The organism is Asanoa sp. NPDC049475 (genome assembly GCF_040676915.1).
Taxonomy (GTDB): domain Bacteria; phylum Actinomycetota; class Actinomycetes; order Mycobacteriales; family Micromonosporaceae; genus Asanoa.
On sequence record NZ_JBFAPY010000012.1, the window covers coordinates 1 to 112157 of the forward strand.

Annotated in this window: 105 protein-coding genes, 1 tRNA gene and 1 pseudogene (1 of these 107 running past the window's edge); 54 read left to right on the forward strand and 53 right to left on the reverse strand. The window is 71.8% G+C overall.

The genetic code is table 11. The features are described 5' to 3' along the window. The first annotated feature begins 212 nt into the window (after positions 1-212). The gene (locus tag AB0J88_RS36490; protein ID WP_364359375.1) at positions 213-1376 is read left to right on the forward strand and encodes a S8 family serine peptidase; all 1164 of its coding nucleotides are present in this window, start codon (positions 213-215) and stop codon (positions 1374-1376) included. Positions 1377-1379: 3 nt separating this feature from the next. On the opposite strand, the gene AB0J88_RS36495 is transcribed toward AB0J88_RS36490, so the two are convergent. From AB0J88_RS36495 to AB0J88_RS36520, 6 genes are all read right to left on the reverse strand, one after another. Continuing rightward, positions 1380-2903, reverse strand: coding sequence for a hypothetical protein (locus AB0J88_RS36495; protein ID WP_364359378.1), 1524 nt, complete (start codon positions 2901-2903; stop codon positions 1380-1382). Positions 2904-2953: 50 nt separating this feature from the next. Further along, entirely contained in the window at positions 2954-4153 is a 1200-nt protein-coding gene (locus AB0J88_RS36500; RefSeq protein ID WP_364359381.1) for an RtcB family protein, read from the reverse strand. A gap of 28 nt (positions 4154-4181) precedes the next feature. Continuing rightward, positions 4182-4266 (reverse strand) — tRNA-Cys (locus AB0J88_RS36505). A 308-nt stretch (positions 4267-4574) separates the two neighbouring features. After that, positions 4575-10697 carry a type I polyketide synthase gene (locus AB0J88_RS36510; RefSeq protein WP_364359384.1) on the reverse strand — a complete coding sequence of 2041 codons (6123 nt, stop codon included), beginning with the start codon at positions 10695-10697 and terminating at the stop codon, positions 4575-4577. A 21-nt stretch (positions 10698-10718) separates the two neighbouring features. Next, a complete protein-coding gene (locus AB0J88_RS36515) occupies positions 10719-12041 on the reverse strand; it encodes a beta-ketoacyl synthase N-terminal-like domain-containing protein (RefSeq protein ID WP_364359387.1) in 1323 nt (440 codons plus the stop codon). 114 nt (positions 12042-12155) lie between these two features. Beyond that, on the reverse strand, positions 12156-12887 hold the full coding sequence (locus AB0J88_RS36520) for an OBAP family protein (protein ID WP_364359390.1): 732 nt from the start codon (positions 12885-12887) through the stop codon (positions 12156-12158). 238 nt (positions 12888-13125) lie between these two features. Here AB0J88_RS36520 and AB0J88_RS36525 point away from each other — a divergent pair, with 238 nt between their 5' ends. Both AB0J88_RS36525 and AB0J88_RS36530 read left to right on the forward strand, forming a co-directional pair. Next, entirely contained in the window at positions 13126-14184 is a 1059-nt protein-coding gene (locus AB0J88_RS36525; protein WP_364359393.1) for a 3-deoxy-7-phosphoheptulonate synthase, read from the forward strand. A 35-nt stretch (positions 14185-14219) separates the two neighbouring features. After that, on the forward strand, positions 14220-16133 hold the full coding sequence (locus AB0J88_RS36530; protein ID WP_364359396.1) for an acyltransferase family protein: 1914 nt from the start codon (positions 14220-14222) through the stop codon (positions 16131-16133). Here AB0J88_RS36530 and AB0J88_RS36535 read toward each other — a convergent pair. After that, positions 16130-16843 carry a methyltransferase domain-containing protein gene (locus AB0J88_RS36535; protein WP_364359399.1) on the reverse strand — a complete coding sequence of 238 codons (714 nt, stop codon included), beginning with the start codon at positions 16841-16843 and terminating at the stop codon, positions 16130-16132. The two genes, AB0J88_RS36530 and AB0J88_RS36535, sit on opposite strands and share 4 nt — an antisense overlap. Positions 16844-16853: 10 nt before the next feature. Here AB0J88_RS36535 and AB0J88_RS36540 point away from each other — a divergent pair, with 10 nt between their 5' ends. After that, the gene (locus AB0J88_RS36540) at positions 16854-17273 is read left to right on the forward strand and encodes a MerR family transcriptional regulator (protein ID WP_364359402.1); all 420 of its coding nucleotides are present in this window, start codon (positions 16854-16856) and stop codon (positions 17271-17273) included. Here the strand turns inward: AB0J88_RS36540 and AB0J88_RS36545 are convergent. Beyond that, a complete protein-coding gene (locus AB0J88_RS36545) occupies positions 17239-18081 on the reverse strand; it encodes an alpha/beta fold hydrolase (RefSeq protein WP_364359405.1) in 843 nt (280 codons plus the stop codon). The two genes, AB0J88_RS36540 and AB0J88_RS36545, sit on opposite strands and share 35 nt — an antisense overlap. Positions 18082-18106: 25 nt before the next feature. Between AB0J88_RS36545 and AB0J88_RS36550 the strand changes: the two genes are divergently transcribed. After that, the gene (locus AB0J88_RS36550) at positions 18107-18820 is read left to right on the forward strand and encodes a hypothetical protein (protein WP_364359408.1); all 714 of its coding nucleotides are present in this window, start codon (positions 18107-18109) and stop codon (positions 18818-18820) included. Positions 18821-18878: 58 nt separating this feature from the next. Here the strand turns inward: AB0J88_RS36550 and AB0J88_RS36555 are convergent, their stop codons facing one another. The 4 genes from AB0J88_RS36555 to AB0J88_RS36570 are packed head-to-tail and all read right to left on the reverse strand — an operon-like array spanning position 18879 to position 22564. Further along, positions 18879-19592 (reverse strand): VOC family protein, encoded by a 714-nt coding sequence (locus tag AB0J88_RS36555; RefSeq protein WP_364359411.1) that lies wholly within the window; start codon positions 19590-19592, stop codon positions 18879-18881. Between the two features lie 48 nt (positions 19593-19640). Next, positions 19641-20780 carry an FAD-dependent monooxygenase gene (locus tag AB0J88_RS36560; RefSeq protein WP_364359414.1) on the reverse strand — a complete coding sequence of 380 codons (1140 nt, stop codon included), beginning with the start codon at positions 20778-20780 and terminating at the stop codon, positions 19641-19643. A 54-nt stretch (positions 20781-20834) separates the two neighbouring features. Continuing rightward, positions 20835-21794 (reverse strand): anti-sigma factor RsbA family regulatory protein, encoded by a 960-nt coding sequence (locus AB0J88_RS36565; protein ID WP_364359417.1) that lies wholly within the window; start codon positions 21792-21794, stop codon positions 20835-20837. Continuing rightward, positions 21791-22564, reverse strand: a complete 774-nt coding sequence (locus tag AB0J88_RS36570) for an MEDS domain-containing protein (RefSeq protein ID WP_364359419.1) — start codon at positions 22562-22564, stop codon at positions 21791-21793. The genes AB0J88_RS36565 and AB0J88_RS36570 overlap by 4 nt, the downstream gene beginning before the upstream one ends. Before the next feature lie 121 nt (positions 22565-22685). Between AB0J88_RS36570 and AB0J88_RS36575 the strand changes: the two genes are divergently transcribed. Continuing rightward, on the forward strand, positions 22686-24206 hold the full coding sequence (locus AB0J88_RS36575; RefSeq protein WP_364359421.1) for an alkaline phosphatase D family protein: 1521 nt from the start codon (positions 22686-22688) through the stop codon (positions 24204-24206). A gap of 9 nt (positions 24207-24215) precedes the next feature. Beyond that, the gene (locus AB0J88_RS36580) at positions 24216-25433 is read left to right on the forward strand and encodes a hypothetical protein (protein ID WP_364359424.1); all 1218 of its coding nucleotides are present in this window, start codon (positions 24216-24218) and stop codon (positions 25431-25433) included. A gap of 274 nt (positions 25434-25707) precedes the next feature. Here the strand turns inward: AB0J88_RS36580 and AB0J88_RS36585 are convergent, their stop codons facing one another. Further along, positions 25708-26541, reverse strand: coding sequence for an alpha/beta hydrolase (locus AB0J88_RS36585; protein WP_364359427.1), 834 nt, complete (start codon positions 26539-26541; stop codon positions 25708-25710). Between the two features lie 100 nt (positions 26542-26641). After that, on the reverse strand, positions 26642-27064 hold the full coding sequence (locus AB0J88_RS36590; protein ID WP_364359430.1) for a MarR family transcriptional regulator: 423 nt from the start codon (positions 27062-27064) through the stop codon (positions 26642-26644). 84 nt (positions 27065-27148) lie between these two features. Between AB0J88_RS36590 and AB0J88_RS36595 the strand changes: the two genes are divergently transcribed. Beyond that, on the forward strand, positions 27149-28129 hold the full coding sequence (locus AB0J88_RS36595; RefSeq protein WP_364359433.1) for an NADP-dependent oxidoreductase: 981 nt from the start codon (positions 27149-27151) through the stop codon (positions 28127-28129). Here the strand turns inward: AB0J88_RS36595 and AB0J88_RS36600 are convergent. Genes AB0J88_RS36600 through AB0J88_RS36615 form a run of 4 tightly spaced genes read right to left on the reverse strand, consistent with a single transcriptional unit; the run spans position 28126 to position 33964 of the window. Continuing rightward, positions 28126-29055 (reverse strand): Dyp-type peroxidase, encoded by a 930-nt coding sequence (locus AB0J88_RS36600; RefSeq protein WP_364359436.1) that lies wholly within the window; start codon positions 29053-29055, stop codon positions 28126-28128. The genes AB0J88_RS36595 and AB0J88_RS36600 overlap by 4 nt on opposite strands. A gap of 19 nt (positions 29056-29074) precedes the next feature. Further along, positions 29075-29395, reverse strand: coding sequence for a hypothetical protein (locus AB0J88_RS36605; protein WP_364359439.1), 321 nt, complete (start codon positions 29393-29395; stop codon positions 29075-29077). A gap of 46 nt (positions 29396-29441) precedes the next feature. After that, positions 29442-32192 (reverse strand): hypothetical protein, encoded by a 2751-nt coding sequence (locus tag AB0J88_RS36610; protein WP_364359442.1) that lies wholly within the window; start codon positions 32190-32192, stop codon positions 29442-29444. Further along, positions 32189-33964, reverse strand: coding sequence for an HSP90 family protein (locus AB0J88_RS36615; protein WP_364359445.1), 1776 nt, complete (start codon positions 33962-33964; stop codon positions 32189-32191). The genes AB0J88_RS36610 and AB0J88_RS36615 overlap by 4 nt, the downstream gene beginning before the upstream one ends. Before the next feature lie 332 nt (positions 33965-34296). Between AB0J88_RS36615 and AB0J88_RS36620 the strand changes: the two genes are divergently transcribed. Then, positions 34297-35025, forward strand: a complete 729-nt coding sequence (locus tag AB0J88_RS36620; RefSeq protein WP_364359448.1) for a Crp/Fnr family transcriptional regulator — start codon at positions 34297-34299, stop codon at positions 35023-35025. Here AB0J88_RS36620 and AB0J88_RS36625 read toward each other — a convergent pair. From AB0J88_RS36625 to AB0J88_RS36635, 3 genes are all read right to left on the reverse strand, one after another. Next, entirely contained in the window at positions 34977-35108 is a 132-nt protein-coding gene (locus AB0J88_RS36625) for a hypothetical protein (protein ID WP_364359451.1), read from the reverse strand. The genes AB0J88_RS36620 and AB0J88_RS36625 overlap by 49 nt on opposite strands. Before the next feature lie 82 nt (positions 35109-35190). Continuing rightward, the gene (locus AB0J88_RS36630) at positions 35191-35472 is read right to left on the reverse strand and encodes a low temperature requirement protein A (protein ID WP_364359772.1); all 282 of its coding nucleotides are present in this window, start codon (positions 35470-35472) and stop codon (positions 35191-35193) included. Between the two features lie 48 nt (positions 35473-35520). After that, a complete protein-coding gene (locus AB0J88_RS36635) occupies positions 35521-36303 on the reverse strand; it encodes an SDR family oxidoreductase (RefSeq protein WP_364359454.1) in 783 nt (260 codons plus the stop codon). A gap of 68 nt (positions 36304-36371) precedes the next feature. Here AB0J88_RS36635 and ppk2 point away from each other — a divergent pair, with 68 nt between their 5' ends. Beyond that, complete coding sequence (gene ppk2, locus AB0J88_RS36640) at positions 36372-37304, forward strand: polyphosphate kinase 2 (protein ID WP_364359457.1); 933 nt, start codon at positions 36372-36374, stop codon at positions 37302-37304. On the opposite strand, the gene AB0J88_RS36645 is transcribed toward ppk2, so the two are convergent. Then, positions 37291-38250 carry a YihY/virulence factor BrkB family protein gene (locus AB0J88_RS36645; protein ID WP_364359460.1) on the reverse strand — a complete coding sequence of 320 codons (960 nt, stop codon included), beginning with the start codon at positions 38248-38250 and terminating at the stop codon, positions 37291-37293. The genes ppk2 and AB0J88_RS36645 overlap by 14 nt on opposite strands. A 122-nt stretch (positions 38251-38372) precedes the next feature. On the opposite strand from AB0J88_RS36645, the gene AB0J88_RS36650 reads away from it, so the two are divergent. Further along, positions 38373-38966 carry a hypothetical protein gene (locus AB0J88_RS36650; protein ID WP_364359463.1) on the forward strand — a complete coding sequence of 198 codons (594 nt, stop codon included), beginning with the start codon at positions 38373-38375 and terminating at the stop codon, positions 38964-38966. Here AB0J88_RS36650 and AB0J88_RS36655 read toward each other — a convergent pair. Both AB0J88_RS36655 and AB0J88_RS36660 read right to left on the reverse strand, forming a co-directional pair. Further along, positions 38963-40696 carry an ABC transporter ATP-binding protein gene (locus tag AB0J88_RS36655; protein ID WP_364359466.1) on the reverse strand — a complete coding sequence of 578 codons (1734 nt, stop codon included), beginning with the start codon at positions 40694-40696 and terminating at the stop codon, positions 38963-38965. The two genes, AB0J88_RS36650 and AB0J88_RS36655, sit on opposite strands and share 4 nt — an antisense overlap. Continuing rightward, positions 40693-42405 carry an ABC transporter ATP-binding protein gene (locus AB0J88_RS36660; protein ID WP_364359469.1) on the reverse strand — a complete coding sequence of 571 codons (1713 nt, stop codon included), beginning with the start codon at positions 42403-42405 and terminating at the stop codon, positions 40693-40695. Before AB0J88_RS36660 ends, AB0J88_RS36655 begins: the two co-directional genes overlap by 4 nt. 101 nt (positions 42406-42506) lie before the next feature. On the opposite strand from AB0J88_RS36660, the gene AB0J88_RS36665 reads away from it, so the two are divergent. From AB0J88_RS36665 to AB0J88_RS36675, 3 genes and pseudogenes are all read left to right on the forward strand, one after another. After that, a complete protein-coding gene (locus tag AB0J88_RS36665; RefSeq protein ID WP_364359472.1) occupies positions 42507-43277 on the forward strand; it encodes a peptidoglycan DD-metalloendopeptidase family protein in 771 nt (256 codons plus the stop codon). Between the two features lie 141 nt (positions 43278-43418). Continuing rightward, positions 43419-43547, forward strand: a pseudogene (locus AB0J88_RS36670) (amidohydrolase); the annotation flags it as partial. A 225-nt stretch (positions 43548-43772) separates the two neighbouring features. Continuing rightward, positions 43773-44519 (forward strand): alpha/beta hydrolase, encoded by a 747-nt coding sequence (locus AB0J88_RS36675; RefSeq protein WP_364359475.1) that lies wholly within the window; start codon positions 43773-43775, stop codon positions 44517-44519. Here AB0J88_RS36675 and AB0J88_RS36680 read toward each other — a convergent pair. From AB0J88_RS36680 to AB0J88_RS36690, 3 genes are all read right to left on the reverse strand, one after another. Next, the gene (locus AB0J88_RS36680; protein ID WP_364359478.1) at positions 44516-45481 is read right to left on the reverse strand and encodes an acetylxylan esterase; all 966 of its coding nucleotides are present in this window, start codon (positions 45479-45481) and stop codon (positions 44516-44518) included. The genes AB0J88_RS36675 and AB0J88_RS36680 overlap by 4 nt on opposite strands. Positions 45482-45610: 129 nt before the next feature. Then, positions 45611-47251 carry a lectin gene (locus AB0J88_RS36685; protein ID WP_364359481.1) on the reverse strand — a complete coding sequence of 547 codons (1641 nt, stop codon included), beginning with the start codon at positions 47249-47251 and terminating at the stop codon, positions 45611-45613. A gap of 111 nt (positions 47252-47362) precedes the next feature. Next, a complete protein-coding gene (locus AB0J88_RS36690; protein ID WP_364359484.1) occupies positions 47363-49240 on the reverse strand; it encodes a lectin in 1878 nt (625 codons plus the stop codon). A gap of 117 nt (positions 49241-49357) precedes the next feature. On the opposite strand from AB0J88_RS36690, the gene AB0J88_RS36695 reads away from it, so the two are divergent. Then, the gene (locus AB0J88_RS36695; protein WP_364359486.1) at positions 49358-50458 is read left to right on the forward strand and encodes a sulfite oxidase; all 1101 of its coding nucleotides are present in this window, start codon (positions 49358-49360) and stop codon (positions 50456-50458) included. Positions 50459-50519: 61 nt separating this feature from the next. Continuing rightward, on the forward strand, positions 50520-51053 hold the full coding sequence (locus AB0J88_RS36700; RefSeq protein ID WP_364359489.1) for a hypothetical protein: 534 nt from the start codon (positions 50520-50522) through the stop codon (positions 51051-51053). Between the two features lie 41 nt (positions 51054-51094). Here AB0J88_RS36700 and AB0J88_RS36705 read toward each other — a convergent pair whose 3' ends face one another. Genes AB0J88_RS36705 through AB0J88_RS36715 form a run of 3 tightly spaced genes read right to left on the reverse strand, consistent with a single transcriptional unit; the run spans position 51095 to position 52306 of the window. Then, on the reverse strand, positions 51095-51538 hold the full coding sequence (locus tag AB0J88_RS36705) for an SRPBCC domain-containing protein (protein ID WP_364359492.1): 444 nt from the start codon (positions 51536-51538) through the stop codon (positions 51095-51097). Further along, positions 51531-51863: a metalloregulator ArsR/SmtB family transcription factor gene (locus tag AB0J88_RS36710; protein ID WP_364359495.1), complete on the reverse strand. Its 333-nt coding sequence runs from the start codon at positions 51861-51863 to the stop codon at positions 51531-51533. Before AB0J88_RS36710 ends, AB0J88_RS36705 begins: the two co-directional genes overlap by 8 nt. Next, positions 51860-52306, reverse strand: coding sequence for an SRPBCC domain-containing protein (locus AB0J88_RS36715; RefSeq protein WP_364359498.1), 447 nt, complete (start codon positions 52304-52306; stop codon positions 51860-51862). Before AB0J88_RS36715 ends, AB0J88_RS36710 begins: the two co-directional genes overlap by 4 nt. Before the next feature lie 140 nt (positions 52307-52446). Here AB0J88_RS36715 and AB0J88_RS36720 point away from each other — a divergent pair, with 140 nt between their 5' ends. After that, positions 52447-53682 carry an aspartate aminotransferase family protein gene (locus AB0J88_RS36720; RefSeq protein ID WP_364359501.1) on the forward strand — a complete coding sequence of 412 codons (1236 nt, stop codon included), beginning with the start codon at positions 52447-52449 and terminating at the stop codon, positions 53680-53682. Here AB0J88_RS36720 and AB0J88_RS36725 read toward each other — a convergent pair. From AB0J88_RS36725 to AB0J88_RS36735, 3 genes are all read right to left on the reverse strand, one after another. After that, complete coding sequence (locus tag AB0J88_RS36725; protein ID WP_364359504.1) at positions 53679-54080, reverse strand: Lsr2 family protein; 402 nt, start codon at positions 54078-54080, stop codon at positions 53679-53681. The genes AB0J88_RS36720 and AB0J88_RS36725 overlap by 4 nt on opposite strands. A 150-nt stretch (positions 54081-54230) precedes the next feature. Then, the gene (locus AB0J88_RS36730; protein ID WP_364359507.1) at positions 54231-55406 is read right to left on the reverse strand and encodes an MFS transporter; all 1176 of its coding nucleotides are present in this window, start codon (positions 55404-55406) and stop codon (positions 54231-54233) included. A 156-nt stretch (positions 55407-55562) separates the two neighbouring features. Beyond that, a complete protein-coding gene (locus AB0J88_RS36735; protein WP_364359510.1) occupies positions 55563-56921 on the reverse strand; it encodes an MFS transporter in 1359 nt (452 codons plus the stop codon). A gap of 86 nt (positions 56922-57007) precedes the next feature. Between AB0J88_RS36735 and AB0J88_RS36740 the strand changes: the two genes are divergently transcribed. Together AB0J88_RS36740 and AB0J88_RS36745 are read left to right on the forward strand one after the other, a co-directional pair. Further along, positions 57008-58288 (forward strand): NAD(P)-binding domain-containing protein, encoded by a 1281-nt coding sequence (locus AB0J88_RS36740; protein WP_364359513.1) that lies wholly within the window; start codon positions 57008-57010, stop codon positions 58286-58288. Next, on the forward strand, positions 58285-59106 hold the full coding sequence (locus AB0J88_RS36745) for an SDR family NAD(P)-dependent oxidoreductase (protein WP_364359516.1): 822 nt from the start codon (positions 58285-58287) through the stop codon (positions 59104-59106). The genes AB0J88_RS36740 and AB0J88_RS36745 overlap by 4 nt, the downstream gene beginning before the upstream one ends. 7 nt (positions 59107-59113) lie before the next feature. Here AB0J88_RS36745 and AB0J88_RS36750 read toward each other — a convergent pair whose 3' ends face one another. After that, positions 59114-60286 (reverse strand): acyl-CoA dehydrogenase family protein, encoded by a 1173-nt coding sequence (locus AB0J88_RS36750; RefSeq protein WP_364359519.1) that lies wholly within the window; start codon positions 60284-60286, stop codon positions 59114-59116. 139 nt (positions 60287-60425) lie between these two features. Here AB0J88_RS36750 and AB0J88_RS36755 point away from each other — a divergent pair, with 139 nt between their 5' ends. The 8 genes from AB0J88_RS36755 to AB0J88_RS36790 all read left to right on the forward strand — a co-directional run bounded on the left by AB0J88_RS36755 (position 60426) and on the right by AB0J88_RS36790 (position 69714). Further along, on the forward strand, positions 60426-62162 hold the full coding sequence (locus AB0J88_RS36755; protein ID WP_364359522.1) for an NAD(P)/FAD-dependent oxidoreductase: 1737 nt from the start codon (positions 60426-60428) through the stop codon (positions 62160-62162). Between the two features lie 108 nt (positions 62163-62270). Further along, positions 62271-63413: a substrate-binding domain-containing protein gene (locus AB0J88_RS36760; RefSeq protein WP_364359525.1), complete on the forward strand. Its 1143-nt coding sequence runs from the start codon at positions 62271-62273 to the stop codon at positions 63411-63413. 54 nt (positions 63414-63467) lie between these two features. After that, entirely contained in the window at positions 63468-64223 is a 756-nt protein-coding gene (locus AB0J88_RS36765; RefSeq protein ID WP_364359528.1) for an ATP-binding cassette domain-containing protein, read from the forward strand. Then, positions 64220-65401: a hypothetical protein gene (locus tag AB0J88_RS36770; protein WP_364359531.1), complete on the forward strand. Its 1182-nt coding sequence runs from the start codon at positions 64220-64222 to the stop codon at positions 65399-65401. The genes AB0J88_RS36765 and AB0J88_RS36770 overlap by 4 nt, the downstream gene beginning before the upstream one ends. Next, a complete protein-coding gene (locus AB0J88_RS36775) occupies positions 65398-67365 on the forward strand; it encodes an acetoacetate--CoA ligase (RefSeq protein WP_364359534.1) in 1968 nt (655 codons plus the stop codon). Before AB0J88_RS36770 ends, AB0J88_RS36775 begins: the two co-directional genes overlap by 4 nt. After that, on the forward strand, positions 67362-67973 hold the full coding sequence (locus tag AB0J88_RS36780; RefSeq protein ID WP_364359537.1) for a TetR/AcrR family transcriptional regulator: 612 nt from the start codon (positions 67362-67364) through the stop codon (positions 67971-67973). The genes AB0J88_RS36775 and AB0J88_RS36780 overlap by 4 nt, the downstream gene beginning before the upstream one ends. Further along, a complete protein-coding gene (locus AB0J88_RS36785; protein ID WP_364359539.1) occupies positions 67970-68716 on the forward strand; it encodes an SDR family NAD(P)-dependent oxidoreductase in 747 nt (248 codons plus the stop codon). Before AB0J88_RS36780 ends, AB0J88_RS36785 begins: the two co-directional genes overlap by 4 nt. Then, positions 68713-69714 (forward strand): phosphotransferase family protein, encoded by a 1002-nt coding sequence (locus AB0J88_RS36790; RefSeq protein WP_364359542.1) that lies wholly within the window; start codon positions 68713-68715, stop codon positions 69712-69714. The genes AB0J88_RS36785 and AB0J88_RS36790 overlap by 4 nt, the downstream gene beginning before the upstream one ends. On the opposite strand, the gene AB0J88_RS36795 is transcribed toward AB0J88_RS36790, so the two are convergent. After that, positions 69709-70587, reverse strand: coding sequence for a LysR family transcriptional regulator (locus tag AB0J88_RS36795; RefSeq protein ID WP_364359545.1), 879 nt, complete (start codon positions 70585-70587; stop codon positions 69709-69711). The genes AB0J88_RS36790 and AB0J88_RS36795 overlap by 6 nt on opposite strands. Positions 70588-70660: 73 nt before the next feature. Here AB0J88_RS36795 and dapA point away from each other — a divergent pair, with 73 nt between their 5' ends. The 3 genes from dapA to AB0J88_RS36810 all read left to right on the forward strand — a co-directional run bounded on the left by dapA (position 70661) and on the right by AB0J88_RS36810 (position 72282). After that, entirely contained in the window at positions 70661-71551 is an 891-nt protein-coding gene (dapA, locus tag AB0J88_RS36800) for a 4-hydroxy-tetrahydrodipicolinate synthase (RefSeq protein WP_364359548.1), read from the forward strand. Positions 71552-71637: 86 nt separating this feature from the next. Then, positions 71638-72129: a hypothetical protein gene (locus AB0J88_RS36805; protein ID WP_364359551.1), complete on the forward strand. Its 492-nt coding sequence runs from the start codon at positions 71638-71640 to the stop codon at positions 72127-72129. An 18-nt stretch (positions 72130-72147) separates the two neighbouring features. Next, positions 72148-72282 (forward strand): hypothetical protein, encoded by a 135-nt coding sequence (locus tag AB0J88_RS36810; RefSeq protein WP_364359554.1) that lies wholly within the window; start codon positions 72148-72150, stop codon positions 72280-72282. Here the strand turns inward: AB0J88_RS36810 and AB0J88_RS36815 are convergent. Beyond that, positions 72260-72829 (reverse strand): aldo/keto reductase, encoded by a 570-nt coding sequence (locus tag AB0J88_RS36815; RefSeq protein ID WP_364359557.1) that lies wholly within the window; start codon positions 72827-72829, stop codon positions 72260-72262. The genes AB0J88_RS36810 and AB0J88_RS36815 overlap by 23 nt on opposite strands. Positions 72830-73073: 244 nt before the next feature. On the opposite strand from AB0J88_RS36815, the gene AB0J88_RS36820 reads away from it, so the two are divergent. From AB0J88_RS36820 to AB0J88_RS36830, 3 genes are read left to right on the forward strand one after another with little or no spacing between them, the layout of a single operon-like run. After that, on the forward strand, positions 73074-73811 hold the full coding sequence (locus AB0J88_RS36820) for a hypothetical protein (protein WP_364359560.1): 738 nt from the start codon (positions 73074-73076) through the stop codon (positions 73809-73811). Between the two features lie 52 nt (positions 73812-73863). Further along, positions 73864-74394, forward strand: coding sequence for a papain-like cysteine protease family protein (locus AB0J88_RS36825; protein ID WP_364359563.1), 531 nt, complete (start codon positions 73864-73866; stop codon positions 74392-74394). Between the two features lie 17 nt (positions 74395-74411). Continuing rightward, positions 74412-75161 (forward strand): hypothetical protein, encoded by a 750-nt coding sequence (locus AB0J88_RS36830; protein ID WP_364359566.1) that lies wholly within the window; start codon positions 74412-74414, stop codon positions 75159-75161. A gap of 39 nt (positions 75162-75200) precedes the next feature. Here the strand turns inward: AB0J88_RS36830 and AB0J88_RS36835 are convergent, their stop codons facing one another. Both AB0J88_RS36835 and AB0J88_RS36840 read right to left on the reverse strand, forming a co-directional pair. Then, on the reverse strand, positions 75201-75647 hold the full coding sequence (locus AB0J88_RS36835) for a PH domain-containing protein (protein WP_364359569.1): 447 nt from the start codon (positions 75645-75647) through the stop codon (positions 75201-75203). A gap of 73 nt (positions 75648-75720) precedes the next feature. Continuing rightward, positions 75721-76176, reverse strand: a complete 456-nt coding sequence (locus AB0J88_RS36840; RefSeq protein ID WP_364359572.1) for a helix-turn-helix domain-containing protein — start codon at positions 76174-76176, stop codon at positions 75721-75723. A gap of 85 nt (positions 76177-76261) precedes the next feature. On the opposite strand from AB0J88_RS36840, the gene AB0J88_RS36845 reads away from it, so the two are divergent. The 4 genes from AB0J88_RS36845 (at position 76262) to AB0J88_RS36860 (ending at position 79138) form a co-directional block, all read left to right on the forward strand. Beyond that, positions 76262-76852: a dihydrofolate reductase family protein gene (locus AB0J88_RS36845; protein ID WP_364359574.1), complete on the forward strand. Its 591-nt coding sequence runs from the start codon at positions 76262-76264 to the stop codon at positions 76850-76852. Positions 76853-76861: 9 nt separating this feature from the next. Then, positions 76862-77245, forward strand: a complete 384-nt coding sequence (locus AB0J88_RS36850) for a PPOX class F420-dependent oxidoreductase (protein ID WP_364359577.1) — start codon at positions 76862-76864, stop codon at positions 77243-77245. Between the two features lie 106 nt (positions 77246-77351). Beyond that, positions 77352-77594, forward strand: coding sequence for a hypothetical protein (locus tag AB0J88_RS36855; RefSeq protein ID WP_364359579.1), 243 nt, complete (start codon positions 77352-77354; stop codon positions 77592-77594). An 890-nt stretch (positions 77595-78484) separates the two neighbouring features. Beyond that, positions 78485-79138, forward strand: a complete 654-nt coding sequence (locus AB0J88_RS36860; protein WP_364359581.1) for a hypothetical protein — start codon at positions 78485-78487, stop codon at positions 79136-79138. Between the two features lie 5 nt (positions 79139-79143). On the opposite strand, the gene AB0J88_RS36865 is transcribed toward AB0J88_RS36860, so the two are convergent. Then, positions 79144-80721 (reverse strand): MFS transporter, encoded by a 1578-nt coding sequence (locus tag AB0J88_RS36865; protein WP_364359775.1) that lies wholly within the window; start codon positions 80719-80721, stop codon positions 79144-79146. 124 nt (positions 80722-80845) lie between these two features. Here AB0J88_RS36865 and AB0J88_RS36870 point away from each other — a divergent pair, with 124 nt between their 5' ends. Beyond that, a complete protein-coding gene (locus AB0J88_RS36870) occupies positions 80846-82057 on the forward strand; it encodes a hypothetical protein (RefSeq protein ID WP_364359584.1) in 1212 nt (403 codons plus the stop codon). A gap of 1 nt (position 82058) precedes the next feature. Continuing rightward, a complete protein-coding gene (locus AB0J88_RS36875) occupies positions 82059-82556 on the forward strand; it encodes a GNAT family N-acetyltransferase (RefSeq protein WP_364359587.1) in 498 nt (165 codons plus the stop codon). Positions 82557-82732: 176 nt separating this feature from the next. Here AB0J88_RS36875 and AB0J88_RS36880 read toward each other — a convergent pair whose 3' ends face one another. Beyond that, positions 82733-85069: an AbfB domain-containing protein gene (locus AB0J88_RS36880; protein ID WP_364359589.1), complete on the reverse strand. Its 2337-nt coding sequence runs from the start codon at positions 85067-85069 to the stop codon at positions 82733-82735. A gap of 106 nt (positions 85070-85175) precedes the next feature. Here AB0J88_RS36880 and AB0J88_RS36885 point away from each other — a divergent pair, with 106 nt between their 5' ends. Then, positions 85176-86204 carry a LacI family DNA-binding transcriptional regulator gene (locus tag AB0J88_RS36885; protein WP_364359592.1) on the forward strand — a complete coding sequence of 343 codons (1029 nt, stop codon included), beginning with the start codon at positions 85176-85178 and terminating at the stop codon, positions 86202-86204. On the opposite strand, the gene AB0J88_RS36890 is transcribed toward AB0J88_RS36885, so the two are convergent. Then, a complete protein-coding gene (locus AB0J88_RS36890) occupies positions 86201-86932 on the reverse strand; it encodes a class I SAM-dependent methyltransferase (RefSeq protein WP_364359594.1) in 732 nt (243 codons plus the stop codon). The genes AB0J88_RS36885 and AB0J88_RS36890 overlap by 4 nt on opposite strands. Before the next feature lie 150 nt (positions 86933-87082). Between AB0J88_RS36890 and AB0J88_RS36895 the strand changes: the two genes are divergently transcribed. Next, positions 87083-87406 (forward strand): hypothetical protein, encoded by a 324-nt coding sequence (locus AB0J88_RS36895; protein ID WP_364359597.1) that lies wholly within the window; start codon positions 87083-87085, stop codon positions 87404-87406. On the opposite strand, the gene AB0J88_RS36900 is transcribed toward AB0J88_RS36895, so the two are convergent. Beyond that, positions 87403-88170, reverse strand: a complete 768-nt coding sequence (locus AB0J88_RS36900) for a DUF427 domain-containing protein (protein WP_364359599.1) — start codon at positions 88168-88170, stop codon at positions 87403-87405. The genes AB0J88_RS36895 and AB0J88_RS36900 overlap by 4 nt on opposite strands. A 61-nt stretch (positions 88171-88231) precedes the next feature. Here AB0J88_RS36900 and AB0J88_RS36905 point away from each other — a divergent pair, with 61 nt between their 5' ends. From AB0J88_RS36905 to AB0J88_RS36915, 3 genes are read left to right on the forward strand one after another with little or no spacing between them, the layout of a single operon-like run. Next, the gene (locus AB0J88_RS36905) at positions 88232-88987 is read left to right on the forward strand and encodes an LLM class flavin-dependent oxidoreductase (RefSeq protein ID WP_364359602.1); all 756 of its coding nucleotides are present in this window, start codon (positions 88232-88234) and stop codon (positions 88985-88987) included. A gap of 5 nt (positions 88988-88992) precedes the next feature. Next, positions 88993-89835 (forward strand): DNA/RNA non-specific endonuclease, encoded by an 843-nt coding sequence (locus tag AB0J88_RS36910; protein ID WP_364359778.1) that lies wholly within the window; start codon positions 88993-88995, stop codon positions 89833-89835. Between the two features lie 28 nt (positions 89836-89863). Beyond that, on the forward strand, positions 89864-90772 hold the full coding sequence (locus tag AB0J88_RS36915) for an NADP-dependent oxidoreductase (protein WP_364359604.1): 909 nt from the start codon (positions 89864-89866) through the stop codon (positions 90770-90772). A 22-nt stretch (positions 90773-90794) separates the two neighbouring features. Here AB0J88_RS36915 and AB0J88_RS36920 read toward each other — a convergent pair whose 3' ends face one another. Further along, entirely contained in the window at positions 90795-91415 is a 621-nt protein-coding gene (locus AB0J88_RS36920) for an L-threonylcarbamoyladenylate synthase (RefSeq protein ID WP_364359607.1), read from the reverse strand. Between the two features lie 104 nt (positions 91416-91519). Here AB0J88_RS36920 and AB0J88_RS36925 point away from each other — a divergent pair, with 104 nt between their 5' ends. Continuing rightward, entirely contained in the window at positions 91520-92533 is a 1014-nt protein-coding gene (locus AB0J88_RS36925; protein WP_364359610.1) for an alcohol dehydrogenase catalytic domain-containing protein, read from the forward strand. 26 nt (positions 92534-92559) lie between these two features. Here the strand turns inward: AB0J88_RS36925 and AB0J88_RS36930 are convergent, their stop codons facing one another. Both AB0J88_RS36930 and AB0J88_RS36935 read right to left on the reverse strand, forming a co-directional pair. Continuing rightward, positions 92560-93312 carry an EAL domain-containing protein gene (locus AB0J88_RS36930; RefSeq protein ID WP_364359613.1) on the reverse strand — a complete coding sequence of 251 codons (753 nt, stop codon included), beginning with the start codon at positions 93310-93312 and terminating at the stop codon, positions 92560-92562. Between the two features lie 132 nt (positions 93313-93444). Continuing rightward, a complete protein-coding gene (locus tag AB0J88_RS36935; RefSeq protein ID WP_364359616.1) occupies positions 93445-96198 on the reverse strand; it encodes an AAA family ATPase in 2754 nt (917 codons plus the stop codon). 109 nt (positions 96199-96307) lie between these two features. Between AB0J88_RS36935 and AB0J88_RS36940 the strand changes: the two genes are divergently transcribed. Next, positions 96308-97015 carry an alpha/beta hydrolase gene (locus tag AB0J88_RS36940; RefSeq protein WP_364359619.1) on the forward strand — a complete coding sequence of 236 codons (708 nt, stop codon included), beginning with the start codon at positions 96308-96310 and terminating at the stop codon, positions 97013-97015. Here the strand turns inward: AB0J88_RS36940 and rox are convergent. Continuing rightward, on the reverse strand, positions 96978-98408 hold the full coding sequence (gene rox, locus AB0J88_RS36945) for a rifampin monooxygenase (protein ID WP_364359622.1): 1431 nt from the start codon (positions 98406-98408) through the stop codon (positions 96978-96980). The genes AB0J88_RS36940 and rox overlap by 38 nt on opposite strands. Before the next feature lie 122 nt (positions 98409-98530). Next, positions 98531-98920, reverse strand: a complete 390-nt coding sequence (locus AB0J88_RS36950; protein ID WP_364359625.1) for a RidA family protein — start codon at positions 98918-98920, stop codon at positions 98531-98533. A gap of 21 nt (positions 98921-98941) precedes the next feature. Between AB0J88_RS36950 and AB0J88_RS36955 the strand changes: the two genes are divergently transcribed. Next, positions 98942-99535 (forward strand): ABATE domain-containing protein, encoded by a 594-nt coding sequence (locus tag AB0J88_RS36955; RefSeq protein ID WP_364359628.1) that lies wholly within the window; start codon positions 98942-98944, stop codon positions 99533-99535. On the opposite strand, the gene AB0J88_RS36960 is transcribed toward AB0J88_RS36955, so the two are convergent. After that, a complete protein-coding gene (locus AB0J88_RS36960; RefSeq protein ID WP_364359631.1) occupies positions 99532-99870 on the reverse strand; it encodes a VOC family protein in 339 nt (112 codons plus the stop codon). The genes AB0J88_RS36955 and AB0J88_RS36960 overlap by 4 nt on opposite strands. A 179-nt stretch (positions 99871-100049) precedes the next feature. Between AB0J88_RS36960 and AB0J88_RS36965 the strand changes: the two genes are divergently transcribed. Beyond that, positions 100050-101033, forward strand: coding sequence for a polysaccharide deacetylase family protein (locus AB0J88_RS36965; RefSeq protein ID WP_364359634.1), 984 nt, complete (start codon positions 100050-100052; stop codon positions 101031-101033). 65 nt (positions 101034-101098) lie between these two features. Here AB0J88_RS36965 and AB0J88_RS36970 read toward each other — a convergent pair whose 3' ends face one another. Next, the gene (locus tag AB0J88_RS36970) at positions 101099-102076 is read right to left on the reverse strand and encodes a hypothetical protein (protein ID WP_364359637.1); all 978 of its coding nucleotides are present in this window, start codon (positions 102074-102076) and stop codon (positions 101099-101101) included. 85 nt (positions 102077-102161) lie between these two features. Here AB0J88_RS36970 and AB0J88_RS36975 point away from each other — a divergent pair, with 85 nt between their 5' ends. After that, positions 102162-103073 (forward strand): serine hydrolase domain-containing protein, encoded by a 912-nt coding sequence (locus AB0J88_RS36975; protein WP_364359640.1) that lies wholly within the window; start codon positions 102162-102164, stop codon positions 103071-103073. Positions 103074-103226: 153 nt separating this feature from the next. Continuing rightward, the gene (locus tag AB0J88_RS36980; RefSeq protein ID WP_364359643.1) at positions 103227-103814 is read left to right on the forward strand and encodes a nucleotide disphospho-sugar-binding domain-containing protein; all 588 of its coding nucleotides are present in this window, start codon (positions 103227-103229) and stop codon (positions 103812-103814) included. On the opposite strand, the gene AB0J88_RS36985 is transcribed toward AB0J88_RS36980, so the two are convergent. Together AB0J88_RS36985 and AB0J88_RS36990 are read right to left on the reverse strand one after the other, a co-directional pair. Beyond that, a complete protein-coding gene (locus AB0J88_RS36985; protein WP_364359646.1) occupies positions 103792-105735 on the reverse strand; it encodes a GDSL-type esterase/lipase family protein in 1944 nt (647 codons plus the stop codon). The two genes, AB0J88_RS36980 and AB0J88_RS36985, sit on opposite strands and share 23 nt — an antisense overlap. A 94-nt stretch (positions 105736-105829) precedes the next feature. Then, positions 105830-106369, reverse strand: coding sequence for a hypothetical protein (locus AB0J88_RS36990; protein WP_364359649.1), 540 nt, complete (start codon positions 106367-106369; stop codon positions 105830-105832). Between the two features lie 502 nt (positions 106370-106871). Here AB0J88_RS36990 and AB0J88_RS36995 point away from each other — a divergent pair. Both AB0J88_RS36995 and AB0J88_RS37000 read left to right on the forward strand, forming a co-directional pair. Then, complete coding sequence (locus tag AB0J88_RS36995) at positions 106872-107087, forward strand: helix-turn-helix domain-containing protein (RefSeq protein WP_364359652.1); 216 nt, start codon at positions 106872-106874, stop codon at positions 107085-107087. Continuing rightward, positions 107011-107559 carry a DUF3291 domain-containing protein gene (locus tag AB0J88_RS37000; RefSeq protein WP_364359781.1) on the forward strand — a complete coding sequence of 183 codons (549 nt, stop codon included), beginning with the start codon at positions 107011-107013 and terminating at the stop codon, positions 107557-107559. The genes AB0J88_RS36995 and AB0J88_RS37000 overlap by 77 nt, the downstream gene beginning before the upstream one ends. On the opposite strand, the gene AB0J88_RS37005 is transcribed toward AB0J88_RS37000, so the two are convergent. Both AB0J88_RS37005 and AB0J88_RS37010 read right to left on the reverse strand, forming a co-directional pair. Further along, entirely contained in the window at positions 107556-108233 is a 678-nt protein-coding gene (locus AB0J88_RS37005; protein WP_364359655.1) for a response regulator transcription factor, read from the reverse strand. The two genes, AB0J88_RS37000 and AB0J88_RS37005, sit on opposite strands and share 4 nt — an antisense overlap. Next, a complete protein-coding gene (locus AB0J88_RS37010; protein WP_364359658.1) occupies positions 108224-109363 on the reverse strand; it encodes a histidine kinase in 1140 nt (379 codons plus the stop codon). The genes AB0J88_RS37005 and AB0J88_RS37010 overlap by 10 nt, the downstream gene beginning before the upstream one ends. A gap of 110 nt (positions 109364-109473) precedes the next feature. Between AB0J88_RS37010 and AB0J88_RS37015 the strand changes: the two genes are divergently transcribed. Beyond that, positions 109474-110865 (forward strand): alpha/beta hydrolase, encoded by a 1392-nt coding sequence (locus tag AB0J88_RS37015; protein WP_364359661.1) that lies wholly within the window; start codon positions 109474-109476, stop codon positions 110863-110865. A gap of 90 nt (positions 110866-110955) precedes the next feature. Continuing rightward, positions 110956-112157 carry the 5' portion of an NB-ARC domain-containing protein gene (locus tag AB0J88_RS37020; RefSeq protein ID WP_364359664.1) on the forward strand. It continues 1150 nt past the right edge of the window, so 1202 of the gene's 2352 nt are visible here — the first part of the coding sequence; it begins with the start codon at positions 110956-110958; its stop codon lies off the right edge, out of view.

A 112157-nucleotide genomic window follows, 5' to 3' on the forward strand; every position in this document is an offset into this window, starting at 1 on the left:
CCGCCTTTTCTCCGGGCCCCCCCCCACCACCCCATCTTGTGTCCATCTTAACACCATCACGGGGCGCGGCCCCCCGGGGGGGGGGGCCCCCCGGGGGGGGGGGGGGGGGCCGGGGGGGGGCCCCCCCCCCCACGCCCCAGGGGCTGCGGCGACCACGTGGGCGAGATACGGTTCCGGGCGCGCGTCCGTCCACGTAGATCATTGGGGAAATCATGGGTTTGCGACGGGTCGTCCCCGTGCTCGTTCTGGTCGCCGCGACCGGCTTCGGCCCACTGGTGGCAACCGCGCCCGCGCTGGCCCGCGCCGCGGACTCGGTCCGCAGCCTCCAGTGGCACCTCGACGCGCTCAAGATCCCGCAGGCGCACCGGTTGTCGAAGGGCAAGGGCGTCGTGGTCGCGGTGATCGACAGCGGAGTGCAGGCCTCGCACCCGGATCTCGACGGTCAGGTGCTGCCCGGAAAGGGCTTCGGCCCCGGCTCCGCCGACGACGGACGGACCGACCCGGACCGCACCGCGGGGCACGGCACCGCGATGGCCGGCATCATCGCGGCGCGGGGTGGCGACGAGAAGCACGCACTGGGCATCGCTCCCGAGGCGAAGATCCTGCCGGTGAGTCTGGGGCCGTCCGGGCTGCGGGAGGCGCCGGCGGGCATCCGGTGGGCCGTCGACGAGGGCGCGGACGTCGTCAGCGTGTCGCTCGGCACCGAGCGCGACGACCCGGAGGTGGTCGACGCGGTCCGCTACGCGCTGAGCCACGACGTCGTGGTCGTCGCCGCGAGCGGCAACACGGGCAGCACGTACCTCGAGATCCCGATGCCCGCCAGCATCCCCGGTGTCATCGCCGTCGGCGGCGCGACGCGGTCCGGTGCGCTCTGGGACGGCACGATCGTCGGGCCGGCGATGGCGGTCTCCGCGCCGGGCGAGGCCATCGTCGCCCCGACCAGGCCGGGGGTCGCGAAGGACGACTACGCCGTGTACGAGGGCACCAGCGCCTCCGCGGCCATCGTCTCGGGTGTCGTCGCCCTGGTCCGCGCGCGCTACCCCGGCCTGGACGCCGCGAACGTGGTCAACCGCGTGGTGAGCACGGCCCGCGACCGAGGACCGAAGGGCCGGGACAAGGACTACGGGTTCGGCTCGGTCGACGTGCTCGCGGCCCTGACCCGCGAGGTGCCCGCCGTCGACGCGAACCCCCTGGGCGCTCCCGCGGCCGAGGCGTCGGCCGACCCGACACCGTCGGACGCGAGCACCGATCAGGAGTCGGGAGGCATTCCCTGGATCCTGATCGCGATCGTCCTGGCGCTGCTGGTGGTGGTGGCTCTCGTCGTGGTGGTCGTGCTGGTCGTCCGGCGCGCTGGCCGCCCGCGAACCGGCGCGTGACTTTCAGGCGTCCGCGGACCGCGGTGTGACGGTCAGCACCAGGCGGGCGCTCGCGCCCAGTAGCTTGCGGGCCACCTCGGGCATCGGGATCTCTCCCTGCCAGACGCCCGCGCCCGGGTTGGCGTCCTCGACGAGCTCATCCGGTCCTGGCTCCCAGAACCGGATCGCCGTCGTCGACGTGCCGTTCCAGGTGGCCCAGCACCGCAGCCGACCGGTCGGGTCCGGTGCGATGTCGACCAGCAGGATGTCCGACCAGTCCTCGGCCTGTTCGAGATGGTCGAGGAAGTCGAAGACACCGTCGCGGACCCGCACCGAGATGAGCCGCAGCTTCAGGCAGTGCCGCGCGGCGCGGGGCTGGTCGTCGCGGCGCGGCGCCAGCTTCGACGACAGGAAGGTGGTCACCAGGGGCACGGGCGTGTCGGCCGCGTCCTGGCCCGCCGCCCGTTCGAGCTGCACCGGACAGTAGTGGGCCGCGGTCTGGGCGTGCATCAGGATGGGCAGGCCGCGGATCGACAGCAGCGTCTCCAGCTGCCACACCAGGTCGTCGTCCGGCAGTGACAGGCCGACCAGGTCGACCCGGACCTGAAGGTCGCCGAACAGGAAGCGCCGGAGGTTCTGGTAGCCCTCCTCCGAGTTGACGATGCCGAAGGACCCGCTGTGGCTGCGGTGGACCATCGCCCGGTGGGCGCCCTGGACGTACGCGTTGTCGATCTGGACCAGCCCGTCGCTGCGGGCTCCCACGATCTTCGAGGACAGCCCGAGCGCCACCCGGTAGTCCGCCGGGTTGGTGCCGACCAGGCAGAAGACCTCGTCGGCCGGGAACCCGTCGGGCGGCATGACCCGCGCGTCGAACTCGTCCTCGCTGGGCGCTCCGGGCAGGGCGGGGGTCAGGTACTCGTACATCCGCCTCGGCCCGAAGATGTCGGCGCCGCTGATGCCGGTCAGGTCCCGGAGCTTCTCGAAGAGGCCGAACCCCACCTCGAACTCGATGCCGCCGTGCGGCGTGCCATAGGTGAACAGTCGTGCGATGTAGTCGGTGGCTTCGCCCGACACCAGTGGAATGTGTCGCTGGATGGTCGACCGGCAGATCAAACCGCCCATCGAGTGGGCCACGAGAAACACTCTCGGCGCACCGGTCTTGCGGCGCACGAGCTCGATGAGGTCGAACAGGTCGGCCGCCGCGTTCTCGATGCTGAACTCGGTCGGCCGCTTGGCGAACGTCGTGGCCGACACGTCGTAGAAGCGGTGGATCCATAGCGTGTTCGCGTCGACCTCGCCGTCGGCGCTCTGCTGGAGGAAGGCGCGCTGGTCACCGTGCACGAGCAGCCGGTAGCTCTCGTCGATCATCAGCCGGAGCATGGGGCTCTCGAACTGGTAGAACTGCGGGTCCCCGAAGCCGTCGACGCGCACGTGCACGGAGCCTTCGTTGAAACCGTAGAACGGATCCTCGACCGCTTTGTCTATGCCCGATCCGGCGAACCCCCGGACGTAGATGAGCGGCAGCCGGCCGTCGTTGTCGTATCCCACACAGCAGTGAACGACGCGGCCGGCGCCGGGAATGCGCCGGCCGCGGCAATTCAGCCCTTCACGCAGACCACCTGCTTGAGGTGGGCCACGACCTCGACCAGGTCCGCCTGTTCGGCGATGACCGCTCCCAGGTCCTTGTACGCGCCCGGGATCTCGTCGACGACGCCGGCGTCCTTGCGGCACTCGACGCCGGCCGTCTGCTGGGCCAGGTCGTCCACCGTGAACGTCCTCTTCGCCTTCGTCCGCGACATCCGCCGGCCCGCCCCGTGCGACGCGGAGTTGTAGGCGTCGTCGTTGCCCAGACCGCGCACGATGTAGGAGCCCGTGCCCATCGAGCCCGGGATGATGCCCAGGTCGCCCCGGCCCGCCCGGATCGCGCCCTTGCGGGTCACCAGCAGCTCGACACCCCCGTAGGTCTCCTCGGCCACGTAGTTGTGGTGGCACGAGATCGGCTCGTCGTAGCGGACGTGCGCGACCGCCTCCCGCAGCACCCGGCAGAGCAGCGCGAGCATGATGGCCCGGTTGCGCGCCGCGTACTGCTGCGCCCAGGTCAGGTCCCGGCGGTACGCGTCCATCTCCGGCGTGCCGGACACGAACACCGCGAGGTCCCGGTCCGGCAGGTCGGCGTTGTGCGGCAGCCCGCGCGCGACCCGGATGTGCCGCTCCGCGAGCTCCTTGCCGATGTTGCGCGAACCCGAGTGCAGCATCAGCCAGACCCGCCCCGCGTCGGCGCCGCCCTGCTCGACGCAGACTTCGATGAAGTGGTTGCCGCCGCCGAGCGAGCCCAGCTGCCGCGACGCCCGCGTCTCGAGGCCGCTCACGTCAGCGGTGAGCGCGCCGAAGCCCTTCCAGAACTCGGCCCAGCCGGCGGTCGGCAGGCCGTGGATCCGATGCGGGTTGACCGGCTCGTCGTGCGCGTTGAACCCGACCGGGATGGCCGACTCGATCGCCCGGCGCAGCGGCCCGAGGTCGTCGGGCAGGTCGGCGTCGGTGAGGTTGGTGCGCACCGCGGACATGCCGCAGCCGATGTCGACACCGACCGCGGCCGGTGCGAGCGCCTGCCGCATCGCGATGACCGAGCCGACCGTCGCGCCCTTGCCGAAGTGCACGTCGGGCATGACGGCGACGCCGTCGACCCACGGCAGCGTGCCGATGTTGCGGAGCTGCCGGGTCGCGTCGGCCTCGATCGTCGCCGGGTCGGTCCAGACCCGGACCGGCGCCCGGGTGCCCGGCAGCAGCGTGTAGCTCATCGTCTCTCCCCAGTGAATGGTGTGATCGAGACCTGACAGGGAATTGAACCCTTTGCCCGTTTCCGGGATCCGGTGTTGCAAACCGACCGCCGCACCAGCGACGCCATCAGGTCAGAAAAAAGGCCGCCCTACCCGGTCGCGGGTGGGCGGCGGCGTGAGCGCGCGAGGCGTGCTCAGCGGGGCCGTTGTCCCGCGAGGGACAGCAACGTGGCGGGTCGCCCGGCGAAGGGCAGGCCCGCGGTGGCGCACGGTGGTTGACACCGTGTCGCTCTCGCTGTGGGCTGCCACGTCATCTCGGGGATCTCCTCGCTCACTCGTGCTGTGACGCACACAGTAGGGCCGCGGCGCGCCTGCGGCAACGGGATTAGCCGAAGCCGCGGCCGGGGCTTCGTTGCCCCGGCCGCGACAGATCTGGGGACTCTTACTCGTCGGCCTCCAGGGCCAGGTCCAGGTGGCCCGCCAAGCCCTCGGCCAGCGCGGCCAGGGTCGGGTGCTGCCACACGAAGTTGCCGGCCAGCTTGACTCCCAGGCCGGCCTCGAGACGCGCCCGGAGCTCCATCGCCAGCAGGGAGTCGAAGCCCAGTGCGCGCAACGGCACCTGCGGATCCAGGACGCTGTCGCCGAGCCGCATGACCGCCTGGACGTGGCCGCCGACGTACGACTCCAGCGCCGTCCGTCGGGCCAGGCCCGGGGGCGTCGCGGCCAGGTCGGCCCGGACGTCCACGGGCGCGGCGCCCGGCTCGGCCACCACCTCCCGCGCCGACAGCGGCTCCAGGACCCCGGCGAAGAACGGCGCGGACGGCACCGGCACCCAGGTCGACGGCGGTCCCGGGATCACTCCCGTGCGTACCCGGTCGTGGGTCAGCAATGTGGACAGTGCGGCGAAGCCGTCGGCCGTGCCGATCGTGGTGTAGCCGCGCGCCGCGAAGTCGGTCGCCGCGCCCGTCTCACCCCACGGACCCCAGTTGACCGCCAGTGTCGGCAGGCCCTGCGCCGCCCGCCATGCGGCGAAGCCGTCGAGCCACGAGTTCGCGGCCGCGTACACCGTCTGGCCGGCATTGCCGATCAGCGACGCCATGGAGGAGAAGACGACGAACCAGTCCGGCCGGTGCCCGGTGACCGCGGTGTGCAGCGCGCGGGCGCCGACCACCTTCGGGCGCCAGACGGTGCCGAACTGGTCGTCCGCCACGGTGAGCAGCGCCGCGTCGGCGAGCACCATCGCCGCGTGCAGCACGCCGCGCAGCGGTCGGTTGAACGCGGTCGCCGCCGTCACCAGCGCGTCCGCCGTGCCCGGCGAGGCGATGTCGCCCCGGATCACCGTGACCCGCGTGCCGGCCGCCCGCAACGAGGCGATCGTTGCGGCCGCCGTCGGCGACGGCGCGCGGCGACCGTTCAGCACCAGATGCCCGGCGCCGCGCGACGCGAGCCACGACGCCGCCGCGAGGCCGACGCCGGTCAGGCCGCCGGTGATGATGTACGACCCGTCCGGCCGCACCGGCGGGCCGTCGGGCCGCGCCGCCCGCACCGTCCCCGAGCCGGGCACGGTCAGCACGAGCTTGCCCTGGTGTGCGGCAGCGGCCATCGTCCGCAGCGCGTCGGTGGCCGAGGTCAGCGGGTACGACCGCACGGGCAACGGCGGCAGCGACCCGTCGGCGAGCCCGGACAGCACCTCCCGGAGCACCGTCGCGAACACGTCGGGCCGCCGGTTCTGCAGCTCGATCAGGTCGACCGTGCTGAAGGTGATGTTGTGCCGCATGGGCGCCAGGCCGAGGGCGCGGTCCGCGAGGATGTCCCGCACGCCGAGCTCCACGAACCGGCCGAACGGCCGCAGGGTCGACAGCCCCGCCCGGATCGCCGGCCCGGCCAGCGAGTTGAGCACGACGTCGACGCCCTCGCCGCCGGTCGCCGCCAGCGTCTCGGCCGCGAAGTCCAGCGACCGCGAGTCCATCACCGTCGCGATGCCGAGCTCGCGCAGCCGGGCGCGCTTCTCCGGCGTGCCCGCCGTGGCCAGCACGGTCGCGCCGAGCCGGCGGGCCACCGCGATCGCGGCCAGGCCGGTGCCGCCGGTGCCGCTGTGCACCAGCACCCGCTCGCCGGAGCGCAGGCCGGCCACGTGGCGCAACGCGTACGAGGCGGTCAGGTAGCCCGTGAGCTGCCCGGCGGCGACCACCGGGTCGAGCCCGCCGGGCATCCGGGCCACCGCGGTCGCCGGCACCGTCAGGAAGGAGCCGAACGCGCCGCCGCGCAGGTCCACGGCGAGCACCGTCTCGCCGACGGCGAGCGCCACGCCGGTCCCCACCGCGCTGACCACGCCGGCGCACTCGAAGCCGATCCGGTAGCGGACGTCGTCGCCGTCGCCGTGCAACAGGCCCATGACGGTGAGCACGTCGCGGAAGTTCACCCCGGCCGCGGTCACCTGGATCTCCACCTCGCCCGGCCCGGGCGTGCGCCGGTGGCAGGCGGCCAGCTCCAACGCCGACAGGTCGCCGAGCCGGCCGGCGCGCAGCCGGAACCCGTCGACGCCGCAGCGCACGTCCACGAAGGACGTCTCCGGGACCGGTGCGTACGCCAGCCGGGCCACCGCCCGCTCCCCCGCCCGGTGCCGGACTTCGTCGTCCGCCTCGTCGGCGAGCAGCTCGGCGGCCAGCAGGTCCGCGTCGGTCGACTCGACCAGCGTGGCCCGCAGCTCCGGGTGCTCGATCGCGAGCACGCGGACGACGCCGCGCAGCGCCGCCTCGTCGAGGGCTCCCCCGGTGACCAGCACCAGCCGGGGCGGCACCGCCTCGGTGCACAGGGCCCGGGCCACGGAGACCACCCGCCGGGTACGGTCGAGCGCGGCATCACCCGCGGCCACGGCGGAGCCGCAGACCAGCGCGACCACGCCCGGCAGCACGCCGCCCAGCAGGCCCTGCGCCGGCTCGTCGAGCGGCAGGTCCAGCACGTCGGCCGCGGCGCCGCGCGCCCGCACGGCGGCCGCGACCGGCAGCACGGCACCGCCGCCCTCGCCGACCAGCAGCACCCGGCCGACCACCGCCTCGGACACCGGCGGCGCCGGCTCCCAGCGCGGTTCGAGCAGCCACGACTCCGGCCGCGCGGCCGAGGGCGCGGGCACGCGCTGCCGGACGCAGTGCAGGCCGGCGACGGTCAGCACGGCCACGCCGGCGGGGTCGCGGAGCACGACGTCACCCGCGAAGCCGTCGGCGTCCGACGAGACCAGCCGGGCCTCGCCGAACGCGGCCCGCGACAGGTCGCCGAGCACCGCGACCCGGGCGATGCCGACCGGCAGCAGCAGCCCGGCCCCGGGCGCGTCGAGCACGGTCGCGACCAGGAGCTGCGCGCACAGGTCGAGCAGTGCCGGGTGGATCGCGAGCTCGCCGGCCGGGGCGAGCGGCGGGGTGAGCAGCGCCCGCGCGGCGGAACCGTCGGCCGACCGGGTCAGCCCGCTCAGTCCGGCGAACGCCGGACCGTGCGCGATGCCGCGTGACCGCATGGCCGCGTAGAGCGCCTCGCTGTCGCCGGGCAGGTCGCACGGCGGCACCGCCGCGGCCGCCGCACCGGAGCGACCGGACCGGAGCACGGCGCCGGCGTGCCGGACCCAGCCGCCGTCGGAGCCGCGGGCGAAGATCTCGCACTCGGCCCGGTCCGGGGCGGTCATCGTCACCGTGGTGCTGACCTCGGTGTGGTCGGCGAGCCGCAACAGCTCGTGGAACGTCAGGTCCTCGACCGTTACCTCGTCGGCCGGCGCGGCGAACACGGTGCACGCGGCGCTGAGCGCCAGCGCGTGGAACGCCGCACCGGGCAGCACCGGTTCGTCGTGCACCCGGTGGTCGGCCAGGAACGGCAGGGCGACGAGGCCGGCGTCACCGACCCAGGTGTGCCGCACGGGGTCGCCGGCGACCTCGGCGTGCATGCCCGGCAGGCCGGCCGGGGCCGCCGCGGGCGTCACCGGGGAGACGTCGACCCAGTGGCGGCGCCGGTCGTACGTGATGGCCGGCGGGTCGGCCAGGTCGGCGTCGGCGTACAGGACGGACCACGCGACCGGCACGCCCGCGCAGTGCAGCGCGGCCAGCGACGTCCGGAACGTCGGCAGCTCGGGCTCCTCGCGACGCAGGGTGCCGACCACCGTGGCCTCGGCGGGCAGGTTGTCCAGAACGGCGGCCGCGACGATCGGGTGCGGCGAGACCTCGAGGAACACCTGGTGCCGATCGGCGGCCGCGGCGTCGACCGCGGCCGAGAAGCGCACCGGCTGCCGCAGGTTGCGGCACCAGTAGTCGGCGTCGAACGCCGGCTGCTCCGAGCGCGGGTCGAGCACGGTGGAGTAGAACGGCACGACAGGCTCGCGCGGACGCAGGTCCTTGAGCGCCGCGTCGAGGTCCTCGAGCAGCGGGTCGACCTGCGGCGAGTGCGACGCGACGTCGACGGCGACGAGCCGGGCCGGCACGCCCTCGGCGTCCCAGGAGTCGACCAGCAGCCGCACCCACTCGTCGTCGCCGGCGATCACGGTGCTGGCCGGTGCGGCCACGACCGCGACGGAGACCACCTCTCCCGCGCCGGCCGCGGCGATGTCCGCCTCGACCTGCGAGCGACCGAGGCCGACGCTGGCCATCGCGCCGGCGCCGGCGATTCGCTCCAGCAGGGCCGAACGGCGGCAGATCACCGCGACGCCGTCGGCGAGCGACAGCGCGCCGGCCACGACCGCGGCCGCGACCTCGCCCATCGAGTGGCCGAGCACGCCGGCCGGGGTGACGCCGTAGGAGCGCCACAGGTCGGCCAGTGCCACCTGGACGGCGAACAGCACCGGCTGCACGAAGCCGCAACCGGACACGGGCTGACCGGAGCGCAGCACGTCGAGCACGGAGAAGCCGGCCTCGGTGGCGATCAGCGCGTCGGTGCGGGTCAGGCTGGCGGCGAAGGCCGGCTCGGTGGCGATTAGCTCGGCTCCCATGCCGGGCCACTGCGATCCCTGCCCGGAGAACACCCAGACCGCGCCGCGTACGACGCCGCCGTGCACCTCGCCATCGACCACGGCCGGGTCGGCGTGCCCGGCCGCGTACGCCCGCAGCCGGTCGGACAGTTCCTCGGTGTCAGCGGCGACGACGCCGAGCCGGCCACGCCCGGCGCCGCGACGCAGCGCGAACGTGTGGGCGATGTCCCGAAGCGGCACGTCGCGGCCGTCGCCGTCGAGCCAGTCGGCGACCCGCACGGCCGCGGCCGGCAGCGCCGCGCGCGAGCCGGCCGGGATCACCACCACCTCGGGCTCGGCGGTCGGCCGGGGCACCGCCGGCGGCGACGGCAGGTTCGGCGCCTCTTCGAGCACGACGTGCGCGTTGGTGCCCGAGAACCCGAACGAGGAGACCGCCGCCCGGCGCACAGCGGCGCCGTCCGGCCAGCGGGTGGTGCCGGTGGGCACGAACAGCCCGGCGGCCGACGGGTCGGTGCCCGGCGTCCAACCGGTGAAGTGCAGGTTGCCCGGGATGAGGCCGTAGTCCAGGGACAGCACCGTCTTGATCAGACCGACGATGCCGGCGGCCGGTTCGAGGTGCCCGACGTTGGTCTTGATCGAGCCGATCGCGACCGCCCGGCCCTGATTCCCGTACACCCGGGTCAGGCTCGTCAGCTCCGTCGGGTCGCCGAGCCGGGTGCCCGTGCCGTGCGCCTCGACGTAGCCGATCTGGCTGGCGTCGAGGCCGGCGCGGACCAGGGCCGCGCGGTAGACCTGCTCCTGCGCCTCGGCCGACGGCGCGCTGAGGCCGTCGGAGCGGCCGTCCTGGTTGACCGCCGAGCCGCGCACCACGGCCAGGATCCGGTCGCCTTCCCGCAGGGCGTCACGGAGCCGCTTGAGCACGACGGCGCCGGCGCCCTCGGAGCGCACGAAGCCGTCGGCGTGCGTGTCGAACGCGCGGCACCGGCCGGTCGGCGAGAGCATGCCGAAGCGCGTGAACTCACGGGTCGTGCGCTCGTCGACGATCAGGTTGACGGCGCCGGCGACCGCGACGTCGCACTCCCGGTCGCGCAGCGCCTGCGCGGCCTGGTGCACCGCGACCAGCCCGGACGAGCAGGCGGTGTCGACGGTGACGGCGGGACCGTGCAGGCCCAGCAGGTACGAGATCCGCCCGGCGGCCACGCAGTGCCCGTTGGTCAGGATCCCGCCGGCCAGCTCCTCCGGCGCTCCGGCGAGGCGCTGCATGTACTCGTCGTAGCTGAGGCCGAGGTAGACGCCGGTCGGCTCGCCGGCCAGCCGGTCGGGTGCCAGGCCCGCGTGCTCGAAGGCCTCCCACGCCACCTCGAGCATCAGCCGGTGCTGCGGGTCGAGCACGTCGGCCTCGCGCCGGGAGACGCCGAAGAAGTCGGCGTCGAACCCGGTCACGTCGGTCAGCCAGCCACCGTCGGGTGGCGTGCCGGCACCCGGCGACGGTCGGCCCGCCGGGAAGGGGCCGACGGCGTCGCGGCCGTCGGCGAGCAGTCTCCACAGGGCGGCCGGCGAGTCGACGTCGCCGGGCAACCGGCAGCCGATCCCGACGATCGCGATGTGCTCGTGTTCCACTGGAGCAGGCTCTTTTCTGGGTTAAAGGGCGTCGGGGCTGCCGAGCAGGATGGCGCTCTGCACGCCGCCCAGCTGGTAGGTGAAGCTGAGCGCGTGGTCGAAGGCCAGCGGCACGCTCTGGAAACCGGGCACCGGGTCGAACGGCAGGAAGTCCAGCGGCCGCTCGCAGTTGGCGGTCGGGCAGACCATGCGGTTCTGCATCATCAGCAGAGTCAGGGCGACGCCGAGGGCTCCGGTGGGCGCGCCGTTGTGGCCGAAGCTGCCCTCCTGCGAGGTCATCAGCAGGTCGCCGGCGCGGTCGCCGAAGAGCGTGCGGATCGCCGCGGCCTCCTGCTGCGCCATGCCGCCGTCGCTGCCGCCGTGCACGTATTTGACCTGCTCGATCGGCCGGTCGCCGAGCGCCTGCCGGACCGCCGCGACGAGGCCGCCGCCGTCCTGGTCGCTGGCCAGCGGGTGGGGCAGGCCGTCGCGGGTGATCGCCTGGCCCAGCACCTGGCCGTAGATCGCCGCGCCGCGCCGCTCCGCGTGCTCACGGCTCTCCAGGATCAGCGAGACCGATCCCTCGCCGTAGTTCACGCAGCCCTGGCGCTGGTCGTACGGGCGCATCAGGCGGTCGAACTCGATCGGCTCGTCCGGCAGCGCGTTGGTCGGCCGGGTGTCGGCGCCCTGGTCCTGGACCATCCTGACCAGGTCGAAGACCTTCTTGAGCAGCGGGTAGTAGAAGTTGTCGACGCCCGTCACGGCGATCACGTCGGACGCCCCGCTGTTGATCAGCATGCGCGCGTTGTTGATCTGCACGGACGACGAGGAGCAGCCGGCGTTGGCGGTGTAGCAGGGCCCGGTGGTGCGGGCGAAGGCCGACTGGGCCAGCGCCACGTCCGAGGAGGTGACGGCGATCGAGCTCTCGATGAACAGCGAGGTCGCCTCGATGATGTTCAGGTCACCGATCTCGGTGTTGAGCACCTTGAGGTAGCCCGCGATGTTCGTGTCGACGCCGCCGCGCCCGACCAGGATGCCGGCGTTGGCCAGGGCGCCGGCCCGCACGTCGAGCTTCGCGTCGGTGCACGCCTCGAGGAACGACATCAGCCCGAAGCGGTGCGTGTCGGTGAAGTGTGCGGCGAAGATGCCCGGGATCTCCGGGAAGTACTCGGCGAACGTCTCCGCCGGCAGGTCGACGGTGCCGTAGTAGACCCCGTCCTCGCGGGACGAGATGGCGGTCTTGCCGTGCGAGACGATCTCCCACACGTCCTGGGTGGTGATCGTCGCCCGTCCACCCAGGCCGGGCAGACAGAAGCCCATGCCGGTGACGACCACGTCGCGCGCGTCGGTAACCGACCTCGTCATGTTCATTCCTTCCCCGAAGGTCGCTCGTTCGGGGAAGAGAGTACGGCCTAACCGGACTAATGGGATGTAGCGCCCCTTAGGCCGGCGAGTCCGGCATTAAGGCGAGCCTGCGGGTCAGCGCGTCGTGGTGCGGACGTCGACGACACCCGGCACGTCCGCCGTACCCGTGAAGTCGTCCTTCATGTCGTCCACACCCCACTGCGGCTCGGCCAGGGGCAGGAGGGACTGCCGGTCGGCCCGCGTCTTCGCAACGTCGATCCCCATCGCGGAGTTACGGTCCGCCTTGATCGACTCGTCGGCCTCGCCGTCGCGGTTGAAGGACCACATGAGCTTGGGCTCGCCGTACGGCAGCGGCATGCCCTCGTGGCCGCCGGCGTTGTGCGTGTGCCACGTGTGCCAGGTCTTGCCGTAGGAGTTCATCAGCTGCTTCATCAGCGCCTTCTCCGCCGGCGCGGGCAGGCCGGGAGCGACGAGCTCCCCGGAGAGCACCTCGAAGTTGTGCGGGTGCCAGTAGCCGCGCTCCTCCTCCGGCAGGGTGTCGAACAGGCGCCCGGAGACGATGTACTCGACGCCGATCAGGTTCGCGTCCTTGGTGTTGCCGTCGAACAGCACGCACTGCAGCAGGTCGTCGTTGACCACGCGGCAGAAGTGGTGCGCCTCCATCTGGAACTCGGGCTCACCCTTCGCGCAGTGGAACCCGACGACATAGACGTCGAAACCCGACATCGGCGCGCTGGTCTGCAGCAGGTGCGCGCCCTGCTCCAGGATCGCGCGCCAGGTGTCTTTCGCCTCGCCGGCCGGTGTCGTCGGGCCGCGCCGGGTCTTGATGGCTGGCTGTACGGGCACTCGGGACCTCCTTCGCCGATGGGTCGGAGGACGCGTACCCGGCCGGCGGCGGACCAACCATCCATCCGCCGCTCCCCGGGGCCTGCTACTCTTGCGCCCGTGCAGCGCTGGTATCGGTTTACACCCCCGGCCCGGAACGGGTCGGCGGGCGATTCGCCGCGCTGACCTTCACCCCCGAGCCGGATCACTGAGCCGGCTCGGCACGCGTCCCGGGGCGGCTCGCCCATGAGAGGACGCCATGTCTGTCACCGCCGCGGCGCTCGACGATGCCCGCATCGCCCGGATGAGCCCGCTGATCTCCCCTGCCCTGCTGCGCCACGAGTTCCCGGTCTCGCCTGAGGTCGCCGACGTGGTCAGCCGCGGCCGGGCCGAGGTCGTCGACATCCTCGACGGTCGTGACGACCGCCTGCTGGTGATCGTCGGGCCGTGCTCGATCCACGACCCGGACGCCGCCCTGGACTACGCCTCGCGGCTGGCCGCCGTCTCGTCCGCTCTTTCTGGTGAGCTTCGGGTCGTCATGCGGACCTACTTCGAGAAGCCGCGCACCACCGTCGGGTGGAAGGGTCTGATCAACGACCCGGACCTGAGCGGCGGCTTCGACGTCAACCGCGGACTGCGGCTGGCCCGCCAGCTCCTGCTCGACGTCTCGGCGCTCGGCCTGCCGGTCGGCTGCGAGTTCCTCGACCCGATCACCCCGCAGTTCATCGCCGACATCGTGAGCTGGGGCTCCATCGGCGCCCGCACGGCCGCCAGCCAGACCCACCGGCAGCTGTGCAGCGGCCTGTCGATGCCGATCGGCATCAAGAACTCCACCTCGGGCGACGTCGGCGACGCGGTGGACGGGATCCGCGCCGCGGCGGCCAGCCACGTTTTCATGGGCATCAACCTGGACGGGATCGCCGCCCTGGTCACCACCACCGGCAACCCGGACGTCCACCTGATGCTGCGCGGCGGGTCGAGCGGCCCGAACTACTCGGCGGCGCACGTCTCGGACGCGCTCGCTTCGCTCGAGAAGGCCGACCTGCCGGCCCGGCTGATGATCGACGCGAGTCACGGGAACAGCGGCAAGGACCACACCCGGCAGCCCGGCGTCGTACGCGACATCGCGGCCCGACTGGCCGCCGGCGAGCGCGGCATCGCCGGCGTGATGATGGAGAGCTTCCTGGTCGCTGGCCGGCAGGACCTGGGCGGGTCGTCGATGGTCCGCGGCCAGTCGGTGACGGACGCGTGCATCGACTGGGACACCACCGCCACGCTGCTGGAGGAACTCGCGGCGGCGGTTCGCGCGCGGCGCTGACCCGGAAACGCGCGCGCCGGTAGCTTTAGGAGGCTATGTCCGGGACGCGCTTTCCGTACCATCCAGCGCTCGACGGGGTCCGGGCCTTCGCCGTCCTGGCGGTGCTGCTGTTCCACGGTGGAGTGGCGGCACTGCCGGGCGGCTTCCTCGGCGTCGACGCGTTCTTCGTGCTGTCCGGCTTCCTGATCACCTCGTTGCTGCTCGTCGAGCGGTCCGCGACGGGACGCACGGACCTGGTCGCCTTCTGGGGCCGCCGGGCTCGGCGGCTGCTGCCGGCGCTGCTGCTCGTGCTCGCGTGTGTGGCGGTGGTGTCGCGCTGGCTGCTGCCGCCGACCGAGCTTCCGGCGCTGCGGCTCGACTCGTTGGCCGCGGTCGCCTATCTCGCCAACTGGCGGATGATGTTCCGGGACGGCGACTACTTCGCGGCCACCGGTGCTCCCTCGCCGTTGCAGCACACCTGGTCGTTGGGGATCGAGGAGCAGTTCTACCTGCTCTGGCCGTTGGTGTTCATCGCCGCTGCCGCCCTGCGCCGGTCCAGGACCGTGCTGCTGGCGATCTGCGTCGTGGGCTCCGTGCTGTCGGTGGCGGCGTCCACGGTGCTGTTCTCGCCTTCCGATGTGGACCGGGACTACTACGGGACCGACACGCGTGCGGTGACGCTGCTGGTCGGCTGTGCGCTGGCGGTTCTGTTGTCCGAGCGGGTCGGCGGTGGCGGTCGGCATCGGGCGTTGGGCGCACTGGCCGTGGTCGGCGTGGCGGTCACCGGACTGTTCTGGGCCACGGCGCGCGGCAACTCGCCGTGGCTCTATCGCGGCGGGCTGCCGCTGGTGGCGCTGGCCACCGCCACGGTGATCGCGCATGCCGTGGTCAGCCCTCGATCGCCGACCGCGCGGGTGTTGGCGGTGGCGCCGCTGGTGGCGGTCGGACGGATCTCGTACGGGCTCTATCTGTGGCACTGGCCGCTCTTCGGATGGCTGACCGCTTCCCGCACGGGCCTCGGCGGGTCGGCGCTGCTCGGGCTTCGGCTGGGGGCCGTGTTGCTGGTCGCGACGGCGTCCTACGTGCTGGTCGAAGAACCCATCCGGACCGCCCGCTGGACCCGGCGCCGACCGCGGCTCGCCGGAGCGGCGGCGGGGACGGCGGTGCTGGCCACCGCGGTGCTCGCGGTGCTGGTGACCGTGCCACCGCCGACCCGGCCCGCTCCGGTCATCGCGCTCGACACGGCACCGGCCGCGACTCCGTCGGCCCGACCGCCCACGCAGCGGGCCGGCCGGACACCGGGCGCGCTGCCGCGGATCGCGTTCATGGGTGACTCGGTGTCGTGGTCGCTCGGGACCTACCTGCCCAAGCAGGACAAGCTCCAGGTCACCGCGCGCGGGGTGCCCGGGTGCGGCATCGCGCGGCTCCCGGAGCTGTTCTATGTCGGCTCGCCGCACCCGAACTATCCGGGCTGCGACACGTGGGACCAGCGCTGGCGGCGCGACATCGCGACCGACGACCCGGACGTGGCGGTGATCCTGCTGGACCGCTGGGAGCTGATGGACCGCAAGCTGTCCGGGCGGTACCAGCACGTGGGCGAGCCGGAGTTCGACGCGTACCTGACCCGGGAGCTCGACCTCGCGATCGACATCGTCGGGGTACGCGGCGCACGCGTGGCCGTGCTGACGGCGCCGTACACCCGGCGAGCGGAGCGGCCGGACGGTGGGCTGTGGCCGGAGGACGAGCCCGCGCGGGTGGACGCCTGGAACCGGCTGCTGCGGTCCACCGCCGCGCGGCGTGGCGCCACGGTGCTGGACCTGCAGGCGGTGGTCTGCCCGGGTGGTGCCTTCGCGTGGGACGTCGGGGGTGTGCGGGTGCGCAGCGACGGGCTGCATTTCACTCCGGAGGGCGTACAACAGGTGATCGCGCCCTGGTTGTTGCCCCAGGTGGCCCGGCTCGCGACGGCCTAGGCCCGCGTGGCGACGGTGACCAGCATCGGGATCACCAGCAGCAGGTCGCCGCGTTGGGCGCGGTCGCGCTGGTCGGCCAACCAGTCGTCGGCGTCGCCCGCGATCCGGCTCAGGAACAGCTCGCCCAGGTCGGCGGCGGTCACCACCTCGGACGCGGCGGTGGTACGGACGTCGGTGAACCCCACCGCCCGGAGGAGCTCCGGAGCCTGGCGCGCGGCGAACCCGGACGCCAGCCTGTCGGTGCGTCCGTGCACGACGGCGCGGGTCCGGGCGGGGTCGTCGCCGGCGATGCTGACCGCGTCCCAGTCGAGGTCGACGACGACGACGCGGCCGTTCCTGCTCAGGACGCGGCGGGCCTCCTCAAGGGCTCGGCGCGGGTCGGTCAGGTCGTGCAGCACCTTGTCGGTGCGGTAGCCGTGCAGCTCGCCGTCCTCGAACGGCAGGTGGTGGGCGTCGCCGACACGGTAGTCGCCGTCCGGGCGGCGCTCGCGGGCGACGTCGACCATGGCCGGGTTGTGGTCGAGGCCGGTCGCGGCGGCCCCTCCCGCAGCCAGCTCGGCCACCGCGCGGCCGGTGCCGCAACCGACGTCGACGACCCGATCGCCGGTGTCGAGTGCGAGCAGGTCGTAGCTGTAGGCCCGGAGCCGTGCGCTGCCGTCGAGGGTCTCGAAGCGGTCGAGGGCGCGCAGAAATCCTGCGGGGATCGTCATGATGGTGAGCATGCGAGCTCAGGTGGACCTGAAGTCAACCGTCTCGATCGGCGACCTCGCCGCCCGCTTCGGCCTGGCCACCCACGTGCTGCGGCACTGGGAGGACATGGGCCTGCTGCATCCGGCCCGGACGGGCGCCGGCCGGCGCCGCTACACGGAGGCCGACGCGGAGCGGATCGGCGCGATCCTGCTGGCCAAGGACGCCGGGCTCGGCCTGGCCGACATCCGCGACGTGCTCAGCGCCCCCGGTCCGGTCCGTCGAGCGGCCCTACGCGCCCACCGCGACGCGGTGGAGGCGCAGATCCGCGCCCTGGAGGCGGCCAGAGACGCCCTGGACCACGGCTCACGCTGCCCGGCTGACGATCTGAGCAGCTGCCCCCACTTCCAGTCAGCAGTCAGCCGGCGGCTTGTTTCGTCAACCAGGGTGTGAGGATCGGCAGCACCGTCTCTGGTCGCATGGCGCTCAGGTGGTCCGCGCCCGGGATCAGTTCCACGGTCCAGCCGTTGGTCTCGAGCTCTTCGCGGTGGCGACCCAGCGGCTCGCCGATCGCGACGTAGGCGTCGTTCCACTTCGGACCGTAGGTGATGTTGTCGTCGGTGCCGGCGAAGGCCAGGCGAGGGAGGTTCAGTTTGCCCAGGGCGGCGCGCTCGTCGAAGTCGCAAAGGGACTCGTAGAGGGTGACGTACTGCGCGGTCTGATCGGGCGCACGCGTCACCTCGGCGGCGTCCCAGTCGCCGGGCTCGGCCTGGACGAACTCCCTGCCCTCGTTGGCGACGGCCATCCGGTGCGCGGCGGCCGTGACTGTCCGCATCGCGTCGTAGGGGCCGCCCAGGGGTGGATAGCCGCCTATGACCAGGGCGGTGAGCCGGTCGGTGCGCAGGGCGAGCTGCAGGCCGGAGAGCGCGAGCCAGGAGTAGCCGTAGTAGGCGAACCGCTGCGCGCCGGCCGCGTCCGCGATGGCGAGCAGGTCGGCCGCGACGGCGTCGGCGGTCAGGGTAGCGGGCTTCGGGTGGTCGGTCAGGTGGCCCTCGTAGTCGGCGGTGACCACGCGAAAGCCGGCCTCCGCGAGCCCGGCGGCGAGCGTGTGGCCGAGGGCGGGGTCGACGCCCCAGGCACGCATCTGCTCGCCGGCCTCGCCTTCGATCACCGTGGTGCTGACGGGGAGCAGGACGGCCGGTCCCGCGCCGCGGACCGACACGTCGATGGTCGTGTCGTCGTGCATTCGTGCGGTAGCCATGAAAACACTATACACTGTAAGGACTATGGATTCGGACATCGACGCCCACGTACGCAGGCTCTGGCGACACCGGGGCACGACGATTCCCGGCCCGCGCCGCGGCCCGGCCCAGCAACTGGACCTCGACGAGATCGTCGCGGTCGGCATCGACCTGGCCGACACCTCGGGCCTGGAGGCGGTCTCGACGCGAGCGGTGGCGACCCGCCTGGGCAGGACCGCGATGGCGCTCTACCCGTACGTGGGCACGAAGGAGAACCTGCTCGCCCTGATGCAGGACCAGGCAAGCGCGATGCCGACGTGGCCGGACCCACCCTCGTCCCTGGCCGACGCCCTGCTCGCGTGGTCGACGGCGCTGTTCGACGTCTACCTGGCGCACCCGTGGCTGACGGAGCGCAACTGGTCGCAGGCGAGTCAGGGCCCCAACGAGCAGGACTGGCTGGAGCGCCTGGCCGGAATCCTCGCCGCCTGGCAGGTCCCCGACCACCGCCGCTCCACCGCGGTCACGATGCTCTACGCGACCGTGCGCGCGACGGCCTCGACCACCGCGGCCTACCGACGGCTGTCCCCGGCCGGCGCGGACGAGTGGCTGGCCCGAGCCACCGCGATCCAGACCCACGTGCCCGACCTACGCGACCGCTACCCCCTCTCGACCGCCCTGGCGCCGCCGACCCCGGACTGGCGGGCCAACCCGCACGCCGCCCTCATCGCCGGCGTCCGCCTCCTCGCGTCCGCGCTCTGAGCCCGACCTGGGCGCCCGGCGGCTGGCCGGCATCGGCCGCGGCCATGAACCCACGCCGCTAGCCCGGAAGGTTCAGGCAGAACGGCTTGCCGGCCGGGTCGGCGAAGACCCGGAAAGTCTTCTCGCTCTTGGACAGCAGGGTCGCACCCAGGGCAAGCGCTGCCTGCTCCCCCGCGTCCAGGTCGTCGACCAGGACGTCCAGGTGGACCTGTTGCGGGTAGGCCGGGTCCGGCCAGCGCGGCGCCACATAGTCGGCCACCTGCTGGAACATCACCGGCTGCGCGCCCTCTTCGCCGATCATCGCCATGCCGTCGGCCTCGTACGTGATCGGCTTTCCGAGCAGCTCCGCGTAGAACGCGGTCAAGGCCGGAGCGTCCGGGCAGTCGAGCATCACGCCCACCAGGGTGGTGGCCGGGTCGTCGGCCCTCAGGCACAGGTCGAACGGGTGGCCCGCCGGGTCAGCGACCGTGTGCCAGGTTTCGTTGCGCCGCAACAGGGTGCCGCCCAGCGAGACCGCCAACGCCACGCCCGCCTCCAGGTCGGGCACGCGTAGGTCCAGGTGCGCCTGCTGCGGCCGCTCCTGGCCCGGCCACCGCGGCGGTCGATGGTCGGGCGCCGGCTGAAGGTCGACCCGCCACCCCTCGGCCGTGCGCAGCGTGATCCAGTCGTCGCCGACGCGGGTCTCCTGCCAGCCCGCCAGGCCCTGGTAGAACGCCGACAGGCCGGCGATGTCGGCCGCGTCGAGCACCACGGCCTCAAGCTTTCCGATCATCACGATCTCCCCTCCGACTGCCAGAGTGCCGCCGGGGTACGACAGAAATCAGCCGCCCGCGATCGTGTCCGCGACCCGGCGCAGCCCGGCGGGGGTCGCGAGATACCGGGCGAACTCCGCCCGCCGCGCGTCGGTCGCGGCCCCGGGCGACAGCAACGCCGCCTGCTCCGCGGACGACTCCAGCACCCGCTCCGCCCACGGCCGGCGCGCCGCGTCGTAGCCCGAGACGTCGTCACGCGCCAACCGCGACGCCAGGTCCACCGCGTCGAGCAGCCCCAGGTTGAGCAAGGGCCCACCGATGCCCGCCACCACGTGGGCCGCGTCCCCCGCCAGCAGCACCCGGCCGGCGCGATAGGACGACGCGATGCGGTTCTGCCGTGACGTCGACCGCCGCAGCACGTGCGGCCCGGGACCGGTCGGGGCGCCGAGCGACACAGGCCCGCCCAGCACCCGCTCCAGGCTCGCCCGCACCTCCTCGACCGTCACCGGCCCGGCCGCGGACGAGGCCGAGGCCGTGGACGAGGCCGAGGACACCGCCGTGTCCCACTCCAGCGTCGTCACCAGATGCGGCCCCCGACCGAACCGCGCGAACGAGAACACCCCGCGCGGCGTGCGGTGGAACAGATACGGCCGGTACGGCCCCAGCCGCCCACGGAACCGCGACACCGGAAGCACCACGTGCGCGCTCCGCGACACCACCCGCTCGTCGGACGTGCCGGGAAACCCGAGACCGGCCGCCTTCCGCACCATGCTGTGCGCACCGTCGCAGCCGACCACGTAAGAGGCTTCCACGGTGTAGGGACCCGACGGCCCCACGACGGACACCGTCACACCGTCCGACGACGGATCAAGACCGACGACCGAATGCCCACGCCGGACCGGCACCCCGGCCCCGAGCACCGACTCGAGCTCCCGTTGCGGCACCGGCAGGACGTAGACCGGGTTGTCGCGCAGGCGCCGCAGGTCGAGCGGGAATCCCCCGTACATGAACCGCGGGGCCGGCCGGCGACGGGGAAAGAACCCCCGGTCGGCCAGCAGCGGCACCGCCCGGCCGACGACCCCGTTGGCCTTGGGCGAAAGACTGGGCGAAGGCAACGCCTCCAACACGAGAGGGCGTACGCCCGACCGGGCGAGCTCCGACGCCAGCATCAACCCGACAGGTCCGGCACCCACGACAACGACCACCATGCCGTCAACCGTAGTTGACAAACATCGGAACCGTCAACGACGGTTGACAACGACCTAGAGCGGATTACCCGCCGTCAGCCGCAACGTGAACCCCGACTCGTCCCGCGAGAACGCGACGTAGTTGCACGACTGGTGGGTGATCCACAGCCCCAACCCACCGGTCGCACTGTCACGCGAAGGGACCAACCCCGCGAACGGGTCGGTCGGCCCGGTGCCTCCGTCGGTCACCGACACCACGATCCGGTCGGGGCCGGACCAGTAGCAGACCCGCACCGGCGGCAGCCCGTGCCGCAGCGCGTTGGTCACCACCTCACTGACCGCGATCACCAGCTCGTCGACCTCGTCGGCCGGCAGACCGGGATCGACGAGGCCAACGGCGGCCCGGGCACGGGACGCCGTCGGGTCGACCAGGGTGATCAGCGGCGGCCCGGACTGCACCACGTCCGGCGCGACCGGCGGCCAGGCGGACAGGAACGACGCGGGCGCGTCATAGGTGGCGCTCACGGCATGAGTGCCGTCGGCGTGCAGCGCACGCGGGTGGGTGCGGGCGACGTCGGCCAGCACCGCGGACGGGGTGATCCGGGTGTCGTAGGCGCACAGGCTCCACAACGGGAACTCGTCGTACGCGTGGTTGATGGCCGACTCGTAGCGCGCCCACCAGTGCCACGTCGCGCCGAACGACGGCCGCGGGATCTCGCCCACGATCCGGATCTGCGGGGCGCCCTCGGCGACGTAGCCGGCCAGCAGCTCCCGATAGGCCCGGATGGCGGCGGCGGGCCGCGCGTAGACGCTCCCGCCCGCCATGAACGTGACCCCGCCCAGCACCCCAGCAGGCAGGGCGCGGCGCACCAACAAGGCCTTCTCCGGACCGAGCGACACGACCGTCGGCTCCTTCTCGTCGACGCCGCCGGTCAGGAACGGCACCAGGACGGCGAGCAGTTCGTCGTCGGTGTCGTAGTAGACGGCCTCGTGGAAGTAGCCGACGTGCCCGGCGGCCGCACCGCTGCGGGTCATCGCGCCTCCACCCGGATGTTGGGGACGCGCAGCAGGTCGACCAGGCGGGCAGCGGCCGGCAACGGCGTGCGCAGGACCGCGGTGGCACCACGGTCGCGGGCGTAGGAGGCGAGCTGGAGCAGCGAGCGGTGGTCGACGAAGTCGAGGCTGCCGGCCTCGACCACGAGCTCACCGTCGACCACCGCGGGCGCCACCCGGTCAAGGGCCCGGGCCAGGGCCGCCGCGCCGGTGGCGTCGAGCTCGCCGGAGATGGAGAGCTGGCCGGTGCCGGCCGCCGCGTGCAGCCGGAACGGCACGTCGGGCACGTTGTGGACGGGGTGCAGGCAGGCCAGATCGGCCAACACGGCCGGATCGACCACATGCCGGTCATAGGCGCACAGCCCGTACAAGGGATGCCGGGAGATGAACCGGTCGATCAGGTGCTCGTAGGTGGCGAAGGCCGGGGACACCAGCGGGGTCACGTCGCCCACCACCCAGAGTCCGGTGTAGCCGTCGGCAAGAGCGGCGAACGTCGCCGACGCCCAGATCTCGACCTGGGCCGCCGGGTCCAGCGCGCCGCCGGTCAGGTAGGCGTCGGGCAGCGGCGACGCCGGCACCCCGTCGATGTCGGGCAGGTCGTCGCCGACGAGCCGGAGTGCGGCGCCCGCGGCCCGGCCCTCGGCGAGGAACCGGCGGGCGGCCGCCAGGAACTCGGCACGGTCGGCATAGGCCCAGCACAGGTGGCGCCCGGCACCCGCAGGCCGGGCGGCCTGGACGCCAGCCGCACGCATCCCGACAGCCTACCGCCACCCCGACCGGCACCGAATGCACAGCCCGCGGCCATCTCATGGTCAGCCGGCAGGACCCCTGGAGATCATCTTCCATTCATCAAACGCCGTCAATGTGCTGCGCATGACACGGCTCAGCCGACGCATCTTCGTCCTCGGTGGACTGGCCACTGTAGGCGCGACGATCGTCCCCCTGTCCGCCCAGGCGGCTCCCCCGTACCCCTTCAAGCTCGGCGTCGCCAGCGGCGAACCCGCGGCCGACAGCGTGGTCCTCTGGACCCGCCTGGCGCCGACCCCGCTCAACGCCGACGGCCAGGGCGGCATGCCCAACGCCGACGTGACGGTGGAATGGCAGGTGTCCACAAGCGACACGTTCGCCACGATCCAGGCGCAGGGCACCGTCACCGCCCGTTACGCCGACGCACACTCCGTGCACGTGGTCGCCGGCGGGCTCGCGCCGGACTCCGACTACTACTACCGGTTCCGCGCCCAGGGCCACATCTCGCCCGTCGCGCGCACCCGCACCACGCCGGCCGTCGGCACCTTCGGCCGTGACTTCACGATGGCCTTCGCCTCCTGCGCGCACTACGAGAGCGGCTACTACACCGCCTACCGGCGGATGGCCGAGGACCGGCCCGACCTGGTGCTGCACCTCGGCGACTACATCTACGAGGGTGGCGTGGGCAGCGGCGTACGCCAGCACGTCGGCGCCGAGATCGTCAGCCTGGCCGACTACCGGCGGCGGTACGCGCTCTACAAGTCCGACCCGGACCTGCAGGCCGCGCACCACGCCGCGCCGTGGCTGACGGTGCCGGACGACCACGAGGTCGAGAACAACTATGCCGGCACCGTGCGCGAGAACAACACCCCGGTGCTGACCGCGGCGCAGTGGACGGCCCGGCGCACCGCCGCCTACAAGGCGTACTACGAGAACATGCCGCTGCGGCCGGCGTCCGCGCCGAGCGGCAACAGCATCCAGCTCTACCGCCGGGTCCGCTGGGGCCAGCTGGCCACGTTCCACATGCTCGACACCCGGCAGTTCCGCGACGACCAGGCGTGCGGCGACGGCAGCAAGGTCTGCGCCGATGCCGACCTGGCCAGCCGCAGCATCACCGGCGCGGCTCAGGAGGCCTGGCTGCTCGACGGGCTCGGCCAGCAGCTCGGCACCTGGGACATCATCGGCCAGCAGGTGTTCTTCGCACGCCAGTTCACCTCGACCGGCGCGGCCAGCATGGACGCCTGGGACGGCTACCGCGCGTCTCGGTCACGGATCCAGACCGGGTGGCAGCAGCGCGGCGTGCGCAACCCGGTGGTGCTCACCGGGGACGTGCACCGGGCCTGGGCCAACGAACTCAAGGCCGACTACGCCAACCCGAGCTCGGCGACCGTCGGCACGGAGCTCGTCTGCACGTCCATCTCGTCGACCGGCGACGGCAGCGGCTCCACCACGATCCCGAACGTGGCGACCAACCCGCACCTGCGCTTCTACCAGGACCGCCGGGGCTACACCCGCACCACCATCAGCCGTGCCCAGATCCGGGCCGACTTCCGCGCCGTCGGCAGCGTCACCGAGCACGGCGCCGCCGTCACCACCGCGCGCTCGTTCGCCATCCTCGACGGCCGCCCCGGCCTGCAAGCCCTGTAGGAGACCACAGTGCTACTGCCCACCGCGATCGTCGCGGCCCTGCTCGCCGTGCCCGCCGGCGTCACGGTCACGACCGCCAACAGCGTCGCCACCGGTGACCAGGACGGCGGTGCCGTCGCCACCAACCGGAACGGCGACGTCGCCGTGGTCTGGGAGGACGACCGCGCCGAGTCGAACCCCGGCGACAACACCAACTCCGAGATCTACGTGCGGCTGTTCCGCAACGGCACCAGCGCGTACGAGAAGAAGCTCTCCGCCGGCGGCACCGCGGGCGTGAAGTGGAAGCACGTCAGCCCGGACGTCGGCCTCGACGATCGGGGCAACGCCGTCGTGGTCTGGAACGACGACCCGGACGGCAACGGCACGTACAACGTGGTCTATCGGGTCATCTCGCCGGCGGGCACGGTGCTCGGCCAGGGACAGGTCAACGCCGACGCGGCCGGCCAACAGCTGAGCCCGAAGGTGGCGGTCGACCCGGACGGCACGTCCAGCAACCCGTCGTCGGTCGCGTTCTCCGTGGTCTGGGAGGACGTGCAGGGCACGGTCACGCGCATCAAGGCGGCCGGCTACAGCAACATCGCCACCAAGCTGTACGAGGTGGTGGCTAGCCAGTCGACCGGCGCGCACCACCTGCCCGACATCGCGGTGTCGGCGTCCGGCGACGCGCTGATCGTGTGGGACGAGGACGGCGACGGCAACGGCTTCTACCAGATCGGCCTGGTCCGGCTGGCCAAGGGCAACGGCGCCGTCAATCTGACCCGGCGGGCGGCCAACGGCAACGGCGGCGGCCAGCAACGGCATCCGACGATCGCGGCCAACTTCAACGGCGACTTCACGGTCGCCTGGGAGTCCGACCACACGGGTACGCCCGGCATCTGGACGCGCTCGTTCGCCGCGAACGGCGACCCGAAGCACGCCGACGTGGAGGTGACCAGCACGGCCGGTGCGGCGACACCCGCGGTCGGCATCGACGACCAGGCCGACAGCGTGGTCGGTTGGACGGTCTCCGGGGTCGACGTCTGGGCGCGCGGGTTCAACCCGGACGGCACGTCGGACGGCCGGCTGCCGGCGCAGACCTACAGCAACACCACCACCGGTCGGCAGGACCAGCTCAGCCTGGCCGTGTCGCCGTGGGGCGAGATCGTCGTGACCTACACGGACGACAACGACGGCAACCTGTACGACCAGGTGCTGCTGGCACTCGGGGGCTCCAACTCCCAGTGGTGAACGCGAAGGGGTGCCCGGACCCGTGCGGTCCGGGCACCCAATTCCGCGTCAGCTCAGGATGCCGCCGAGGTTGCCAAGGACACCGCTGAGGAAGGTGACGACGCTACCAAGCAGAGCAGTAAGCATTTGGAGACCCCGTTCGTTCGATACTGAAACCGGATACAACACGCGCCACAGTCGTTCAGTCACTGACTGCAACGTCACGGTAACAGTGAGCGACGATCGGTGTCCCAATCTTCACTTTTGGTCGGATAATTTTCTCGATCGGCCAGACTTACGCCGCCATGAAGTCCTTGATCGCGGCATTGCACTCGTCCGCGTGGGTCCACGGGATACTATGCGGCGCGCCCTCCAGCGGCACCAACCTCAGGTCCTTGACCAGCGGCGGGAGCCGCTTGCCGGTCGACGCGAACGGCAGCACCTGGTCGGCCGTGCCCTGCACCGCCAGCATCGGCACGTCGATCCCCACGACGTCCTGGCGGAAGTCGGTCAGCCACGAGTCGACACAGTCGTACGTGCCGATCGGCGACGCGGTGATGCCGACGTTCCAGTGCGCGTTCCAGGCTTCCTGACTCAGCCGGTCACCACCCATGAGGTCCTGGACGTTGAAGAACAGGTCGAAGAACTGTTTGATCCACAGTGGTCGGTCCTTGGCGCAGGTCTCCTTGGCGCCCTCGAAGACCGACCCGTCCACGCCCTCGGGGTTGTCTCCGGTCTTGAGCAGCATCGGCGCCAAGGGGCTGAGCAGAACGCCCTTGGCGACCCTGGCCGAGCCGTACTGGCCGAGATAGCGGGTGATCTCACCGGTGCCCATCGAGTGCCCGATCAACACCGCGTCCCGCAGGTCCAACGTCTCCATCAGGATGTTGAAGTCCGCCGTGAACGTGTCGTAGTCGTACCCGCCGCCCGGCTGTGACGACTTTCCGAAGCCGCGCCGGTCGTAGGTGATGATCCGGTACTTGCCCCGCAAGGGGCTGACGATCTTCTCCCACGACTGCCCACTGAGGGGGTACCCGTGGATGAGCACAACCGGCTGACCCGAGCCGTGGTCCTCGTAGTAGATCTTGACCGGCTCGGTGTTCTCCTGACCCACGGTCACGTACGGCATCTGCGGACCCCCGTCCTCGTCGGAACCGACAAGGTCAACGCTGCCGACGACGGACCGCTCCGCGCATCACCCAAATACGTTAGAGGCACCGGCAGCGGTGTCAGCCCAGTGCTTTTCGCAGCAGTGCCGTCAACTGGTCCTGCTCGTCGGGTGAGAGTCGCCCGACCGCCGTGCGCGCGAAGGTGAAGGCTGTTGCGAACCGGTGGTTGATCTCGTCTCCCCGAGGGGTTCGCGCGACAAGTCGGGCGCGGCGGTCCCGGGGATTCGGTTCGCGGGTGACGAGGCCGAGCGCTTCGAGACGCGCGACGATCTGAGTGATATTGGAGGCATCGCAGCCGAGCTCCTCGGCCAGGGCGCCCATGCCGCGTCGCTCGTCGAGGCGCCCGAGCACACATGCCTGTGCCGGGCTGAGCGACAACTCGGCCGCGGCCGACTCGTAGGCGCGGTCGTAGACGTCGACCAGGTCGAACAAGACGGCCTCGGCGTCGGACGAGGTGGTCACCGGTCCGTTCGGCAGCGCCATGGCAATCATCCTAGACGATTACTTGATTCGCTCAAGTAGCTGTGCTCCAATGATCCTTGATTGACTCAAGCAATCGGAGGACTGATGGGCAGCATGAACGCGGTCGTCCTTGACCGGTTCGGCGGAGTCGACGAGCTCTCGACGCGCCGGATACCGCTCCCGGAGGTCGGCGATGACGACGTCCTGATCCGGGTGGCGTTCGCAGGGGTGGGGTCCTGGGACGCGGTCGAGCGGCAAGGGGACTACGACGGCGCTTTCGGTGTCGCGTCGACCTTTCCCTACGTTCTCGGCTGGGACGCGGCGGGCACGGTGGCCGCACTCGGACGCAACGTCACCCGATTCAGCGTGGGCGAGCGTGTCTACGCTGCGACGATGCCGGTGAAGCGCGGCGGCTGCTACGCCGAGTACGCCGTCGTCGAGGCGGAGTTCGTGGCGCGTGTGCCCGACCGGCTGCCGACCGAGCAGGCCGGCGCGATGCCGTGGGATGCCCTGACCGCACTGAGCGGCCTCGATCTGCTCGGCCTGCGACCGGGCGGAACGCTCATGGTGTTCGGCGCCAGCGGGGGCGTCGGGCACATGGCCGTGCAGCTGGCGCGGCACCGCGGCATCCGGGTGTTGGCGGTGGCCTCTGGCGACGACGGTGTGGGCCTGGCCCGGCGGCTGGGCGCCGACGACGTGGTCGACGGTCGCGAGGACGATGTGCTGGCTGCCGCTTTCGAGTTCGCACCAGCCGGGCTCGATGCGGCTCTGGTCACCGTCGGAGGCGAGACCACCGAACGGGCTCTTCGTGCGGTCAAGAGCTCCGGCCGGATCGCTTGGCCGAACGGTGTCCAGCCTGTGCCTGTGACTTCGCCTGGCGCGACGGTGTCCTTCTACGACGGGGATCGAAGCCGCACCGCCACCGATCAGCTGAACGCGATCATCGAAGCGAGTTCTTTCGAGGTCCACCTCGCCCGGACCTTCCCGTTGGAGCACGTCGAAGACGCGCACCGCGCCCTGAACGAGCACTATGTCGGGAAGCTGGCCCTCGAGGTCGGACAGGACGCGACAGGGCGCCGGCCCTAGTCGCCGAGGGCGTCCAGGAAGGTCTTCGACGGCACGAAGAAGAGGTTGCCGGTGACCGCGCGGGAGAAGTCGAGGATGCGGTCGTAGTTGCCTACGGGGTCACCGATGAACATGTTGCGCAGCATCTGCTCGATCACCGAGGGGCGGGCGGCGTAGCCGATGAAGTAGGTGCCGAACTCACCCTTGGCCGGGCTGCCGAACGGCATGTTGTCCCGCACGATCTTGTGTTCCGTGCCGTCCGCGTCCTTGATCGTGGTGAGCAGCCGGTGGGCCGACGACGGGATGGCGGCGTCGTCGAGCTCGACGTTGGACAGCTTGTCGCGGCCGATGATGTTGTTCTGCTGCTCGACCGTCAGCGTGTTCCAGGCCGCCAGGTCGTGCAGGTACTTCTGCACCACCAGGTAGCTGCCGCCCTCGAAGTCGGGGTCGTCGCTGCCGATCAGCGCGGCCTGCTCGGAAGCGGGGCCGGTCGGGTTCTCCGTGCCGTCGACGTAGCCGAGCAGGTCACGGAAGTCGAAGAACCGGAAGCCCTGCGTCTCGTCGACCGCCATGGCGGCGCCGTCGAGGCGGCTCAGGATCTGCGTGGCCAGCTCGAAGCAGAGGTCCGGCCGGGCCGCGCGGATGTGGAACACCACGTCGCCCGGCGTCGAGACGGCCTCGTGCTCGGCACCGCGGATCGCCGGCAAAGCGTGCAGCCGGGCCGGTTTCGGCCCGTCGAAGATGCGGCTCCAGGCGGCGGCGCCGAAGCCGACCACACAGGACAGTTGCGCCTCCAGGTCGCGGAAGCCGACGGACCGCACGAGACCCGGCAGGTCACCACAGAGCTCCCGGGTACGCGCGGCGGCGGCATCGCCCTCGTCGATGGTGATGACGAGCACGAACGCGGCGCGGCTGAGCGGCGCGAGCACCGCCTGCGGTTCGATCATGGCGCCACGTTACAGCGCCTCAGTCGACGGCACGGTCCAGCTCGGCCCAACTCACGTTCAGGGTGACCAGGGCGCCGTCGCCGGTGCCGCTGACGTGGTCGACCTGCGCGCCGCTGACGTACACGTCGTTCTCGAACTGCTCGCCGCGGTCGATCAGCAGGTAGCCCGTGGCCATGTAGAGCTCCGCCGGCCCGGCCGGCAGTTGGGGCCGGACCTCCGTGTCGGGCTGCTGCACCGCGTCGACCATGCCGACCGGCACCCCGGCCGCGTCGTGGACTTCCATGCCCGGGGTGACCTGGGCGATGGCGGGCGGGTCGTCGGTCTCTTCGATGGTCGACATGAAAAGGGGAATGCCCCGATCCGGACAGATCAAAACCGGTCTTCCGCTATGCGGAGAGGGCGCGCTCGAGCTGGCCGCGCAGGCCGGGCTCGTCGTCGGGCACCTGGGCCAGCGCGGCGGCCAGCACCGGACCCGCCTCGTCGGGTCGGCCAGCCGCCCGCAGCAACTCGCCGTGCAGCAGGCCCGCGAAACCGGCCTGGGTGCCGGCGCCCAGCGCGCGGAAGCCCTCGGCCGCCCGGGCGGCCCGCGGGATCGCCTCGTCCGACCGGTCGAGCCGGTCCAGCAGCCGGGCGCCGTCGTAGTCGAGCATCGCCCGCTCCCACACCGCGTGGGGCTCGTCGGGCAGCGGCATCGCGGCGGCGTCGGCCTCGGCCAGCGCTGCGAGGGCCGGCTCCGGCTGCCCTGCCCACAGCAGCGAGGTGGCGTGCCGGCGGCGGGTGCGCAGCACGTCGACCGGACGTCCGGCGGCGGACCAGGCCTTCGCCGCGTCGGCGAACCGGGCCGCGGCCGTCGCGTCCCGGTCGAGCCGGTCCAGCGCCTCGGCCAGCCGCTCCGTGACCTGCGCGAGCGCCTCCGGGTCGTCGCCGGCCGCGATCGTGTCGGCCATCGCGCTCAACTGGGCCAGCACCGACTCGTGCTCGGACAGCTCGTGATAGACGGCGACCAGCAGGTCGCGCACGGCCAGCGCCTGCGGCTCGGCGGCGGCGTCGAACGCGGCGAGCGCCTCCTCGCCGACCTCAGCCGCGTCCAGCGGCCGGCCGGCGTTGAGGTAGGCGATCGCGAGCTCGTACTGCGTGTGCGGGACGGTCTCCCGATCGCCGGACGCGGTCAGCGCGGCTATCTCCTCGGCCAACGGGGCGATCGCCTCGGCGGCGCGCGCCGAGTTGGCGAGCAGTCCCGCCCGCTGCCGCGTGACCATCCGGCGCAGGGCCGGCGCGCAGGGCACCGCGAGCCCCTCGTCGAACGCGGCCAGCGCCTCCTCTCCCCGGTCGAGCTGGCGCAGGGTGACGCCGTGCAGGAGGCAGGCGTGCGCGAGCTCGTCGGGCAGGCCGACCGCCCGGAAACGCTCACGGCTCTCGGCCGCAGCCGCCTCTGCCTCCTCGGTCTCGCCGAGCCGGCCGAGGGTCTGCGCGCGCAGGGCGAGGATCTGGCCCAGCACGGACGGGTCGTCGACCGCGCCGGCGTGCTCCTGCGCCACCCGGCCCGTGGCCACCGATTCCGGGATCCGGCCGGTGGCGGCCTGCGCGTACGCCAGCCGCAGGTGCGCCCGGGCCAGCCGCTCGGGCGCGCCGTCGGCGACCAGGTAGCCCGTGGACTCCTCGATCAGCTCGCGGCCCTCGTCGATCCGGCCCGTGCGCAGCAGCGCCATGCCGAGCCGGCCGCGCACCACCTGGCGGCGCGCCTCGTCACCGGCCGTCGCGTAGAGCGCGTCCGCCTGCCGCCAGGCCGCCTCGGCAGCGGCGTCGTCATCGTCCGCGGCCGCGCGGCTGCCGGTGCCGTCCGTGCGGCGGGCGCGTTGCAGGTCGGTCAGGGCACCGGCGCCGTAGCGCTCGTCGAAAGCCGCCCAGGCCGCGAACGCCGCGTCCTCGCGGCGGGTGCGGAACGCGGCCTCGGCCAGGTCGAGCAGCTCGTCCGGCCCGTCGGTCGCCGGCACGGGATCCGTCCACGACGGACGGGACGGCGGCGGCGGCTCGGCGGCGGCGGACGTCGAGGCGGCCCACCGGGACCCCGGCACGGCCAGCTGGAATCCGGTCTCGATCGGCGCGGCGGCCAGCGTCTCCCGTACCCGCGTCGACTGGTGGTCGGTGCCGTTGCGCGCGTCGAAGCGGTCCGCGAGGTCGAGCGCCCGCGCGGTCAGCTCCTCGGCGACGGCGCCGACCGGCCGCCCGCCCGCGGTCAGGGCGCCGCGGCCGGACGTGTCGAGCCGGCGCAGCACGAGCGCCGCCGCGGCGGAGAAGGTCATCGTCGCGTACGGCGTGGGCGAGCGCTCCAACCAGTCGAGGTGGCGCTCGACGATCTCCAGGCCCAGCACCTCGTTGCCGGTCGCCGCGCAGAAGGTGACGTGGTCGGCGATCTCGGCCAGGTCGGCCAGGCGCGTGCGGTGCAGCCGGTACGCCCGCCGGTGCGCGTCGCGGGCGGCGTCGGCCCGCCCGGTGCGCAGATAGGGCAGCAGCAGCGTGGTGTAGATGGACTGAGGCTGCTCGGTGCAGGTCAGATCGCCGGCCAGCACGGGCTCGGCGAGCGCGATCGCCTCCTCGTCGTGACCGCGCTCGGCCAGCCAGTCCGCCTTGCTGGTGGGGTCGCAGCCGACGCAGTCGGAGAGGTCGTCCCGCGGCGCGGTGCACCAGCGCTCGAACCAGCCCTGTGCCGCGTCGAGGTCACCGACGTGGCGCGCGACCAGGTGGCGGTACGCGTAGACCGCGTGCGGGCTGTGGCCGCCGGCCCGCCAGCGCCGCTCCATGTCGTCGAGCACGTCGGCGGTGCGTGCCAGCGGGATCTCCGGAAACCCGGTCAGCCCGTTGACCATCTGCTTGAACGACCAGAGCAGGCTGTGCGTCCAGCCGCCGTAGCGCACGAGGTCCTGATCGAACGCGGACAGGCACCAGCTGAACGTCACGAACGAGCGGCCGTGCTCGCCGCCGTAGACGTAGCCGTTGGTGGCCAGCATCCGCGCCTCGAACGCCTCGTCGGTCAGCCGCTGCGCGTCAGCGTGGGCGATCGCCTGTTCCAGCAGGGCGATCTGGGCGGCGCCGTAGGGCATCTCGCGCGCCTGGTCGAGCATCTCGGTGACGTTCACGGCCCGGTCTCCGGTTCGGTCGGCACCGCGCGGTCGAGCAGCCCCAGGAACGAGCGGTTGAGCAGGGCGGCGTCGGCCGGGCGGATGGGGTGGTAGCCGAGCAGCAGGGCCTGGCCGTAGAGCGCCTCGACGGCGAGCTCGACCAGGTCGGCGGTGGGCAACACGGTGATCCGGCGGACCAGGGCGTTGCGGTGGTTGAGCACGAGCTGCGGCCGGGTGTCGGCGCGGCGGTCGTCGAGGGCGGCGAGCACGTCGGACCACACCGCGTCGGCCTTCTCGCGCGTGGCGCGCAGCTCCTGCCGGAACGAGGTCTCCCGGTCGACCAGGTAGACGGCCGGCACGCTGGGCGGATCGAAGGCGCGCAGCACCACCTCGCAGCCGAGCCGGTCGAGCGCCCGCTGCGCGGTCGCGGTGAACCCGCGCAGGGCGGCCTCGGCGGCCGGCTCGACCGTCTCGAACCGGGTGGCCAGGTCGGACGGGTCGAGCCGCTCGATCCGCACGCCGCGCTCGACCTGCGCCAGCCGCTGGATGATCTCGGCGTCGTAGGTGTAGCCGGCGTTGATCAGGGCCAGGTCCTGCGCGGCCGCGATGCCGGCGAGCTGGCGGAACTGGTCGGTGGTGGCGCTGTAGCGGATCACGCCGTGCCGTTCGCGGAACTCGCGCAGCGTCATCCGGCCGACGTTGGTCTCCATCGGCCACCAGGAGGCGACCAGGTCGAGCATCACGTCGTCGTGCAGGGCCAGCGCCTTCACGCCGAGGTGGTGCACGTGCAGGAACTCGCCGAGCCGGCGCGGGTCGGTGCGGGCCAGCCGGACCAGCCAGCCGCGCAGCTGGTCGCCGAGCGCCTCCCGGGTGCTGTCGAGCAGGCCGTCCTCGTAGAGCGCCTCGCGGCTGGCGGTCGGGCGCAGCTCGCTGGTGTCGACCACGCACCGGGCGAAGAAGGCCCACTCGGGCAGGAGGCCCTCGGCACTCTCGGCGAGCAGCATGTGCTTGAGGTAGACCCGGTGGCCGCCGCGCTGGGCCGGGTTCAGCGGCTGCGGCATGACGAAGGCCGCGCCGGTCAGGCCCGCCTCCGGCACCGACAGCGGGATCACGTCGAACGGGGTCAGGCCCATGGTGCGCTCGGCGTACGCCGTCCACGCGCGGTTGCTGGCCGACTCCCAGGGCGCGCTCACCACCGGACCGGTGGTCGGCGTGCCGTCGACGGTGACCTCGACCGGCAGCTGGTCGCCGTAGAGCCGGGCCAGCTCCAGCACCGTGGCGGAAGCGAACCAGCTCTTCGCGCCGGGTCGGGGCACCAGGGTGACGGTGGTGCCGACCGGGTGCTCGCCGTCGACCTTCTCGACCAGATAGCGGCCGTCGTCGAAGCCCGTCCACCGCACGGCGGGGTGCCCGGCGGCCCGGGTGAGCACGACGATCTCCCGCGCCACGAGGAAGCACGACAGCAGGCCGATGCCGAACTGGCCGAGGAACTCGTGCCGGGCGAAGCCGAGGTCGTCGCGCTTGGAGCTGCGGCCGATGGTGGCCAGCAGCTCGTGGACCTGCGACTCCGTGAGCCCGACGCCGGAGTCGGTGACCCGCAGCCCGTCGCCGGCGGTGTCGAGCGCCACGCTGCCCGGAGCGCCCGGCTCCACCAGGCGACGGGCGGTGATCGCGTCGACGGCGTTCTGCAGCAGCTCGCGGACGTAGACCCGCGGGCTGGCATAGAGGTGGTGGCTGAGCAGGTCGACCAGGCCGGCGAGGTCGACCTGGAAGGTGCGGTGAGCGTCCATGGCGGTGCCAAGGTACCGCCCGTTCGCACGTCTCGTGTGCCCCGGCCACGGTGGCCGCCGTCGGGCCACGGCGGCCACCCTCGGCAATGCCTCCGGCGTTTCTGTCGCGCCAATGACAATTGGCATTGGCGCAACCCCATGGTGTGCGATTGACTTGCGTTCGTCATCATCCATACTGGACATCGGACGACGTGGTTTACCGACCACCGATCGACCTGCGATCCTGGTTGGTTCGCATTCGCTCCGCCGGCGAATGAGCCAATCAATTCATGTCATGTGACACAGTGATTCACCGGGACCGACCACCAGCGCCACCCGACCGAGGGAGCCCGATGGCCGACGATTCCGCGCGCATCCCGACCGAACGCCAGATCACCGCCACCCTGGCCCGGTGCCCGCTCTTCCGCGGCCTGCCGTCCGAAGCCCTGGCCGACCTGACGACCCATGTGACCCCGTTCGACGTGCACACCGGCACGATCCTCTGGGACCAGGGCGACGAGCCGCTCGACCTCGTCGTGGTGCACAGCGGCCAGCTCTGCGAGTTCCAGCCGAGCAGATCCGGTCGCCGTTCCGTGATGCACGTGAAAGGCCCGCCGCACGCGGTCGGCGACATCGCCGTATTCGACCGCCGCCCGCACGTCGCGTCGGTGGAAGCAATCCGCGATAGCGTCATTCTCGCCATCCCCGCGGAGCCTGTCGTGACAATGGCAGCGGGGTCGGTGTTACTCACCCGCAATGTCGTCCTGCAATTCGCAGGGCACGTGCGCACCCTCGCCGAACAACGCGCCGACCTGATGATTCTGGACCTCGCGCGACGCGTCGCGAAGGCGTTGTTGCGGATGGCCCGGCACACCGACCCGATGAGCGTCGACGTCGGCGTCACCGTGCTCGCCAACGTCGCCGGCGGCGCCCGCCAGTCGGTCAGCGCGGTGCTGTCCCGCCTGGAGCGCCGCGGCTGGCTCATCCTCGAACCCGGCCGCATCCTGCTGGTCGACGTCGCGGCCCTGCACCGCTACGCCGGGCTGGACCCGGCCGACGCCACGTTGTGCCGGCGGGCGTAGCGGACCTGCCAGACGCAGACCACCACCAGGATCAGCGCCACCCAGCGCGCCTCGATCGCCCAGCCGAACGTCGCCAGCAGCACCGGTGCCACGGTCGCCGGAAGGGCTCGGCCGGGTCCTCCGCCAGCATGCCCAGCCCGGCGGCCACGCTGGTGATGCCCAACGTCAACGCGAAGTGGGCCGGCAGCCCCAGCCAGGCCTCGATGCGGTGCTCACCGAACCGGGGCACAGCCAGGGCGCCGTACTCGAGGGCGAGCCACCACAGGCAGACCAGCAGACCGAAGCCGGCCAGGGCGGCGACGAACAGTGGGCGGGTCCAGCCAGTAGCGGGCCGGCGTAGAAGAGCACCACGAACAGGCCGGCGTCGAGCAGGCTGGGATCGCCCTCGATCTGGTGCGCGAGCTGCGCCACCGCCACGACCACGACGAGGTCGAAGAAGAGCTCCAGCCAGGACGCGTGCCGTTCCGCCGCGGACGTGGACGGCGCCGGCCCGGCTCAGGGCAGGATCGCGTCGACGTAGCCGCCGTCGACGCGCAGCGCCCCGCCGGTGGTCGCCGACGCCTGCGGCGAGCTCAGGTACACCACCATGTTCGCGATCTCCTCCGGCTCGATCAGGCGCTGGATCAGCGACTGCGGCCGATGCTCCCGCATGAACCGCTTCTGCGCCTCCTCCCACGGAAGGTCGCCGGGCACGAGCTGGCGCACGAACGTCTCCACGCCGCCGGTGTGCGTCGGGCCGGCGATCACGGTGTTGACGGTGACGCCCGAGCCGGCGGCAGCCTTGGCGAAACCACGGGAGACGCCGAGCAGCGCGGTCTTGGTCATCCCGTAGTGGATCATTTCGGTGGGGGTCACCACGGCCGAGTCGCTGGCGATGTACTGCACGCGGCCCCAGCCCCGCTCCATCATGCCCGGCAGGTAGTGCCGGGTCAGCCGCACGCCGGCCAGCACGTTGGTCTCGAAGTAGCGCCGCCACTCGTCGTCGGCGATCTCCAGCGCGGGCCGCGCCTCGAAGATCCCGAGGTTGTTGACCAGGATGTCCGCGTCGGGCTCCTGGTCCAGCAGCGGACCGGCGTCCGCCGCGAGGTCGACCGCGACCGACCCGACGACCGCGCCCGAGGCCCGCAACGACTCCGCCGCGGCCGCCACCCGCTGCTCATCACGGCCGGTGAGCACCACGCGTGCCCCGGCGGCCGCCAGGCCGGCCCCGATGGCCAGCCCGATCCCGGAGGACGAACCGGTCACCACGGCCGTCTTTCCCGACAAGTCGATCATCATGTGCCCCACGCTACCGCTGTTCACCCGATGCGTGATTGCGCGTCACCGAGGCTGGGTAGCGTCACCACATGAGCGCGGACAGCGGCAACGGCGGCACCCCGAACCTGCTCAACCGGTACGACGGTTACAAGGTGCTCGACGACGACGATGACGATCCCGTCCTGCTCAAGTCCGACGGCGAGGTGGTCGACACCTGGCGCGAGAACTACCCGTACGAGCAGCGGCTGGACCGCACCGACTACGAGCGGGATAAGCGCCTGCTCCAGATCGAGTTGCTCAAGCTGCAAAACTGGATCAAAGCCAACGACAAGCGGCTGGTGATCCTCTTCGAGGGTCGCGACGCGGCCGGCAAGGGCGGCACGATCAAGCGCTTCATGGAGCACCTCAACCCGCGCGGTGCGACCGTGGTGGCGCTCGAGAAGCCCAGCGAGCGCGAGATGTCGCAGTGGTACTTCCAGCGCTACGTCGCCCACCTCCCGGCGGCACGCGAGATGGTGCTGTTCGACCGGTCCTGGTACAACCGCGCCGGCGTCGAACGGGTGATGGGCTACTGCACGCGCGGCGAGTATCTCGAGTTCATGCGCGAGACCCCCGAGCTCGAGCGGATGCTGGTGCGTTCGGGGATAAACCTCATCAAGTTCTGGTTCTCGGTCACGCGGCACGAACAGCGCACGCGCTTCCTGATCCGCCAGGTCGACCCGGTGCGCCAGTGGAAGCTCTCCCCCACCGACCTCGCCTCGCTCGACAAGTGGGACGAGTACACGGAGGCGAAGGAGGCGATGTTCTTCTACACGCACACCGCCGACGCGCCCTGGACGATGATCAAGAGCAACGACAAGAAGCGCGCCCGGCTGGCCGCGATGCGCCACGTGCTCACCCGGTTCCCCTACGACAACAAGGACGAGGAGATCGTGGGTACGCCGGACCCGCTGATCGTCGGCCCCGCCAGCGAGCTGTTCGAGGACGGCGAGCCGCCGGCCAAGGCGTTCACTCAGTTCTAGGGTGCTTGTCCTTGAGCTTGCGGTCGTCCCGCAGCTCCAGGTAGGGCTCCTCGTCGACCGGGTGGCCCGCCGCGATCGCCCGGCCGCGCTCGAGCTCCGCGTCGTACTCCGCGCCGAGCAGGATGGCCATGTTCGAGAGCTGGAGCCACACCAGGAACACGATGATGCCGGCGACCGCGCCGTACGTCTTGTTGTAGGAGTTGAAGAACGTCAGGTACAGCGCGAACAGTCCGGACAGGACGATCCACAGCAGCACGGCGAGCAGGCCACCGGGCGTCACCCAGCGGAACTTCCCGTGCCGGGCGTTCGGCGAGGCGAAGTAGAGGATCGAGAACATCAGGCTCACCAGTACGACGAGCACGGGCCACTTGGCGATGTTCCAGGCGGTGACGGCGGCGTCGCCCAGCCCGAGCGCGTCGCCGATCGACTGCGCGAACCGGCCGGTGAAGACGACGATCAGGCAGCACGCGATGAGCAACAGCCCGACCGCGGCGGTGATCGCGACCCGGGTCGGCAGCTTCTTCCAGATCGGCCGTCCCTCGGGCACGTCGTAGATCGCGTTGGCGGCGCGCATGAACGCGCCCACGTAGTTCGACGCGGACCAGAACGCGATCAGCACACCGATGACCGCGCCGACGCTGGCCAGCCCGGCGTTGCCGGCGACCTGGTCGATCGCGCTGTTGACGAAGTCGGCGATGGTGCCCGGCAGCGTGCTGGCCAGGTTGTCCTGCACGGCCTTGACCGTGTCCGGGCCCAGCAGGCCGAGGATGGAGACCACGACCAGCAGGCCCGGGAAGATGGACAGGATGCCGTAGTAGGTCAGCGCGGCCGCCCAGTCGCTGACCCCGTCGTCGGAGAACTCCTTGACCGCGCGCTTCGCGCTGGCCAGCCATTCGCCGCGGGGAAGTTTGGTGGGGCTTTCGGGCGCGGGTGGTTCTTTGCTCATGGGCACCTCCGGTCTCACCCGGCCTTTTGCCCCGCTGCGTGCGGTTCAACCCCATCATGCGTCCTCGCGGCGGGACACCCGCGGACCGTGACGGGCGCGGCGTGCCGCGTACCCTGCTCGCCATGGTCGATGCCTATCCGCGGGAGCCGATGGTCGACCTCGACCGCCCGGCACCCGAGCGACCGCCACGGTTGCGCGCCGGGTGGCAGCGGTTGCGCACGGCCCGCCTCCAGGCCGGCGCGGTCGCCCTGGCCGCGGTCGTCGGAGCGGTGGCCGGCGGGGTCGGCGTGCACCGATGGGAGGCGCGGCAGGAGCGGCTGGCGGAGACGAGCACGGTCGTCCTGCGCGCACAACTGCTGGACCCGAACGACCTGAGCGGCAGCAGCGACGGCACCGCCTCGACGATGGTGGTCAACCTGACGCTGGTCAACCTGGGTCCGCTGCCGGTCGACGTGGAGGACTTCACAGCCGAGCGCGACGGCCTGACCTTCCGCAACGCCTCCCAACAGGTCACGGTCCGGCCAGGTTTCCGCACGGTAGCGGTGTCGATCAGCTTCACCTGCGCCAGACGCACGATCGCGGGCAGCGTGCCGCTCCCGCTGCGGCTGCGCGTCCGCACGGCCGACGGCCAAACCCGCACGGTCGAGACCCCCGTGGAGATCGGGGCCAAGTTCTGGGTGCAGTTCCTCGAGAACCTGTGCCGCAACAAACCCTAGCCGTGCCAGGAGCGCCATAGGGCCGCGTACGCGCCGTCCGCGTCGACCAGGTCGTCGTGGGTGCCCAGTTCCGTGATCCGGCCGTCCGCGAGCACCGCGACCCGGTCCGCGTCCCGGGCCGTGTTGAGGCGGTGGGCGATCGCGATGACCGTGCGACCGCCGAGGACCGCCGCCAATGCCCGTTCCGTGCGCCGCGCCGTCGTCGGGTCGAGGGCCGCCGTCGCCTCGTCCAGGATCAGGGTGTGCGGGTCCGCCAGCACGATCCGGGCCAGGGCCAGCTGTTGCGCGTCGGCCGGGCCGAGTTGGTGCGCGGCTCCCTCGCCGAGCATCGTGTCGAGGCCGGCGGGCAGCGTCGCGTACCAGTCGGCGCCGACCGAGACCAGGGCGCGGAGCATGTCGCCGTCGGTGGCGTCGGGCGCGGCGAACGACAGGTTGTCGCGGAGCGTACCGATGAAGACGTGGTGTTCCTGAGTGACCAGCGCGACCAGGCGGCGGCGCTCGGCCGGGTCGATCTCGGCGACCGGCACGCCGCCCAGCGTGACGGCACCGTGGTGCGGCGCCTCGGTGCCGGCCAGCAGCCGCGCCAGCGTCGACTTGCCGGCGCCCGACGGGCCGACGATCGCCAGCCGCTCTCCCGGACGCAGGTCGAGGTCGATGCCGTGCAGCACGTCGTGGCCGTTGGCGTAGGCGAACCGGGCTCCGCGCACCACGATCCGCTCGTCGCCGGGCGCGGGCACGACGCCGCGCTGCTCGGGCACGCCGAAACCGACCCCGAGCACCCGGGCGTACGAGGCGACGCCGCGCTGGGCCTGCTCGATGAACTGGAGCACCCGGTCGAGCGGGTCGATCGCCTGCTGGAGCAGCAGCGCGGCCGCGACCACGTCGCCGACGCTGACCGCGCCCCGGGGCACGAGCACGCCGCCGACGAGCAGCACCACCGAGATCGGCACCGCGTAGCTGGCCTCGACCACCGGGTAGAACACCGAGCGCAGCGCCAGCGTCGCCCGGCGGGTCAGCCATTGGCGCGTCACGCGGGTCGTGCCGCTGGTGACCCGCTCGCCGCTCAGCCGGAACGCCTCGACGGTGCGGGCGCCCTCGGCGGTGGTGGTCAGCGCCTCGGTCAGGTCGGCGGCGGCCGCGCCCTCGGCGAGGTAGGCGGGGCTGGCCCGGCGCAGGTACCACCGCGTGACGGCGAGGATGCTGGGCAGCCCGGCCAGCGCGACGAGCCCGAGCAGCGGGTGGATGAGGAAGACGGCGCCGACCATCAGGACGACCTGGGACGCCGCGATCAGCAGGATGGGCACCACGTCGCGGACCGTCGTGCCGACCGTGGCCACGTCGACGGAGCTCCGGTTGGCCAGATCACCCGTGCCGGCCCGCTCGACGACGGCGGCCGGCAGGTCGAGCGCGCGGCGCACGAACCGCTCGCGGAGCCGGGCGATGGCCCGTTCGCCGAGCCGGTAGCCGACCAGGTAGCCGTAGCGCAGGAGCACGGCCTGGACCAGCGTGCAGACGGCGATCGCCAGCGCCAGCCTGTCGATCCGGGCCACGGCGGCGCCCGACAGCACGTCGTCGACGATCGCGCCGAGCAGCCGGGGGGCGGCCAGGCCGGCGGCGGCCGCGGCGGCCTGGAGCAGCAGCACGATGACGACCGCGGAGCGCTCGCCGGCGAGCAGGTCGCGGCTGGACCGGCGGGTGGTCGCGCGGTCGGCGACGGGCAGCCCGGTCATCCGGCCACCTCCGCGTCGACGTCGCGGGCGACCAGCGCCCGGTACGCCGGGTCGGTGGCGAGCAGGTCGGCGTGGCTGCCGGTCGCGGCGACCCGGCCACCGCGCAGGAACGCCACCTCGTCGGCCTGGCCGAGCAGCAGCGGCGAGGTCGCCACGAGCACGGTCGTGCGGCCGGCCCGGGCGGCCCGCAGCCGCTGCGCGATCCGGGACTCCGTGTGCGCGTCCACCGCCGAGGTCGGGTCGACCAGGATCAGCACCTCGGCGTCGGCCAGCATCGCCCGGGCGAGCCGGATCCGTTGCCGCTGGCCGCCGGAGAGCGTGCGGCCCTGGGTGCTCACCTCGGTCTCGAGGCCGGCGGGCAGCGCGTCGACGATGTCCTCGGCCGCCGCCGCGTGGACGCCGGCGTCGACGTCGACCGGCGTGCCGCGGTCGAGCGTGCCGCGCAGCGGACCGGCGAAGAGGTAGGCGTCGTGGTCACCGATCAGGATGCGCCGGCGCACCTCCCGCAGCGGAACGCCGCTCAGCGGCACGCCGCCCCAGGTGACGTCGCCGGGCGCGTACCGGGCCAGCCGGTCGGCCAGCGCGGCGGCGGTGCCGGGGTCGTCCGCGGCGACCGCGACGAGGCGGCCGGCCGGCACGGTCAGTCCGCTGTCGGGGTCGTGCAGGTCGGCGGGGCCGGCCGGCGCGTCGACCGCCGGTTCGGCCCCGTGCTCGTCTGGCCGCGTCGTCAGCAGCGCGATGATCCGGCGCGCGGCCACTCGACCGCGGATCACGTCGTGGGCGGAGCTCAGCAGCATCCAACAGGGAATGGCGAGGATGGAGCAGTAGCCGTACACGGCGATCATCTCGCCGACCGTGATCTGGCCCGTCGCCGCCAGATGGGCCGCGACCCAGACGACGATCGCGGCGAAGAACGCCGGCACGGCGATGGCCAGCCCCTCGATCCAGCTGTTGACCGCGGCGACCCGGTAGCCCTCGCCGCGGAGCTCGCGCGAGTCACGGTCGTAGCGCTCGGCGAACAGCCCGCGGCCACCGACGCCGGCGAGCACCCGCAGCCCGGCGACGATGTCGGCGGCGCGGGCGGTCAGCGCACCCTGCCGGCGCCGGTAGTCGGTCTCGACCCGTTCGAGCCGGCGCAGCAGCGGGGCGATCACCGCGACCACGGCGGGCACGCCGACCACGACCAGCAGCGCCAACGGAGGGGCGATGGTCCAGAGCACGACCGCGACGGCGGCGTACGCGGCCAGGGCACCGACCCCGGGTCCGCAGAAGGTCAGCACGTGCGAGACGTACGAGATGTCGCGCCCGCTGACGGTGGCGACCTCACCCGCGTCGAGCCGGCGTGAGACGGCCGACCCGGTGCGGGCCAGGTGACGCAGCACCACCTCGGCGGAGCGGGCGCTGGCGTCCTCCCGGACGAACGTCATCGTGCGGTGCCGCATGATGCCGAGCCAGGCCAGCAACAGGCCGGACGCGACGATCGCGCCGACCCAGAGGACCAGCGTGCCGTGGTGGCCGGCGCGCAGCCCGTCGTCGACGGCGCGGGAGATGAGGTATGGGCGCACCGCGAGGCCGACCATCCAGGCGGTGCCGAAAAAGCCACCGCGCAGCACCCGCCACGGCTGGCTGCGGATCAGCCACCAGATGTAGCGGAACGGTCCCCGTATGTCGGGCACCCCGGGATCGGCATGGGGGATCTGCGGGGGCACGAGTTCAACCTACCGTCGGCCACTGTTTCGCCCCACGCAGTTTTCTGCCAGGATCATATCCACGCATTGAAGTATTTCTTCATTCGAGTGGAGGTCCGTGTATGAGAAACCGCTGGCTGCGCCTGCTCGGCGCGGCGTGCGTCGCCTTCCTCCTGCTGCCGACCGCACCGGCGCTGGCGGCACCGACGTTCAAGGTGCCGTTCCCCTGCGGGCAGGCCTGGTCGGGACAGACCCGCACCAACCACAGCCCGGCCAACGCGATCGACTTCAACCGTACGAACGACGACGGCGACCCGGTCGTGGCCAGCGCGGCCGGCACGGTCGACGTGGTCACGAACCTGGGTGACACCAGCTACGGCCGGTACGTCCGGATCAACCACGGCGGCGGCTACACGACGTACTACGCGCACCTGAGCGCGTTCAACGTGTCGGTCGGGCAGTCCGTCGGCTACGGCTCGGTGATCGGCTACGTCGGCACGAGCGGCGGGTCGACCGGCCCGCACCTGCACTACGAGCAGCGGCTCAACGGCTCCGCCGTGCAGGTCCGGTTCAACGGCACCCTGGCGCTGTACTGGGGCACCAAGACCTACACGAGCGACAACGCCTGCTCCGGCGGCTCCGGCAGCGGGACGGTCAACACCGCCGGCACGCCGCTGACCGTGCGCTCCGGGCCGGGCACGTCGTACGCGTCGGTCGGCACGGTCGCCGACGGGACGCGCGTGACGATCCAGTGCCAGACCAACGGCAGTTCGGTGACCGGCACGTACGGCACCAGCACGATCTGGGACCGGATCGGCTCGGGCCGCTTCATCGCGGACGCCTACGTCCTGACGGGCTACGACGGGTTCATACCCGGCGTGCCCCGCTGCTGACAGACGGCTGAGCGGGCGGCGCTAGGCTCGTGCGTCATGGCGCCGCCCGTTTCCGACGAGGACGTGCCGCGGTTCTGGGCGGGACCTCCACGCGTGGACGCTGCACCTCCAGGTAGCCGACTTCCACCCGGCCGACCCGATCCGCGGCTGCGAGCGGTCATCGCGCACCTGGGCGCGCCGGAGTACCTCGAGTTCCTGGCCCTGACGGAGACGTATGAGCGGGTCGCCCTGGACACGACGATGATGTTCACGGACTTCTTCGACCGCGCGCCTGCGAAGCGGTGTGCACGACACGTACGCCACGACGCGTTAAATCGGTTGACCGGGGTCGTGGTCCGGCTGGTAGCTTTCACGCGATCGTGACACCGCTCGAGGAGGTGAGACCCATGCACGCGCAGTCAGGATGGGTGCTCCCCCTCGTCGTCATGGTCCGGCGACCCAGCTAGGTGTCGCCGGGAGCGCCCGACACGAGGCACTCCCCGAAAGGCACCACCGATGGTTCTGCAGTTCACCGCGGATACGTCCGCCAACGGCGTCCGCGAACGCGACTTCACCCTGGGCGACGTCCCCGGCGTCCTCTGGTCGCCCGCCGACGGACCCGGCCGCGCTCCCCTGGTCCTGATGGGCCACGGCGGCGGCACCCACAAGAGGTGGCCGGCGATGACCGGCCGCGCCGCGCTCCTGGTCGCCGCCGGCGGCTTCCACGTCGCCGTCGTCGACGCGCCCGGGCACGGTGACCGGCCGCGCACGCCGCACGACGAGCGGGAGGTCGCCGAGCTCTTCCGGGCGCGGGCGGCCGGCGAGCCCGAGGGCCCGATCGTCGTCCGCTACAACGCCCACCTGGCCGACCGCGCCGTGCCCGAATGGCGGGCGACCCTCGACGCCCTGCAGGAGCTTCCGGAGATCGGCCCCGACGGACCGGTCGGCTTCTACGGCCTGAACATGGCGACCGCGATCGGGGTGCCGTTCGTGGCGACCGACCACCGCATCACCGCCGCCGTGTTCGGCCTCCACTGGCCCGATGCCCTGGCCGAAGCGGCCAGGAAGATCACGATCCCCGTCGAGTACGCGCTCCAGTGGGACGACGAGCACATCCCGCGCGAGGCCGGCCTGGCGCTGTTCGACGCCTTCGCCTCGACGGAGAAGACGCTCCACGCCAACACCGGCCGGCACAAGGACCTGCCGCGGTTCGAGTCCGACAGTGCCGTCCGGTTCTTCGTGCGCCATCTGCGGAGAAGCTAGGCGAACAGTTCCCGGAGGACGCGGATCGTGCGGAGCTCGTCCTCCGGGCCGCCGCCGTCGTGGTCGTTGTAGGGCCACACGGCGATGTCCTTCGGGCCGGCCCAGACGTTGTGGGCGGCGTACACGGTGGATGGTGGGCAGATCGGGTCCATCAACGCCACCGAGAACGAGCCGAGGCAGCTGGCCCGCCGCGCGAACGATGTGCCGTCGAAGTACGCCAGCGTCTTGAACGCCTGCTCGGCCTTGGTGCGATGGGTGGCGCACCAGCGCACGATCTCCGCGTACGGGTTGGCGTCGGTGACCTCGACGGCCCGCCGGAACGCCGACAGGAACGGCACGTGCGGGATGGCCGCGGCGATGTCGTGGCGCAGCCCGCCGACCGCGACCGACAGCGCGCCGCCCTGGCTGCGCCCGGTCACCGCGATGCGGGAGGCGTCGACGGCGGGGTGCGCCGCCGCGGCGTCGACCGCGCGGTACGCGTCGACGTAGAGCCGCCGGTAGTAGTAGTCGTCGGGGTCGAGGATCCCGCGCGTGACGTAGCCGGGGACGGCGGGACCGGACGCACCCGGGTCGGCCGTGTCGCCGGTGCGCCAGGTGCTCCCCTGCCCGCGGGTGTCCATCACGAAGTGCGCGTACCCGGCGCTGGCGTAGGCCAGCCATTGCAGCGGCTCGCCGCGGCCCCCGCCGTACCCGATGTATTCCACGATCGCGGGCAACGGCCCGGACCGGTCCGCCGGCAGGATGAGCCAGCCCTTGATGGGGTTGCCGCCGAAGCCCGCGAACGTCACGTCGAACGTCTCGACGGTCGTCAGCAGCGCGTCATAGGGCGTGAACGAGGCGGCGACGGGCACCTGCGAGGCGTCGGAGAGGGTGCGCGACCAGAACGCGTCGAAGTCGGCGGGCTCGGGCTCGGCCTCGTAGCGGTAGGCGGCGAGCTCGTCGAGGGACAGGTCGAACTGCATGCGGGCTGCTCCCCGGTCGTGGGCGGTCAAGCTCACGTGGTTCTACCAGTCCACGCGTCCGCTCGCCAGGAAGTGCGCCACACCGGCGCCGGCCCAGCGATCGGGCCGGCGCCGGAACGGCCAGGAGACCTACGGGGTCGCCAGGTCGAACTGCTCCCACGGCCCGATCGCGGTCCGGTTGGCCACCAGCGGGTTCGCACCGGCGTTGTCGGCGCAGACGTAGCGGCCGTTGACCGTCGCCTGCAGGCTTACCGTGCCGTTCGAGTTGCGCACCAGCCGGAACGTCTCCCAGCCACCGACGGCGGTCCGGTTGGCCACCAACGGGTTCGCACCGGCGTTCTCGGCGCAGACGTAGCGGCCGTTGACCCGCGCCCGCAACGCCACGTTGCCACCGCTGAGCGGGACCACGTCGAACCCCTCCCACGTGCCCAGCCCGGTGCCGCGGGCGACCAGCGGCCCGTTGCCGGCGTCGGTCGCCTGCACCCAGAGGTTGTTGGCCCGCGACCGCAGACCGGACGCGCCGGTCGGTGGCGGCGTGACCACCGGCTGCGTCGGGCGCGTCGCGGTCAGGGCGAGCTGGCCCTTGAGCATCCGCCCGCCGTCCGCCGTCAGACGCAGGTAGTAGTCCGACGAGCAGAACGTCCCGTCCTCGTCCAGAGCACGGATGCCAGCACCCGCCGGCGTCGTCGCCTGCGTCTCCGACGTCTTCGCGATCTGGTTGCCCTCGTTGTACTCGTCGAACATCGACACGTACAAGCCGGCCGAACCCAGCCTGATCATGTTGTAGAGGTGCCGCCAGTAGAAGTCACCGTGCCTGCGGTGCCCCGACGACAGGTCACCGGGCATCACGCAGGGCTGGTAGTCGATGCCGCTGGCGTCGCAGTCGGCCTTGTCGGGCACGTTCACGTTGGCGTAGAACGAGTCCAACCCCGCCAGGTCGCCCGTGCGACCCACCATCCACGGCGAGATCATGTTGAACGCGTGGTAGACCTCGGAGAAGCCTGGACGGGAGTCGTTGATGCCCTGCCGCCAGTACGTCGGGACGCCGCCGATCACGTAACAGCCCTGCGCCTTGAACCAGTTGACGACATCGAGGCAGGCCGCGGGCGCGAACGGACGGCCGTCGTCGTTGAAGCCGAAGCCCCAGATACAGACGACCGGCTTGCCGTTCTGCCGGGCGTAGGCGGACGAGGCCACGTGGGAGGACATCTTCGTCGTCCAGTCGGTCTTGATCTCCGACTGCATGTTCGTCCAGCTCGTGACGTCGTACATGATGTAGAACTTGCGCCCGTAGCGCTCGGCGGCGGCCCGCACCTTCTGCGCCATCACGTCCCGGGTCGGCCCCTCCCCCGAGACCGGGTTGAAGCGTTGGAGCGCGGCAGTGTCGCAGCCGTACTGCTGCATCCACCTGAAGTGCGTGTCGACGGTCTGGTCGTCGTACGACGAGAACAGCTGCGCCGGCTGCCCGTTGCCGAGGCTCGGGTACGCGGTCGTGTAGCCGCGCGTGTACTCGCGCATGTCGGGCCAGGAGACGATCGTCGTGTTGGCCGGCGACGGCGGCTGGAACCGGTCCCGCGACCAGTGCCACCAGCCACCGATCGGCGCACCGTCGCCCGGGCAGGCGAACCAGCCCTGATAGCCGACGGAGATCTTCCCGACCACGTCGCCGGGCGGACTGGGAGCGGCAGCGGCAGCCGGCGCGGCCGCGAAAGCAGGGGTGGCGAGCGCGGCACCCGCGCCAGCGAGAACGGTTCGGCGTGAGACACCCATCGGGTCTCTCTCCTCTCGGGCCACCGCCGAATGGCCGCATTGTTATGGTTTAGTTGACTGATCGGACCCAAGGTAAACCCGAGAGGTCCGATCGGTCAACGTTCGTCAATATCAGGCGGGCACGTTCCACTTCTGGTTCGCGGCGCCCGTGCAGGTCCAGATCTGCGCCGGCGTCCCGTTGGCCGGGTTGTTGTCGACGACGTCCAGGCACTTGTTGGCGCTGGCGCTGATCAGGTCCCGCGCCGAGGTCGCCGTCCACCGCTGGTTGGCGCCGCCGGTGCAGGTCCAGATCTGGGCTCTGGCCCCGTTCGCGGTCGAGTTGTCCCGCACGTCGAGGCACTTGCCCAGCGCCCGCACGGTGCCGTCGGTGCCGACCGTCCACTGCTGGGCCGCGGTGCCGTTGCAGTCGTAGAGCTGCACCGCCGTACCGTCGGCGCTGTTGGCACCTGCCACGTCGAGGCACTTGCCCGCCAGCCCGGTGATCGGCCCGGTGCCACCCGTCGGCGGGTTCGACGGTCCACCCTGGGTGCCCGACCACGTGAAGGTCGCGGTCGTGCGGGCCGGCAGCGTGTACGTGAACGACTGTCCACCCCAGAGCACCCGGATCGACTGGCCGCTGGTGCCGCCGTTGTGCGCGATCAGCGCCTTGGAGCCGTCACTGTTGCGCCAGGCCACGTTCTGCACCGTGCCGTTGGCCGTCGAGTCGATCCGCTGCGCGCCCGGGCGGACGAACCTGGTCAGGTGCCCGGTCGTGTAGTACTCGATGGTGTAGTCGACCTGCCCGGCCCGGGAGCCGCCCTCCTGCACGGTGATCAAACCGGTGCAGGTGCCGCAGCCGCCGTTGTGCGGACCCATCGACTGGTTGAGCGCGAGGCTCCACTTGACGACGGACTCGCTCCAGTTCCGGGTGTAGTTGACGATGTCGGCCATGTCCTCGTTGTGCTGGTTGCCGATCCAGGTGCCGCCGGAGTGCTCGGTCGAGAACTGGTGCACGGCGGGATACTGGCTCTTCACCTGCGAGCCGACCGACGGGCTGCCCGCGTACCCGTGCCAGGCGATCCCGGCGAAGAGCGGGTCGTTGCGCAACGTGGCGTCGGAGACGATGCCGGCGCCGATCTGGCCCCAGTCGCCGTAGTTCCAGTCGTGCACCATCACCTTGGTGGTGATGCCGGCCGCCCGGAACGCGGGCAGCAGGTGGTTCTTGGTGAACTCCAGCAGCCCGGACGAGTTCCAGCTCATGCCGGGATAGTTCATCGCCGTGGGGTTGCCGGCCTGGCAGCAGTTGGGCTCGTTCTGCACGGACACGTAGTTCACCGGGATGCCGGCCGCCTGGTACATCCGCACGTAGCGGACGAAATACTGGGCGTACATCGGGTAGTACTCCGCCCGGAGCCAGCCCATCTGGTCCATCCGGCCGTTGTCCTTCATCCAACCGGGCGCGCTCCACGGGACGCCCTTGACGCGCAGCGCCGGGTTGAGCTGCCGCGCCTGCTGCGTCAGCAGCCGCACATCGTTGTCGTACCCGTTGGCATGGAAGTCGTTGAGGTCGCAGCAGGTGTCGTCGAGCGAGATGTTGCCGGGCCGCGACAGGTCGGACGCGCCGATCGGGTTGCGGACGAACGAGAGCCCGATGCCGTCCGTCGGGTGGAACAGCTTGCGCATCACGGCGTCGCGGGTGGCGGCGCTGACCGGGCCACCCCGCAACAGGTACGCGGTGGTGTCGGTGATCGACGCGCCGGCACCCTCGAACGTCTGGTAGCGCGTGTTCTCGTTGACGGTGATGGTGTGCGTGGCGCCGGGGCTGCTGGCCGCGAACGCGATCGACGCCTGCTGCTGGAGGCCGCGGGTGACGGTGCGGCCGCCGCCGTCGGAGGTGGTGGTGAGCCAGATGTTGACCGGTTCGTTCGCCGCGTACGCGGGCTGCCCGACGACCGCGGCCGCCAGGAGGACGCCCAGCGCGATGCTGCCGGCGATCCGTGCTCGTGACATGCTCGTCCTTTCTCGATCGATGGATGTCACTGTCCCTCGCCGACAGGGTGCTTAACAGGAAACACCCTTTACAGATTGATGTCAATCCACGTCTGCGCACCCTTGTACGCTCAGTCCGTGAGCCTCGACCAGATCAGCACCCCGAGCCGCGTCGCCGGCCGGGGCGAGGGCGTCAGCACCGCGGAGCTCGGCCTGGCCGCGCGCAACCACGGCATGCCGCTGGAGGCGATGCGCTACGACCTCACGCCGCCCGGCCTGCACTACCTGCTGATCCACTACGACATCCCGTTCGTGGACCCGGCTGCCTGGTCGCTGCGGCTGGACGGGCACGTCGAGCGCCCGCTGACCATCGACCTCGACACGCTCAAGGCTCTTCCGTCGCGCACGGTGCGCTCGACCATGGAGTGCGCCGGCAACGGGCGCGCCCGCCTCGAGCCGCGTCCGGTCAGCCAGCCGTGGCTCGTCGAGGCGGTGGGCACGGCGGAGTGGACCGGCGTCCCGCTGCGCGACGTGCTCACCGCGGCCGGCGTCTCGCCGGGCGCCGTCGACGTCGTGTTCACCGGCGCCGACCACGGGGTCGAGCGCGGTGTCGAGCAGGACTACCAGCGCAAGCTCACCGTCGCCGAGGCGCTCGACCCTGACGTGCTGCTGGCGTACGCGATGAATGGCGCGCCCCTGGCTCCGCAGCACGGCTTCCCGGTGCGGCTGCTGGTGCCGGGTTGGTACGGCATGACCAACGTGAAGTGGCTGACCCGCGTCGAGGTGCTGGACCACACGTTCGAGGGCTTTCAGCAGAAGGCGTACGTGGTGCGGCAGAGCGCCGACGAGCCCGGTGAGCCGATCACCCGGATCGCGCCCCGGGCACTGGTGATCCCGCCCGGCTTCCCCGACTTCATGACGCGCGGTCGAGTGGTCCGGCCGGGGCTGGTGACGCTGGAGGGCCGCGCCTGGTCCGGCCGCGCGCCTGTGACGGCGGTCGAGGTCAGCGTCGACGGCGGCGGCTCGTGGTCGCCGGCGGCGCTGGCACCGGACGGCGGGCATCGCTGGGCCTGGCGGCGGTGGACCCACGAGTGGCTGGCCGCGCCGGGACAGCACGTGGTCACCGCGCGCGCCATCACGGCGGACGGCGAGACGCAGCCCGTCGAGGCACCGTGGAACCGCGGCGGGTTCGTCAACAACGCCGCTCACCAGATCCCGGTGACCTGTCTGGAAGCCTGAGAACCATCCCCTACCCGGGCGTAGCGTCGGGGTAACTGTTCACGGGGGGAAGGACAGCTTCATGTCTGGGATTTCCAGGTCTGGGTTCTCCAGGCTCTGGGTGAAGGTCGGTGCCGGTGTTGCCGGAGCGGCGCTCGTGGTCACCGGGCTCACGGCCGCGACCACGGCGAGCGCGAACGACTCGAAGGCCGCACCGCCGGCCAGCGTCACCGTGCAGACCCGCAACGGGCCCAACGGGGCGTACCTGACCGACGGCCAGGGCAACACGCTCTACCTGTTCGTTGCCGACACGAGCAACAAGTCGACCTGCAACGACGCCTGCGCGACGCAGTGGCCGCCGCTCGTCACGCAGGGCGCCGTGGTCGCCGGCAGCGGCGTCGACGCGGGCAAGCTGGCCACGTCGACCCGGCAGGACAACACGAAGCAGGCGACCTACAACAACCACCCGCTCTACACGTTCATCGCCGACACCGCGCCGGGCCAGACCAACGGCCAGGGCGTCAACGCGTTCGGCGCGCTGTGGTGGACCGTCAACCCGAACGGTGACGCCATCACCGCCCGTGGGAGCAACGCACCCGGCGGCGTGGTGTACTGACCTAGTGTGCGGGCCGTCCTTTATGGACGGCCCGCACTTACTCAGTCGAAGTCGGCGACCTTGACGTCGTCCGGTGCCGGACGGCCGCGTCCGGTCTCCACGAGCTCCTTGAGGCTCAACAGGTAGGAGCCCCACTTGGTGGAGCAGTGGTGCATGAACTCGACCGGCTCGCGCCAGCCCTCGTGCTTGAAGAGCACGATGGTGTACGCATCGCGCCGCTCGAACCGCCAGTCGACCTCGGTGCCGATCCACTCGGGCGGTCCCTCGACGACCCGCCACCGCACATGGCCGGTGGGGTCGAGCTCCAGGATCTCCATGTCGAAGCCGCCGAGGTCACCGAACCGGAACGCCAGCCGCTCGCCGACCTCGCTCTTGCCCACGGTGTCCGTGGTCCACCAGCCGGCGAGCCCTTCGGGGGTCGCCACGGCACGGTAGACGTCGTCGAGCGGCGCGACCGTGCCGACCCGGTGCAGGATGTCAACCATCGTTGTCTCTCTTTCGCTCTATGGCCTCTGCGAGGCGCTTGATGCGGCGCAGTCGGGCATCCCAACTGGAGCCGACCGCGTTCAGTTGGGCGACGGCCCTGGCGAGCTGGGCCTCGTCGACGTGGTAGTGCCGCTCACGGCCGGCCGTTCTCGCGGTGACCAGGCCGACCCGGTCCAGGACGGCCAGATGCTTGGCGACCGCCTGCCTGGTGACCGGCAGCTTCTCGGCCAACGACGTGGCGGTGCCCGATCCCCCGGCGAGCAACAGGTCGATCATCGTGCGCCGGGTCGGGTCACCGACCGCCGACCACAGGTCGTCGTTCATCTCTTTTCCAGGTACGCGCCCAGCGCCGGGATGTAGTGGTCCCAGCCGGACACGTGGTCGTTGTACGCCGCTTCCAGCACCGCGATCTCCCAACCCATCTCGCGGAACCCGGTCTCGGTCATCCGGATCCGGGTGCCGTTGTCGGTGGGCAGCAGGTCGAAGGTGACGAGCAACGCCGGCCCCTCTCGCTCCGGCTCGGCGTAGCACCAGCGGAACGAGAACCGCTTCGGCGGGTCGACCTCGACGACCGTGAGCGCGACGGTCATGGTCTCGCCGGTGTCGGCGTCACGCCAGAACAGCTCACCCGGCGCGCCCGGGACCGGCTCGAACCGCGCCTCGTCGGGCCACCACTCCTGGATGTGCTCAGGCTTGCTGACCACGTCGAACACGACATCGGGTGAGGCGTCGACGAGGATGTCGCGCTCGATGGATCCGTACTCCACAGCCCTGCCCTTCCGCAACCTTTTGTTGCGTGTAACGCTAGCCCGCGGTCCGGCTTCGCGCAACCTTTGGTTGCCCATGGGTCGCCACCGGTCGCCGTTTGGCTCTCGTGACGACGCGGCCCGGTGTCTAGCGTGTGGCCATGGGCTTCTGGGACGACGTCGAGCGACACATGGTCCGGTACTCCGGTGCCGGGCGGTTCACCCCCGAGGTGATCGTGCGGGCCGAGGGGAGCTACGTGTTCTCCGAGTCGGGCCGGCGGATCCTCGACTTCACCTCCGGCCAGATGAGCGCGATCCTGGGGCACTCGCACCCCGACATCGTGGCGACGTTGCAGCGTCAGGCGGCGTCGCTCGACCACCTGTTCAGCGGCATGCTCAGCCGTCCCGTGGTCGACCTGGCCCGCCGGCTCGCCGGGTCCCTGCCCGACCCGCTGGAGAAGGTACTGCTGCTGACCACCGGCGCCGAGGCCAACGAGGCCGCCATCCGCATGGCGAAACTGGTCACCGGAAAGCACGAGATCGTGTCGTTCGCGCGCTCGTGGCACGGCATGACCCAGGCCGCGGCGAACGCCACCTACAGCTCAGGACGCAAGGGGTACGGCCCGGCCGTGCCGGGCAACTTCGCGATCCCTGTGCCGTTCCGTGAGGTCGACTGGCCGGGCCAGCTCGACCTGGCGTTCGACCTCGTCGACGCGCAGTCGGTCGGCGCCCTGGCGGCCTGCATCGTCGAGCCGATCCTCAGCTCGGGCGGCGTGATCGACCTGCCCGAGGGCTACCTCGCGGCGCTGCGGGACAAGTGCCACGAGCGCGGCATGCTGCTCATCCTGGACGAGGCGCAGACGGGTCTGTGCCGCACGGGCACCTGGTACGCGTTCGAGCGCGACGGCGTCGTACCCGACATCCTGACCGTCTCCAAGACCCTGGGCGCCGGGCTGCCGCTGGCCGCGGTCATCACGTCGACGGAGATCGAGGAGACCGCACACGAGCGCGGCTACCTGTTCTTCACCACGCACGTCTCCGACCCGCTGGTCGCCGCCGTCGGCAACACGGTGCTCGACGTGCTGGAACGCGACAAGCTCGACCTGCGGGCCGCCGAGTCGGGCGCCTTCCTCAAGGACGGCCTGCGTGAGCTGGCGAGCCGGCACGAGGCGATCACCGACGTACGCGGCAGGGGTCTGCTGGTCGGTCTGGAGCTGACCTCCGACGAGCTGGGCGCCGCCGTCACCAGGAGATGCCTGGAGCTCGGCCTGCACATGAACGTCGTGCAGCTGCCCGGCATGGGCGGCGTGTTCCGGATCGCGCCGCCGCTGACCGCCTCGCGTCAGGAGCTGGCCGAGGGCCTCGACATCCTCGACCGCGCGTTGTCGGCCGCCTAAGGGGTCGTCATGAATGGCGAGGGGATGGCGGTACGCGGCGCGCGGCCCTCGTGCTGCTCGTAGGCGTCACGGACCCGCTGCGGGATGGCACCCCGGTCGCCGACCTGCTCGAGCCCGAGCTGCGCGGCATACTTCTGTCCCCACGCCCGGATCGCCTTGGTCTCCTCGCGCAGGCTGGCACCCTGCGCGGAGATCACGGTGCGGGTGTGGCGGGTGCCGTCGGCGGTCACCTTCGTGCCGGCCTCGACGAACGGCTGGAGCGTCCGCCGCAGCTTGTCGGCGTTCTCGTCGGACAGGTCGATCTCGAAGGCCACGCCGTCGAGAGCGAACGTCACCGTCTGGTTGGCGGTGCTGCCGTCGATGTCGTCCACAAGCTTGACGATGGTCTCTTTCGCCACTGGGCGCGTCCCTTACCTGGATGAACGAGCGTTTTGCTCCGCCTACCGTAACTGATCACCGATCCGGCCCGTCGCCGTCATGCGACCTTTCCTGCTGCCAGCCGGTGCCGCGGACCGTCCTGGCGCGGACCTGGACGTCGGCGTCGAACCTCAGCGTGTCGCGCGGCGGTGCACCACCGTCATCGCGGCCACGCCGAGCAACCCGGCCAGCGGTGCCAGGGCGAAGCCCGCGCGGACGTCGCCTGCCGCTAGCGGGCCGGTCAGGGCCGCTCCCGTGGCGCTGCCGACCGTGAACGCCGTGACGATCCACGCGAACGCCTCCACGACCGTGCCCTTCGGGGCCAGGTCGTCCGTCGCCAGGAAGACCGCGGTCAGCAGCGGGGGCAGCGAGAAGCCGCTCACCGCGACCAGCACCGCCATCGCGCCCACGTCGGGCATCAGCAGCAGCGGCAGGTAGCCCACCGCGAAGCACACCGCCAACAACGGCAGCCGACCCGTTCCGCCCGGGCGAGCCCGGGTGTAGAGCAGGCCGCCCACCAGCGCTCCCCCGGCCTGCGCCGCCAGCAGCCAGCCGCTCAGGCCTCGGTCGCCGCTGGACTCCGCGTAGGCCGTCAGGACCACCGGCAGGCTGCCCACCGCCGCCCCCGCGCAGGCCACGCCGGCGACCAGGACCACGAAGCGCGGCACCCGCAGCGGACCCGCCCAGTGCCGGGGGGCCGGCTCACCCCGCCAGACCCGCACCGGACGCGCCAGCGCGAAGACGATCGCGCCCGCGAGCTGGCAGGCCGCCGCCGCCACCAGGCCCGCCGGCGGACCCGCCACGCCGACCGCCGCCAGCGTCACCAGGGGGCCGGCCACGAAGATGATCTCCTGGAGGGCGATGTCGAGGGTGTACGCGGCCGGGACCGCCGGTGGTGGCACCAGCGCCGGCCAGAGCGCCCGCAGGCAGGCCTCGAGCGGCGGAGTTCCCAGGCCCGCGAGCGCCGCGCCGGCAAGAGTCGGCACCAGCGCACCACCGCCGGCCGCGACCAGGAGAAAGCCGACCGCCGACAGGGCCGACGAGCCGTACAGGACCGGTGGCTGGCGCCAGCGGTCGACCGAGCGCGCCAGCAGCGGCGCGCTCACCGCCATGCCGGCCGTGTAGACCGCGACCACCACGCCGGCCATGGCGAGGCTGAGCGACTCGCGGGAGAACAGCAGCAGGGCCAGCGGACCCGACGCCAACGGCAGGCGGCCGACCTGGCTGGCGAGCAGCAGCCGAGGCACGCGCGGTGCGCGCAGCACGGTCCGGATGCCGGGCGGGGACGGCGAGACGACTATAGACATAGGACATCGCTCCCGGGAAAGAGAGAAAGGGACAAGGGGCCGGAATGAGCCCGTGTCTCAGGGAGCGAAGTCGCCGCGGTTGTGATCGTTGCCATAGAGGGGCAGCGGCGGAGTGATCCAACGCGCGAAGGCGGCGACGGGGATCACACGGGCATTCTAGCGGTGACCGCGGTCCAACGTATAGCGACGCTGCACCAACAGGGCCGCCACCAGCAGCACCGTCGGCACGATGCCGAACCCGTAGCGGACCGCGTCGAGGGCCGACGCGGACTGTCGCACATCGTCACCCGACGAACCCACGAATCCGCCGATGGCCAGGCAGGCGGCATAGAGGTAGGGCCCGATCGCGCCGCCGGCCGAGTCGGCAGCGGTCCAGACACCTGTGTAACTCCCGGAGTCGGCGATCTTGCGCCCCGCGGAAGCGGCCACCACGTCCGGCAGCATCGCGAAATAGAGCAGCTGCAGCGCGGCGAACGCGACGCCGAGCACCGCCACCACCGCGACCAGCACGGCGAGCGGGACGCGGCTGCCGAGCGCGAGGACCAGCCCGCCCGCCGCGAACACCCCCTGCGCCACCAGCAGGCCGCGCTGCTTGCCGATGCGCCGGGTCACCGCGAGCCAGACCGGGGTCGCCACCAGCGCGGGGCCCAGGAACGCGGCGATCAGCACGGTGGTCAGCCCCGACCGGCCGAGCTCGTAGGTGGCGTAGTAGGGCGCCGCCGCCAGCACCAGGTGGGTAGCGGTGCCGGTCAGGAGATAGGCGGTGACCAGCGGCCGGAACTGCGGGTCACGCAGCGAGCTCAACAGGACCCGGATGCCCCGCAGCGGAGGCGGCGCCGCGTTCACCGGCGTTCCCGCGACCGCGCCGAGCCGGCGTACACCGTTGATCCCCACCAGCATCGCCGCCAGCATTCCGACGGCCAGCGCGCACCCCATCACCACGTACCCGGTGCGGGTCGGATCGTCGCCTCCCACGAGCACCGGGGCGAGCACGCCGCTCGCCAGGATGCCGACGGTCAGCACGACCATCCGGAACGACATGAGCCGGGTGCGCTCGTGGTAGCCGATCGCGAGGTCCGCCGGGGTCGCGAGATACGGCACCTGGTACGCCGCGAAGAGCAGGTTGCCGAGGACGTAGAACGCGGCGACCCAGATCGCGGCGGCGTTGCCGGACAGGCCGCCGGGCACGGCGAACAAACCCGCGAAAGCCAGCGGGAGTACGCACGCCAGCAGCATCAGGGTCAGCCGGTGGCCGTGCCGGGCGCGCTGCACGTCGGAGACGTGGCCGACGAACGGGTGCAGCAGCACGTCGGCGATCTTCGGCACCAGCAGCGCGAAGCCGGCCGCCAGTGGTCCCACGGCCAGCACGTCGGTGAGGAAGTAGAGCAGGAGCAGGCCGGGCACGGTGATCCAGACGCCCATGCCGATCGAGCCGGTGGCGAAGGCCAGCAGGCCGGTGCGGGGCAGGCTGACGGTGCCGGTCGCGGTGGTCGGCGGGGCCGGGGTCCGGGTCATGCGCGCTCCTCGAAGTGGTTGACCGGACGCGCCCGCTGCCAGCACGATCCACTGGCGAACTTAATTGTCTACGGATCGGGTGTGCAATGGCTGCACGGCCAGAGGTCGTGGTGATCGGTGCGGGGCCGGCGGGCCTGGCCACCTTGAAGGCGTTGGCCGACCGCGGCATCGACGCGGTGTGCCTCGACGCGGGCGACCGGCCCGGCGGGCTGTGGGTGCTCGGCGGCCCGGGCTCTGCCGCCTACCGGACGCTGCACCTCAACACGAGCCGGACCCGGACGCAGTTCGCCGACTTCCCGATGCCGGCCGACTGGCCCGACTATCCGAGCCACGACCGGATCCTCGACTACCTGACCGCGTACGCGGAGAAGTTCGGGCTGGGCGAGGCGATCCGGCACGGGCACGTCGTGACGAACGTGCGCCGCACGGACGACGGCGGCTGGTCGGTCGACGCCGACGGCCCGGACGGCCGGGTGTCGACGAGGGCGAGCCACGTCGTCGTCGCCTCCGGGCACAACAGCGTCCCCCGCTGGCCCGACCCGCTCCCGGACGGGCTGACCGCCGACCAGGTGCACAGCCACGACTACCGCGACCCGCGGCAGCTCGCCGGCCGGCGCGTGCTCGTCGTCGGTGGCGGCAACTCGGCCATGGACATCGCCGCCGACGCGTCGCACGTGGCGAACCGGACGATCCTGTCGCTGCGCCGCGGTATGTGGGTCGTGCCCAAGTACCTCTTCGGCCGGCCGTCGGACACGCTCAACGGCGCGCTCGCGACCCGGCTGCCGTGGCGGTTGCGGCAGGCGGTGAGCCAGACGATGCTCCGCCTGGCCACCGGCCACCCCACGGCGCACGGCCTGCCCAGCCCGGAGCACGGTTTGCTTCAGGACCACCCGACGCTGTCCGACGTGCTCGTCTCCCGGGTCGGCCACGGCGACATCACCATCCGTGGCGCGATCGCCAAGGCGGAGGGCTCGGTCGTGGAGTTCGCGGACGGCTCGCGCGACGAGGTCGACCTGGTCGTCTGGTGCACCGGCTACCGGCCGGAGATACCCTTCCTCGACGTCCTGGGCGACCAGGTCCCGCTCTACCGGCACGTCTTCCACCTGGACGAGCCGGGGCTCTCCTTCGTCGGCCTCATGCAGTCGACCGGCTCGGCACTGCCCATCGTGGAGTCCCAGGCGAGGCTGGTCGCGGCCCACCTCGCGGGCGCCTACACCCTCCCCTCGCCCGCACGGCAACGCGCCGACCGCGCGCGAAGGCTGCGCCAGGCTCACGACCGGTGGGGCGACCGGCGCACCGCCATGCGGATCGACTTCGACGCCTACCAGAAGCTCGCGGCCGACGAACTGCGCCGGGGCGCACGATGAAGCGGGTCATCGTCACCGGTGCCGGCGGCACCATCGGCCGCGCCCTGTGCGAACGCTTCCGCGACACCGGCGCCCAGGTGATCGGCCTGGACCTGACGGTGCCGGCTGACGCGCCGGTGCCGATCCTCGCCTGCGACCTGACCGACCAGGCCCAGGTCGAGGCCGCCGTCGGCGAGGCCGTCGCGCGCCTGCGAGGCCTGGACCTGCTCGTCAACAACGCCGGCATCGGTGGCCCGGCGCCGGCCGAGCTGCCACCTGACGCCGTGGTGCGGCAGCAACTCGAGGTCAACCTGCTCGCGGCCTGGTCGACGACGGCCGCCGCGCTGCCCGCGCTGGAGGAGGCACGCGGCCGCGTCGTCTTCATCGCCAGCCGGATGGCGGCCCTGGCGCTCCCGCTCGCCGCCGCGTACGGCGTGAGCAAGCGCGCCCTGGTCGCCTACGCCGACGCCCTCCGCCTGGAGGTCGGCACGCACGTCGGCGTCACCGTGGTCTACCCGAGCATGATCGCGTCGCCGATCCACGACTCGACCGCCGCCGCCGGCCTGTCCCTGGACGGCGTCTCGCGCTACGAGCCCGTCGAGGGGGTGGTCGCGGCGGTGATCAGGGCAGCCACGGCCCGCCGTCCCCCGGCCGACCTCGCCACGACCCGTCGCGGCCGGCTGGAGATCGCGATCGCCCGCCACTTCCCCGCCCTGGCCCGGCGCATGGTGACCCGCACGGTCTCCGCGCGGCTGGCGACTGGCGCGTTCGACAACTCGCCGCTCGCCGCCGGCCTGCGCCGGCGCGCCGGAGGCGAGGACCGTCGCACCGAACGCTGACGCCGACTCAGCCCTGTTCCGCGCCGGCGACGCCGTAACGGCGGACGGCCCGGCGGGCCAGGGACATGCGGTGCACCTCGGACGGCCCGTCGTAGATCCGGAACGGCCGAAGCTCGCGGGCGATCCGGGCGACCGGCAGGTCGGCCGACACGCCCGCGCCCCCGCACATCTGCACGGCCCGGTCGGCCACCCGGAAGAGCGCCTCCGCGCCGAAGACCTTGGCCAGGGACGTTTCCTCGCGCCCCGCGCCTCCAGCGTCAAGCACGCGGCACGCGGTGAGCAGCAATGACCGCGTGGCCGCCAGGTCGAGCTCGTTGTCCGCGATCATCAGCTCGACCATGCCCTGCCGCGCCAGTGGGGCGCCGAACGCCGACCGGGAGCTGACGTAGGACACCGCCGCCTCGTGCGCCCGCTGCGCCGCGCCCAGCCAGCGCATCACGTGCGTCAGCCGCGCCGGGCCGAGGCGGACCTGGGCATAGCGGAAGCCTTCGTCGACGGCGCCCAACACGTCTTCGTCGGCGACCTCGACGTCGGTGAAGGACAGCTCACAGTGTCCACCCACCATCGATCTGTCCATTGTGGGCACGTGCCGTGTGATCTCGATTCCGGGACGGTCGGCCGGCACCAGGAACATCGTCGCCCCGCCTGGCGTCCGGGCCATGACAATGTAGAAACCCGCGCCGTCGGCTCCGGTGATGAACTTCTTCCGACCGGTCAGCGACCATGCGGATCCGTTGCGGCGGGCGACCGTCAGCAGCGCGCTCGGGTCCGACCCGGCCCCCGGCGGCGGCTCGGTCATCGCGAACGCCGACCGTTGCTCGCCTCGGGCCAACGGCGCCAGATAGCGGGACCGCTGCGCGTCCGACGCGACCTGGTCGAGCAGGTGCAGGTTGCCCTCGTCGGGAGCGTTGATGTTGAGCGCCATCGGCCCGAACAAGGACCGCCCGGCCGCCTCGAAGACCGGCGCCCGCTCCACCATCCCCAGGCCGAGCCCGCCGAACTCGCGCGGGGCGTGCGGCGCGAAGACCCCCGCGGCGCGCGCCAGTTTCTGGAGGTCGACCCGGAGCCGGTCACCTCCGGCGGCGGTCGCGTCCCCGTCGAACGCGTCCTCCAGAGGAAGGACCTCGGAGTCGACGAACGCCCTCGTACGCCCGACGAGATCTTCCAATCGGCTGGTCATGCGGCACCTCGCTGTCGGGGACCAAGTTTCAAAAAAGTTTCACGTAGGTGTTGCTCGTCACTCGGTCCAAGGTCCAGACTCTCGCTACCGAGCGAGCGCTCGGCCTGTATCAGACTGATACGGACGGAAGGGCGCGTCAATGGCGACGGAGACACCCGAGACCACGTTCGCCACGTGGCTGGACCGATTCACCGCGGCACTGCGCGACGCCGACGTCGCGGGCACCACCGCGCTGCTCGCCCGCGACTGCTGGTGGCGCGACCTGCTGGCCCTCACCTGGGACCTGGGCACCTACCACGGCCAGGCAGCGGTGACCGCGATGCTGACCAAGCACCTCGACGCCGGCTCGATGACCGACCTCACGATGACCACCGAGTTCGGCCCCCGCGACGCCGACGGCGTCGTCGAAGGCTTCATCACGTTCGAGACCCCGCTCGGCTTCGGCCGGGGCGCGATCCGCCTCGTGGAACAAGACGGCGAACGGGTCGCCTGGACCGTGCTGACCGAGCTCGACGACCTGCGCGGCCACGAGCGGGCGATCGGCCAGCACCGGTCGCGCGGCCCGCGCCACACCCCGGCCGACGGCGGCCGCAACTGGCGCGAGGAGCGCGAGGAGCACGTCCGGTACGCGGGCAAGGACCCCGACGTCGTCGTCATCGGCGCGGGCCAGGGCGGCCTGACGGTGGCGGCGAACCTCGGCCTCATGGGCGTCGACACGCTGATCCTCGAGAAGAGCGAGCGGGTCGGCGACGGGTGGCGCAAGCGCTACCACTCGCTCGTCCTGCACGATCCCGTGTGGGCCGACCACCTGCCGTACATGCGCTATCCCGAGTCATGGCCGGTCTACTGCCCCAAGGACAAGATCGCCGACTGGTTCGAGTCGTACGCGGCCGCCATGGAGCTCAACGTCTGGACCTCGGCCGAGCTGACCAGCAGCCACTTCGACGAGGACAGCGGCCGGTGGACGCTAGTCGTCCGCACGCCGGACGGCGAGCGGGAGCTCCACCCGCGCGACGTCGTCCTGGCCACCGGCGCGGCGGGCGAGCCGAACATCCCCGCCGTCCCGGGGCGCGACGCGTTCGCGGGCACCAGCTACCACTCCAGCCGGCACACCGACGCACGCCAGTGGGCGGGCCGGAAGGCCGTGGTCGTCGGCGCCTGCAACAGCGGCCACGACATCGCGCAGGACCTCTACGAGGCCGGCGCCGACGTCACGCTCGTGCAGCGCTCGTCGACGCACATCATCAGCCAGGAGCACGGCATCCCGGCCATCTTCGGCAGCAACTTCGTCGAGGGCGGCCCGCCCACCGCGTACGCGGACCTGCTGGCCGCCGGCACACCCTGGCCGCTGGTGCTCGAGTTCGCCAAGGACGGCGTCAAGGAGACCGCGAAGAAGGACGCCGACCTGCTCGCCGCGCTCGACGCCGTCGGCTTCAAGCGCAACGACGGTCCGGACGGCACCGGCCTGATGGGGTACGCGCTGGCGTACGGCGGCGGTTACTACATCAACGTGGGGGCCTCGGAGCTCATCGCCGACGGCAAGATCAAGCTTGCCCAGGGCTCCGGGCTCGCGGAGTTCACGCCGGAGGGCATCCGCCTCGAGGACGGCCGCACGCTCGACGCCGACCTCGTCGTGCTCGCCACCGGCTACCAGAACATGCGCGAGACCGCGCGGCGGCTCTTCGGCGACGAGGTCGCCGACCGGCTCCCGCTCGTCCTCGGCGTCGGGGAGGACGGCGAGCTCGGCGGCCTCTACCGGCGCACCGGTCACCCGGCGTTCTGGTACACGGGCGGACCGCTCGCCTGGGTCCGCATCTATTCCAAGCACCTCGCCCTGCAGATCACCGCGAAGCACGCGGGACTTCACACGCCCTGACGGGACGAGCGCCGGCAACCGGGTGGCCCGACCGAGGCCACCCCGATGCCGCGCGCCCGAAACCGCCCGGGCCCGACCGATAACCGCGCAGCCGAAAGGAGTAACCCAGTGAAGCGTTCTCGTGGCGCCACCCTCCGGGCAGTCATCGCCGGAGCGGCCAGCGCCAGCATCCTTCTGGTCGCCGCGTGCGGCGGCAACGACGCCGGCGACGGCGGCTCGGGCTCCGGCTCGAAGCTCGTCTACTTCATGGCACCCAACACGACCCCCACCCGCTACATCCAGCAGGACGGCCCGGCGTTCGAGAAGGCGATCAAGGCGCTGGACCCGACCGTCGAGGTCAAGTTCGTCAACGCCGGCGGCGACTCCAACCAGCAGCTCGCCCAGGCCAACGCGGCGATCGCGGCCGGCGCCAAGGCCCTCGTCGTCGTCGCGGCCGACCCGAACACCAGCGCGGGCCTGCTCCAGGCCGCCGAGCAGGCCAAGGTGCCGGTCATCGGCTACGAGAACCCGCCGGTCAAGGGCACCCTCTACAGCCAGGTGATCTTCGACCCGGAGAAGGTCGGCGCACAGCAGGCCACCTACTTCGCCGAGCAGGTCACCAGCGGCAAGCTCGGGGCCAAGCCGGTCAAGGTCGCGCGCCAGTACGGCAACAAGGGGGACGTCTACACGACCCAGATGCTGGCCGGGCAGAACAAGGTGATCGACCCGCTGATCGCGAGCGGCGACATCCAGGTGGTCTGCGAGGACTACATCAAGGACTGGGCGCCGGACAACGCGACCAAGGCCACCGAGCAGTGCCTGACCAAGACGCAGAACGGCGTCGGTGCCTTCTTCGGCTTCTACGACGGCATCACGGCCGGCATCATCGCGGCGCTCAAGGGCAAGAACGTCAAGATTCCGGTGTACGGAGGTCAGAACCCCGAGTTGACCGGACTTCAGTACATGCTGACCGGCGACCAGCAGGACAACGTGCTCAAGGCGTTCAAGGTCGAGGCGGAGGCCGCGGCGAAGATCGCGATCGCGGCGATCGGTGGCCAGCAGCCCCCGGCCGACCTGGTCAAGGACAAGATCGACAACGGCGCGATGCAGGTGCCGACGGCCAAGCTCGACGCCACGCTGATCCACCTGGAGGACGGCAAGGACCCCGGTGACGCCGTCCAGCAGGCCGTCGACCTCGGGATGTTCACCTGGGCGCAGATCTGCACGGGACCGGCCGCCGACACGGAGACCTGCAAGACCCGCAACAAGTAACCCCATCGCGAGCGGGCGGTCGGCGGCGACGCTGGCCGCCCGGCGGAGGAAACCATGACTGCATTGCTCGAGCTGACGAAGGTCTCGAAGCACTTCGGCGGTGTCCGCGCCCTGCACGAGGTCGACATGTCGGTGCACGCGGGCGAGGTGGTGGCCCTCGTCGGCGACAACGGCGCCGGAAAGTCCACCCTGGTGAAGATCGTGTCCGGTGTGGAGTCACCCGACGAGGGCGAGATCCGGGTGCGCGGCGCGGCCCGGCGCCTGGAGTCACCGCGGGCGGCGGCCGAGGCCGGCATCCGCACCGTGTTCCAGGACCTGTCGTTGTGCGACAACCTCGACGCGGTGCAGAACCTGTTCCTGGGCCAGGAGCGCTACGGCCCGTTGTGGTCGGGCCGTCGCGTCCGGCGCCACGTCATGGAGGAGCGGGCCCAGCGCGTGCTGGAGTCGCTGTCGGTGAAGCTGCGCGCGCTCAACACCCCCGTCGTCGCGCTGTCGGGCGGCCAGCGCCAGGGCATCGCGATCGGCCGCGCCCTGATCAGCGACCCGGCCGTGGTGCTCCTCGACGAGCCGACCGCTGCCCTCGGCGTGTCCCAGCGCGGCGAGGTGCTCGACCTGATCGACCGCCTGCGCGACCAGGGCAGGGCGGTCGTCGTCATCTCCCACGACATGAAGGACGTGCGGCGGGTCGCCGACCGGATCGTGGTCCTGCGGCTCGGCACGAAGGTCGCCGAGTTCGAGCGCGGCGCCTACACGCCGGCGGACCTGGTCGGCGCGATGACCGGCGCGCACGAGGAAGGCGGAGACCAGTGACCACCACGACCGCGCCACGCGGGATCGGCCGGGCCATCGAGACCGCCGCACGCGGCCACCGCAGCATCCCGGTGCTCGTCGTCCTCGCGATCATCTGGGCCGTCTTCTACAGCCAGAGCTCCGCGTACCTCAGCTTCCAGAACATCACGAACCTGACCCTGCAGATCGTGACGACCGCGATCCTCGCCCTCGGGGTGGTGTTCGTCCTGATCGTCGGCGAGATCGACCTGTCGTCGGCGGTGCTGTCCGGCGTCTGCGCGGCGGTGGCGGCCGGCCTGACCGTCAACCACGGGCTGCCCCTGGTGGTCGGGATCGCGGCCGGCATCGCCACCGGCATGGTCGTCACCTTCGTCGAGGCCCAGATCATCATGTTCGGCGTGCCGTCCCTGATCGTCACGCTGGGCGGCATGGTCATCCTGCAGGGCCTCATCCTGGTCGTCCTGCCGCCCGAGTTCACGATCAGCGTGGCCGGCACCCCGTTCGCCAAGATCGCGAGCACGGCGATCCCGGCGGGCGCGAGCTATGGACTGGCCGCCGCCGGCACGATCGCCTACGCCGCCTACCGGTTCTTCCAGCACCGCGAGCGGGTGTCCACGGGCTCGCTGACCTCGTTGAGCGCGGTCGCCGTGCCGGTCGCCCTCGTGGCCGTCGTCCTCTTCGGTGGCGTCTACACCCTGACCCGGCAGCGCGGCCTGCCGATGCCGCTGCTGATCCTGGCCGTCATGCTGCTGATCGCCTGGTACGCCACGACCCAGACCCGCTACGGCATCCATCTGTACGCCGTCGGCGGCGACCGCGAGGCGGCCCAGCGCGCCGGCATCCCCGTGCGCCGGATGGTGCTCTACTCGTTCCTCGTCCTCGGCGCCTGCGCCGCGATCGCCGGCATGGTCGACTCGTCCCGCCAGCTCGGCGTCTCGGTCACCTCCGGCGCCGGTCCGCTGATGCTCAACGCGATCGCCGCCGCGGTCGTGGGCGGCACCAGCCTCTTCGGCGGGCGCGGCTCGATCTGGTCGGCCCTGCTGGGCGCGCTGGTCATCGGCTCGATCAGCAACGGCGTGCAGCTTCTCGGCCTGTCCACCGAGGTCCAGTACTTCGCGACCGGCTCCGTCCTCATCATCGCGGTGTCCGTCGACGTGGTCCTCACCCGCGGTTCCCTGCTGCCGGGACGCCGGGCATGACGGTGACCGAGCCGGGCTGGGTCCCGGATCCCGACCTCGTGTCCCAGAGCCGGATCGTCCGGTTCGCGACCTGGATCGACGCGCGGGGCTACGCGTCGTTCGACGACGTGACCGACTACCGGGCGCTGCACGCCTGGTCGGTGGCCGAGCCCGGCGAGTTCTGGGCGGCGGTCGCGGAGTTCTTCGACGTCGACTGGTCCACACCGCCGACGGGCGCCCTCACCGAACGCCGGATGCCGGGCGCGGTCTGGTTCCCCGACGGCACGCTCAACTTCGGCGAGCACCTGCTCCGGGCCGGCGACGACGAGCAGCACGCCGTGGTCCTGGTCGCCGAGGACGGCGCGCGGACCTCGATCACCTATGCGGAGCTGCGGGCGCGGTCCGCCGCGGTGGCGGGCCGGTTGCGCGCCCTCGGTGTCGAGCCCGGCGACCGGGTCGCCGCCTACCTGCCCAACTGCGTCGAAGGTGTCGTCGCGTTCGTCGCCACCGCGCTCGTCGGCGCCGTCTGGGCGCAGACCGGCCTGGACTACGCGGCGGCCTCGGCCGCGGACCGGATGGCCCAGCTCTCGCCGAGCATCCTGATCGCCGGCTCCGGCTACCACTTCGGCGGCACGGTGCACGACCGCCGCGCCGACGCCCGCACCCTGCGGGACCTGCTGCCCGGCCTCCGGCACACCATCACCGTCGAGACCGCGGGGCTGGCCCATCCCGTCGACGACGCCGCCAGCACCTGGGCGGACGCCCTGGCCGCCGACCCCGACCCGACCCCCGTCACCGTGCCCTTCGCGCACCCGCTCTGGGTGCTGTTCACCTCCGGGACGACCGGCAAGCCCAAGGGCATCGTCCACGGGCACGGCGGCGTACTCCTGGAACAGCTCGTCTCCCCCGGCCTGCACATGGACCTGCGGGCCGACGACGTCTTCTTCTGGTTCACCACCCCGAACTGGATGATGTGGAACGCCCAGGTCTGCGGCCTGCTGCACGGCGCGACCATCGTCCTCTACGACGGCCGGCCGCGCCCGGACGCGTTGTGGCCCCTGCTCGTCGACCTCGGGGTCACGGTGTTCGGCACGAGCCCGGGTTTCCTCGAAGCCTCGCAGCGGGCCGGCCTCGAACCGGGACGCGACCTCGACCTGTCGGCGCTGCGGCTCGTCGGGGTGACCGGATCGGTGCTGCCGGCGTCCGCGAACGCCTGGTTCCGGCACCACGTCAGCGCCAGCGTCCAACTAGGATCGATGAGTGGCGGCACCGACATCTGCGGCATCTTCGTCGCCAGCGCACCGACCACGCCCGTCTACGACGGGGAGATCAGTGCCCCCGCGCTGGGTGCGGCCGTCCAGGTCTGGAACGCTGACGGCGAGGAGGTCCCGGCCGGCACGCCGGGAGAAATGGTGATCACCGAGCCGATGCCGTCGATGCCCCTGCGCTTCTGGGCCGACCCCGACGACCGGAAGCTACGTGACACCTACTTCGCCGACTTCCCCGGCGTCTGGCGGCACGGCGACCTGACCGTGTGCACGGAGCGTGGCACCGTCGTCATTCTCGGTCGATCCGACGCGACGATCAACCGCCATGGCGTACGGCTGGGCTCGGCGGAGATCTACGACGCGATCAGCGACCTGCCTGACGTGGCGGACGCGCTGGTCGTGGGCGTGGAGGAGCCTGACGGCGGCTACTGGCTGCCGCTGTTCGTCGTGCCGCACGGTTCACCGGACCCGGACGCCCTCGGCTCCCTTCTCCGGCGGCGCATCACGGAACGAGCGTCGCCCCGGCACGCCCCCGACGACGTCGTCATCGTGGATCGGCTTCCGCACACGCGTACCGGCAAGCGCCTGGAGGTTCCGGTCAAGCGCATCCTCCAGGGAGCCGATCCGGACCAAGTGATCAACCGAGGCGCGGTGGACGACCCGGAGGCGCTCGACGCCCTGGTCGCCGCGGCGCGCACGAAACGGGGAGAACGATGACGTCGGACTGGCGCGAGTACGGTCCCCTCGAGTTCACGCGCATCCTCGACGCGGCGCTGGCGGCCTTCTACGAGCACGGTTACCACGGCACGACGACGCGTGACCTGGCCCGCCGGTCGGGGCTGTCCGTGCCGGGGGTCTACCACTACTACCCGTCGAAGCAGGACATCCTCGTCGACCTCATGACGGTCATCATCGACGAGTTGCTGACCCGCAGCCGGCAGGCGCTGTCCAGCGCGGCACCGGACCCGCGGTCGCAGTTCGACGCGCTGGTGGAGTCGATGCTGCGGTTCCACATGTACCGGCGCACGGGCGCGATGGTCTCGACGGCCGAGCTGCGCAGCCTGGAGCCCGGCAACCGGGAGCGCTACGTGGCCAAGCGCGACGAGCAGCAGCACATGCTCGACGAGGTGATCCTGGCCGGCGTGGAAGGCGGCGACTTCTCGACGTCGTACCCGAAGGACGCCAGCAGGGCCATCGCCTCGCTGTGTGTGGGTGTCGCGTCGTGGTACCGGCCCGACGGCAGCCTGCCGGTGGAGGCGCTCCTGGAGCGCTACCTGACCATCGCGCGCTCGATCGTGGGCATCAGCGAGGAGACGCCACGGTGACGGCCCCGGCACGGTCCGCGGTGGTCACCGGCGCGTCCCGCGGGATCGGGCGGGGCATCGCGCTCGACCTGGCCCGGCGCGGCTGGCGACTGACGCTGGTGGCCCGGGATCCGGCCCGCCTGGCCGCCGCCGCCGCCGAGACGACGGCCGCCGGTGCGTCTCATGTGGAGTGTGTGGAGGTGGACCTGGCTCTGCCGGACGCACCTGCCGCCGTCGTCGCCGCCCACTCGGCGCACCACGACTCGTTGGACGTGTTGGTGCTCGCGGCCGGGGTGGGCTCGGCGGCTCCGCTGCACGGCTACTCGACCCATCGTTACGACAAGCAGTTCGCGCTGAACACCCGCGCGCCGTTCCTGCTGGTCCGTGACGCGCTCCCGTTGCTGCGGACGGCGGCGTCACGGAACGCCGCCCACGGCGCGAAGGTGATCGCGTTGGCGTCGATCGGCGGGGTGTACGCGGAGCCGTCGTTGGCGGTGTACGGCGCCACGAAGGCGGCGCTGTTGGCGCTGTGCCGAGGGTTCAACGCCGAGGAGTCGGGCGCGGGCGTCACCGCCACGGCGATCGCACCAGGCTATGTGGACACCGACATGAGCGCGTGGGTGCACGACACGGTGGCGCCGTCGGCGATGATCCCCGTCTCGGACGTGGTCACGGCCGTCGGCGCCCTGCTCGCTCTGTCACCCCGCACCGTGGTCAACGAGCTCGTGCTCAGTCGCGCCGGGACCAAGGGCTACGAGGCATGAGCCTCGACCTGGTGGCGTTGCGCCGGTTCCTCGCCGCCGAAGGCGTGCCCCTCGGGGGTGAGCTCACCGCCGAGCTGATCAGCGGTGGCCGGTCCAATCTGACCTACGTCGTCACCGACGGCACGCACCGTTGGGTGCTCCGCCGCCCGCCGGTGTCGGGGCTGACCCAGTCGGCGCACGACGTGGCCCGGGAGTGGCGGGTCGTGCGGGCGTTGCAGTACAGCGCCGTTCCCGTCCCGCCAGTGGTCGCGCTCTGCGAGGACGCGTCGGTGCTGGGCGCGCCGTTCGCGGTGACCGAGTTCGTGTCGGGACAGGTCGTGCGTACGCGGGAGCAGCTCGACGCCCATCCCGTCGCCGATCTCGAGTCCTGTGTCACCGAGCTGGTGCGGGTCCTGGCGGACCTGCACTCCGTCGACGTCGACGAGGTCGGCCTGCGAGGGCTGGGCCGGCCCGACGGCTTCCTCGAGCGCCAGGTCGCGCTGTGGTGGCGGCAGTGGAACGAGGTGAAGAGCCGGGACCTGCCGGACGCGGACCGGCTGCACGCGCACCTGCTCTCCGCGCTGCCGGTGCGGCCCGGTGACATCGGCGTGGTGCACGGGGACTACCGGATCGACAACACGCTGCTCGACGCCACGGACATCACCAAGGTGCTCGCGGTCGTCGACTGGGAGCTCGCGACGGTCGGCGACGTGCAGACGGACGTGGCGCTCATGTGTGTGTACCGGCAGCCGCAGCTCGACCCCATCCTCGGCCTGGACGCGGCGTGGGCCAGCGACCGGCTCCCCGACGCCGACGCGATCGCGTCCGCGTACGCCCGGCGGCGCGGGGTCGACCTCGACCACTGGCCGTTCTACCTGGCGTTGGCCAACTTCAAGCTGGCCGTGATCGCGCAGGGCATCAGCTACCGGGCGCGGCAGGGTGCGGCGGCCGACGCCACCTCGGTGCGGGCCGAGCAGGCAGTGGCGCCCCTGCTCGCCGCGGGACTGCGGTGGTCATAGCTCGCTGAGCACCGCCCGGATCGCGGGGCTCGCGTCGGCACTGCGCCGCCAGGCGGCGTACACCTCGCGCGTCGGTCGTCGTTCCAGTTCACGGGCGACCAGGCCGTCGCCGAGCGGTGGGCGGGCGAGGCGCGGGACGAGGGCGAGGACGTCGCCGCTCTCGGCGAGTGCCAGTTGGGTCGCGAAGTCGTCGACCAGGTGGTGGACTTCCGGCTCCTCCGGCGTGTGGGCGAAGAGTCGCCGGAACCATTGGTGGCACACCGTGCCGGGCTTGCTGGTCACCCAGGCGTGGCCGGCGAGGTCTGCACCGGTGAGGGGTCTCTCCTGCTTGGCCAGCGGATGGGTCCGGCTCATCACGACGTCGCCGGTGTCCGTGTGCAGGTGTCGTTGGGTCAGCGAGGGCGGCAGCTGGGCGGGCAGCCCGTCGGCGTCGTGGACGAGGGCGAGGTCGGCGGTGCCGGCGTCGACGCCGCGGATCGCCTCGTCGGGATCCTGCTCGGTGACGTGCACGGTGAGGTCCGGGTAGCGCATCTTCACCATGGCCGGGGCGAGCAGGCCGCGGACGGCGGTAGAGAACGCGGCGACGCGGAGCACGCCGGCCGGCGCGCCGTCGGCGACGGAGCGGGCGGCCTCGGCGCAGCGTTCGAGGGCTTGGAAGACCTCGGGTGCGGAGTCGACGATGGCCTGTCCGGCAGGGGTGAGCACGACACCGCGGCCGGCCTGGGCCAGCACCGGAACCCCGACCTGGCGTTCGAGCCGCTTGATCTGCTGCGAGACGGCCGAGGCGGTGAAGCCGAGGTCGTCGGCCGCCTTGGCGAGGGTGCCCCTGGCCGCCACGGACCGCAACGCCCGCAACGCAGCAATATCGATCATGAAGCGATGCTACGTGGTTCTGACAAGAAAGCGTCGCTGGACCATGGGTATGGGGCCGGGCAGGGTCAACTGCATGACGGATCTTCTCCTCGGAACGAACCTGGTCGCGATGGTGACCCCGATGAAGCCTTCCGGCGCGATCTGCCCGGACGGCGTGGCCGGCCTGGTCGACCACCTGGTGTCCACGGGCTGCGACGGGATCGTCGTGGGCGGCACCACGGGTGAGTCGCCGACCCTTCGCGCGGCGGAGTCGGCGTCGCTGGTGGCCACGGTGGCGGCCCGCTCGGCCGGCCGGGCGCGGGTGATCGCCGGAGTCGGCACCTACGACACGGCGGACAGCATCCGCCGAGCCCGGGCGGCCGCGGCAGCCGGCGCGGACGGGTTACTGCTGGTCTGCCCTTACTATTCGCGGCCGACGCAGGCGGGAGTGATCGCCCATTGCGTGGCGGTGGCGGACGCCACCGAACTTCCGGTGATGCTGTACGACGTCCCGGTGCGGACGGGCATCGCGATGGAGCCGGCGACGCTGGTCGAGCTGGCGGGGCATCCGCTGATCCGAGCGGTGAAGGACGCGCAGGGCGACCTGGCATCCGCGCTGGCGGTGATGGCGGAGTCGTCGCTGGCCTACTACTGCGGAATCGATGAGCTCAACCTGCCGTATCTGGCCAGCGGCGCGACGGGGGTGGTCAGCGTCGTTGGCAACGTGACCGCCGACCGCGTTGGGGCATTGATCCGCGCGGTGCGGACGGGGGATCTCGAGGAGGCACGGGCTCTCCAGCGGTCGCTGGCCCCGCTGGTGGACGCGGTCATGGGCACCGCCCAGGGCGCGGTGATGGCCAAGGCCGCGCTGGCCGAACTGGGGATCATCCCCCACCCAACGGTGCGTCTCCCACTACTCGAAGCGACACCCCCACAGCGCCGGCGGCTCATGGAGGAACTGGACAGCGTCGCCGCGCCAGCCTGACCTCTGTGCGCGCGGTGCGGAAGGCGCTGCACCGGCCCGACGGTTTGGGCGGCTTGGTGTTGGTTCAGCGGCGATAATCGTTGCCGATGGACAGAGCGGGAGCCCGCAAGGGGATGTGGGTCGCCGCGCCGTGGGTGCCGGCGGGGATCTACGGCACCGTCATCTGTGCTTCGACGCTCGCGGCGTCGGGGAAATACTCCGCCGGGCGGGTCGCCGCCACCGTGCTCGTGACCCTGCTGGTCTACTGGCTCGCGGAGCGCTACGCCGAGTTGCTCGGCCTCGCCGCCCGGGGCTCCTCGGTCACCCGCGCCGACGTTCTGCACGTCCTCACCGCGGGGTGGGCGCTCATCCAGGCCTCGATCACTCCGCTGCTAGTGCTGCTGCTGGCCCGCCTCGCGGGCGCGAGCAATGCGGCCGCGCTCGACGCGGCGCTCGCGTACACCGTGTTCCTGTTGGTCGTGCTCGGTTGGCTTGCCGCCCGTGGCGCCGGGCTCACCGGGTGGCCGCGTTGGGCGGCGACGGCCTTCGCCGGTGTCCTCGGGCTCGTCGTGGTCGCCCTCAAGACGTCGCTCCACTGAGGCCCATAGAGTGCGGTCGTGGAAGCGATCCCCTGCTTCGCGTACGACGAAGGCGACCTGAACGCAGACCAACGGGCATTCGTCGACGTGCTCGGAGCTGATCGTCTGGATGGACATCAGCCGGGCCTGATCACGCCGGTCGAAGGTCGGTGAGGCTCGCGAGCTCCTCCTCGGACAGGCGGAGCGCACCCGCGGCCAGGTTCTCCACCAGGTGGTCCGGATTGCCGGTGCCCGGGATGGCCAGCACGTGCGGCCCGCGACCGAGCGTCCAGGCGATGCGGACCTGCGCCGGCGTGGCACCGTGCGCGCGAGCGACCGCCAGGACCGCGGCGTCCGACGCGACACCACCGGCATCGCGCCCCTCGCCCGCGATCGAGTAGAACGGCACGAACGCGATGCCCTGCTCGCCGCACGCGCGCAGGGTGCCGTCGCTGACCCGGTTGTGGATGCCGTAGGCGTTCTGCACGCACACCACGGGCGCGATGGCCTGAGCCTGCGCGAGGTGCTGCGGGCGGACGTTCGAGATGCCCGGGTGCCGGATCAGGCCGGCGTCGCGCAGGTCGCTGAGTGCACCGAAGTGCTCGGCGACCGAGTCGAGGCCGTGCTGGCGGAGGTTCACCACGTCCAGGTGGTCGCGGCCGAGCTGGCGCAGGTTCTCCTCGACCTGGCCGCGCAGCTGGTCCGGACGGGCCAGGGACAACCACCCGTCAGTCGCATCGCGCCGAAGCCGATCCGGTTGACGGTCAGGTCGCCGCCGAGGGTCCACGTACCCGCGTTGATCTTGTTGTCTGGCACCGGACGACCCTAGACGGATCGGGCTTCTGCCGCCACGCAGCCGCCGATAAGCGGTCGACCCGGACGAATGGGGTCGGCCGCGCGACATTCACTTCTGCCGGTCCGCACCGGCCATTCACGCCTTGAAATGTGAGCGTTAACAAGCTACCTTGCTTGAGGGGATCGGCGACGCGCAGCAAACGGGGGCAAAAGAGAGCGCGCATTACGCCAGACAGCAAAGACAAAGCGGGGGACGACTGCGCGCGCGGTCGCCCACAATCACGGCCCAGAAGCGGCCGATCGCAGGCGACCGACCGACCGCGTATCCATCCTTCGGATTCCGGAAGAGCGGTATCACCATGCGACGACGCTTGCTCTGGCCTGCCCTTGTCTGTTGTGCACTGTTGAGCTCCGTGGCGGCGTGTGCCACCGGCGGCGGCGATGGGGCCGCGCGCGGTGCGGCGCCGGGCACCACACCGGCCGACACCAGCGTCGGCACGGGCTTCCTCGACGTCGCCGATCTCCGCGATCCCCCGATGACCGACCACTTCACCGCGCCCCCGAAAGCACTGGAAGGGCGGCTCGCGCTGCACGCGAACGGCTGCGTCACCGTCGTCGTGGACGGCGTGGAGCGGATGCCGCTGTGGCCAGAAGGGACCGATGTCGTCCAGGAGTCGATCACTCCGAACCGCTATGCCGTCACGCTGCCGGCGGGCGTGCGGCTGGTCGTCAGCGAGACCTCGGCGGACACGTTCGCCGCCCGCGGGATCGTCGACGACAACCCCGACCCGTTCGAGGTCGAAGCCGGACTGCCCACGAAGATCTCCACGTTCCTCGCCTTCTGCGGCGTCAAGGCAGAGCCCGTCGCATTCCCCGACGCCGCCTCTTTCACGGTTCGGAAAACCTGACCGGAGGTTTCATGTGAACCTGCAACGGAGTCTTGCCACTCGCGTACTCATAGTGCTGTCGATTGCCGTCGGAATGGTCTTCACCGCACCGACGGCCGCCAACGCGGTCGAGAAAGTCCTCAGCGTCACGGCCTATGCACAGGAAAACTCGAACTGGTGCTGGGCAGCGGCCGCAAAAATGATTATCCGCTACCAGACCGGCTCGACCATCTCGCAATGCCAGCTCGTCAAGGACGGCAAGAACTCGTCGACGTGCGGCAACGTGACGGGCACGACGTCCAACGTGATGAACGCGCTCAACAAGCGCGGCGTCAACCCCGGCACCGCGGTGGTGCTGAGCTGGGCGTACGTGGTCTCCGAGATGGACACCAACCGCCCGGTCTACAGCCGGATCGTGTGGCGGTCCAACGGCGCCGGCCACGCCCACGTGGTGCGGGGCTACTACAACACCGGCTACTCGTACGGGCTGTCCTACATCGACCCGGCGACCGGCACCTCGACGTCGCGCGAGTGGGGCAGCTACGCCAACAACACCTCGTGGTACGCCGCCTCGGGCACCCTCATCCACCTCTACCGGAAGTGAGGACACCGATGAACCCGATGAGGTTGCTCCGCACGGCCGGCCTGACCCTGTCGGTCGCCGCCGGTCTCACCCTGCTCGCCTCGCCGGCGCTCGCCGACGACGGTGCCGCACCGACTGCGGTCGGCGCCTGGTTCGCGCAGGACGCACCACGGGTCGCCGGCGACGTGCTCGGCCGTCCGGCGGCGAACCTGGCGGTCGAGGCCGGCCCCGGCGCCGTCCAGCCCGGCAAGCCAGTCGCCGGCTACCGCGCCGGCACGCCGGTCCGCCTGCACATCTGGAACGAGGCGTTCGTCGCGGGCGCCGCCGGCCAGCCGGTGGTCGCGAGCGACGAGTGGGTGGCGCCGCTCTACCAGTCCGGCGTCGTGGTGGGGACGATCGCGGCGGCCGTCTCGTCCACGGGGCAGGTCGCGATGACCTACGTCGACGACGACGCCGTAGGAGGCCGGGCATTGGCTACCGCGTCCGGTCGGGTGGTCCAGGACGCGCGGGTCGGCGGTCTGGTCGTGGTCCGGCCCGACGGCTCGGCCCAGGGGCTGTCCAGGATGGCCGCCGGCAAGCTGCCGTCGATCCGCGGCCCCGGCGACCTGCGCAAGTCGGTCGCGGCCGCGCACGACCCCGGCAACTGGTTGCCGACCGGCACCGAGACCGGCGCCGGCCCGACCCAGGAACCGACCGGCACCCAACCGCTGGTGCTGGCCCTCATGGTCGTACTCAGCGGAATGGTCCTCTGGTTCGTCGTGCGGCGCGGCCGCACCCGGCACCAGTGACGCCACGGGCGGCTGGTCCCCGGGATCAGCCGCCCACCGCTAATGCGCCTGCTGGTGCAGCGCGCGCAACGCGCGGATGTCGTCGACCGCCCGCTGCCCGTCGAACCGGCTGAGCGCCACCATCTGCACGGTGTCGCCGCTTGCCAGTTGCAGCGACGAGAACGGCGAGCCGCCGTTGTAGCTCACCGCCGCCACCGCCGACCAGGCGACGCGCACATCCCGAAACGGGCCGCGCACCCGGATGCCGTCGGCGTCGGCGTCGACCCGGTACATCAACAGGACCAGCCACACGCAGGCGAGCACGACGGCGGTGCCGGCCACCGCCCACCGATCCTCCGGCAGGTAGACGCTGCCGTCGGGCAGCCCGCCCGTCAGCGGCTCCCACGGAAGCAGCACCACGAGGGTCACCACCGCGGCCGCGATCGCGAATCTCCGCAACACACGCGACCGCACGGCGACGGTCGAGCCCACTTGCGGTGCGGCCATAGCACTCTCCAGACGTCGCGTGAACGAGGTTGCGTCCAGGCTACGGCGGCCTCGACGTGAGGCCGATTCCGCCTCACTCCACAGTGGCTCCGGGGCCGGGCAGCGGGTCGATGTCGTTCGCGTGCATGGGCTCGCCGCAGTGGGTGCAGCGCAGGTCGACGCCGCTGATCTCACCGCACGCGTGGTGGCGGTAGAGCACCGGCGGACCCGCCTCCCCCGCGAGCCACTTGTCTCCCCAACCGGCCATGACCATCAGCAGGTCGACGAGCTCCGTTCCCTTTTCCGTCAGGACGTACTCGTAGCGGGGTCTACGGTCGTAGGGACGGCGTTCGAGCACGCCCTGGTCGACCAGGTGGTTCAGCCGCTCGGTCAGCACCTTGCGGGAGATGCCGAGGTCGGCCTGGAGCTGGTCGAACCGGTTGAGGCCGACCCAGACGTCGCGTAGGACCAGCGGAGACCAGGGCTCGCCGACGACATCGAGCGTGCGCGCGATCGAGCACGCCATCGCGCTGAAGTCCGTCCGTTGCATGGGCCGACTTTAGCAATTGGGGTTCCCTGAGGGAACTGAAGTTGCTATGGTCACAGAGTCCCCTTAAGGAACCCTGGGAGGGATCATGGGCAAGGTCATCAGCGGCCACGCGGTGTCCGTCGACGGCTACATCACCGGCCGTACGCCAGGTGCCGGACGCGGCCTCGGCGACGGCACCATGCTCTTCGACTGGTACTTCGACGGCGACACGCCCAGCCAGGTGTTCGACGGTTTCAAGCTGAGCGAGCCCAGCGCCCGGCTGTTCGACGCCATCGCCGGCGACCTGGGCGCGGTCGTGGCGGGCCGCAACACCTACGACGACTCCGAGCACTTCGGCGGCGGCAGCCCGCACCCGACGGCCCCGCTCGTCGTCGTCAGCCACCGTCCCGTGCCGGAGCTCAGCGAACGGCAGACCCACGCCACCACCATCGAGGCCGCCATCGCCGCGGCCCGCGAGATCGCCGTCGACCAGAGCGTCGGGCTCATGGGCGGCGGCGTGCTGACCTCGGCGCTGGCGGCCGGACTCGTCGACGAGGTGGTCCTCCACCAGGTGCCGATCCTGCTCGGCGGCGGCAGGTCCTTCTTCCAGTCCCTCCCGGAGCACGTCCGGCTCCGGCTCGTCGAGGCCGTCCCGGCGCCCGGCGTCACCCACCTTCACTACGCGATCGAACGCTAGGAGTTGACCATGCTCGACCCCACTGTCCGCCGCGCGCTCGACGGCACCTCCATCGGCCACCTCGCCACCGTCCTGCCCGACGGCGGGCCGCACACCGTGCCCGTCTGGGTCGGCACGCGCGGCGACCACGTCGTCTTCCTCACGGGACCTGGCTCGCGCAAGGCCCGCAACCTGCGCCGCGACCCGCGGGTGGCGCTGTCGCTGGCGCCCGACGAGAACCCGTTGGAGCCCGTGATCATCCGCGGTCGGGTCGTCGAGTGGCTGGAGGGTGACAACGCCTGGCCGATCGTCGACGAACTGGCCGGCAAGTACATCGGCCAGCCCTACCCGCGGGGCGAGGAGCGGGTGGTGGCGCTGATCGAGATCGAGCGCCAGACCGTGGGCGTCTCCTGAGCCGGTGATCCGGCCGGAACCGCGACGTCGATGACCCATCCGGGTGACTGCCTCCCACGGTCACAGGCACCACACTGGCCGGAGAAGCGAACCGGCGGGAGGTCGAGTGGCCGACGAGGTCGAGCGATCCGTGCTCGGCATGGCCCCCCTGCTGCTCGACATCGCGTTCGAGAACCGCAACGTCCTCGAACTGCTGCCCACCGGGCCCGAGCGAGCCGACGTGCGGCAGCGCGTGGCGGCGCAGTTCCCGGCCAGGGTCGGCGACGTCATCCGGGCGGCCGAGTCCGCCCGCGCGCGGTTCGACGACGCGAAGTCCCAGGCCGCGCGGCAGAGCGGGCAGTCGGACTGAGGGTTGACCCGCGCCACCCTCCGGTTCGGGTTCGGGACGCTCGCCACCACGACGACGGCACTCGCCGTGTACACCGTGCTCCTGTCCGCCGGCGCGGTGACCCGGCCGGACCGGCGTTGCCCTGTTCGACATCTGCCTGCTGACCGTGCTGGTCATCGCGGTCATCACCCTGCTGCCGGCAGGCCGGACGCCCAACATGCTCGTCCGTGGAGGGGGCCGCCGGCCTTCGTCCGGAACAAGCGGCTGGCTGGCGGTCGTCACCGGCGTGCTGCTGACGTTGCCGTTCCCGTTCGCTCTGGACGATTCCGAAAAAGCGCGGCTGGCCACGCTCACCGGCGTGGTCCTCGTCGTCCTGACCGGCGTCGGATGGTTCCTCCTGTGGGTGCGGCGCCTCAACGGCGAGACTCTGACCTGGGCGTCGGACGATGTCGAGCGCTGGCCACGGCCGACGTCGTCGTCCGGCGCACGGGCGCGCCAGCGGGCCATCCGGGCCCGTCAGGAGTGGATCAACGCGCTCGCCCGGCCCGGCGTGCAGGGCCTGCTGATCGGCGACGAACTGGCCAAGCGGGCTCCGTCGCACGACACCTGGCTGGCCGAGCACCATGCCACACCGATCCTCGGCGAGATCACCGAGCCCGCGCAACTCGTGTCGACCCAGGCCGGGAAGCGCCTGGCCCGCGCCCTCGGGCGGACCAGCGCCGCGAGCATCGGCCTGAGCGGGCCGCGCGGGGTCGGCAAGAGCGCGTTGCTGCGCCGGGCGGGCACGTTCCGCGCGCAGACCAGTCCGCGAGACCTGACCGTGGTGGTGTCGGCCCCGACCTACCAACCGCGCGAGTTCCTGGTCGAGCTGTTCAGCCGCGTCTGCACGACGGTCATCGCCGAGTCGGACGGTGACATCGCGGCACATCCCGGGGGCCGGCGGTCGTGGTGGTGGCGCTTGTGGCCGGCAGGCTCAGCGCCGTGCCGATGCGGAGGAGTCGCCCGACTCCGTCGTGGTGCGGGCGTTGCGGGTGCCGCTGCGGGACCTCGCCGGCGACCTGCTGCGGGACGACCTGCGGGCCATGACCGATGGCCAGGTCGCCGGGCTGAGCCGGCTGCGGTGCGCGGGCTCGGACTCGGCCCTGTCCTGGGTGGGCGACGCGGCGGGGGCACCGGTCGACGCGGCGACCCTGCTGCGCCTGTGCCAGTCGCCGCCGGATCTCGGCACCGGCTCCGCCGCGGAACCTGGCCCGGCGGACGTCGACGCGATCATGGCCGAACGCATGGTCAGCCAGTACCGCTCGTATCTCTACTACGCGGCGACGATGATGGAGGTCTTCTGCACCGGCGCCGAGAGGGTCGGCGCGAGCATGGCGAACGCGCGCTTCCCCGTGGAGCTCCTGGCCCACGCCCGCGCCCATCTCGCCGTCGACCACATCCGTTCGTGGCGCCTGGTCGACAGCTTTCGCGCCCAATGGGGTCTGGCCGTCATCGATCGCCAACGACCCGCGCCGGCCGAGGCGACCGGCAACGGCCGGACGCCGGATGCCCACCGCATCGCGTAACCGCGCTACGCGACGCCCGCACCCTCCTGGACCGGCACCGGGACGCCCCTCGGCAGGTGGCGGGTCGCGAGGAAGCCGGCCGCCGCGAACACCGCGGCCGCCAGCAGCGCGGCCCGCAGGCTGCGCAGTTGCGCTTCGGCGTACCCGTCGACGATCGCGTCCACCTCGGCCGGCGGCACGGCCGTGCGATCAAGGGCGGCCCGCAGGTCGGTCGTGGACACGAACGTGATGCCGGCGCTGATCCGCACGGTGGCCTGCTGCTCGACCGCGTCCGAGATCCGGGGGTCGGCGGTGATGCGGTCGGTGAAGGTACCGCTGAGCGCCGCGATCAGCACCGCACCCACCAGCGCGGTGCCGAGCGAGGACCCGAGGTTCTGCGCGGTGTACTGGAGGCCGCCGACCTCGCTGCGCTCCTTCTCCCGCACGCTGCCCTGCACCACGTAGCCGAGCTGCGAGGCGAGCAGGCCCATGCCGATCCCGAACAGGGCCATGGCCAGGCTGAAGGAGACCTCGTCGAGACTGGGCTTCACGGTGCTCACCAGCCAGAGCACCGCGGCCACCACGACGGCGACGGCGATCTGGACGATCAGGCGCGGGCCGGCGAACCGGCCGAGGAACGACCCGCTCATCGCCGCCACCAACATCCCCACGGACGCGGGCAGCAGCCGCAATCCGGTCTCGAACGCGTCGAGGCCGAGGACGACCTGCACGTACAACGGGATCGCGAAGAAGACGCCCAGCAGGACGAGGTTCTGCACGAACAGCATCGACAGGCCCGCGCGCAGCGGCGGCGCCGTCAGCAGCTCCGGCTCGACCAACGGCTGACGGCCCGCCGACTGTCGATGTCGGATCCACGCCAGGAAACCGGCCAGCAGGGCGGCGCCTCCCGCCACGACGAACAGGGTCGGGGCAAAGCCGAAGATCTCGACGGGCGTGTCGCGCGGCCGGAGCCAACCCCAGGTGCTGCTCTGGAGCACTCCGAGCACGACCAGCGCCATGCCCGCCGCGGACAGCGCCGCGCCGACACCGTCCAGCCGGGTCCGCCGCGCTTGCTCACCGACGTCCCGGATCCAGGGTGTGAGCAGCAGGATGACGACGACCAGCACCGCCTCACCGGCGAACACCAACCGCCAGGTGAGGTACGTGGTGACCCAGCCGCCCAGCAACGGTCCCACCGCGATGCCGGCGCCGGCCACACCTCCGATCACGCCGTACGCGGTGGCCCTGGACCGTCCGGTGTAGTTGGCGCCCACGAGCGCGGCGAGCGACGGCAGCACGAGCACGGCGCCGAGTCCTTCGATGACCGACCAACCGAGCACCAGCACCCACAGCGTCGGCGCGACGGCGGTGAGCGTGGTGCCGACCCCGTAGACGACCATGCCGACGGCGAAGACCCGGCGGCGACCCCAGAGATCGCCGAGCTTGCCGCCGGTAATCATGAACGCCGCCATCACCAGCGTGTAGAGGGTGATGACGGACTGGATCGCGGTCACGTCGGTGTCGAAGTCGTCGACGAGCTGGCTGATCGACACGTTCATGACCGACGTGTCGAGCACCATCAGAAACTGCGCCAGCCCCAGCACGGCCAACGGCCGCCACGAGAAGGCCCCGGCCGCATCACTCGTCGCTATGGTGAGCCACTTTATCCGGGTAGATGACAAATTGCGGGGACCTCGCACGTGGCGGCGTCCTGCGATCATCAGCGCCATGCGGAAGACTGCCGTGGCGTTGGTCGCCGTTCTGCTGGTGTCGGGGTGCACCGACGCGGGCTCCGCCCCCGCGGACGCCGTGGGGACCAGGTCGCCCGAGGCCGTCGTCACCCAGCCGCCGCCGGTGGCGGCTTGGCGCCTGGCCACGCTGCCGGAACTGGCTGGGCCGACGAGCGGGCTGGCGGACGTCGTGTCGGTGGATGCCACGCACGCGTGGGCCGTCGGCAGCGAGGCCTACGACCCCGAGCGGCCGAACGACACCGGGACGCCGTTGGTCCTGCGGGGCGACGGGACGCGGTGGGTGCGCGCGGCGCTGCCGCCGATCGGGTGGCACGGCCGGTTCGGTCTCGTCGCGGCGGGCTCGCCCTCCGATGTCTGGGTCGTCGGCACCACCGCGGTCGCCAGTCCGGAGGACCAGGCGGCGCACGTCCTGCACTACGACGGGTCCGCCTGGCGCGAGGTGCCGTTCCCGCAGGGCAACGAGGGCTTCGTGTCGATCACCGGGCTCAGCGTCGCCGGTGGTCGCGCCTGGGTGGTGGGCAGCAACCGCGTCGGCACGGTCGTCGAGGAGTGGGACGGCGGATCCTGGCGGTCGCACCGGCTCCCCCGCGAATGCCGCAGCGGCGGCACGTCGTTCGGCGGCATGCCGAACTTCTGCAACGTCAGCGCCGTCAAGGCGTTCGGCCCGGACGACGTCTGGGCCGCCGGCAACGGGGCGTGGAAGGGCTTCAAGGGTCCACTGCTGTTCCATTGGAACGGATCGGGCTGGCGTACGGTCAACGTCGGCATCACCAACGAGGAGCTCGCGTTCGACGCGCTCGCCGGCCGCTCGTCCGGCGAGCTGTGGGCGGTCGGCCAGCACGGCTTGGCCGTACGCGGCGGTGGTGGATCCTTCGAGGTGCTCCGCGACGCCCCGGACGGCCTTTCTCCGGACGTGGTCACGGACCCGGCCGGGCTGCCGTGGTTGGTCGAGAACTCGGTGGCGCCGAGCGCGAGCTTCGCGGTATACCGGGCGGGCACGTGGATCGACGTGCCCGCGCCGCAGCCGCCGGACGCGGTCGGGATGAGCCTGAACGCGATCACCGCGACTCCCGGCAGCACGCTGATGTTCGCGGTCGGGGCGGCCGACCTCCCCACGACGCCCCGCCATCTGCGAGCGGTCCTGCTCGAGTACGCGCCAGCGCCCTCACCCGAAACGAGCCGACTCTGAGGTGACCGTGACCGACCTCCACACCCGACGACTGCGCCTGCACCCCATCGACGCGGCGGAGGGCGCCCGCATCGTCGGCCGGAGCGCGGAACCCGGCGACGAGTGGGCCGACGACTTCCCGTTCGAGGGTGACGTCATCGGCGTGACGGCCTTCCTCAGAGCCACGGCCGTCCTCGGCGACCAGCGCCCGTTCGGCCACTACCTGATCAGCCGGGCCGACGACGGGAAGGCCATCGGCGGCATCGGCTTCAAGGGACAACCCGCCGACGGCTGTGTCGAGGTCGGCTACGGCCTGGCCCCGTCGGCCCGCGGCCACGGCTACGCGGCGGAGGCGCTCGGCGCGCTGCTCACCGTCGCGGCCGAGCACGGCCTGTCGCGGGTGATCGCCGACACGACCGGAGACAACGTCGCGTCGCAGCGAACCCTCGAACGCGCCGGCTTCCGCCGCACGCGGACCAACGGCGACGTCTACCTCTACGAGGTGGACCTCGGCCGATAACCTCACGCCGTCTCGGTCCGCGGCGCGCGGCAGAAACCAGACGTGTGCCAGCGACCCAAAGCATGGCGACGGCTTGTCAACAGTCGCCCGATCGAGGAAGCGACCAGCCGAAAATGGCTCGACGCGAACCTTAGCTCGGGTGCGGCGGAGCCGACGCCGCCGCACCCGAGGATCGGCTACGGTGCCCAGGGGGCCGCGATGGTCCAGGTGCTGTCGGCCGTCCAGGAGGACGGGGAGTTGTAGGTCGCGCTGCCTGAGCCGTTGGAGAGCCAGACCTCCGAGTTGTAGTGGCGGAGGTACGAGCCTCGGAAGTTCCACGACTCCAGCGACACCCCCGAGCCCGTCAGGCCGGTGCGGGCGCACCACGTCGCGTCCGCGCGCAGCAGGGTCGAGCCGTCGTTGACCGAGTTCTGCACGCGCGAGTTGGCGTGGCGCAGGAACTGGCCCGGGAAGTTGACCGACTCGAACGAGTAGCAGGAGGCGTCGGCCAGACCGGGACGGATGGTGTACGTGGCGTCGTTCTTCAACAGCGCCGCAGACGCCGCGGTGACGACCTCGGTGTACGCCAGGCTGTTCTGGTGCCGCAGGTAGCGGTTCGTGTAACCCGGCGTCGTCACCTGGAGCGATCGGCGCTGGTTGACCGGCAGCGTGGTCGGCGCCAGGGCCGGCAGAGCGCGGGACGCCGCGATCACCGCCTGGTTGGCCGCGCGCACCCGGTTCTGGTCCATCTTGACCACCTGCCGGTCGTACGTCACGAAGCCGTTCAGCTCCCCTTCGAGATCGGTGATCTCGGTGTAGATCGCCGCCGACAGCCCGCGCCCGAGCATCAGGTTCTGCACGCCGGCGACCAGGCCGACGTAGCGGTCGGTCAGCGCCGTGGAGCTCGCCTGCCACTCGTACGCGAAGAAGCCCCCGCTGGGGCTCCACTCGTGGCCCGGCGTGTGCAGCCCGAGCCCGCCGAACTCGCCGAGAACCGAGATGCGGCCGGATGCGAGCGGCGCGTCGGGACCGAGGTACACGTGCCAGTCGTCGATGTCGCCGTTTCCCGGGTTGCCCAGCGACTGGCAGCAGTTGTAGCCGCTGTGGACGTTGACGAGCCGGGTCGGGTCCTGGTTCTTGACGTTCTGGCCCACCCGCTGCGTATCGGCCAGCGAACGCTCGCCCCAGCCCTCGTTGTAGACGGTGTAGGCGACCACGGCCGGCGACGACCGGTGCTCGTCGACGATCTCGCGCGCCTCCGCCTCGAACTGGGCCTGCTGCGCCGCGTTCGCGTCGATGTTCTGCGCGGTCAGTGACGGCACGTCCTGCCAGACCAGCAGGCCGAGCCGGTCCGCGTGGTAGAACCAACGCTGCGGCTCCACCTTGATGTGCTTGCGGACCATGTTGAAGCCCAGGTCCTTGTGCTTCTGCAGGTCGAAGGCCAGCGCGGCGTCGGTCGGGGCGGTGTAGACGCCGTCGGGCCAGTAGCCCTGGTCGAGGGTTCCGGTCTGGAACACGAACTGGCCGTTGAGCAACGGCCGTCGCACGCCGTTGACCAGGCCCGTAGTGATCTCCCGCATCCCGAAGTAGTGCATGGTCCGGTCGACCTGCGCCCCGGAGCCGTTGCGCAGCGTGACCCGCAGGTTGTAGAGGAACGGGTCGTCCGGCGACCAGCGCCGTGCGTTCGGCACCGGGACGGAGAAATCCGTGAACCCGCCGGTCGCGGTGCCGACCAGGGTGGACCCGTTCATGGCCTCGGCCAGCACCGTGTGGCCGGTGACGGTGCCGCGGGTGAACACCCGTACCCGGATGGTGTTGCTGGAAAGGTTGGGATAGAGGTCGACGGAGCTGATCGACGCGGCCGGAGTCGGCTCCAGCCAGACCGTCTGCCAGATGCCGGAGCTGGGCGTGTAGAAGATGCCGTTCGGCGTCTTGGTCTGCTTGCCGATCGGCTGGAGGCTGCCGTTCTGCCGGGTGTCGCTCGGGTCCCAGACCTTCACGACGAGCTCGTTGGTGCCGCCGTTCAGTCGATCCGTGACGTCGAAGGTGAAGGCGTCGTAGCCGCCGGTGTGCCCGCCGACCTGCTGGCCGTTGACCCAGACCGTGGTCTGCCAGTCGACGGCGCCGAAGTGCAGCTGTACGCGCCGCCCGGACCAGCCCGCCGGGACGGTGAACGTGCGCCGGTAGAACAGGTAGTTGCGGTTGTCGTTGGCGGCCCGCATCACGCCGGACAGGGCCGACTCGACCGGGAACGGCACGTTGACCCGCTCCGGCAGGGTGGTGTTGAACTGCGGCGCGTCGTCGGTGGCCGACTGACGGAGCTGCCACTCGCCGTTGAGGTTCTGCCAGTCGGGCCGGGTCATCTGCGGGCGCGGATACTCCGGCAACGGCGTGCCGTTGAGCGCCTGCGCGGTCCACGGCGTGGTCAGCGGCGGGGTCTTGGCCGGTGCGGCCTGCGCGGCGCCAGGTGCCGCCGACAGGCCGGCCACCAGGACCAGGACCGCGACGAGGGCGGTACGACGGGACGGTTTCATACCTGCTCCGGGCTCTTGAGGACATCGATGACTAACCGTATAACGTTATAGAATTCGATCGACCTCTCAGTCAATAGGCTGCCGTCGATGTCCCGGGGGTGCGCACGTGGTCGTCAGCCTGAAGGACATCGCCGCCCGGGCCGGCGTCTCGTTGTCGACCGTGTCCAATGTGGTCAACGGCTATCGGCCCGTCGGCGAGGAGACCCGCATCCGGGTCCAGGCGGCGATCGACGAGCTCGGCTACGCGCCCAACCTGAGCGCGCGGCACCTGCGGCTCGGCCGCACGGGCATCATCGCGCTGGCCATCCCCGAGCTGGACAACCCGTACTTCGCCGAGCTGGCCGGAGCGGCCATCCGGGAGGCCACCGGCCAGGGCTACACGCTGGTCATGGAGGACACCGGCGGCTCGTACGAGCGCGAGCTCCTGATGATCGACAAGTCTCGCCGGCAGATCGTCGACGGCCTGATCTTCAGTCCGGTGGCGGTCTCCCGCGAGCAGGTGCTGGCCCACCCGCCGGCGACCCCGATGGTGCTGATCGGCGAGGGCGTCTACGACGTGCCACACGACCACATCGCGATCGACAACATCGCCGCGAGTCACGTCGCGGTGCAGCACCTGGTCTCGCTGGACCGCTACCGGATCGCCTTCATCGGCGCGCAGGCCGGCGACCACCGCCAGTCCGCGCATCTGCGGCTGCGTGGCTACCGCGAGGCGCTGGCAGGCGCGGGCCTGCCCTGGGACCCCGCGCTGGCCGCGCCGACGACGGCGTTCGGGCGGGCCGACGGGCTGATGGCGATGCGCGACCTGCTGGCGCGCACCCATCCGCCGGACGCGGTCTTCGCCTACAACGACCTGGTCGCGATCGGCGCGATGCGCGCCGTGGCCGAGGCAGGGCTGCGGATCCCGGAGGACGTCGCGGTGATCGGCATCGACGACATCGAGGAGGGGCGGTTCAGCAACCCGACGCTGACCACGATCTCCCCGGACAAGGAGCACATCGGCCGGCTCGCGGTGCAGTCCCTGGTCGCCCGCATCGAGGGCAGACCGGTCCAGCCACCGTACGACGTGCAGCCCCCGTTCCGCCTGGTCACGCGCGAGAGCACCCTCGGCGGCCTACGCCCGGTGCGCGCCTAGCGCAGCACCAGCAGGTCCAGCACGTCGACCACCGGACCGGTGACGACCTGAGCCGCCTCGCGGAGGCGACGCAGGCCTGTGGCGTACTCGTCGTCGGTGATCAGCTTGAGAGGGGTGTGTGCGTCGCGGCGCAGGGTTGCCGCCGCCTCGCGCAGGGACGGGGCGGTGGTCTGGGGCACCGGTTCGAGGGCGGCGGTCTCGAACCCGGCGCCGGCGAACGCGTCCTCGACCTGCGCGATGCTGGGATAGGTGTCCAGCACCCGGACGGCTTCGGGGAACCAGCGGAACAGGCTGATCCCGTCGTGCCGGCCCGCGAACGCCGAGCGGATCAGCAGCGGTGCGCCGGGGCGCAGCACGCGACGCAGCTCGTGCGCGGCCGCGGTCAGGTCCGGCACGTGGTGGATGACGGTGGACATCCACACGCCGTCGACGCCGTCCCCGCCGAGCGGGATGTGTGCGGCGTCGCCGGCGAGGCTGGGCGCGAACACGGAGCGCGCACGCATCGCCTCCGACGGCTCGACCGCCACGACGTCGATGCCGGGGAACCACTCGTCGAAGGCCCGTGCCCAGCTTCCCGTGCCGGCGCCGAGGTCGAGCAGCCGCATGCCCGGCCGCGGCGCGAGGTGCCGCGTGATCGCGGCCCGCCAGGCCGCGCGCCCGTCGTCGGTCAGGTGCCGGGTCGCCTCGAACGCCGCGGCGTCCACGTCGTCGTATCCGATGCGCGCCATGCCCGGAAGCCAACTACGCGGCGCGGCGCGGGGTCAACGCCATCAGCCGCCTTCTTCGAGGACGCCACCTACTGGAACCCGTCGTGGAGCACGGCGGACGGCGCGATCCTGACCTCGAACGTCTGCGACCTGTCGGTCTCGGCAAGGGCGGTGGGCACCGGCCGGCTGATCTCGGCCAGGTCGTTCCGGGAGTTCCTCAACCCCGGCACGGTCGGCCTCGGCGGGCCGACGAAGCGGTGCCCGGCGACCCTGTGCGTGCCGCAGACAGAACAGCATCACTTCGGGCTCGGCGTGATCGTCCAGAACGGCTGGATCCTGCAGAAGCCGTCGCTGGCCGGATACTCGGCGGTGCAGACGTACCTGCCGGGCAGGGACATCGCGATCGCCGTGGCCACCACCCGCGGCCGCACGACGACGGAGGTGAACTCGGCGGAGCCGATCGCGAACCAGATCGGCGCGCTGCTGACGAGCTAGCGCACGAAATGGGTGTGCGGGCGCTCCAGGAGCGTGCCGTCCAGGTGGATGTCGACCTTCTCGTTGTAGAACGCGACCAGGTCCGCGATCGGCGACAGCGCCCGGGTCGGGAACGTGTAGGACCAGGCGATGTCCGTCCGGGCCTCGCCGCCGCCCACCATCGACCAGTAGTCGCTCGTCGTGCCCTTGTAGGCGCAGGCCGTCTCCGTGTCCGTGTGGACCAGGTGCGCGAACCGGACGTCCGCCCGGTCGATGTAGTAGCGCGTCGGCAGGCCGGTCTCGAACACCAGCACCGGCGCGCTGGTCTCGGCGAGCAGGACGTCGTCCAGCGAGACGCGCACGTGCCGCTGCGAGCGCAGGGCGTCGACCCGGACGTACGGGTTGCGCGGGTGCACGAAGATCCGCTCGTCCTCCTCGTACCACGCGTCCAACGCGGCCCAGTCGAAACGCACATGGTCGGCCAGGCCAGTCAATGCGTCCGCGCCGAAGACCCGCACGGTTCCCGGCCGCTCCTGCCCGCCGGCCGCGAGCCCGAAGCGCCGCGCGGTGCCCCGTTTCAGGTGCTGCTCGTGCTGTTCGTCCACGAGGAAGCGTGACGTGACGTCGGCCATGGGGACGTAGTACTGCGGGTAGTACGGCGCCTCCCAGACGTACAGGGCCGCGATCGTGTCGAAGATCTGCTCGCCGCCGAGGTAACCCCGCAACCGGCGGGGTGCCGGCTCGATCCGGTCGGTCTCGGCGGCCATCCGCGGATAGTCGGCCATCGGACCATCGTAGGAACCTCGCCGTGACCAGCGTGCCGTTTTCCGCCAGTAAGGTCGGTCCATGGACCTGAAGTACGCCGTCGGGCTGCCGACGGTCGGCGAGTTCGGCGACGTCCGGACGCTCACCGACCTCGCGGTCAGCGCCGAACGCCACGGGTGGCACGGCGTGCAGCTCTGGGACCATCTGCTCTCCGACGAGCCCGGCTGGCCGGTGGCGAGCTCGACCGTCGCGGCGGCGGCCATCGCGGCCCGCACCTCGCACATCCGGATCATCCTCACCGTGGTGCTCCCCCGCCGCCAGGTCCAGGAGGTCGCCCAGGACACCGCGGCCATCCACACGCTCTCCGGCGGCCGGCTGACCGTGCTGGCCACGATCGGCGCGTACGACCGGGAGTACACCGACTTCGGGCTCGACCCCGATCCGCGTACGCGGGGAAAGGCTTTGGACGAAGGCCTCGACACGCTGCGGCGGCTCTGGGCGGAGTGGGGTGTCGAGGGCATACCGATCTGGTGCGGCGGCCGCTGGCCACGACGGGTCGGCCTGCGGCGGGCCGCCCGGTTCGACGGTGTGCTGGCGACGTTCGAGGGCCACCACACCCGCAACTCCCCCGTCGACGAGGTCGCCGCCGCCACGTCGTTCGTGCGCGGGCTGGCCGGCGACGGCTTCGACGTCGCCGCCGAGGGTGCGACCGAGGCCGCCACGGCGCGCGAGCACATCTCGCCCTACGCGATCGCCGGCCTCACCTGGTGGGTGGAGGCGCTCGGCTGGTGGCGCGACGACTCGGCGGCCCGCATCGCGGAAGGACCACCGTCGTGAAGAGGATGACCAGGCCCGGCACCGCGCTTCGGGTCGACCCCGACTACGCGTCCCGGCCCGGGTTCGACGACAAGTTCCTCGGCCTGGCCCTGCCGCTGCCGGAGGCCTCGGCCGGTCCGGCCCTGCGCTACCACCACTTCTCGGTGGTCATGCACCCGGCGCGCCGCCTCGCCCTCTTCGCCGCCGCCAACGTCGACGGGAGCCGCCGGTTCACGCAGGTGCCGTCCAGCGACCGTTGGAGTCTCGATCCCCGCCTGCCGGCCACCGCGCAGGTCGGCAACGCGCTCTACTCCGGCAACGACCTCGACCGCGGTCATCTCAACCGCCGAGCGGACATGCTCTGGGGCGAGACGCGCGCGGAGGCGACCGCCGCGGTCGCCGACACCTACCACTACACCAACTGCGCGCCGCAGCACCGCGACTTCAACCAGAACAACGCCACCTGGCAGGGGCTCGAGGACTACATCCTCGCCGCCGTCGCCGACCATAGGCTGCGTGCGAATGTCTACACCGGACCGATCTTCCACCCCCACGACCCGATCTACCGGGAGGTACGCATCCCGCGCGCGTACTGGAAGGTGGTCGCCGTCGCGACCACGGAGGCGGTTCACGCCACGGCGTACCTGATCGAGCAGACGGACCTGCTCGACGCGCTCGAGCGCGAGGCCGAGCAGTCCCCGTTGGGGCCGTACCGCACGTATCAGATCCAGGTCAGCGACGCGGAGGCCCGCACCGGCATCGACTTCGGGCCGCTGCGCACCTTCGACCCGATGCGGCCGCCGGCCCGGGACGCGGAGCAGCAGGGACCGGTCGAGTTGCGAAAGCTCGGCGACGTACGTCTTTCGTAAGCGCTCGAGGTATCTCCATACTGGACCGATGTATGGAGTGATCGTCACGGCACCCGGCGGACCTGAGGTGCTGAAGGTGGCCGACCTGCCCGATCCGGTTCCGCACGCCGGGCAGGTCCTCGTGCGGGTGCGGGCCGTGTGCGTGCAGCCGGCCGACATCGCGGCCCGGATCGGCATGATCCCCGGCGGCCCGGTCCCGCCGCCCTTCCTGCCCGGCTGGGACATCGCCGGCGAGGTGGACTCGGTGGGTGCGGAGGTCACCGAGTTCCAGGCCGGTGACCGCGTCGTCGGCATGATCCCCTGGTACCTGACCCGCGGAACGCCGGGCGGCTACGCGGAGCTGGTGGCGGCCGACACGGGATGGCTGGTCCGGGTCCCGGACGGGCTCGACCTCGTGTCCGCGGCCACGGCGCCGCTCAACGCGCTCACCGCACACCAGGCGCTGGCCGCGCTGTCGCTGGAGGACGCGTCGACGGTGCTGGTGACCGGCGCCAGCGGCGGCGTCGGCGGGTTCGCCGTGCAGCTCGCCGCCGGGCGGGGCCACCGCGTGCTCGCCGGCGCCACCCACGACGACGAGGAGTGGGTGGCCGGCCTCGGCGCGGCCGAGGTGATCGCGCGCACGACGGACCTGGCCACGGTCGGCCCGGTGGGGGCCGTGCTGGACGCGGTCCCGCTCGGCGACGCGGCGCTCGCGGCCGTCGCGGACGAGGGCATCGTCGTGACCACGCGACCGACGCCACCGACGGACCGCAAGGTGCGCCAACACCTCCAGCTCATCCACCTGGACCGGGACGTGCTGGCCGAGCTGGTGGCCCAGATGGCCGGCGGCACACTGCGGACGCGGGTCGCGACCACGTTGCCGCTGACCGAAGCGGCCGAAGCCCACCGCCTGGCGGAGGCCGGCGGCCTGCGCGGAAAGGTCGTGCTGACGGCCTAGCCGGCCGGGTCGGTGACCCGTCCTACTCGAACCGGGACGGGTCACCTGCGCCGACGCGGAGGATGATCGGCTCGTCGTCGCTCCAGTCGATCACCGTCGTCGGGATCGTGCCGCAGTCGCCCGAGTCGACCACCGCGTCCACCGCGTGGTCGAGGCGTTCCTTGATCTCCCAGCCCTGCGTCATCGGCTCCTCGTCTCCGGGCAGGAGCAGCGAGCTCGAGACCAGCGGCTCGCCCAGGGCGGCCAGCAGCGCCTGGGTGACGACGTGGTCCGGGATGCGGACACCGACCGTGCGTTTCCGCGGGTGCTGCAACCGCCGCGGGACCTCCTTGGTCGCCGGCAGGATGAACGTGTAACTGCCCGGCGTCGCGGCCCGCACGGCCCGGAAGCGCGCGTTGTTGATCTGCACGAACTGGCCCAGCTGGCTGAAGTCGCGGCAGACCAGCGTGAAGTGGTGGCTGTTGTCCAGGTGGCGGATGCGACGGATCCGGTCGACGCCGTCGACGTTGCCGAGCCGGCAGCCGAACGCGTACAGCGAGTCGGTGGGATAGGCCACGAGCCCGCCGCCGTCGATCAGGTCGACCACCTGGCCGATCGTCCGCGGCGCGGGGTTGTCCGGATGCACGTCGAAGTACCTCGCCACGGCCGGGAGCCTAGCCCTTCCGACGAAACCCCGACAGCGACGGGCTGGCGAACTGGCCCGCCTGGTCACCGAGTTCCCAGCATGATGGGACGAGGGGGTCGCTCATGCTTGTCGCCGTCGCCGATCGGGCCAACGTGCCGCTCGCTGTCGTCGAGCGGGAGGTGCCCGAGCCCGGCCCGGGCGAGGTCCTGATCACGATCACGGCGTGCGGGGTCTGCTACACCGACCTCGACGTGCTGCGCGGGCACTGGCCCAACGCCCGCTTCCCGCTCGTGCCCGGCCACGAGATCACCGGTGTGGTGGCCGGCACCGGCCCGGGCGTGTCGTGGCCGCAGGTCGGGGCGTCCGTCGGCGCCCAGATCCTCGGTGACTCCGACCGGCACTGCGACTACTGCGTCCGCGGCGACCAGATCCTCTGCCCCCGGAAGCGCTTCACAGGCATCGACTTCGACGGAGGGTACGCCGAGTACGCCGTCCTGAAGGCCGACTTCGTGTCGCCGCTGCCGGACGGACTCGACCCCGTGGCCGCGGCACCCTTGATGTGCGCGGGCCTGACAGCGTTCAACGGGCTTCGGCAGGCGGGCATCAACCCCACCTCGCGCGTCGCGGTCATCGGCGCCAGTGGCACCCTCGGCACGCTGGCGATCCGCTATGCCGTCGCCATGGGAGCCCGGGTGGCGGCCGTCGGCCGGTCGAGCCGGGGCGCGACGGCGGCGCTGGAGCTCGGTGCCGAGCGCTTCGTCGCCACCGCCGACACGGACCCGGCCGAAGCGCTGAGGTCCTGGGACGGTGGTGCCACCGTCATCCTCAACGCCGCACCGTCCACCTCCGCGGCCGCCGCCGCGTTCACCGGCCTGGTGCCGGACGGCACGCTCGTGCTCTGTGGATACGGCCCCGAGCCGCTGAGCCTGCCCACCGAGGCGCTGGTCCTCACCCGGCTGCACGCCATGGGCAACCCGTCCGGCTCGCCGCACGACGCCCGCGACACCCTCGCGTTCTCGGCCGCGCACGGCATCCTGCCCGACTTCGTGACCATCGGCCTGCGCGACGCCAACGCCGCGCTCGAAGCGATGGCCCACGGAAGCTCCGGCCGCCGCTCGATCATCACGTTCGACTGACCGCACCGCACCGATCGTCGCTGTCATCAGAGGAGCTCGGCCAGCGTCAGCGGGCGGGCCAGGTGGTAGCCCTGCGCGTAGGAGACCCCGATGCGGGCGAGTGCGGCCAACTGCTCCGCCGTTTCGACCCCCTCGGCGGTGACGTGCAGCCGCAGGCCGCGGGCCAGCTCCGTCAGCATGCTGACGATCGCGTGGTCGCGGGGGTTGTCGAGCATGCCGGCCACGAACTGCTTGTCGATCTTGATGCCGTGCAGCGCCAGGCGGGACAGGTAGCGCAGGTCGGTCGCCCCGGCTCCCATGTCGTCCAGGGCGATCCCGACGCCGCGGTCGATGAGCGTCCGCAGGCGCGGGCCGGCGTCGGTGAGGGTGTCGAGGTCGGCACCCTCGGACAGCTCGAGCCGCAGCCTGCTGGGGGACAGACCCGTGCGGCCCAGCGCGGTGCAGACGAGCTCGGCGAAGTCGGTCGCCAGCGTGGGTGCGGAGAGGTTGACGTTGACGTGCTCGGGGGCGGCGTCGCCGAGGGACATCAGGTCGCGGCACGCGCGGTAGAGCACCCACCTGTCGAGCAGCGGCATGTGTCCGTCGTGGTGGGCCCGCTGCAGGAAACGGTCGGGGGTGATCAGCCCGTGCTCCGGGTGCTCCCAGCGCACCAGCGCCTCCAGGGCCACGACGGCCCGGTCCGCGATCCGCACGATGGGCTGGTAGCGCAGCCGCAGCTCCTCGTTGGCTACGGCCTGGACGACGCTGCGGTCACTGGTCGGAAGTATCGGCGTGGTCATGCACCCACGGTCGCGGCGCGCCACGTGCGTCAGGCCCGTGACCGACCCGGGTCGCAGCAGTCCCGGTCGGGCTCCCGGGGGCACGGGGACCGGACCGGGCCCGCCCGGATGTCCGGTTCAAGGGCACTGGGACTAGATGGATGCGGCGGTCACGGCCGCTTCGAGCGGGGTGTCACGTAGCTCCCGGCGCGAGCCGATCGCGAGCTTGGCGAAGACCTTCCGCAAATGCCACTCGACCGTCCGCGGGCTGATGAAGAGCTCGGCGCCGATCTCCTGGTTGGTCTTCCCGTCACGGGCCATGGCGGCGATCAGCGACTCCTGCGGCGTCAGGTCCAGGGCGGTGTCCGGGGTGCGCTTGCGGACCGTCTCCCCGGTGGCCAGCAACTCGTTGCGGGCCCGTTCGGCGAAGGCGCCCGCCCCCATGTGGGACAACATGTCGTGAGCTCGCCGAAGTTGGTCTCGAGCCTCCCCGCGCCGGTTCTCGCGGCGCAGCCACTCTCCGTAGACCAGGTGTGCCCGGGCCAGGTGCGCGTTCATGCGACAGTCGGCGAGCCGCTCGATGGCCGCCCGATACAGCCGGTCCGCGTCCGGACCGTGGCTCAACAGCGCCCGCGCCCGTGCCTCCGTGCCCAGCGCCCACGACGTGCCGCTGGCCTGGGTCCGCTCCGTGAGCTGCCGTAGCGCGGCGGCGCCGACATCCCACTCCTCCAGCCGCGCGGCCGACTCGACGAGCTCGGGCAGCGCCCATGATTTGGCCACGAACTCGTCTCCGGTGGTCACCCGCTGCGCAGCGGCCAACGCGGTCGCCCACCGCCCGAGCCCGTTGTCCAGGACCGCCGCGGCATACTCCGTCAACACCAGTGCGCTGCCCTCACCCCGCGGGAACGCGTCCTGGATGCCGATCTCGGTGAGCCTCGCGGTCTCGGGCTGGTCGCCCCGCCACGCGGCCAGCATCGTCGGGGAGTACGGAGGTGGCACCACCCGGATGGCGGCATTGAGCGCGGCCGCCTCCTCGGTCAGCGCCGTGGCGGTGACGAAGTCGCCGGCCTGGATGTGGAAGCTGGCGAGGTAGTCCAGCGCCATCGGCAGCAGGCTCAACAGCCCGCTCTCCCGCGAGCCCCGCACATGCCGGCCCAACAGCTCACGCCACGCGGCGCCCTCCCACAGCTCCATCGTGACCAACGAGCACGTCAGGCAGACCAGCGTGCTGCCGGGGTGCCCGCGGATGGCTTCCACCGCGTCCCACAACGTCGGCGCGCCCGCCGCGTATCCCCGGGTGAACTGCAGCGACAGGCCGTCCAGAAGGAGGTCCACCGGATCCTTCGAGCCGGGCTCGGCCGGCACCGAACGGGCCGCCTCGGCCACCGTCCGCATGCCGTGCTCGGGTTCCAGACGACCGGCGCCCGCGAAGACCGCCGCCACCAACGCTTCGAGGTACGTCTCCCGCGCCATCGGCACGTCGAGCGGAGCCAGCCGGTTCGCGGCATGGAGCAGCAGTTCCGGCGCGTCCGTGCCTCGGCTGCGGGCGAACACCAGATCCGCACGGACGCGTTCCACCCGGGCCAGCTCCAGGCCGTCCAGGTGAGCCATCTCGGCGGTGGCGATCAGGTCGTCCGCGACGTCTGGGGCGCCGGCCGCGAGGGCCGCCTGCGCGGCGGCAACGGCCCGCCGGCCGCGCCGGGAACGGTCGGGCGTGAGCTCGGTGGCGCGCTGGAGGAACGCCGCGGCCGCAGCGGCGCCGCCCCGGGCCCGGGCCCGATTGGCGGACCGCTCCAGCTCGGTCGCCAACGACTCGTCCGGTGCCGAGGCAGCGGCGGCGAGATGCCAGGCACGCCGGTCGGGATCGGTCTCCCGATCGGTGACGTCCGCCAGCGCGCGGTGCACCTGACGCAGTTCCTCCCGGCGGGCGGATCGGTGCACGGCCGAACGGACGAGCGGGTGGGCGAAGCGGACCCGGGAGCCCATCGTGATCAACCCGGCGGCTTCCGCCGGAGCGTCAGCATCCTCGCCGAGGTCGAGCCCGGCCGCGGCCCGCCACAGCACCGTCGGGTCACCGACCGGTTCGACCGCGGCCAGCAACAGGAACTGCTGTGTCTCCGGCGGCAGGGCACGCACCCGCCGCACATACGTCTGCTCGACCCGACCGGACCGGCTCTCCAGGGGTCGCGTCGTCGGCAGCTCCAGCTCGGTCGAGGTCAGTTCGGTCGGCAGTTCCAGCAGCGCCAGCGGGTTGCCCCGGGCCTCGGCGAGGATGCGATCGCGCACCGGCTCGTCGCGCAGCGTCGGCACGGCGGACGCCAGCAGGGCGCGCGCGTCGCGGTCGTCGAGGCCCCGCACCAGCAACTCCGGCAGGCCGGCCAGCTCGATGTCGCCCTCGGGCTCCAACAGGGCGAAGACCAGGGCGATCGGGTCGGCCTGCAGCCGTCGGGCCACGAAGCTCAGCGCCTGCGTCGACGCCTGGTCCAGCCACTGGACGTCGTCGACGATGCACACCAGCGGCTGGCCGCCCGCCGCGTTCGAGAGCAGAGTCAGCACCGCCAGCCCGACCAGGAACCGGTCCGGCGGCTCGCCGTCGACAAGCCCGAACGCGACCCGCAGCGCGTCCCGTTGTGGTGCCGGAAGGCTGTCCAGCCGGTCGAGCATCGAAACACAGAACTGGTGCAGGCCGGCGTACGGCAGCTCCATCTCGGACTCCACGCCGATAATCCGGATGATCCGCGCGTCGGCCGCCCGGCCCGCCAGATAGTCCAGCAGGGCGGTCTTGCCCTCGCCGGCCTCGCCACGCAACACCAGCACCACGTGGTCGCCGGCCGACACGTCAGCGACGACCTGGTCGAGCAGTTCGCACTCGGCCCGCCGTCCGTAGAGCCCATGTCCGGGATACATCAACGTCCACGCTAGCCCCTGCCTGGGGTGTCTGACTGGCCAGTGGCGGATGCGGCCGTACCTGTTGCGCCGCAGGCTTTTTCCATTGGTCGTACGGAGGTGAGACGGCATGTCCGAGTTTTCCGGGACGCACGTGCGGGTGGTGCTGACGCACGGTGCCTGGGCCGATGGGTCGAGTTGGAACAAGGTGATCGCCGGGCTGCGGGCCGAGGGCGTGCGGGCGGTCGCCGCGCCGCTGCCACTGACGTCCCTGGCGGACGACGTGGCCGCCCTCGACCGTGCGCTCGAGGTGGTGGACGGCCCGGTGGTGCTGGTGGGGCACGCGTACGCCGGTGCGGTCATCTCGTCGGCGACCGAGGGAGACGTCGCCGCCCTGGTGTATGTGGCGGCGCTGGCGCCGGACGAGGGCGAGACCGTGGCGGACGTGTTCTACCGGGCCGACCCGCATCCGCAGGCGCCGAAGCTCGGTCCCGACCGCCACGGGCTGATCTGGCTGCCGCAGGAGGCTTTCGCGTCGGCGTTCGCGCAGCACGCCACCGAGGAGGAGCAGGCGCTGCTGGCCGCGACGCAACGACCGATCGCGGCCGGTGCCATCCGCGTCCAGGTCGCTCGTCCGTCCTGGAAGGACAAGCAGAGCTGGTTCCTGGTGGCCGACGAGGACCGGATGATCCCACCGGAGACGCAGCGCTTCATGGCCGAGCGGATGGGTGCGCACGTGCACACCGCGCCCGTCGACCATCTGCCGATGCTCACCGCCCCGGCCACGGTCGTCGACATCATCATGGAAGCGGTGCGCCAGGTCGAGGGCGGCCGTTGAACCACCGTTCCAGGCTCTTCTCGAGGTCCCGCTGGTCGGCGCCCACCCACGCCACGTATCCGTCCGGCCGCAGCAGCGCGGCCGGCACGTCCAGCTCCTCGCTGACGTCGACGACGTGGTCGACCCGGTCGGCCCAACCGGCCGCCGACAGCTTGCCGGTCTGGTCGAGCAGCAGCCCTCGGCCGCCGCGCGTCAGCTCGTAGAGGCGGCCGCGCCCGAGGGTCAGGTCGCGCATCCGGCGGCCGACGAGGTCGTGCTCGCCGCCCAGGTCGTACCGGATGCCGATGGCGGTGACCTTCTCGACCAGGTATCGGCTCACCTCGTCGAACTCCATCAGCTCCGACAGCAGCCGGCGCACCGCCTGCGGACCAGGGTCGAGCGACATCAGCTCCATCTGCGCCCTGGTGTTGTCGAGCACGGCGGCGGCCACCGGATGGCGCTCGGCGTGGTAGGTGTCGAGCAGGCCATCCGGTGCCCAGCCCTCGAGCGCGGCGGCCAGTTTCCAGCCCAGGTTGAACGCGTCCTGGAGGCCGAGGTTGAGACCCTGGCCGCCGGTGGGCGGGTGGATGTGGGCGGCGTCGCCGGCCAGGAAGACCCGGCCGCTTCGGTAACGCTCGGCCAGCCGGGTCGCGTCGCCGAAGCGGGACAGCCAGCGCGGCGAGTGCACGCCGAGGTCGGTGCCGGCCACCGCCCGGAGCTGCTGCCGGAACTCGTCGAACGTGGGCGGTCCCACGGCCACCCCGGCCGCCGGCACGCCCAGGCGGTAGACCCCGTCCCCGAGCGGGATGGCGCCGAACCGGAGCTGGGTCCGGCGGACCTCGGTCACCACGGCCGTCAGCGTCTCGGGCAACGCGGTCAGCTTCATCTCGCCCAGCAGCGTGTCGACCCGGCTCGGCTCGCCGGGGAAGCCGACGCCGAGCAGCTTACGCACAGTGCTGCGGCCCCCGTCGCAGCCGACCAGGTAACGTGCCCGCAACCGCGTGCCGTCGGCCAGCTCCGCGGTGACGCCCTGCTCGTCCTGGCCGAGTCCGACCAGCTCTTCGCCGCGGCGGAGGTCCGCCCCCTGCTTCGTGGCGTGCTCGGCCAGCAGCCGGTCGGTGACGGGCTGCGGGATGGCGAGGATGTAGCCGTGTGCGGTGTCCAGCCGGGGCACCGGCTTCTGGATGCCGGCGAAGCCGCCGAGCGGGTGCTGCCGACCGTGGGCGAGGAACTGTTCGAGCAGGCCGCGCTGGTCCATCAGCTCGATGCTGCGTACGTGCAGGCCCATCGAGCGGACGACCTTGGTGGGCTCGGCGTCCTTTTCCAGCACCGTCACACTTCGGCCGTGCAGCCGCAGCTCGGCGGCCAGCATGAGACCCGTCGGCCCACCGCCGGCAACGATCGCGTCGATCAACGAAGCCACTCCCCCCCGGTTACGAATCGCCCGATTCTGCGCCATAACCGGGGTCTTGCCGCAAGGCCCCCAGTGCGGTATACGTTGGAAGTGGCAGGGAGCGATCCCTGCCTTTTGCTTGTTCAGACGACGGCGACGGCGTCGATCTCCACGAGCACTCCGGGGGCCAACCCGGCGACGACGTGCACGGTGATCGCCGGCGGCGGATCCTCCCGGTTCCAGACCTGTTGGAAGGCGGCGACGCCCTCGTCGAACGAGTGACCCTCCACTGTGGCGATGCGCCAGTGCACGATGTTCGCGAGGGTCATGCCCTCGCTCTCCAGGATCGTCGCGAGGTTGCGGAAGGCTTGCAGCGACTGCTCCCCCATCGTGGGACCCACGATCTTGCCGTCGGCGTCGACACCGTTCTGCCCGCCGATGTAGATCGTCTTCGTCGGCTGCTCGACCACGACGGCCTGGCTGAACGCCGGGCTCCGATGCATTCCCTCGGGGTTGACGTGTCTCACTGTCATGACACCAGTTATAGTGGTGTCATGACAGTGAGCGCAACCGGACGGCGACTGAACGACCCCAAGGGAGGATCGTTCTGGTTCGACGCGGGCGCCGTCTGCCTGGACTTCGCCCACACGGGCGGCGAGGGGCCGTACGCGGTGTTCGAGTCGCTGCACGAGCCGGCCGACCTGGCCGCCTGGCTGGCGGTGCCGCCGCTGTCGGTGGTGGTCACGGCCCCGGTGTCGGCACGCGACCTGACCGCGGCCAAGACGCTGCGCCAGGCGATCTGGGTGGCGGCGCACGCGCGGGCGGACGGGCGCCCGCTGCCCGAGGACGCGGTCGCGACCATCAACCGGGCAGCGGCCGAGGCGCCCCTGCAGCCCGCGCTCGCGACCGACGGGGTCAGCGCGACCTGGGCGGCGCCGGTGCGCGTGACGCAGGCGATGTCGAGCCTGGCGCGGGAGATGATCGACCTGCTGTCCGGCCCCCTCGCGGAGCGCATCCGCGAGTGCGCGAGCGACAACTGCCCGCTGGTGTTCGTCGACTCGTCGCGGCCCGGCGCGCGACGTTGGTGCGCGATGGAGCGGTGCGGCAACCGCCACAAGCTGCGCGCCCTGCGCGCCCGACGGGCCTAGTCTGCGGGGCCGCCGCCGAAGCCGAACTCGTTGCCTTCGGGGTCCCGGTAGGTCACCTTGCGTACGCCGTTGTCATAGGTCTCGTCGACGGCGGGGACGATCCCGCGCTCGGCGATCGCTGCGACCCGCTCCGCGAGGTCACCGACGAACACGGTCTGCAGCCCGTGACCGGCATGGTCGGGTCGCTGTTCGATGTAGACATAGCGGTGCTCGGCCAACTCCCAGACGGCCTCGACATCGTTGGGCCTGAACGACGGCGGAGCACCGAGGAGCCGCTCATACCAGTCCAACGCGGCCGTGAGATCCCGCACCGAGATGCCCGCGAACAGATCCATCCGGCCATGCTAGCCAGCCGACCGAGACCCGGCACGAGCCGTCGGGTGTTTCCGAAACATTCCGGAAATCGTTGACCCTCTCCGATCACCCTGGTGATACTCCATCCTTTGAGGTCGATGGTTGGTCGGCTTCACCACGACCGCGGGCCGAGCGGCAGGGATCGGAGGAGGACCTCGGTATGTTCGGTATCCGGATCGCTCGGCTGGCTGTGGTCGCCGCCGCGGTAGCTTTCGGAGGTGTTGCCATCACCGTCACCGCGACACCGGCCGGCGCCGCGACATGCAACGGCTACGTCGGGCTGACCTTCGACGACGGGCCTACCGGGAGCACCGGGACGCTGCTCAACGTGCTGCGCAACAACGGCGCGCGGGCCACGATGTTCAACACTGGACAGAACGCGCAGAACAACCGGTCCGCGGCCCAGGCCCAGGTCGCCGCCGGCATGTGGGTCGGCAACCACAGCTGGAACCACGCCCACATGACCTCGATGAGCCAGTCGCAGATGCAGTCGGACCTGTCGCAGGCGAGCTCGGCGATCCAGTCGGCCACCGGCGTACGACCGCAGCTGTTCCGACCCCCGTACGGCGAGACCAACGGCACCCTCCAGTCGGTCGCCTCGTCGCTCGGCATGCGCCAGGTGATCTGGGACGTGGACTCGCAGGACTGGAACGGCGCCAGCGTCTCCCAGATCGTCTCCAACGCCAGCCGCCTGCAGGCCGGACAGGTCATCCTGATGCACGACGGCATCCAGAACACCCGCGACGCGATCCCCCAGATCATGGCCAACCTGACGAGCCGCAACCTGTGCCCCGGCATGATCTCGCCGTCGACCGGTCGCGCGGTCGCACCCGACGGTGGCGGCAGCACCCCGCCGCCCGGCGGTGGCGGCTCCTGCTCCACGTCGCTGTCGTACCCGAACGTCTGGGGTGACCGCTACAACACGTCGGTCACGGTCAGCGGCTCCAGCTCGTGGACGGTGGTGGTCGCCGTCTCGTCACCGCAGCGAATCACGACGACGTGGAACGGCACGGCCAGCGTCGACAGCAGCGGCACGGTGCTGACGATGCGCTCCAACGGCAGCGGCAACACCTTCGGCTTCACGACGATGTTCAACGGCAACAGCGGCGGCCGCGCGCAGGTCCGCTCCTGCACCGCCGGCTGACGCGACGCCAGGCAGGTCGGCCGGTCACCCGGCCGACCTGTCGCCGGCGTTCGGCGGCAAGGGCTCTAGCCGGCCCATTTCGCGACCGCGCGGAAGCCCTCGGACTGGTCCATCCAGAAATAGCCGTACGTGGCGGTGTTTCCGAGATACGGGCCGATCTGGGCCATCAGCGCCCTGGTGCCCGCCCGGTCGTGCCCCGCCAGGAAGTTGGCCAGCGCCAGCCAGTGTCGCAACGTGATGCCGCGACCGATGAGCCGCGGCTCCCCCGCCCCACGCCACCTGGCCGCGCACGCCTCGATCTCGCCGATCACCTCGGGCCGGCGGAAGTAGTTCGCCTTCGCGCCGAGCGACTCCTTGCGCGTGTCGAAGCCGTACTCGCGCAGCGCGTACTCGAAGTGGGCGAGCAGCGGCAGCATCGCCACCGACGACCCGGCGGGCGCGGAGGCGGCCGGCCCGCGGGCGGCCTCGAACATCAGCTCGTGCGACCCGTACCACTTCTGGCAGAGAAAGGTCACCGCCATGAGATGGGCCTCGAAGTTGTACGGGTCGCGCTTCACCGCCTCGGCCACCGCCTCGTGGAACTCGGCGTGCTGCCGGTGCCCGTCGGCGAGCATCGCGGCCATGCGGGTCACCCAGGGGTACGGGTCGTCCGGGTTGAGCTCCACCGCGCGCTCACTCGCCCGGGCCGCGAGGGTGGACAGGCGGTCGAACTCCCGGAACTGCTCGTCGCTCGTGTTGCGCGCGGACGCGTACCCCCGTGCCCGGCCGGCCTGGTCCATCAGGGCGTCGGCCCGCAGGACGGCGACGCTCGGATCGCCCGGGGCGGCGGCCTCCCACGCGTCCAACCACTGCGGGGAGTGCCCGGCGGCGACACCCAGCACCGCGAGCCGGCGGCCGCGCAGCTCCCAGTCCCGGCCGGTGGCCCCGATCAGGTCCCGGGCAGCCGCCCAGTCACCCGCCAACGCCCGATCACGCACGGAACGCAACTCCAGGTCGGCCTGCCCGTAGTCGGTGTCCGGGCGAGGCGCCTTACGAAAGAACATGCGGGCGATCCTAGAGATCGACGCAGCCTGCTGTCCGCCCGTACGCGTCGGCAGCTGACCTCCGAAAGCCGGTTAGCATCGGCGGATGCTGGAGATCGAGAACTTTTCGGGTGTCGTCGCGGTCGCGCGGGACGGCGACGTGGTCGTGACCACCACGAGTGGTGAGTGGACGCCGGCGACGCCGTTCCAGATCGCTTCGGTGAGCAAGAACTTCGCCGCCACGCTCGCGCTGATGCTGGTCGAGGACGGGGTGCTCGACCTGCACGAGCCCCTGACCCGGTGGGTCCCCGAAGCGCAACCGCCCCTGACTCTCCACCACATCCTGAGCAACACGTCCGGCATCGGTCATTGGCAGGACGTGCCCGGCATGGACCCCGAGGCTCCGGCGACCCGCGACGAGCGGCTGGCTCTCGTGGTCCGGGCGCCGCTGCTGTCCGAGCCGGGCACGGAGTTCCGCTACTCCAGCCCAGCCTTTCTGCTCGCGGGCGTCGTCGCCGAGCGGGCGGCCGGGCGCCCGTACACCGAAGTGCTGACCGAGAAGATCATCAAGCCGCTCGGGCTCGCGACGACCGGCAGCGGCATCGCCCCGCCCGGCGTGGCGCCGGGCCACCACGAGGGCACGCCCGTCGAGCCGTGGGACCTGCGGTCCATGATCGGGTCCGGCGACCTGTTCTCGACGGCCACGGACCTGATGGCGTACGCGCACGCGCTGCACGACGGCGCCCTGGTCTCGCCGGCCTCGCTGGCCCTGATGCGGACGCCCCACGTCGCCTTCCCGGAGCCCGACCGCAGCCCCGACGGCCGACTGGAGATCGTCGGCTATGGCTACGGCCACTACGTCGGCACCTTCGACGGAAAGCCGGCGGTGCTGCACACGGGTGACAACCCGGGCTACAAGTCGCTGGTGGGCTGGTTCCCGGACGGGGTCGTCCTCGTCGCACTGTCCAATGACGACGCCGTGCGGTGGGAGGACGTGCTCGACCGGGTGCTCACCTGATCGGTCAGGCTGTCCTGTATCGGACAGCACCCCCCGCGGAACGCTCCTGCTGTGTCAGTTCCGGTGTGGGGGTGACACGCGACCGTGACCACACTGCGCCCCTGTCGGTCCTGGCCGGACTGCTCAACGTCGCGGTGGAGAAGGGACGGCCTCGTGCACTTCGTCGGGCCGGTCAGCCGCGGCGGCGCCGGCGACCAGCCGCTGCCGCCGTGGTGGGGCGAGCTGTCCGCCGGCCGGCCGGTCGTCCACGTCACCCAGGGCACCATCGCCGACCGGGACCACTCGGCGCTGATCCGGCCGACGATCGACGCGCTGGCCGGCGACGACGTGCTGGTGGTGGTGAGCACCGGCGGCCGGCCCGCGGAGACGCTCGAGGGACCGCTGCCCGGCAACGTGCGGGTCGCCTCCTACCTGCCGTACGACCTCCTGCTGCCGCTGACCGACGTGATGGTGACCAACGGCGGCTACGGCGGGGTGCACCTCGCCCTCCGGCACGGCGTCCCGCTGGTCGTGGCCGGCACCACCGAGGACAAGATCGAGGTCACCGCCCGCGTCGCCTGGTCGGGTGTCGGCATCAACCTCAGGACGGACACCCCGACCTCGGACGCGGTCGGCACCGCCGTCCGCCAGGTCCTGACCCGACCGGACTATCGCAAGGCGGCGGAGCGCATCGGCGCGGAGATCCTCGCCGCGCCGGGGCTGGCCGGCCTGACGGCGCTCATCGCCGATCCCGCTGTGTGACGAGCCGGCGGCGCTGCCAGGCGAAGAAGGCGACCGCGGCCGCCCAGGTCCCCGCGAGCGGGAACAGGCTGAGCCAGCCGTACGTCCACAGCGTCGTGCGCACCTGGCTCTTCGCCCAGCGCATGCCCTGCGTGCGGCAACCGGCCGTCGTGGTGTCGAGCAGGTCGCACTGCGGTGCCGCCAGCCCGGCCGCGGGGGCGGCGCGCCGGCTGTCGTACCGCGTCACCGCGGTCGTGCGGATCGGCATGGTGTCGAGGTCGAGCAGCCAGGTCTGGAACGTGCGGAGCATGGCCGCATGCCCGCGCTCGTTCGGGTGCAGGCTGCTGTGCGACCAGTTCTTCGGGTTGAAGCGCTGCTCGGCGACCCCGGCGACCGACCGCACGCCGATGAAGTGGAGGCCCGGCCGCCCACCGTTGAGCTCGTCGCACAGTTGGAGGTGCGCGGTCTCCAGGGCCGACTCCATCTCCGCGAGATAGTAGAAGCCGAACTCCGCCGCCGTCTCCGCGAGGACCCGGTTCAGGCCGCCCGTCACGTACTCGTGCAGGAAGCGGCGCTCGCCGATGCTCAGCGCGACGTCGTCGCAGGTGCCGGTGAGATGGATCGGGTCCGGGTACGGGACGACCACGACCGGCGTACGCGGGAAGACGTCACTGATGTGCTGGTACGTGTCCCGCAGGGCGAGCTTGACCTGAGGCAGCGAGTCGGTCCAGAGGTGGGCCTGGTCGCCGCAGTTCCCCGGTGCCAGACACATCAGCCCGATCGTCGAGAAGCCGGCGTCGTTGCCGCCGAGGCTCACCACGACCATCGCCGGCGCGGACGAGGCGTCGCCGTAGTCCCGCGTGTGGAGGTCAAGCTGCGTCGCACCCTCGCCGGTAGGCGCCGCGGGCAATGGAGCCTCGGGTCGCACCGGCCGCGTGACGGACTGGACGTTCCACGTGCGCGCCCCCGAGCACGCGAGGAACTCCAGCCTCCCGAACGGCGGCTGCTGACCGGCCATCGCCGCCCAGGCCGAGGGCGAGCGCCGGCACTGGTTGTCGCCGCCGACGTCGGTGCCCTCGTAGTACCTCGACGCGCCCTCCCCCGACATGTACGAGTCGCCGATGGCCACGAGCAGCGAGGACGCCGCCCGGTCCGGTTCGAGCGCGGTCGGCAGTTCCTCCGGCGTGGGCGTCACACCCAGCAGCGCGATGACGCCGAGGACGAACGCGACGTCGGCCTGCGTGGTCGACACGAGCGCGACCGTCGACAGCGCGGCGACGACGATCACCCCGAGGAGCCAGGGCGAGCGCGTGTACGCGAACAGCACGCCGGCCGAGACCAGCAGGAGCGCGCCTCCGCCGAGACCCGTCCACAGTCGAAGCCGGCCACCGGACGCGCACAGCCGGCGGATGGCCACCTCGGACAGCAGCGCCACGCCCACAGGCAGCAGCGCGAAGAAGGCCAGGCCGAGGAAGGCGAGCTCCGCGTAGACCGCGAGGCCGCTGGATCTCCCGAGCAGGGCCAGGCCGGCGATCGCCAGCACGGCACCGGCGCCGGTGAAGGTCAGGCCCAGGGTGCGGCGCCTGCGCTCGGAGCGCATGCCCTGGCGCAGCCAGGTGATCGCGGACCCGGCCACGAAGTACACGACGACGGCACCGGCCAGCGCCACGCCGCGCACGGGCCAGAGCACGTACGACAGGATCATCGCGGCGCCGACCACCGCCAGCGCGAGCCCGATCTTCCACGGGACCAGCCACTGCCTGTCGTCGAGGCTGTCGAGGTACTGGCCCCGCACCCAGATCGTCGCGGCGATGACGAAGATCGTGAACAGCACCTGGATGGTCAGCGAGGACGACCCCGAGCCCGCCAGGGTCAGCAGGGCCGCCAGCGCGGCCGCGAAGACCAGCAGGCGCCGCACGGCGGCGCCGTCCACGTCGCTCATCTCTCCCGCTCCTCTGTCACTCACACAGCAGGAGACGGGAGCGGGGGTGCCTGATACCGCGTCGCGGTGCCAGGTCCGCCGGTCGGGTGACCGCCTAGACGAGCTCGGGCACCCGTAGGTGGGCCAGCGCGAGCTCGAACTCGGCGACCTCGACGATCTCGGCGTCCATCGTCCTGGCCGCCTTGGAGCGCAGCTCCGTCGATCGCTCACCGGCGGCGGCCAGCGCCTCCGGGCTGTCGAAGATCACGTTCGAGACCATGCGGCCGGATTCGAGGTTCAGCAGCAGGCTGGCGCTGCAGAATCCCGAGAAGTCCTCGAAGATCGGCAGGTTCGACGTGAAGATCTGCGTCGGCTGGTCCGAACGCGGCGTGCCGCGCAGATAGCTGACCCGCGCGTGCGCACCGGCGGGTGCGCGGTGGAGGCGATGCATGACCGCGACTTCCCACTCGTCGTTGGTGATGTCGGTGGCGCCGAAGGCGTCCATCATCCGCTGACGCAGCGGCGGCACCTGCTTCTCACTGGCCCGCATGGCCGCCTGAGTCTCCCAGGACGAGGTGGCCACACAACGGCCGCTGGCGCGGTCGACCAGCAGGGACAGGCCGACGCAGCCGTCGATGTCGAGCAGGTCGGTCATCAACTCACTGTCGAGAAACGCGGCGCCCCGATCGATCGACGACGGCTGGGCATTGATGGTGGAAGAACGCGCGAACATGGCTTCGCCCCTCGTGAGATGGTCGGAATGGGTGCCACAGGCTAATTTCCAGCTTCCTCCCGCCGCCGGCCCGACGAGCGCTATTGGCTCGACCACAACCGGCTCAGAACCTGACACCCACCTCACTGCGACGCACAGCTAAAGTCGGTGGCGATCGGCGCGCGTTGCTCGCCGGGCTGTTGACCGCGACCGTCTCGTCGTTGGGCATCGTCCTGCTCGTCGACGTCATCGCGGCCGTCGGGGCGGCCGAGCTCATCCCCGCGCTCGTCCCGGGCACCTGCCGCCCGCGACCCGGCTCGCCGACAGCCGCATCGAGCTGGTCGACCCCTACCTCGGGCTGCTGCTTCTCGGCACGGCGGCCGCAACCGCGCTCGGTGTCCGGGCGTCGCGGGGTGAGCGGGCACGCAGCGGGTAGCGTCGACGCATGTCGCTGGAGGCCATCGGAGCGTTGCGGGAGCCCGCGCGCCGCGCGGTCTACGAGTTCGTCGTGTCGCGCGCCGAGCCCGTGAGCCGCAACGAGGTCGCCGAGGGCGTAGGGATCGGGCGTACGCTCGCCGCCTTCCATCTCGACAAGCTCGCCGAGGCCGGGCGGGGCGGCCCGCCAAGCTCTACCGCCGCTCGCCCGCCGAGCACGCCGTGACGTTGCCGCCGCGCGACTACCGGCTCTTGGCCTCCACCACCTCGCGGAGCTCAACATCGCCCGGCTGCGGTCCCCTCTCGACAGTCCCGAGCTCGCCGATTTCGTCGCGCTGCTGCCCGAGGTCAACGGCCTGGCCGAGCGCACTCCCGGCTACGTCTGGCGGTTGCAGGACGAGTCCGGCGACGCGACCGCGCTGCGGCCCTTCGACCCGGACGTCATCGTGAACCTGACCGTGTGGGAGTCGGTCGAGTCGTTGCGCGCCTTCCTCTACCGGACCGCGCACCTTGAGCCGATGCGGCGACGCCGGGACTGGTTCGTCCCGCTCGGCGACCACCACCTCGTGCTGTGGTGGATCCCGGCCGGCACCCTGCCGACCATCGAGGAGGCCGCCGATCGGCTGGAGCTGCTGCGCCGCGGCGGCCCGTCGGCCGAGGCGTTCACCCTCCGCGAGCCGCACGCGAGCGCCCTCTAGAGCAGCTCCGCGTCGTGCACCAGCAGGGCCGCCTGCACCCGGTTGTTCAGGTCGAGCTTGGCCAGCAGCCGGGAGACGTGGCCCTTCACGGTCGGCACGCTCATCGACAGCTCGGCGCCGATCTCGGCGTTGGACCAGCCCCGGCCGAGCCCGACCGCGACCTCGCGCTCCCGGTCGGTGAGCGCCGCCAGCCTGGCCCGGGCGACGTCCCGGCGCGGTCCGGCGCTCGGGTCGGCGACGTGGTCGATCAGCTGGCGGATCACGGCCGGTGACAGCGTCGCCGAGCCGGCGGCGACCGTGCGGACCGCGGCGATGATCTCCAGGGGCGGGGTGTCCTTGAGCAGGAAGCCGCTGGCGCCGGCCCGCAGCGCGTCGAGCACGTGCTCGTCGGCGTTGAACGTGGTCAGCACGATCACGTGCGGCGGCGACGGCCGGGACCGCAACCGTTGCGTGGCGACCAGTCCGTCCACTTTGGGCATCCGGATGTCCATCAGCACGACGTCGGGCCAGTGCGCGTCGGCCATGACGTCGACCTCGGTGCCGTCCTTGGCCTCGGCGACCAGCTCGATGTCCGGTGAGCCACCCAGCAGGATCCGCAGCCCGATCCGCACGAGCGGGTCGTCGTCGACGATCGCGAGCCGGATGGGGCCGGGACGACGCGGTCTCACGTCCACGGCAGCCACGCCTCGAGCCGGAAGCCGGACGCGGACGGGCCGTGCTCGACGCGGCCGCCGACCAGCGCGACCCGCTCGCCGACGCCGATCAGACCCATCCCCGCACCGCCGCCCCGCACCACCGGGCCGGAATTCGTGATCCGGATCCGCAGGTCCGCCCCGGCCGCGCCGTCGAGCAGCACCTCCACCGGCTCGCCGGGAGCGTGCTTGCGGGCGTTGGTGAGGCCCTCCTGCACCACCCGGTAGACCGTGCGGCCCAGGACGACCGACGGCCCGGCCGCCGGCACCTGGCAGCGGTAGACGACGGTCATGCCGCTCGCGCGCACGCCGTCGACGAGCTCCGGCAGGTCGGCGAAGCCGGGCTGCGGGGGCTCCGGCCGGCCCGCCGCGCCCTCGCGCAGGACACCGATGACGGTACGCAGCTCCTGGAGGGCGTCGTGCACGCCCGCCCGGATCGCCCCGGCCGCGACCGCGATCTCGTCCGGACGGGCGTCGGCGCGCACCTCCAGGGCGCCGGCGTGCAGGCTGACCAGCGACAACCGGTGCGCGAGCACGTCGTGCATCTCCCGCGCGATGCGGGCGCGCTCGGTCAGCCGGGCCTGCTCGACCCGCAGCCGCTGGTCGGCCTCGACGCGCGCCGCGCGCTCCCGCAGCGACCCGACGAACAGACCCCATCCGATGGCCGCCGAGGCCGGGCCGGCACGGGCGACGAGGTCCACCCAGAGCGGGAAGCTCGGTCGGTCGTGCAGGACGAAGTACACGGGCACGACGGCGACGTACGCGGCCCCGAGCAGGAAGGCGACCCTGGCCGGGCGGCGGACGGCGATCGTGAACAGCGCGACGATGGCGGCGCCGGTGGCCAGCACCGACACCGTCGTCAGCGGGATCACCGCGGCGGCGACGGCGACCGGCCGACCCCTGCGGGCCAGCAGGCCGACGGCGGCGACGACACCGATCGCGACGTCGACCGGCCACGGCACGGCGGCACCCGGCCGGGTGGCGTCCCCGATCGAGACCATCAGGCCGCCGTACGCCAGCGCGCAGCCCATCGCGATCCCGTCGGCGAGCCGGTCCCGCCTCGCGGACCCGGGGCCGCCCGGCACGAGCAGCTCGAAGGGAAGACCGGACATGCGCCGAGCGTACGGGCCGGGAGTCGGCGCCGTCCCCCTACCAAAGTCGTGGGTCCGCCCGGTTCCTCTGTCCGATGTGCCCTGACCGCGGCCCGCCCATCCTCAGACGCATGAGTCCCTGGAAAGTCGCAGCGTTGTCGGCTCCCGTCGCCTGGGGCGTCGCCGCCGGCCTATGGACCCCGCGCGGACCGCTGACCCCGGCACAGGCCCTGTCGTCGATCGCGCTGAGCGCGGCGGCGGGCTGGATCGCCGCCCGGGCGAACCGGTCACGCTGGGCGATGCTCATCGCGCCGGCGACGTTCGTGGCGGCGCTCGAGCTGACCCGCGTCGGCGCCGTCGGCCCCTCCGTGGACGCACCCCACCTCAGCGCGTTCGGCCTGGTCGCGCTGGTCACCGGCCGCGGCGTGCACGGCCTGCTCTCGGTGCTGCCGATGATCGTCGGCACCGCGTACGCGACACCGTCCACCCGCCTGGGTCACCTCTGGCGCGCCGGCGTCGCGGTCCTGGCCGCCGCCGTCGCCGTGGCGGTCGCCATTCCCGGTCGCACCGCACCGATCCCGGGACCCGACGGCCGTCCGCTGCCCGGCAGCGTCGCGGAGCTCGTCATGGTCGACGCCGGCGACTACGAGCTGAGCGTGCTGATCCGTGGCCACGACGCGGCCGCGCCGGTGCTGCTGTTCGTGCCGGGATCGCCGGGCGGCATGGAGATGGGCTCCATGCGGCACCAGCTCGGCGCGCTCGAACGGCGGTTCGTGGTCGCCACCCTCGACCGGCGCGGTGGCGGCGGCTCCTACGGCGCGCTCGACGAGAGCCCGCCGGTGAGCGCGGAGACCGGCGTGGCCGACACGGTCGCCGTCACCGACTACCTGCGCGCCCGGTTCCACCAGGACCGGATCTTCCTGCTGGCGCACTCGGGCGGATCCCTTCTCGGTGCCCTGGCCGCGGCCCGTTACCCGGAGCGCTACCGCGCGTACATCGGCACGGGTCAGGCCGTGCACCTGCCGGAGACCGACCGCATCTTCTACGACGACGTCCTGGCCTGGGCGCGCGACACCCGGAACCAGCGGCTGGAGCGGCAACTGCTCGACCAGGGTCCACCGCCCTACCAGGACTTCTATTCGTACGAGCCGATCGTGGCCAACACCGCGTCGGCCTATCCCCACGGTGCCGCCGGCTCGATCGGGGTCGTCGACACGACCGAGTACCCGCTGCTGGCCCGCGCTCACACGATCAACTCCATGATGGACACCTGGCATCAGCAGTATCCCCGCATGCAGGGCGTCGACCTGCGCACGGACGTGCCGCGCCTGGCGGTGCCCGCGTACTTCGTCCAGGGCGCCCACGAGATGCGCGGCCTGGCTGAGCCGTTCGCCCAGTGGTACGCGCGGCTCGAGGCGCCCCGCAAACGACTGTTCGTCTTCGCCGAATCGGGCCACCGACCGATGTTCCAGGAGCCCGACCGTTTCGTCGACGCGATGGCCGAGATCGTCGCCGAGAGCTGAGCCCGGAGTCCCGTACACGGAACTCGAAAGGATGATGTGGGGTATTGCGGCCGGGTGCCATGGTGAAGTCACCCACCGAATGGAGGCGCCGTGAGCCGACCGCCGTTCACCTTTCTTGTCTCGGCCGGTCTGTTGGTTCTCACGGGATGGGTGGCGGTCGTCGCGTTCGGGCCGGAGTCGACCCGGCTGTGGACCGCCCTGGTGCTGGCGATCAGCGTCGCGCTGATGGCGGCCCAGGTCCGTCGCCTGCGCCAGGAGACCGGCCGGCCGGTGTCGGCACCACCCGCACTCGCGGCGGCCTATCTCGTCCCGTCGGCGCTTCCACCCGCGAAACCCCTGGTCGGCCGCAGGTCCCAGGTCGAGGAGCTCACGGCCCGGCTGCGCGAGGCGTCGGCGCACGGGCCGACCGTGATCCAGGCCTCGGGCCGCCCCGGGGTCGGCAAGACCGCGTTGGCGCTCGCTGTCGCCCACCGGGCCGCCGACGCGTTTCCCGACGGAAGGCTGTTCGCGTCCTGTGCCGATGGCGTCAACGGCGCACCCACCGCCACGGTGCCGCAGATTCTCGAAGGGTTCATCGACGCCCTCCAAGGACCCGGGGAAACCATTACCGGCAGTTTGAAAGAGCGAATCGGCCAGTTTCGCGCGATCACGCGTACGCGTAAACGGATATTGATCGTTCTCGACGATGTGAGCGACCCGGAAATGGTCGCGCCGTTGTTGCCCTCGTGCACCGGAAGCGCGGTCATCATCACGACGCGGCTCGACGACCCTCTGGTCGCCCTGCACCGGCACGTCACGGTGGACCCGCTCGACGAGCAGGACTCCACGGAGCTGCTGCGGTCCTTGATCGGCGCCGAACGGGTGCTCGGCGAGCAGACGGCGGCGCACGAGATCGTCAAGCGCACGAACGGCTCGCCGCTGGCCCTGCACCTCGCCGCCGGCTCGTTGGGCCGCCGCCGGGACTGGACGCTGAGCGCGAGCGTCCGGACGATGCGGGAGGCGCAGGGCGGCGACGCCGACCAGCACACGCTGGACCTGAGCTTCGCCCTGCTCACCGAGCGCGAACGCCAGGCGGTCCGGCACCTGGGGACGCTGCCCAGCCGGTTCGACCCGTGGATGCTCTCCGAGCTGCTCGACGACACCGACGAGCGCGGCGCCTGGCAGATGTGCGAGCGGCTGGTGCACGCCCGCCTGCTCGAACAGATCTCCGACGACCCGTCCGGGGTCGCGAGCTACCGGATCCTCGACCACGTCCACGACTACGCCCGCGGGCGCGGAGGTGACGAGGCGTC

Excerpts from the sequence above, each read along its gene's own strand:
- AB0J88_RS36955 (WP_364359628.1), top strand. The coding sequence starts at position 98,942 with ATGACAGTGAGCGCAACCGGACGGCGACTGAACGACCCCAAGGGAGGA.
- AB0J88_RS36940 (WP_364359619.1), top strand. The coding sequence starts at position 96,308 with ATGTCCGAGTTTTCCGGGACGCACGTGCGGGTGGTGCTGACGCACGGT.
- AB0J88_RS36700 (WP_364359489.1), top strand. The coding sequence starts at position 50,520 with ATGTCTGGGATTTCCAGGTCTGGGTTCTCCAGGCTCTGGGTGAAGGTC.
- AB0J88_RS36680 (WP_364359478.1), bottom strand. The coding sequence starts at position 45,481 with ATGCAGTTCGACCTGTCCCTCGACGAGCTCGCCGCCTACCGCTACGAG.
- AB0J88_RS36975 (WP_364359640.1), top strand. The coding sequence starts at position 102,162 with ATGCTGGAGATCGAGAACTTTTCGGGTGTCGTCGCGGTCGCGCGGGAC.
- AB0J88_RS36585 (WP_364359427.1), bottom strand. The coding sequence starts at position 26,541 with ATGCCGTACGTGACCGTGGGTCAGGAGAACACCGAGCCGGTCAAGATC.
- AB0J88_RS36970 (WP_364359637.1), bottom strand. The coding sequence starts at position 102,076 with ATGTTCTTTCGTAAGGCGCCTCGCCCGGACACCGACTACGGGCAGGCC.
- AB0J88_RS36560 (WP_364359414.1), bottom strand. The coding sequence starts at position 20,780 with ATGGTGGTCGTTGTCGTGGGTGCCGGACCTGTCGGGTTGATGCTGGCG.
- AB0J88_RS36635 (WP_364359454.1), bottom strand. The coding sequence starts at position 36,303 with ATGATGATCGACTTGTCGGGAAAGACGGCCGTGGTGACCGGTTCGTCC.
- AB0J88_RS36655 (WP_364359466.1), bottom strand. The coding sequence starts at position 40,696 with ATGACCGGGCTGCCCGTCGCCGACCGCGCGACCACCCGCCGGTCCAGC.
- AB0J88_RS36595 (WP_364359433.1), top strand. The coding sequence starts at position 27,149 with ATGGGCAGCATGAACGCGGTCGTCCTTGACCGGTTCGGCGGAGTCGAC.
- AB0J88_RS36590 (WP_364359430.1), bottom strand. The coding sequence starts at position 27,064 with ATGGCGCTGCCGAACGGACCGGTGACCACCTCGTCCGACGCCGAGGCC.
- AB0J88_RS36850 (WP_364359577.1), top strand. The coding sequence starts at position 76,862 with ATGCTCGACCCCACTGTCCGCCGCGCGCTCGACGGCACCTCCATCGGC.
- AB0J88_RS36960 (WP_364359631.1), bottom strand. The coding sequence starts at position 99,870 with ATGGATCTGTTCGCGGGCATCTCGGTGCGGGATCTCACGGCCGCGTTG.
- AB0J88_RS36835 (WP_364359569.1), bottom strand. The coding sequence starts at position 75,647 with ATGGCCGCACCGCAAGTGGGCTCGACCGTCGCCGTGCGGTCGCGTGTG.
- AB0J88_RS36535 (WP_364359399.1), bottom strand. The coding sequence starts at position 16,843 with ATGACGATCCCCGCAGGATTTCTGCGCGCCCTCGACCGCTTCGAGACC.
- AB0J88_RS36925 (WP_364359610.1), top strand. The coding sequence starts at position 91,520 with ATGCTTGTCGCCGTCGCCGATCGGGCCAACGTGCCGCTCGCTGTCGTC.
- AB0J88_RS36775 (WP_364359534.1), top strand. The coding sequence starts at position 65,398 with ATGACGGTGACCGAGCCGGGCTGGGTCCCGGATCCCGACCTCGTGTCC.
- AB0J88_RS36515 (WP_364359387.1), bottom strand. The coding sequence starts at position 12,041 with ATGACGAGGTCGGTTACCGACGCGCGCGACGTGGTCGTCACCGGCATG.
- AB0J88_RS36525 (WP_364359393.1), top strand. The coding sequence starts at position 13,126 with ATGTCTGTCACCGCCGCGGCGCTCGACGATGCCCGCATCGCCCGGATG.
- AB0J88_RS36845 (WP_364359574.1), top strand. The coding sequence starts at position 76,262 with ATGGGCAAGGTCATCAGCGGCCACGCGGTGTCCGTCGACGGCTACATC.
- AB0J88_RS36490 (WP_364359375.1), top strand. The coding sequence starts at position 213 with ATGGGTTTGCGACGGGTCGTCCCCGTGCTCGTTCTGGTCGCCGCGACC.
- AB0J88_RS36880 (WP_364359589.1), bottom strand. The coding sequence starts at position 85,069 with ATGAAACCGTCCCGTCGTACCGCCCTCGTCGCGGTCCTGGTCCTGGTG.
- AB0J88_RS36870 (WP_364359584.1), top strand. The coding sequence starts at position 80,846 with ATGCGGAAGACTGCCGTGGCGTTGGTCGCCGTTCTGCTGGTGTCGGGG.
- AB0J88_RS36840 (WP_364359572.1), bottom strand. The coding sequence starts at position 76,176 with ATGCAACGGACGGACTTCAGCGCGATGGCGTGCTCGATCGCGCGCACG.
- AB0J88_RS36995 (WP_364359652.1), top strand. The coding sequence starts at position 106,872 with ATGTCGCTGGAGGCCATCGGAGCGTTGCGGGAGCCCGCGCGCCGCGCG.
- ppk2 (WP_364359457.1), top strand. The coding sequence starts at position 36,372 with ATGAGCGCGGACAGCGGCAACGGCGGCACCCCGAACCTGCTCAACCGG.
- AB0J88_RS36745 (WP_364359516.1), top strand. The coding sequence starts at position 58,285 with ATGAAGCGGGTCATCGTCACCGGTGCCGGCGGCACCATCGGCCGCGCC.
- AB0J88_RS36905 (WP_364359602.1), top strand. The coding sequence starts at position 88,232 with ATGGACCTGAAGTACGCCGTCGGGCTGCCGACGGTCGGCGAGTTCGGC.
- AB0J88_RS36710 (WP_364359495.1), bottom strand. The coding sequence starts at position 51,863 with ATGAACGACGACCTGTGGTCGGCGGTCGGTGACCCGACCCGGCGCACG.
- AB0J88_RS36985 (WP_364359646.1), bottom strand. The coding sequence starts at position 105,735 with ATGAGCGACGTGGACGGCGCCGCCGTGCGGCGCCTGCTGGTCTTCGCG.
- AB0J88_RS36690 (WP_364359484.1), bottom strand. The coding sequence starts at position 49,240 with ATGTCACGAGCACGGATCGCCGGCAGCATCGCGCTGGGCGTCCTCCTG.
- AB0J88_RS36500 (WP_364359381.1), bottom strand. The coding sequence starts at position 4,153 with ATGAGCTACACGCTGCTGCCGGGCACCCGGGCGCCGGTCCGGGTCTGG.
- AB0J88_RS37015 (WP_364359661.1), top strand. The coding sequence starts at position 109,474 with ATGAGTCCCTGGAAAGTCGCAGCGTTGTCGGCTCCCGTCGCCTGGGGC.
- AB0J88_RS36935 (WP_364359616.1), bottom strand. The coding sequence starts at position 96,198 with ATGTATCCCGGACATGGGCTCTACGGACGGCGGGCCGAGTGCGAACTG.
- AB0J88_RS36890 (WP_364359594.1), bottom strand. The coding sequence starts at position 86,932 with ATGGCGCGCATCGGATACGACGACGTGGACGCCGCGGCGTTCGAGGCG.
- AB0J88_RS36675 (WP_364359475.1), top strand. The coding sequence starts at position 43,773 with ATGGTTCTGCAGTTCACCGCGGATACGTCCGCCAACGGCGTCCGCGAA.
- AB0J88_RS36650 (WP_364359463.1), top strand. The coding sequence starts at position 38,373 with ATGGTCGATGCCTATCCGCGGGAGCCGATGGTCGACCTCGACCGCCCG.
- AB0J88_RS36780 (WP_364359537.1), top strand. The coding sequence starts at position 67,362 with ATGACGTCGGACTGGCGCGAGTACGGTCCCCTCGAGTTCACGCGCATC.
- AB0J88_RS36540 (WP_364359402.1), top strand. The coding sequence starts at position 16,854 with ATGCGAGCTCAGGTGGACCTGAAGTCAACCGTCTCGATCGGCGACCTC.
- AB0J88_RS36550 (WP_364359408.1), top strand. The coding sequence starts at position 18,107 with ATGGATTCGGACATCGACGCCCACGTACGCAGGCTCTGGCGACACCGG.
- AB0J88_RS36605 (WP_364359439.1), bottom strand. The coding sequence starts at position 29,395 with ATGTCGACCATCGAAGAGACCGACGACCCGCCCGCCATCGCCCAGGTC.
- AB0J88_RS36930 (WP_364359613.1), bottom strand. The coding sequence starts at position 93,312 with ATGACCACGCCGATACTTCCGACCAGTGACCGCAGCGTCGTCCAGGCC.
- AB0J88_RS36645 (WP_364359460.1), bottom strand. The coding sequence starts at position 38,250 with ATGAGCAAAGAACCACCCGCGCCCGAAAGCCCCACCAAACTTCCCCGC.
- AB0J88_RS36730 (WP_364359507.1), bottom strand. The coding sequence starts at position 55,406 with ATGTCTATAGTCGTCTCGCCGTCCCCGCCCGGCATCCGGACCGTGCTG.
- AB0J88_RS36830 (WP_364359566.1), top strand. The coding sequence starts at position 74,412 with ATGAGGTTGCTCCGCACGGCCGGCCTGACCCTGTCGGTCGCCGCCGGT.
- AB0J88_RS36990 (WP_364359649.1), bottom strand. The coding sequence starts at position 106,369 with ATGACCGACCTGCTCGACATCGACGGCTGCGTCGGCCTGTCCCTGCTG.
- AB0J88_RS36570 (WP_364359419.1), bottom strand. The coding sequence starts at position 22,564 with ATGCGTGCGGCTGGCGTCCAGGCCGCCCGGCCTGCGGGTGCCGGGCGC.
- AB0J88_RS36705 (WP_364359492.1), bottom strand. The coding sequence starts at position 51,538 with ATGGTTGACATCCTGCACCGGGTCGGCACGGTCGCGCCGCTCGACGAC.
- dapA (WP_364359548.1), top strand. The coding sequence starts at position 70,661 with ATGACGGATCTTCTCCTCGGAACGAACCTGGTCGCGATGGTGACCCCG.
- AB0J88_RS36720 (WP_364359501.1), top strand. The coding sequence starts at position 52,447 with ATGGGCTTCTGGGACGACGTCGAGCGACACATGGTCCGGTACTCCGGT.
- AB0J88_RS36665 (WP_364359472.1), top strand. The coding sequence starts at position 42,507 with ATGAGAAACCGCTGGCTGCGCCTGCTCGGCGCGGCGTGCGTCGCCTTC.
- AB0J88_RS37010 (WP_364359658.1), bottom strand. The coding sequence starts at position 109,363 with ATGTCCGGTCTTCCCTTCGAGCTGCTCGTGCCGGGCGGCCCCGGGTCC.
- AB0J88_RS36620 (WP_364359448.1), top strand. The coding sequence starts at position 34,297 with ATGGCCGACGATTCCGCGCGCATCCCGACCGAACGCCAGATCACCGCC.
- AB0J88_RS36740 (WP_364359513.1), top strand. The coding sequence starts at position 57,008 with ATGGCTGCACGGCCAGAGGTCGTGGTGATCGGTGCGGGGCCGGCGGGC.
- AB0J88_RS36565 (WP_364359417.1), bottom strand. The coding sequence starts at position 21,794 with ATGACCCGCAGCGGTGCGGCCGCCGGGCACGTCGGCTACTTCCACGAG.
- AB0J88_RS36915 (WP_364359604.1), top strand. The coding sequence starts at position 89,864 with ATGTATGGAGTGATCGTCACGGCACCCGGCGGACCTGAGGTGCTGAAG.
- AB0J88_RS36755 (WP_364359522.1), top strand. The coding sequence starts at position 60,426 with ATGGCGACGGAGACACCCGAGACCACGTTCGCCACGTGGCTGGACCGA.
- AB0J88_RS36685 (WP_364359481.1), bottom strand. The coding sequence starts at position 47,251 with ATGGGTGTCTCACGCCGAACCGTTCTCGCTGGCGCGGGTGCCGCGCTC.
- AB0J88_RS36735 (WP_364359510.1), bottom strand. The coding sequence starts at position 56,921 with ATGACCCGGACCCCGGCCCCGCCGACCACCGCGACCGGCACCGTCAGC.
- AB0J88_RS36600 (WP_364359436.1), bottom strand. The coding sequence starts at position 29,055 with ATGATCGAACCGCAGGCGGTGCTCGCGCCGCTCAGCCGCGCCGCGTTC.
- AB0J88_RS36575 (WP_364359421.1), top strand. The coding sequence starts at position 22,686 with ATGACACGGCTCAGCCGACGCATCTTCGTCCTCGGTGGACTGGCCACT.
- AB0J88_RS36950 (WP_364359625.1), bottom strand. The coding sequence starts at position 98,920 with ATGACAGTGAGACACGTCAACCCCGAGGGAATGCATCGGAGCCCGGCG.
- AB0J88_RS36790 (WP_364359542.1), top strand. The coding sequence starts at position 68,713 with ATGAGCCTCGACCTGGTGGCGTTGCGCCGGTTCCTCGCCGCCGAAGGC.
- AB0J88_RS36805 (WP_364359551.1), top strand. The coding sequence starts at position 71,638 with ATGGACAGAGCGGGAGCCCGCAAGGGGATGTGGGTCGCCGCGCCGTGG.
- AB0J88_RS36910 (WP_364359778.1), top strand. The coding sequence starts at position 88,993 with ATGACCAGGCCCGGCACCGCGCTTCGGGTCGACCCCGACTACGCGTCC.
- AB0J88_RS36750 (WP_364359519.1), bottom strand. The coding sequence starts at position 60,286 with ATGACCAGCCGATTGGAAGATCTCGTCGGGCGTACGAGGGCGTTCGTC.
- AB0J88_RS36545 (WP_364359405.1), bottom strand. The coding sequence starts at position 18,081 with ATGGCTACCGCACGAATGCACGACGACACGACCATCGACGTGTCGGTC.
- AB0J88_RS36765 (WP_364359528.1), top strand. The coding sequence starts at position 63,468 with ATGACTGCATTGCTCGAGCTGACGAAGGTCTCGAAGCACTTCGGCGGT.
- AB0J88_RS36795 (WP_364359545.1), bottom strand. The coding sequence starts at position 70,587 with ATGATCGATATTGCTGCGTTGCGGGCGTTGCGGTCCGTGGCGGCCAGG.
- AB0J88_RS36615 (WP_364359445.1), bottom strand. The coding sequence starts at position 33,964 with ATGGACGCTCACCGCACCTTCCAGGTCGACCTCGCCGGCCTGGTCGAC.
- AB0J88_RS36555 (WP_364359411.1), bottom strand. The coding sequence starts at position 19,592 with ATGATCGGAAAGCTTGAGGCCGTGGTGCTCGACGCGGCCGACATCGCC.
- AB0J88_RS36530 (WP_364359396.1), top strand. The coding sequence starts at position 14,220 with ATGTCCGGGACGCGCTTTCCGTACCATCCAGCGCTCGACGGGGTCCGG.
- AB0J88_RS36965 (WP_364359634.1), top strand. The coding sequence starts at position 100,050 with ATGTTCGGTATCCGGATCGCTCGGCTGGCTGTGGTCGCCGCCGCGGTA.
- AB0J88_RS36900 (WP_364359599.1), bottom strand. The coding sequence starts at position 88,170 with ATGGCCGACTATCCGCGGATGGCCGCCGAGACCGACCGGATCGAGCCG.